The organism is Kitasatospora cinereorecta (assembly GCF_024172095.1).
GTDB classification, from domain to species: domain Bacteria; phylum Actinomycetota; class Actinomycetes; order Streptomycetales; family Streptomycetaceae; genus Kitasatospora; species Kitasatospora cinereorecta.
The window spans coordinates 1,081,893-1,195,102 of record NZ_JAMZDX010000002.1; the positions used below are offsets into that span (position 1 = coordinate 1,081,893).

At 71.2% G+C, this 113,210-nt stretch carries 109 protein-coding genes and 2 pseudogenes (2 of these 111 cut by a window edge); 56 read left to right on the forward strand and 55 right to left on the reverse strand.

The features are described from left to right. On the forward strand, positions 1-58 hold the 3' portion of the coding sequence (locus FHR36_RS11780) for an ATP-binding protein (RefSeq protein WP_253796213.1). Its footprint begins 2,498 nt before the window's first position; the window shows 58 of its 2,556 coding nt (coding positions 2,499-2,556); its start codon lies off the left edge, out of view; the stop codon is at positions 56-58. Further along, positions 55-729 (forward strand): response regulator, encoded by a 675-nt coding sequence (locus FHR36_RS11785; protein ID WP_253796214.1) that lies wholly within the window; start codon positions 55-57, stop codon positions 727-729. The genes FHR36_RS11780 and FHR36_RS11785 overlap by 4 nt, the downstream gene beginning before the upstream one ends. Before the next feature lie 386 nt (positions 730-1,115). Here FHR36_RS11785 and FHR36_RS11790 read toward each other — a convergent pair whose 3' ends face one another. Then, positions 1,116-1,532, reverse strand: a complete 417-nt coding sequence (locus FHR36_RS11790; protein ID WP_253796216.1) for a DUF3592 domain-containing protein — start codon at positions 1,530-1,532, stop codon at positions 1,116-1,118. 177 nt (positions 1,533-1,709) lie between these two features. Between FHR36_RS11790 and FHR36_RS11795 the strand changes: the two genes are divergently transcribed. Continuing rightward, positions 1,710-2,306, forward strand: coding sequence for a hypothetical protein (locus FHR36_RS11795; protein ID WP_253796218.1), 597 nt, complete (start codon positions 1,710-1,712; stop codon positions 2,304-2,306). Between the two features lie 230 nt (positions 2,307-2,536). Next, positions 2,537-3,217 (forward strand): response regulator, encoded by a 681-nt coding sequence (locus FHR36_RS11800; protein WP_253796219.1) that lies wholly within the window; start codon positions 2,537-2,539, stop codon positions 3,215-3,217. A gap of 29 nt (positions 3,218-3,246) precedes the next feature. On the opposite strand, the gene kdpF is transcribed toward FHR36_RS11800, so the two are convergent. The 5 genes from kdpF to FHR36_RS11825 all read right to left on the reverse strand — a co-directional run bounded on the left by kdpF (position 3,247) and on the right by FHR36_RS11825 (position 7,595). Next, the gene (gene kdpF, locus FHR36_RS11805) at positions 3,247-3,336 is read right to left on the reverse strand and encodes a K(+)-transporting ATPase subunit F (protein WP_253796221.1); all 90 of its coding nucleotides are present in this window, start codon (positions 3,334-3,336) and stop codon (positions 3,247-3,249) included. Between the two features lie 508 nt (positions 3,337-3,844). Continuing rightward, the gene (gene mobF / locus FHR36_RS11810; RefSeq protein ID WP_253796222.1) at positions 3,845-5,980 is read right to left on the reverse strand and encodes a MobF family relaxase; all 2,136 of its coding nucleotides are present in this window, start codon (positions 5,978-5,980) and stop codon (positions 3,845-3,847) included. 546 nt (positions 5,981-6,526) lie between these two features. After that, positions 6,527-6,844 carry a hypothetical protein gene (locus FHR36_RS11815; protein WP_253796223.1) on the reverse strand — a complete coding sequence of 106 codons (318 nt, stop codon included), beginning with the start codon at positions 6,842-6,844 and terminating at the stop codon, positions 6,527-6,529. Next, the gene (locus tag FHR36_RS11820) at positions 6,841-7,368 is read right to left on the reverse strand and encodes an ATP-binding protein (protein ID WP_253796224.1); all 528 of its coding nucleotides are present in this window, start codon (positions 7,366-7,368) and stop codon (positions 6,841-6,843) included. Before FHR36_RS11820 ends, FHR36_RS11815 begins: the two co-directional genes overlap by 4 nt. 5 nt (positions 7,369-7,373) lie before the next feature. After that, positions 7,374-7,595, reverse strand: coding sequence for a hypothetical protein (locus FHR36_RS11825; protein WP_253796225.1), 222 nt, complete (start codon positions 7,593-7,595; stop codon positions 7,374-7,376). A gap of 149 nt (positions 7,596-7,744) precedes the next feature. Here FHR36_RS11825 and FHR36_RS11830 point away from each other — a divergent pair, with 149 nt between their 5' ends. The 3 genes from FHR36_RS11830 (at position 7,745) to FHR36_RS11840 (ending at position 10,459) form a co-directional block, all read left to right on the forward strand. Further along, entirely contained in the window at positions 7,745-8,500 is a 756-nt protein-coding gene (locus FHR36_RS11830) for a GntR family transcriptional regulator (protein ID WP_253796226.1), read from the forward strand. 500 nt (positions 8,501-9,000) lie between these two features. Continuing rightward, positions 9,001-9,552, forward strand: coding sequence for an SMI1/KNR4 family protein (locus FHR36_RS11835; RefSeq protein WP_253796228.1), 552 nt, complete (start codon positions 9,001-9,003; stop codon positions 9,550-9,552). A gap of 175 nt (positions 9,553-9,727) precedes the next feature. After that, complete coding sequence (locus tag FHR36_RS11840; protein WP_253796229.1) at positions 9,728-10,459, forward strand: PP2C family protein-serine/threonine phosphatase; 732 nt, start codon at positions 9,728-9,730, stop codon at positions 10,457-10,459. A gap of 890 nt (positions 10,460-11,349) precedes the next feature. Here FHR36_RS11840 and FHR36_RS11845 read toward each other — a convergent pair. From FHR36_RS11845 to FHR36_RS11860, 4 genes are read right to left on the reverse strand one after another with little or no spacing between them, the layout of a single operon-like run. Next, positions 11,350-11,499, reverse strand: a complete 150-nt coding sequence (locus tag FHR36_RS11845) for a hypothetical protein (RefSeq protein ID WP_253796230.1) — start codon at positions 11,497-11,499, stop codon at positions 11,350-11,352. A gap of 8 nt (positions 11,500-11,507) precedes the next feature. Further along, positions 11,508-11,906 (reverse strand): type II toxin-antitoxin system VapC family toxin, encoded by a 399-nt coding sequence (locus FHR36_RS11850; protein ID WP_308199288.1) that lies wholly within the window; start codon positions 11,904-11,906, stop codon positions 11,508-11,510. After that, a complete protein-coding gene (locus tag FHR36_RS11855) occupies positions 11,903-12,568 on the reverse strand; it encodes a type II toxin-antitoxin system Phd/YefM family antitoxin (RefSeq protein WP_253796232.1) in 666 nt (221 codons plus the stop codon). Before FHR36_RS11855 ends, FHR36_RS11850 begins: the two co-directional genes overlap by 4 nt. Positions 12,569-12,624: 56 nt before the next feature. Next, positions 12,625-13,827, reverse strand: a complete 1,203-nt coding sequence (locus FHR36_RS11860) for a helix-turn-helix domain-containing protein (protein ID WP_253796233.1) — start codon at positions 13,825-13,827, stop codon at positions 12,625-12,627. A 432-nt stretch (positions 13,828-14,259) separates the two neighbouring features. Between FHR36_RS11860 and FHR36_RS11865 the strand changes: the two genes are divergently transcribed. After that, positions 14,260-14,919, forward strand: a complete 660-nt coding sequence (locus FHR36_RS11865) for a hypothetical protein (protein WP_253796235.1) — start codon at positions 14,260-14,262, stop codon at positions 14,917-14,919. 83 nt (positions 14,920-15,002) lie between these two features. On the opposite strand, the gene FHR36_RS11870 is transcribed toward FHR36_RS11865, so the two are convergent. The 3 genes from FHR36_RS11870 to FHR36_RS11880 all read right to left on the reverse strand — a co-directional run bounded on the left by FHR36_RS11870 (position 15,003) and on the right by FHR36_RS11880 (position 17,174). Continuing rightward, on the reverse strand, positions 15,003-15,461 hold the full coding sequence (locus tag FHR36_RS11870; protein ID WP_253796237.1) for a GIY-YIG nuclease family protein: 459 nt from the start codon (positions 15,459-15,461) through the stop codon (positions 15,003-15,005). Between the two features lie 45 nt (positions 15,462-15,506). Beyond that, positions 15,507-16,850 (reverse strand): helix-turn-helix domain-containing protein, encoded by a 1,344-nt coding sequence (locus FHR36_RS11875; RefSeq protein WP_253796238.1) that lies wholly within the window; start codon positions 16,848-16,850, stop codon positions 15,507-15,509. A gap of 114 nt (positions 16,851-16,964) precedes the next feature. Next, positions 16,965-17,174 carry a hypothetical protein gene (locus tag FHR36_RS11880; RefSeq protein ID WP_253796239.1) on the reverse strand — a complete coding sequence of 70 codons (210 nt, stop codon included), beginning with the start codon at positions 17,172-17,174 and terminating at the stop codon, positions 16,965-16,967. A 244-nt stretch (positions 17,175-17,418) separates the two neighbouring features. Here FHR36_RS11880 and FHR36_RS11885 point away from each other — a divergent pair, with 244 nt between their 5' ends. The 15 genes from FHR36_RS11885 (at position 17,419) to FHR36_RS11955 (ending at position 35,593) form a co-directional block, all read left to right on the forward strand. Next, a complete protein-coding gene (locus tag FHR36_RS11885) occupies positions 17,419-17,697 on the forward strand; it encodes a hypothetical protein (protein WP_253796240.1) in 279 nt (92 codons plus the stop codon). 311 nt (positions 17,698-18,008) lie between these two features. Next, positions 18,009-18,473 (forward strand): hypothetical protein, encoded by a 465-nt coding sequence (locus FHR36_RS11890; RefSeq protein ID WP_253796241.1) that lies wholly within the window; start codon positions 18,009-18,011, stop codon positions 18,471-18,473. Positions 18,474-18,588: 115 nt separating this feature from the next. Next, positions 18,589-19,281 carry a hypothetical protein gene (locus FHR36_RS11895; RefSeq protein WP_253796242.1) on the forward strand — a complete coding sequence of 231 codons (693 nt, stop codon included), beginning with the start codon at positions 18,589-18,591 and terminating at the stop codon, positions 19,279-19,281. Between the two features lie 50 nt (positions 19,282-19,331). Then, positions 19,332-19,673 carry a hypothetical protein gene (locus FHR36_RS11900; RefSeq protein WP_253796244.1) on the forward strand — a complete coding sequence of 114 codons (342 nt, stop codon included), beginning with the start codon at positions 19,332-19,334 and terminating at the stop codon, positions 19,671-19,673. A gap of 80 nt (positions 19,674-19,753) precedes the next feature. Next, a complete protein-coding gene (locus tag FHR36_RS11905; RefSeq protein WP_380232597.1) occupies positions 19,754-21,316 on the forward strand; it encodes a DUF2637 domain-containing protein in 1,563 nt (520 codons plus the stop codon). A gap of 107 nt (positions 21,317-21,423) precedes the next feature. Continuing rightward, the gene (locus FHR36_RS11910; RefSeq protein WP_253796246.1) at positions 21,424-21,981 is read left to right on the forward strand and encodes a hypothetical protein; all 558 of its coding nucleotides are present in this window, start codon (positions 21,424-21,426) and stop codon (positions 21,979-21,981) included. Between the two features lie 154 nt (positions 21,982-22,135). Beyond that, positions 22,136-24,757 (forward strand): hypothetical protein, encoded by a 2,622-nt coding sequence (locus tag FHR36_RS11915; protein WP_253796247.1) that lies wholly within the window; start codon positions 22,136-22,138, stop codon positions 24,755-24,757. Positions 24,758-24,759: 2 nt separating this feature from the next. Next, positions 24,760-25,131, forward strand: coding sequence for a hypothetical protein (locus FHR36_RS11920; RefSeq protein ID WP_253796248.1), 372 nt, complete (start codon positions 24,760-24,762; stop codon positions 25,129-25,131). A gap of 11 nt (positions 25,132-25,142) precedes the next feature. Next, positions 25,143-27,440, forward strand: a complete 2,298-nt coding sequence (locus tag FHR36_RS11925; protein ID WP_253796249.1) for a hypothetical protein — start codon at positions 25,143-25,145, stop codon at positions 27,438-27,440. 125 nt (positions 27,441-27,565) lie between these two features. Then, entirely contained in the window at positions 27,566-28,651 is a 1,086-nt protein-coding gene (locus FHR36_RS11930; protein ID WP_253796250.1) for a hypothetical protein, read from the forward strand. Positions 28,652-28,796: 145 nt separating this feature from the next. Beyond that, the gene (locus FHR36_RS11935) at positions 28,797-29,486 is read left to right on the forward strand and encodes a WXG100-like domain-containing protein (protein WP_253796251.1); all 690 of its coding nucleotides are present in this window, start codon (positions 28,797-28,799) and stop codon (positions 29,484-29,486) included. Next, positions 29,483-33,766 (forward strand): DUF6531 domain-containing protein, encoded by a 4,284-nt coding sequence (locus FHR36_RS11940; protein ID WP_253796252.1) that lies wholly within the window; start codon positions 29,483-29,485, stop codon positions 33,764-33,766. The genes FHR36_RS11935 and FHR36_RS11940 overlap by 4 nt, the downstream gene beginning before the upstream one ends. Positions 33,767-33,864: 98 nt before the next feature. Next, entirely contained in the window at positions 33,865-34,890 is a 1,026-nt protein-coding gene (locus tag FHR36_RS11945; protein WP_253796254.1) for a hypothetical protein, read from the forward strand. A gap of 246 nt (positions 34,891-35,136) precedes the next feature. Continuing rightward, entirely contained in the window at positions 35,137-35,343 is a 207-nt protein-coding gene (locus FHR36_RS11950; protein ID WP_253796255.1) for a hypothetical protein, read from the forward strand. Beyond that, positions 35,336-35,593 (forward strand): hypothetical protein, encoded by a 258-nt coding sequence (locus FHR36_RS11955; RefSeq protein WP_253796256.1) that lies wholly within the window; start codon positions 35,336-35,338, stop codon positions 35,591-35,593. Before FHR36_RS11950 ends, FHR36_RS11955 begins: the two co-directional genes overlap by 8 nt. A gap of 281 nt (positions 35,594-35,874) precedes the next feature. On the opposite strand, the gene FHR36_RS11960 is transcribed toward FHR36_RS11955, so the two are convergent. Both FHR36_RS11960 and FHR36_RS11965 read right to left on the reverse strand, forming a co-directional pair. After that, entirely contained in the window at positions 35,875-36,567 is a 693-nt protein-coding gene (locus tag FHR36_RS11960) for a class F sortase (RefSeq protein ID WP_253796257.1), read from the reverse strand. Positions 36,568-36,649: 82 nt separating this feature from the next. After that, positions 36,650-37,099 carry an excalibur calcium-binding domain-containing protein gene (locus tag FHR36_RS11965; protein WP_253796258.1) on the reverse strand — a complete coding sequence of 150 codons (450 nt, stop codon included), beginning with the start codon at positions 37,097-37,099 and terminating at the stop codon, positions 36,650-36,652. A gap of 515 nt (positions 37,100-37,614) precedes the next feature. Here FHR36_RS11965 and FHR36_RS11970 point away from each other — a divergent pair. Next, positions 37,615-38,046, forward strand: coding sequence for a helix-turn-helix transcriptional regulator (locus FHR36_RS11970; RefSeq protein WP_253796259.1), 432 nt, complete (start codon positions 37,615-37,617; stop codon positions 38,044-38,046). Here the strand turns inward: FHR36_RS11970 and FHR36_RS11975 are convergent. Both FHR36_RS11975 and FHR36_RS11980 read right to left on the reverse strand, forming a co-directional pair. Then, positions 38,013-38,909, reverse strand: coding sequence for an NADP-dependent oxidoreductase (locus FHR36_RS11975; protein WP_253796260.1), 897 nt, complete (start codon positions 38,907-38,909; stop codon positions 38,013-38,015). The two genes, FHR36_RS11970 and FHR36_RS11975, sit on opposite strands and share 34 nt — an antisense overlap. A 55-nt stretch (positions 38,910-38,964) precedes the next feature. Then, positions 38,965-39,843, reverse strand: a complete 879-nt coding sequence (locus FHR36_RS11980) for an NmrA/HSCARG family protein (RefSeq protein ID WP_253796762.1) — start codon at positions 39,841-39,843, stop codon at positions 38,965-38,967. A 207-nt stretch (positions 39,844-40,050) separates the two neighbouring features. On the opposite strand from FHR36_RS11980, the gene FHR36_RS11985 reads away from it, so the two are divergent. After that, on the forward strand, positions 40,051-40,836 hold the full coding sequence (locus FHR36_RS11985) for an AraC family transcriptional regulator (protein ID WP_253796261.1): 786 nt from the start codon (positions 40,051-40,053) through the stop codon (positions 40,834-40,836). A gap of 76 nt (positions 40,837-40,912) precedes the next feature. After that, positions 40,913-41,656 (forward strand): ATP-binding protein, encoded by a 744-nt coding sequence (locus tag FHR36_RS11990; protein ID WP_253796263.1) that lies wholly within the window; start codon positions 40,913-40,915, stop codon positions 41,654-41,656. A 631-nt stretch (positions 41,657-42,287) separates the two neighbouring features. Here FHR36_RS11990 and FHR36_RS11995 read toward each other — a convergent pair. Beyond that, positions 42,288-42,824 carry a hypothetical protein gene (locus FHR36_RS11995; protein WP_253796265.1) on the reverse strand — a complete coding sequence of 179 codons (537 nt, stop codon included), beginning with the start codon at positions 42,822-42,824 and terminating at the stop codon, positions 42,288-42,290. A 413-nt stretch (positions 42,825-43,237) separates the two neighbouring features. On the opposite strand from FHR36_RS11995, the gene FHR36_RS12000 reads away from it, so the two are divergent. Then, complete coding sequence (locus FHR36_RS12000; protein WP_253796266.1) at positions 43,238-44,350, forward strand: tetratricopeptide repeat protein; 1,113 nt, start codon at positions 43,238-43,240, stop codon at positions 44,348-44,350. Positions 44,351-44,537: 187 nt separating this feature from the next. Here the strand turns inward: FHR36_RS12000 and recD2 are convergent, their stop codons facing one another. The 5 genes from recD2 to FHR36_RS12025 all read right to left on the reverse strand — a co-directional run bounded on the left by recD2 (position 44,538) and on the right by FHR36_RS12025 (position 49,553). Continuing rightward, entirely contained in the window at positions 44,538-46,838 is a 2,301-nt protein-coding gene (recD2, locus tag FHR36_RS12005) for an SF1B family DNA helicase RecD2 (RefSeq protein WP_253796267.1), read from the reverse strand. Next, a complete protein-coding gene (locus tag FHR36_RS12010) occupies positions 46,727-47,686 on the reverse strand; it encodes a competence protein CoiA family protein (protein WP_253796269.1) in 960 nt (319 codons plus the stop codon). The genes recD2 and FHR36_RS12010 overlap by 112 nt, the downstream gene beginning before the upstream one ends. A 28-nt stretch (positions 47,687-47,714) precedes the next feature. Continuing rightward, positions 47,715-48,053, reverse strand: a complete 339-nt coding sequence (locus FHR36_RS12015) for a hypothetical protein (protein WP_253796270.1) — start codon at positions 48,051-48,053, stop codon at positions 47,715-47,717. Positions 48,054-48,836: 783 nt separating this feature from the next. Continuing rightward, positions 48,837-49,070 carry a hypothetical protein gene (locus FHR36_RS12020; RefSeq protein WP_253796271.1) on the reverse strand — a complete coding sequence of 78 codons (234 nt, stop codon included), beginning with the start codon at positions 49,068-49,070 and terminating at the stop codon, positions 48,837-48,839. A 117-nt stretch (positions 49,071-49,187) separates the two neighbouring features. Next, a complete protein-coding gene (locus tag FHR36_RS12025; protein WP_253796273.1) occupies positions 49,188-49,553 on the reverse strand; it encodes a hypothetical protein in 366 nt (121 codons plus the stop codon). 33 nt (positions 49,554-49,586) lie between these two features. Here FHR36_RS12025 and FHR36_RS40280 point away from each other — a divergent pair, with 33 nt between their 5' ends. From FHR36_RS40280 to FHR36_RS12035, 3 genes are all read left to right on the forward strand, one after another. Further along, positions 49,587-50,066 (forward strand): C1 family peptidase, encoded by a 480-nt coding sequence (locus FHR36_RS40280; protein ID WP_407660816.1) that lies wholly within the window; start codon positions 49,587-49,589, stop codon positions 50,064-50,066. 345 nt (positions 50,067-50,411) lie between these two features. Then, positions 50,412-50,771: a hypothetical protein gene (locus tag FHR36_RS12030; protein ID WP_253796274.1), complete on the forward strand. Its 360-nt coding sequence runs from the start codon at positions 50,412-50,414 to the stop codon at positions 50,769-50,771. 147 nt (positions 50,772-50,918) lie between these two features. Beyond that, a complete protein-coding gene (locus tag FHR36_RS12035; protein WP_253796276.1) occupies positions 50,919-51,482 on the forward strand; it encodes a hypothetical protein in 564 nt (187 codons plus the stop codon). 99 nt (positions 51,483-51,581) lie between these two features. Here FHR36_RS12035 and FHR36_RS12040 read toward each other — a convergent pair whose 3' ends face one another. Beyond that, positions 51,582-52,625 (reverse strand): threonine/serine dehydratase, encoded by a 1,044-nt coding sequence (locus FHR36_RS12040; RefSeq protein WP_253796763.1) that lies wholly within the window; start codon positions 52,623-52,625, stop codon positions 51,582-51,584. A gap of 23 nt (positions 52,626-52,648) precedes the next feature. After that, positions 52,649-53,449: a 2OG-Fe(II)-dependent halogenase WelO5 family protein gene (locus tag FHR36_RS12045; RefSeq protein WP_253796278.1), complete on the reverse strand. Its 801-nt coding sequence runs from the start codon at positions 53,447-53,449 to the stop codon at positions 52,649-52,651. Positions 53,450-53,511: 62 nt separating this feature from the next. Here FHR36_RS12045 and FHR36_RS12050 point away from each other — a divergent pair, with 62 nt between their 5' ends. After that, positions 53,512-54,162, forward strand: a complete 651-nt coding sequence (locus FHR36_RS12050) for a TetR/AcrR family transcriptional regulator C-terminal domain-containing protein (protein WP_253796279.1) — start codon at positions 53,512-53,514, stop codon at positions 54,160-54,162. Beyond that, positions 54,159-54,665 carry a hypothetical protein gene (locus FHR36_RS12055; protein ID WP_253796281.1) on the forward strand — a complete coding sequence of 169 codons (507 nt, stop codon included), beginning with the start codon at positions 54,159-54,161 and terminating at the stop codon, positions 54,663-54,665. The genes FHR36_RS12050 and FHR36_RS12055 overlap by 4 nt, the downstream gene beginning before the upstream one ends. Before the next feature lie 21 nt (positions 54,666-54,686). Here the strand turns inward: FHR36_RS12055 and FHR36_RS12060 are convergent, their stop codons facing one another. The 4 genes from FHR36_RS12060 to FHR36_RS12070 form a co-directional block, all read right to left on the reverse strand. Further along, complete coding sequence (locus FHR36_RS12060) at positions 54,687-55,457, reverse strand: GntR family transcriptional regulator (protein ID WP_253796282.1); 771 nt, start codon at positions 55,455-55,457, stop codon at positions 54,687-54,689. A gap of 105 nt (positions 55,458-55,562) precedes the next feature. Beyond that, positions 55,563-55,844 carry a helix-turn-helix domain-containing protein gene (locus FHR36_RS40285; protein ID WP_407660827.1) on the reverse strand — a complete coding sequence of 94 codons (282 nt, stop codon included), beginning with the start codon at positions 55,842-55,844 and terminating at the stop codon, positions 55,563-55,565. Positions 55,845-55,875: 31 nt separating this feature from the next. Then, complete coding sequence (locus tag FHR36_RS12065; RefSeq protein WP_308199327.1) at positions 55,876-56,514, reverse strand: class F sortase; 639 nt, start codon at positions 56,512-56,514, stop codon at positions 55,876-55,878. Positions 56,515-56,680: 166 nt separating this feature from the next. Continuing rightward, entirely contained in the window at positions 56,681-57,127 is a 447-nt protein-coding gene (locus FHR36_RS12070; protein ID WP_253796286.1) for an excalibur calcium-binding domain-containing protein, read from the reverse strand. Positions 57,128-57,853: 726 nt separating this feature from the next. On the opposite strand from FHR36_RS12070, the gene FHR36_RS12075 reads away from it, so the two are divergent. From FHR36_RS12075 to FHR36_RS12085, 3 genes are all read left to right on the forward strand, one after another. Beyond that, positions 57,854-58,546, forward strand: a complete 693-nt coding sequence (locus FHR36_RS12075; RefSeq protein ID WP_253796289.1) for an HNH endonuclease family protein — start codon at positions 57,854-57,856, stop codon at positions 58,544-58,546. Further along, on the forward strand, positions 58,543-58,725 hold the full coding sequence (locus FHR36_RS12080; protein ID WP_253796291.1) for a hypothetical protein: 183 nt from the start codon (positions 58,543-58,545) through the stop codon (positions 58,723-58,725). Before FHR36_RS12075 ends, FHR36_RS12080 begins: the two co-directional genes overlap by 4 nt. Positions 58,726-59,116: 391 nt before the next feature. After that, positions 59,117-60,373, forward strand: coding sequence for a YncE family protein (locus tag FHR36_RS12085; RefSeq protein WP_253796294.1), 1,257 nt, complete (start codon positions 59,117-59,119; stop codon positions 60,371-60,373). Positions 60,374-60,389: 16 nt separating this feature from the next. On the opposite strand, the pseudogene FHR36_RS12090 reads toward FHR36_RS12085, so the two are convergent. Continuing rightward, positions 60,390-60,830: pseudogene (locus FHR36_RS12090) on the reverse strand (IS5 family transposase); the annotation flags it as partial. A gap of 385 nt (positions 60,831-61,215) precedes the next feature. Between FHR36_RS12090 and FHR36_RS12095 the strand changes: the two are divergent. After that, positions 61,216-62,457: an IS110 family RNA-guided transposase gene (locus tag FHR36_RS12095; protein ID WP_253796296.1), complete on the forward strand. Its 1,242-nt coding sequence runs from the start codon at positions 61,216-61,218 to the stop codon at positions 62,455-62,457. Here FHR36_RS12095 and FHR36_RS12100 read toward each other — a convergent pair. Continuing rightward, positions 62,397-62,897, reverse strand: coding sequence for an IS5 family transposase (locus FHR36_RS12100; RefSeq protein ID WP_407660817.1), 501 nt, complete (start codon positions 62,895-62,897; stop codon positions 62,397-62,399). The genes FHR36_RS12095 and FHR36_RS12100 overlap by 61 nt on opposite strands. 1,361 nt (positions 62,898-64,258) lie before the next feature. Between FHR36_RS12100 and FHR36_RS12105 the strand changes: the two genes are divergently transcribed. Continuing rightward, on the forward strand, positions 64,259-64,555 hold the full coding sequence (locus FHR36_RS12105) for a Scr1 family TA system antitoxin-like transcriptional regulator (RefSeq protein ID WP_253796298.1): 297 nt from the start codon (positions 64,259-64,261) through the stop codon (positions 64,553-64,555). 57 nt (positions 64,556-64,612) lie between these two features. After that, positions 64,613-66,151 carry an ISL3 family transposase gene (locus FHR36_RS12110; protein ID WP_253796764.1) on the forward strand — a complete coding sequence of 513 codons (1,539 nt, stop codon included), beginning with the start codon at positions 64,613-64,615 and terminating at the stop codon, positions 66,149-66,151. An 87-nt stretch (positions 66,152-66,238) separates the two neighbouring features. Here FHR36_RS12110 and FHR36_RS12115 read toward each other — a convergent pair whose 3' ends face one another. Both FHR36_RS12115 and FHR36_RS12120 read right to left on the reverse strand, forming a co-directional pair. Next, positions 66,239-67,192 carry a DUF6801 domain-containing protein gene (locus FHR36_RS12115; protein WP_253796299.1) on the reverse strand — a complete coding sequence of 318 codons (954 nt, stop codon included), beginning with the start codon at positions 67,190-67,192 and terminating at the stop codon, positions 66,239-66,241. Then, a complete protein-coding gene (locus FHR36_RS12120; protein ID WP_253796300.1) occupies positions 67,189-69,522 on the reverse strand; it encodes a helix-turn-helix domain-containing protein in 2,334 nt (777 codons plus the stop codon). The genes FHR36_RS12115 and FHR36_RS12120 overlap by 4 nt, the downstream gene beginning before the upstream one ends. Before the next feature lie 217 nt (positions 69,523-69,739). Here FHR36_RS12120 and FHR36_RS12125 point away from each other — a divergent pair, with 217 nt between their 5' ends. The 7 genes from FHR36_RS12125 to FHR36_RS12155 all read left to right on the forward strand — a co-directional run bounded on the left by FHR36_RS12125 (position 69,740) and on the right by FHR36_RS12155 (position 77,000). Beyond that, a complete protein-coding gene (locus FHR36_RS12125) occupies positions 69,740-70,423 on the forward strand; it encodes a vWA domain-containing protein (RefSeq protein WP_253796302.1) in 684 nt (227 codons plus the stop codon). Positions 70,424-70,512: 89 nt separating this feature from the next. Then, a complete protein-coding gene (locus FHR36_RS12130; RefSeq protein WP_253796303.1) occupies positions 70,513-71,391 on the forward strand; it encodes a protein phosphatase 2C domain-containing protein in 879 nt (292 codons plus the stop codon). Positions 71,392-71,477: 86 nt separating this feature from the next. After that, on the forward strand, positions 71,478-73,373 hold the full coding sequence (locus tag FHR36_RS12135; RefSeq protein WP_253796305.1) for an LppU/SCO3897 family protein: 1,896 nt from the start codon (positions 71,478-71,480) through the stop codon (positions 73,371-73,373). 55 nt (positions 73,374-73,428) lie between these two features. Next, positions 73,429-73,656 carry a hypothetical protein gene (locus FHR36_RS12140; protein ID WP_253796307.1) on the forward strand — a complete coding sequence of 76 codons (228 nt, stop codon included), beginning with the start codon at positions 73,429-73,431 and terminating at the stop codon, positions 73,654-73,656. Positions 73,657-73,693: 37 nt separating this feature from the next. Beyond that, positions 73,694-74,569 (forward strand): sensor domain-containing protein, encoded by an 876-nt coding sequence (locus tag FHR36_RS12145; RefSeq protein WP_253796310.1) that lies wholly within the window; start codon positions 73,694-73,696, stop codon positions 74,567-74,569. After that, positions 74,566-76,392, forward strand: a complete 1,827-nt coding sequence (locus tag FHR36_RS12150) for a DNA/RNA non-specific endonuclease (protein WP_253796313.1) — start codon at positions 74,566-74,568, stop codon at positions 76,390-76,392. The genes FHR36_RS12145 and FHR36_RS12150 overlap by 4 nt, the downstream gene beginning before the upstream one ends. 2 nt (positions 76,393-76,394) lie before the next feature. Continuing rightward, entirely contained in the window at positions 76,395-77,000 is a 606-nt protein-coding gene (locus tag FHR36_RS12155) for a hypothetical protein (RefSeq protein ID WP_253796316.1), read from the forward strand. A gap of 289 nt (positions 77,001-77,289) precedes the next feature. Here the strand turns inward: FHR36_RS12155 and FHR36_RS12160 are convergent, their stop codons facing one another. Both FHR36_RS12160 and FHR36_RS12165 read right to left on the reverse strand, forming a co-directional pair. Next, entirely contained in the window at positions 77,290-78,138 is an 849-nt protein-coding gene (locus tag FHR36_RS12160) for an SDR family oxidoreductase (protein ID WP_253796319.1), read from the reverse strand. A 250-nt stretch (positions 78,139-78,388) separates the two neighbouring features. After that, complete coding sequence (locus FHR36_RS12165; protein ID WP_253796321.1) at positions 78,389-78,778, reverse strand: cupin domain-containing protein; 390 nt, start codon at positions 78,776-78,778, stop codon at positions 78,389-78,391. A 438-nt stretch (positions 78,779-79,216) separates the two neighbouring features. Here FHR36_RS12165 and FHR36_RS12170 point away from each other — a divergent pair, with 438 nt between their 5' ends. From FHR36_RS12170 to FHR36_RS12180, 3 genes are all read left to right on the forward strand, one after another. Further along, positions 79,217-79,498 carry a hypothetical protein gene (locus FHR36_RS12170; protein WP_253796323.1) on the forward strand — a complete coding sequence of 94 codons (282 nt, stop codon included), beginning with the start codon at positions 79,217-79,219 and terminating at the stop codon, positions 79,496-79,498. A 69-nt stretch (positions 79,499-79,567) separates the two neighbouring features. Continuing rightward, the gene (locus FHR36_RS12175; RefSeq protein ID WP_253796325.1) at positions 79,568-79,819 is read left to right on the forward strand and encodes a hypothetical protein; all 252 of its coding nucleotides are present in this window, start codon (positions 79,568-79,570) and stop codon (positions 79,817-79,819) included. Between the two features lie 92 nt (positions 79,820-79,911). Further along, complete coding sequence (locus FHR36_RS12180; protein ID WP_253796327.1) at positions 79,912-80,568, forward strand: adenylate kinase family protein; 657 nt, start codon at positions 79,912-79,914, stop codon at positions 80,566-80,568. 114 nt (positions 80,569-80,682) lie between these two features. Here FHR36_RS12180 and FHR36_RS12185 read toward each other — a convergent pair whose 3' ends face one another. From FHR36_RS12185 to FHR36_RS12195, 3 genes are all read right to left on the reverse strand, one after another. Next, positions 80,683-80,847, reverse strand: coding sequence for a hypothetical protein (locus FHR36_RS12185; RefSeq protein ID WP_253796328.1), 165 nt, complete (start codon positions 80,845-80,847; stop codon positions 80,683-80,685). Between the two features lie 231 nt (positions 80,848-81,078). Further along, positions 81,079-81,528, reverse strand: a complete 450-nt coding sequence (locus FHR36_RS12190; protein ID WP_253796330.1) for a hypothetical protein — start codon at positions 81,526-81,528, stop codon at positions 81,079-81,081. 581 nt (positions 81,529-82,109) lie between these two features. After that, positions 82,110-82,574 carry a hypothetical protein gene (locus tag FHR36_RS12195; protein ID WP_253796332.1) on the reverse strand — a complete coding sequence of 155 codons (465 nt, stop codon included), beginning with the start codon at positions 82,572-82,574 and terminating at the stop codon, positions 82,110-82,112. Between the two features lie 180 nt (positions 82,575-82,754). Here FHR36_RS12195 and FHR36_RS12200 point away from each other — a divergent pair, with 180 nt between their 5' ends. Together FHR36_RS12200 and FHR36_RS12205 are read left to right on the forward strand one after the other, a co-directional pair. Continuing rightward, a complete protein-coding gene (locus FHR36_RS12200) occupies positions 82,755-83,096 on the forward strand; it encodes a hypothetical protein (protein ID WP_253796333.1) in 342 nt (113 codons plus the stop codon). Then, positions 83,086-83,424 (forward strand): hypothetical protein, encoded by a 339-nt coding sequence (locus FHR36_RS12205; RefSeq protein ID WP_253796336.1) that lies wholly within the window; start codon positions 83,086-83,088, stop codon positions 83,422-83,424. Before FHR36_RS12200 ends, FHR36_RS12205 begins: the two co-directional genes overlap by 11 nt. Before the next feature lie 43 nt (positions 83,425-83,467). Here the strand turns inward: FHR36_RS12205 and FHR36_RS40505 are convergent. From FHR36_RS40505 to FHR36_RS12235, 7 genes and pseudogenes are all read right to left on the reverse strand, one after another. Next, a pseudogene (locus FHR36_RS40505) lies at positions 83,468-83,557 on the reverse strand (IS982 family transposase); the annotation flags it as partial. A gap of 73 nt (positions 83,558-83,630) precedes the next feature. Further along, on the reverse strand, positions 83,631-83,915 hold the full coding sequence (locus FHR36_RS12210; protein ID WP_253796339.1) for a hypothetical protein: 285 nt from the start codon (positions 83,913-83,915) through the stop codon (positions 83,631-83,633). An 879-nt stretch (positions 83,916-84,794) separates the two neighbouring features. Beyond that, positions 84,795-84,998 carry a hypothetical protein gene (locus tag FHR36_RS12215; protein WP_253796341.1) on the reverse strand — a complete coding sequence of 68 codons (204 nt, stop codon included), beginning with the start codon at positions 84,996-84,998 and terminating at the stop codon, positions 84,795-84,797. Positions 84,999-85,127: 129 nt separating this feature from the next. Continuing rightward, positions 85,128-86,135, reverse strand: coding sequence for a DUF4190 domain-containing protein (locus FHR36_RS12220; protein ID WP_253796342.1), 1,008 nt, complete (start codon positions 86,133-86,135; stop codon positions 85,128-85,130). A 279-nt stretch (positions 86,136-86,414) separates the two neighbouring features. Beyond that, positions 86,415-88,751 (reverse strand): arylsulfatase, encoded by a 2,337-nt coding sequence (locus tag FHR36_RS12225; protein ID WP_253796343.1) that lies wholly within the window; start codon positions 88,749-88,751, stop codon positions 86,415-86,417. A 170-nt stretch (positions 88,752-88,921) separates the two neighbouring features. Next, positions 88,922-89,899 carry a formylglycine-generating enzyme family protein gene (locus tag FHR36_RS12230; protein WP_253796344.1) on the reverse strand — a complete coding sequence of 326 codons (978 nt, stop codon included), beginning with the start codon at positions 89,897-89,899 and terminating at the stop codon, positions 88,922-88,924. A 58-nt stretch (positions 89,900-89,957) separates the two neighbouring features. Further along, on the reverse strand, positions 89,958-90,995 hold the full coding sequence (locus FHR36_RS12235; RefSeq protein ID WP_253796346.1) for an NAD(P)-dependent alcohol dehydrogenase: 1,038 nt from the start codon (positions 90,993-90,995) through the stop codon (positions 89,958-89,960). Positions 90,996-91,119: 124 nt separating this feature from the next. On the opposite strand from FHR36_RS12235, the gene FHR36_RS12240 reads away from it, so the two are divergent. Continuing rightward, entirely contained in the window at positions 91,120-91,785 is a 666-nt protein-coding gene (locus FHR36_RS12240) for a TetR/AcrR family transcriptional regulator (protein WP_253796347.1), read from the forward strand. 124 nt (positions 91,786-91,909) lie between these two features. Then, positions 91,910-92,341, forward strand: a complete 432-nt coding sequence (locus FHR36_RS12245) for an NUDIX hydrolase (RefSeq protein WP_253796348.1) — start codon at positions 91,910-91,912, stop codon at positions 92,339-92,341. 58 nt (positions 92,342-92,399) lie between these two features. On the opposite strand, the gene FHR36_RS12250 is transcribed toward FHR36_RS12245, so the two are convergent. After that, the gene (locus FHR36_RS12250; protein ID WP_253796349.1) at positions 92,400-93,068 is read right to left on the reverse strand and encodes a hypothetical protein; all 669 of its coding nucleotides are present in this window, start codon (positions 93,066-93,068) and stop codon (positions 92,400-92,402) included. A 68-nt stretch (positions 93,069-93,136) separates the two neighbouring features. Further along, positions 93,137-94,489, reverse strand: coding sequence for a hypothetical protein (locus FHR36_RS12255; RefSeq protein ID WP_253796350.1), 1,353 nt, complete (start codon positions 94,487-94,489; stop codon positions 93,137-93,139). Between the two features lie 161 nt (positions 94,490-94,650). On the opposite strand from FHR36_RS12255, the gene FHR36_RS12260 reads away from it, so the two are divergent. Further along, positions 94,651-95,385, forward strand: coding sequence for an ABC transporter ATP-binding protein (locus tag FHR36_RS12260; protein ID WP_253796352.1), 735 nt, complete (start codon positions 94,651-94,653; stop codon positions 95,383-95,385). Between the two features lie 65 nt (positions 95,386-95,450). After that, positions 95,451-97,154 carry a hypothetical protein gene (locus FHR36_RS12265; RefSeq protein WP_253796353.1) on the forward strand — a complete coding sequence of 568 codons (1,704 nt, stop codon included), beginning with the start codon at positions 95,451-95,453 and terminating at the stop codon, positions 97,152-97,154. Positions 97,155-97,170: 16 nt separating this feature from the next. Here the strand turns inward: FHR36_RS12265 and FHR36_RS12270 are convergent, their stop codons facing one another. The 8 genes from FHR36_RS12270 to FHR36_RS12305 form a co-directional block, all read right to left on the reverse strand. Continuing rightward, complete coding sequence (locus FHR36_RS12270) at positions 97,171-98,448, reverse strand: aspartate aminotransferase family protein (RefSeq protein ID WP_253796354.1); 1,278 nt, start codon at positions 98,446-98,448, stop codon at positions 97,171-97,173. Between the two features lie 216 nt (positions 98,449-98,664). Further along, entirely contained in the window at positions 98,665-101,706 is a 3,042-nt protein-coding gene (locus FHR36_RS12275) for an alpha-mannosidase (protein ID WP_253796355.1), read from the reverse strand. A 55-nt stretch (positions 101,707-101,761) separates the two neighbouring features. Continuing rightward, positions 101,762-103,507, reverse strand: coding sequence for a glycoside hydrolase family 35 protein (locus tag FHR36_RS12280; RefSeq protein ID WP_253796356.1), 1,746 nt, complete (start codon positions 103,505-103,507; stop codon positions 101,762-101,764). Between the two features lie 33 nt (positions 103,508-103,540). Continuing rightward, positions 103,541-105,520, reverse strand: a complete 1,980-nt coding sequence (locus tag FHR36_RS12285; protein ID WP_253796357.1) for a glycoside hydrolase family 5 protein — start codon at positions 105,518-105,520, stop codon at positions 103,541-103,543. Positions 105,521-105,633: 113 nt separating this feature from the next. Beyond that, on the reverse strand, positions 105,634-106,470 hold the full coding sequence (locus tag FHR36_RS12290; RefSeq protein ID WP_253796358.1) for a carbohydrate ABC transporter permease: 837 nt from the start codon (positions 106,468-106,470) through the stop codon (positions 105,634-105,636). A 5-nt stretch (positions 106,471-106,475) separates the two neighbouring features. Beyond that, positions 106,476-107,471, reverse strand: coding sequence for a carbohydrate ABC transporter permease (locus tag FHR36_RS12295; RefSeq protein WP_253796359.1), 996 nt, complete (start codon positions 107,469-107,471; stop codon positions 106,476-106,478). Beyond that, complete coding sequence (locus tag FHR36_RS12300; RefSeq protein WP_253796362.1) at positions 107,471-108,742, reverse strand: ABC transporter substrate-binding protein; 1,272 nt, start codon at positions 108,740-108,742, stop codon at positions 107,471-107,473. Before FHR36_RS12300 ends, FHR36_RS12295 begins: the two co-directional genes overlap by 1 nt. Positions 108,743-108,842: 100 nt before the next feature. Beyond that, entirely contained in the window at positions 108,843-110,003 is a 1,161-nt protein-coding gene (locus FHR36_RS12305) for an ROK family protein (RefSeq protein WP_253796365.1), read from the reverse strand. Positions 110,004-110,175: 172 nt separating this feature from the next. On the opposite strand from FHR36_RS12305, the gene FHR36_RS12310 reads away from it, so the two are divergent. After that, complete coding sequence (locus FHR36_RS12310) at positions 110,176-112,278, forward strand: alpha-galactosidase (RefSeq protein WP_253796366.1); 2,103 nt, start codon at positions 110,176-110,178, stop codon at positions 112,276-112,278. A 175-nt stretch (positions 112,279-112,453) separates the two neighbouring features. After that, on the forward strand, positions 112,454-113,210 hold the 5' portion of the coding sequence (locus tag FHR36_RS12315; protein ID WP_253796367.1) for an ABC transporter substrate-binding protein. Its footprint extends 503 nt past the window's final position; 757 of the gene's 1,260 nt are visible here — the first part of the coding sequence; its start codon is at positions 112,454-112,456; its stop codon lies off the right edge, out of view.

Consider the following 113,210-nt stretch of genomic DNA (forward strand, 5'->3'; position numbering starts at 1 on the left):
GCCCGCATCCCCCGCATCCGGGGCAGCCGAGTCGACGGAAGGCGGCGAGACGGCATGAGCCACATCCTGGTGGTCGACGACGAGCCGGCGCTGCTGCGTGCACTCAAGATCAACCTGCACGCCCGGCGCTACTCCGTGCTGACCGCCGCCACCGGGCAGCAGGCCCTGGACACCGCCGGCCGGGAGAGCCCGGACGCCGTCGTACTCGACCTCGGCCTGCCGGACTTCGACGGCATGGACATCATCCGCGGCCTGCGGGCCTCGCTGTCCGCGCCGATCATCGTGCTGTCGGGCCGGACCGGAGTCGACGACCGGATCCGCGCCCTGGACGCCGGGGCCGACGACTACCTGACCAAACCCTTCGCCGTGGACGAGCTCGTCGCCAGGCTCCGTGCGGTGCTGCGGCGTGCGTCCACCCTCGTGCCTCCGCCGAACGTCGTCATCGGCGACCACGTGATCGACACCGCCGCGAACACCGTCACGGGTCCCCAGGGAGTCGTCCGGCTCACCCCCACGGAATGGCAGATCCTCAAGCTGCTGCTGGCGGCGCCCGGCCGCCTGGTTCCGGGCAAGGAGATCCTCCGCGAAGTGTGGGGCCCCGACGCGGAACACCACGGCAACTACCTGCGGGTCTACCTCGCCAGCCTGCGCCGCAAGCTCGAACCCGACCCCACCCGCCCCCGCCACCTGATCACCGAACCCGGCATCGGCTACCGGTACCAGCCCTGAGCCGGACGGTGCCGCCCGACCTCCCGTCAAGGCGACGTCAGGATCGGTGCGGTCGGCGCCAGGAACGCGTCAGGGCGACCGGAATCCGTGCTGGTCAGCCATAGCGTTCTCGATGACGAACCGGTCCGTTCCGTGGGGGAGCACCGAATTTTTGGAATCCGCCGGCGGCGAAGAGCCATGGAGGGCCGCCGGCGGCCGGGTGAGGGGGCGCGCGGCACTGAGAGAGCGGGAAACGGCCGGCACGGTCGTACCGGAGAAGACGAGCTCGTCAGGGGTGGCGAGCACGCGGTCGACAGCTCCGATTCCCGCGCCGCGCGCCCCCTTCACCGGGAGACCCGTCGCGGGCCTGCGCGCCTACCGCTGAGTGTCGGCGTTTCTAGGGGCCGCTACGCGAGGAGAACGAGCACGGCGGCCCCCAGCACGGCCACCGCACCCGAGCCGACGAAGACCCGCTCCAGCCACTCACGCTCGCCCCCCTCGACCAGGAGTTCGCGCGGATCGAGCGGGTCGTAGCGAAGCCGTACCTCCTGGCCGTCCGCGAGCGGCAGTGCCCGGCTGGGCGGCACCGGAGAGAACACCTCGACGACCTGGCCGGCGGCGGTGGAGAACTGGAGCAGCGGACGCGGACCCGCCGAGCCGTCCTTCACGTCGCGGGTGCGGCGCCGGACCAGGGCGAGCGTCGACATTCCGACCCGACGCAGCCGACGGATCTCCCGGAGGCCGACGAGTCCGGCCAGGCACGCCACCAGGCCACCGCATCCGAGGAACGCCGCCAGCACCACCGCCGCCGCCCCGCCACCCATGACATCAGCCTCCCGCAGCACGCGCACAACCCGGCTTCCAGTCTGCGCCGCCATCGCTCCGCTGCCCACGGCAACGGTGTGATCGCGTGCCGTCAGGGAGTCGTCAAGACGCTGCCCGCGGCTCGCGACCGGGTGTTTCATGGCCCGATGCGATCGCCGACGGGAGGCCGGTGCACGGTGCATCTGAACGAGCTCGCCAGGATGCTCGACGGCCGACCCGCGGTGACCGAGCGGCCCGACCTGCTCGGCTTCAGCGACGCCGAGGCACGCTGGGTGTGCTGGATGTACGGCTACCGGCTGACCACCTACCGCCAGTCCCGGTTCGGCGGCGAGCTGGCCGCCGTGCTGGACACCGATCCAAAGGCCCGGTCCCGAGGCGACTGGATGCGCGGCCCGGTCCTGCTGCGCGGCCTGGACACGCCCATACCCTGGGCCCGGCAGCCAGCCGGCCAGTGGCCGCCGCTCTGGACACCGCCGGGCTGGCCCGCCGGCCACGGCCCGGTCCAGCCGGCGCCCGAGCGCATGCCACTGCCCACGCCCGAACAGATCCGAGAACGCCACCAACCCGGACTCCTCCTCGTCCTCGCCGCGCTCTTCGGCTACCTCGCACTCTCCTTCGCGACCTCGCGGCCAGCAGGCGCCGCGGTGCTGGCCCTGTTCGCACTCGGAAGCCTCGTCGCCTACCTCCCGTCCAGACGCCACCGAAATCGGCTGATCGAGCGGACGCGGCTGCAGGAGCCGATCTACGACCCGCCGGTGGACGGCGCTGCGTGACCGCCCTCACCTGAGGCGTCAAGGTTCCGCTCGGATCCGGCCCCGCGACGTGAGGGATGCGTCAAGAAACGGCTGGTCCCCGACTCCGCCGCGGTCTCCTTGGTGGGCCGACCAAGAAGGAGCACTTCCGAAGACGTGCTGATCCGGACACCGGCCGGCTCCGGCGTGGTCAAATTGAAACCCCGCCTCACCTATGAGACAGCGGACAAGTGCTGAAAGGCGGAGCTCGTATGACCCGGGTCCTCGTCGTGGAGGACGAACCACAGATCGTCCGCGCCCTGGTGATCAACCTCAGGGCCCGCAAGTACGAGGTCGACGCCGCCTACGACGGCGCGAGCGCCCTGGAACTCGCCGCCGCCCGCCACCCCGACGTGGTCGTGCTCGACCTGGGCCTGCCCGACATGGACGGCGTCGAGGTGATCCGCGGGCTGCGCGGCTGGACCCGGGTGCCGATCATCGTGCTCTCCGCCCGGCAGGCGTCCGACGAGAAGGTCGAGGCCCTCGACGCCGGCGCGGACGACTACGTCACCAAGCCCTTCGGCATGGACGAGCTGCTGGCCCGGATGCGCGCCGCCGTCCGCCGCGCCGAACCTGTCGCGCCCGAGGGCGACTCGGTGGTGACCACCGACGACTTCACGGTCGACCTGGCCGCCAAGAAGGTCAACCGGGGCGGCACCGACGTCCGCCTCACCCCGACCGAGTGGCACCTGCTGGAGGTACTGGTCCGCAACTCCGGACGACTGGTCGGGCAGACCCAGCTCCTCCAGGAGGTCTGGGGCCCGGCCTACCACAAGGAGACCAACTACCTGCGGGTCTACCTCGCCCAACTGCGCCGCAAGCTGGAGACGGACCCCTCCCACCCGCGCCACTTCATCACCGAACCGGGCATGGGCTACCGCTTCGAACCCTGACCGCAACCGCGCTGCGTCGTGGCGGGGAATCAGAACTTGTCCGGGCGCCGCACCGCGAGGATCAGGTAGCCGACCAGGGCGGCGGCGATCAGGAGACCGACGGCGCAATCAGCACTCATGTGACGCTCCTCGATGTTCCTCGAGCCCGCGTCGCGGCGGGCGGAGGCGGGGTGTGGGAGGAAGACCTCCGCGCGGCGGCACGGGAAGGAATGGCGCCGCGCGGAGGCGATGGGGAGAGCCTGCCCCTCGGCTGCGGTCGCGAGGGCGGTCCTGACACTTCCTTGATCCTTACGGCCCCGATCCATACGCCCCGTTGACACACAGCTGGCCCGAATGGGTGAGGGCCGATCTCATCGGTGATTTCCTCACCCGATGCGGATCGCGTGCGAGAGGGGCTGAACTGGAGGTGCTGGCGGGACCGGTGTCAGGTGGTCGGCTCGCCGGTAGGCGACTGGTAGCGGTTCGCGGGAAGTCGCGGGGGTTCCTGGGGACGGCGCCCGGAGTGGGGGACTGCTGCCATGCTGGCTGAGGCGCGGTGGCCCGGTGCGGGCGGGCTGGACGTGGTGGTCGGCCTCGTCGAGACATACGGGTGGAGCCGCACTGAGGAACAGCCGGCCGGGCAGCCGGTCAGGGATAGTGACGGCCGCTCCGGCGGTTGTCCGAGGGGCCGGTACGGGGTTGGTCCGGCCGGCGCGGTGGATGCGGTGAGGTAGTCGTGTTCAGACGGTTCCGGTCGGCCTCGCGGAGTGCGCGGACGAGTGCCGTGCGCTCCTCGATGCGGGCGCGCTGGTACAGCTCGAGAGCTTTGGAAAGTCGCTTCCACTCGTCGGCCGTGTGGTCTTCCGGTTCCGGGCCGAGCGGGTCGGCGCCAGCGGCACCGACCCGCAGCCGCCAGTCGGCGAGCGCGGCGATCAGGCGCCGGTAGCGGAATTGCTGGGCGGCGTCGGCCACGTTCGGTGCAGCGATCTGCCAGACCCACAATTCGGGAGCTTCCTGCCCGGACTGGGCGGCCGCGAGCGCCCGCTTGGCGAGACGCTCAGCCGGAGTCGAAAACCGCGGGACCTCTTCCACCGCCGGCCCGTCTGGACCTCCAGCCCGTTCGCCAAAGGCATGCGCGAGATCAGTGTGCGCAACGATGCTGAGGCGGTTGTCGGCGGCGAGCAACGTTCGCGTGGTGTAGATCTTGGCCCCTCGCAGCCGGTACAGCCTCGAGCCGTGGACGCCTGTCAGGGCTGTGGACGTGGGACCGGGCCCGGACCGGGTCACGTCCACACAGGCGGTGGCGAGTGCGTGGTCGGTGATCTGCTCCGCCCAGCCCACGCCGCCTCGACCACGCGTGGTGCGAACTGCGTACCGCGTTGCCTCGGCAAGAACATGGCGTTGGCCGAACACTGCCCTGTGCCGAGACACCACCTCCACCACATCACGGGCAGCAGCCTCCACATCCAGCCCAAGCGGGCCGTCGCCAGCCTGACTCCTGAGGTCGCGGGCGGCCGTGCGGGCACGGTCCAGGAGCCCGTCGATACGCGCCCTGCCGAAGGCCTCCACGTTCTGCACCCGCCAGGCCTCGCGCAGCGCCAGAAGCGGCCGGGCGCCCTTCTTGGGCGGGCGAGTCTCAAGAGCGGCCTGTTGCATCAGCGCGATACGGGCCCCAGCGTCCGGCGTCCGGCCGTGGCGTTGGCAGTAGTCGACCAGCAACTGCTCCAATCGCTCTCGGGTGTCCCGGGAGCGGACGGAGTTCGCCCCGATCAGATCGGCACCGACGCCGGCAATCTCCATCACCGGCCGCCGACCCTCCCCGATCGTCCGTTCCTCCACCACCACGTCAAGTGCGACGCACACACGGCGCAGCACCTCCTGGGTGTAGAGCTCGGAGGCGACGACCAACTGTGCGAGTAACAGCCGTCCGTCGATGGTCCGCCACCTCCCGTCCGCCCCCTGGACCCGATTGGCGATCAGCACATGGTCGTGAAGCAGCGCCTGGCCGCAGCGGGACTCGAAGTGCCGGAACTGAGCAGCCACCAGGCCACCGGGCACGACCTGCAGGGTGAACCCGCCCTTGCCCGAACGGGTAGCCAGCGCATGCTCCTCGATCCACAGCCGCGTGACCGACACAGCCTCGTCATGCGCCTCCTCGACCACCTCGCGGGTCTCCTCGCCGCCAAGTGCCCACAACAGGCTCACGCTCTTCGCCGGGCGGAACACCGCATGCCAGGCCGCAACAGGCCGCCGGGCCGGACGCAGCTGCCTGGCGACGAATCGACTCAGCTCGGCGTCATCCTCCGGCGCCCGCCCGTACTTGGCCCGGAAGGCCTGCATGCCCTGCGACAAACGCGCGGCGCTGCGCTCATCCTCAGTCGCCGTACGGCCGCTGCGCTCCTCGAACGCAGCGATCTGCCCGTCGATCGCTCGCTCCAGGGCGGTCGGTGTGGCCCCGAACCTGGGGAACCGGGCACCAAGGCGAGTCGCCCGCTGCACCTGCTGCGCGCTTGCCCCCGCGTTCAGCTGCTCCAGGGTGATCTCGTCCGCCCGCGGATGCAGACCCTTCCCGAACAGAGCACGCATCTGCGGCTCCGTCACCTGGCCGTCCACACCGAGGAGCGCGGCAGCCCGCCCCACCCATCGCCCCGGAGGAACGCCGATAGCGTTCTGGTGCTCTTCGAGGTCCCGGCCTCGAACCCGCGGCTCGTCACCTGTGGCTATCTGGCCGATGAAATACTGCCAGCCGTCGCCCGGAGTGACTTTCCTGATGTCCACTGTCATACCGTCACAATCGGAGCTGCCCACCAATTGCGCAAGTGCTCTTATGGGGCGCGAGTCCGGCGGCAGGACTCCCGAAATCACGGGCTCGGAAACGTACTTGATCTTACTGCTTCGGCCAAGGGGTCAATCAGTGCAGGTCATGCGCGTGTCCGTCCCTGGCCGGCCGCGCCCGATCTGCGCCTCCTGGACCTGGTGGGTGCCAGTTTCGGGCCTCCCGCCGGAATTCTGCAATTCCCGGCGGACGGGATTTGTCTCTGCAGTTCCCAGCTGACGGGATTTGTAGGCGGGCCGGCCATGGGATCGCGCCTGCAGGCCTGCCTTGCTTAGCGAGCTCGGCCTCACCATTGGAGCCGGGGTAGACAGCCTCCGTAGACGGGGGTGTCTATGCTCCTCGATGAGGAGTACCTCCCCGAAGTGACGGGTCCGGCTTTGCGGATCGAGGTGTCCGTTGTGTGACAGGTTCCGCGTATGACGCCAGCCGTTGACGCGCCTCGGCCGTCGGCGGCTGGACGAGGACCGCCAGCCTGAGGTAGAAGCGCCGCCCGGTCACGACGTGGCCGTGGGCTTGGCAGGCTGGATTCGTACCCTGTGGGACCTGCCGTTCATCCTGAACGAAAGAGTCAACCCGGTGTCGCGATCGATGAACTCCCTGCAGCGCTCAACTGCATCGGGGCGGGTGAAGAAGTACCGGTAGGCCTCGTACTGGGTGTTGCCCAAGGGAAGCGCTCGCACCGAGTGCCAGATGGCCGCTGCCGCGTCCGAGAGCCGATCGAACCTTGCCGGAGCAGTGATGCCCTCGATCTCCACCACCACTGGCCCCTCTCCGCTGTCGGCGCCGGCTGAGGCTTTGCTTCTGCGGATCACAGCGAACCCTCCTTCAAGTCCTCGGTCAGCGCGATGTGTTCAGTCACACAGTCCAAGTCGGTTGGGGAGACGAGACACCAGACCGTTTTGCCTGGCCCGTCGGCCCGGAGCGAACAGCCCCAAGCCTCGGACAAGCGCTCCACCAGCAGGAGCCCACGGCCCGCCTCGGCCTCTCCGGTTGCGGGGCGACGTAGCGGCATGGTGCTGCTGCCGTCGTGTACCTCGATATGCAGCAGACCGAAGGCCAAAGCGAACCGGTTGAGGATCCCGGAACCGTGTGGCTCACGAGCATGCCGTACGGCGTTGGTGACCAGCTCGGTCAGCAGTAGCTCGCCGACATCGCGGTAGAGCCCGCCCGCTGCCGTCCGGCCGAGGAAGGTTCGCAGCTTCGTCCGGGCCCTCCCCGGAGATGTCTCGTGGCGGGGCAGCCAGAAGATGTATTCGCTGCTGGCGCGGGCGGTGCCGAGAACTGCCTCACTCGTCGGGTCATGCTTGGCGCGAGCATGCTGGAACAACTTGATCAACTCTCCTATTCGGCTGGTGGCAGTGCCTCGTGGAGGCCAGTCGCGCTGCTGTTTGAAGCGGCGTCCTTGAGGATGGCGGCCCAGGCGATTCGGCTGCTGTCGGCGGTGGTGACGAGCCCGTAGGTGTCCGCGGATTCGAGTAGAGCGACGACCGCTCCCCAGGACTCGACCGAGGTCGATCCAGAGACGTCCGTCTCGATGCAAAGGTGGTCGTCGTGGTCTTTCACGTGTGGCTCCAATCCCAGGGCCGAGAGGCCGGTGGCGATGCGATGGGAGGGGGCCTCCGGTGGGAGCACAGATCCACCCCCTGTCATCGAGGCCACACCCAGAGCGAGGCTAGTTAACTAGCCTAGACCTAGTGGACTAGATTTTCCACATGCGCCAGCAACCTCCCTACCTCCGCGTGGCAGAAGTGCTCCAGGAGCGCATCGCGCGTCAGGAATGGTCACCCGGCGACCGCCTGCCGTCCCGCTCGGAGCTGGGAGAAGAGTTCGGCGTCGGCGACAATGTTGTACGCCGGGCGCAGGAACTGTTGATCTCTCAGGGCATCCTCGAGGGGCGCGCAGGATCGGGTACCTATGTCGCCACGCCGCGGGAGCGCGTTCGGCTTGTCCGCTCGCGGGCGCGGGAAGAGCGCGGCGGGTCGCCGTTTCAGGCCGACATGGCCGGCATCGGCAGGCGGGGAACCTGGGAGAGCCGGACCGACGCCAAAGTGCCGGCCCCAGCTGAAATCGCCGCACGCCTCGGCATTGCCGAGGGCGAACCGTGCGTCCGCACCGTCTACGAGTTCCTGGCAGACAGGAAGCCCGTCCAGCTCTCCACCAGCTGGGAACCACGCAGCATCACCGCCGGCACGATCGTCGTCCTCCCTGAAGGCGGACCGCATGCCGGCGCAGGAGTGGTCAACCGGATGGCAGAGATCGGCATCACCATCAGCCACGCGGTCGAGGTACCAGAGCCGCGGCACGCCACCGACGAGGAGGCGACGATCCTAGGCATCCAACGCAGCGCACTGGTCACGCACATCCGCCGCACCTATGTCAGCGACGACGGACAAGCTGTGGAGACGGCGGATATCGTCATCCCCGCAGCCATGTGCGAACTCGTCTACGAGGTCCCCATCAACCCCTGATCAGGCGTAGCCGATTGCGTGCCCACCACGGGCGCCTCGGACCCGATGCCAATCCGAGCACCGCCTCCTGCCTCAACGCTTGAGCTTGACGATGAAGAGAGGCGTTCGGCCTCCTCCGGCACGGATGCCGGTGGTATCTCCTGCGGGCACGGGAGTCGTTCCACGTCCCCGGTGCGGTCGTGCCACGACTCGGCCCTGCCCCAGCGCCCGCTGCTGGCGTGGTGGACGGCGGCGGTGCAATCGCCGAGACCCGCAGCCGGGCGGCCATGCTCAAGTCCTCCAGGCGGCAGGCCGAGACCTGGGCATTTGCCCGGCGCGGACTGCGGGCGTTTCGCGCTGAGTACTGCATTGGCTACGGTCTGACGCTGGGTTGCAGCCAACGGGGGAGGGGCGCGGCGTGGCGATCGAGCTGCCTGGTACGGCAACAGGGGCTTCCAGTTCCAGCCCAGGGGTTCGAGCGCCGGAACGAACCTCCTCAGCATCTGCAACAAGAAGAAGAAGTGACGGACGCCGTGAACAACGCCCTCGAACACCTCAAGCGCCTCCTCCCGCGCCCCACCGGAATCGAGCCGAAGGACTGGGACTCCGTCCGGCGCCAGCTCGGCACCGACCTGCCCAGCGACTACAAGGCGTTCATCGACACATACGGTGGCGGATACGTCGACAACTACCTGTGGGTCCTCGCGCCGGGCTGCGCGAACGAGTTCTACGACCTCCTCGACGCGGACGAGGAGCGCGCCGAGGCGAACGAGTACCTGTGGGACGGCGGCGAGAAGAAGCCTGCCGAGCTCGACGGCACCGGCGCCCGCCTCATTCCCTGGGCCTCCACGGACAACGGCGAGTTCCTTTACTGGCTCGCCCTCCCAGGCCAGGACCCCGACGAGTGGACCGTCATGATCAACGAAGCGCGCGGCCCCTGGTGGGAGCACCGCGACATTGGCTTCACCCAGTTCCTCGCCGCCGCCCTCACCGGAGACGTCCGCTCCGAGATCCTCGCCGATGCCTTTCCCACAGACCCCCACGACTTCCACCCCTCCGCCGACTTCGTGTAACGACGCGCCCAGCCAAGAAGCAACTGCTCCACGGCCGGGGGTACGGGGTTGGCCTGCGCCCTGGTGGGGGGAGCCGGAGGCGGGGCGCTGTCGAGCTTGGGGGTGATCGCGGGCTGCTCGGGCGGTCGGAGGCCTCCGGGCCGACGAGCTGGGCCGAGGCGCCGCGCATACCCCCATGTGCGGTGCCAAGGGCCCCGAGGACACCGTGCCCGGCCACGCCACTCACCAGCTCACCGGAACCCGCACCCACCAGTGCGACGCCACCGCCACCCGCGCCACCCGCGACGGCGGCCGCGCCTACGTCCTCCTCGACGGCATCGGCTCCAACCCCGCCGTCCGCGACTGGACCCGCGACCAGGCCCGCCGCCTCGCCGACCTCACCGCCCGCAGCCTCCAGCCCCACCTCGCGATCACCCGGCTCCGGGAAGAGATCGCCCTCGAACCCGGCTGGCAGAACACCGTCCCCGGCGCCTGCGCCGTCGCCGCCGTCACCGGCCCCAACCGGATCCTGCGCATCGCCTGGATCGGCGACTGCCGCGCCTACCTCCTCTACCCCGACGGCTACCTCGGCCGCCACACCACCGACCACAACATGCGCACCGTCCTCGAAGCCCGCGACGGCCAGGCACCCCGCTGGGCCCGCAACCGCATCACCCACTGCCTCGGCCACCCCGACGCCGGAGAAGCCCTCATCCCCGACTGGACCACCGACCCGGACCGCACCGGCACCCGGCTCCTCCTTGCCTCCGACGGCTGCTACGAGCCCATCGAGGACGCCGGCCACACCGTCGCCACCGCGCTCGCCGACGGCACCCCGGCGGACGCCGCGAAGCGCCTGGTCCGCCTCGCGATCAAGCTCGGCGACGGCAACAAGGACAACGCCACCTGCCTCGTCGCCGACCTGTAGCAGGAGATTCCCGCCTTCCTTCCGTGCGGGTCGATGGACTGCGATTCGTGGGAGTAGTGGGTGGTTTTCGACTGGCTGTCGCAGTTCTTGGTGCGGGTTCGTAGTTAACCGCGACATGGTGTTGCATCGGGCGGTGCGGCATTCATCGCTTGCGAGGTTCACTAGGTTGTTGCTATGGACTTCGTGGGTCGCTATGGTGGGGGTTCCGGCAGAACCTGACAGAATCGGCCGGAACCCCCCACACTCACTTGATGTCTCCTCTCATTGCGACGATGACCGTGTTTGAGACGGTCACGTTCCACTCGGCCATCCGGGGCTGTACGAAGTAGAGCCCTCCGAAGACCACTGCGATCACTGTGATCAGGCCGATGGTCCTCCGCGGGCTGGCCAGGGCCCACCGAAGGGTCCTCCCGGCCTGCTTGCAGAGGTGTGATTTATGTCGCGCCATTGGCGCCTCCTCTAATAGATCTCCTTTTTGAGATAACAAACGCCCAGACCGGTCCCGGAGGCAGGAGGAGTCGTGATAGTGGGCTCGCTCCGCGATTCTGGGCCCGACTGGGCGCAGTGCTTGCTGAGGGATCCACCCGGAAGATTCCATGCATCTTCGGATGGGTCATCAGGGATAACCTACGCACACGATCCACTCTTGTCAAGAGTGGATTTCGTGCTGCTGAGATTCTCTGGAATGGCTGAACGATCATCCGTTCGCGGCGCACCAGTGGGCCGATCCATCCCCTTCACTCGGAGATTACCCGGATGGACTGACATCGATAGCACCCATTTCCAGCGGCCGCTATATCCCCGATGTCGCCGAGCTGGCGGCCCTGCTACGCCGAGGCCCGGCCGGACCATGGGGTCCGGCCGGGCCTCGGCCATGCTCGCGAGGGGGATCAGACGCCGACCCAGGACGCCATGTGCTGCAGCGTGCCCGGGGTCGAGCGCTGGGCCCGGACGAGCGCGGACACCGTCTCCCGGACGGTCACGTCGTACCGCGTCTGCTGCGGCGCCAGGTTCCGCGCCAGCTGGCCGGGCCTCCCCACGTCCGCGATCAGACCTTCGGGACGTGCTCCACCTCGCACTGGATGCCCGGCACGCCGGCCATCTTGCCGTCGGTGGTCAGCAGAGGGCACATCAGGATCTCGGCCAGCGCGATGTACAGCGCGTCACCGACGTAGGTGTTGTCCCGCAGCTCCCAGGCCCGCAGCAGCAGGCCCGGGATCGGGATCCGCTGGACCTCGAGGGCGTCCAGGTCTGCGATCGCCGCGCCCGCGTCCGCCTCGGTCAGGTGGCCACGCTGCATCATCCGGACGATCGCCCGGCTGGCCTCGTGGTCCAGGTGCGCCGGCGCGTACACGTCCTCACCCACCAACCGGGCCCGGACTCGCTCCGCTGTCGGGCCGGTGCCCGTCAGCAACTCCACCGTCGCACTGGCATCGACCACGATCACTGGGCGCCGCCCCGCTGCTTCTCAGCCCACGCCTCCAGCAGGTCCGCCATCGTCAGGTCCTCCGGCAGCGCGGCCAGGTGCTCGGCTGGCACCGATCCGTCGTGAGCCAGGACGTTTCGCACCGAAGTGCGGCCCAGCTGTTGCTTGAAGTCCTCAGCGCTGGAAGGGCTTCCGTGGGCGATAAGGAAGTCGAGCCTCAGATCGGCGGCCGTCTCGCTCGAGTTGTCCGCTGGCACGCGGGCGACGACGGGCATCCGGCCACCCCGCAGCGCCTCAATGAGGAAGTGGTCCATCGAGGCATCCGACGCCGAGGTCGGACCGTCTGTCGGGGGCAGCTCGGAAGCGTCCGCGCGGACATCCTCCAGCGCCTCGCTGATCTCGTCGCTCGTCGGGCGTCGACTGGCCGACAGGGCCCGGGCCGCGATCCGCTCCATCTCGGACGCCTGGATCGGCTGAGGCCCGATGCTGGCGCCGGACAGCAGGTGGAGGAGCGCGGCCGGGACGACGGCCGCGACGGGCTTGCCGTAGCGGGTGATCGCGGTGATCCGGCCGGTGTGCTCGGCCAGGGTGACGATCTTCGACAGTTCGGCGCGGGCGTCCGCCAGCGCGACCGTCGGCACGTTCGCCGGCAGCTCCGGCTGGCCTTGCGGGTCCGTAGTCATGTAAAGACTTTACAACTCTCGGGCTGGATTCGCCCGAGGGCTGGGCCCGGCGTTTGTCAGACCGCGGCAGCCCGGATGGCCTCGACAGTGCCCCGGGCTGTTCCGTTCCCGGCGTAGCGGGGGCCGGCCAGGATCCCGGCGAGACGATCCATCCGCTTCACGATCCAGGAGATCTGCATCTCCGGCGGCAGGGACAGCACCGGGTCCACGGCCGCGGCGGCGCCTTCGACATCGCCGAGCTGCACTCGGGCGGTGGCCAGGTAGACGTGGGCGAGGTGTTCATCGTCCAGGGACCGTTCGGTGGCCGGCTGCTGCTGCCACAGGCCGATCGCCGCCTCGGCCTCCCGCGCGGCCCGGGCGTTGTCCGCGGCGCCGGGAAGCCAGATCAGCGCCGACCCGGCGTAGTACAGCTGCTTCGCGGTGGAGAAGGTGAACAGGCCGCCCAGCGCGTCCGTGTCGCGGGCGTGCTCCCTGGCGTCCAGGGCGGCGTCCAGGCTGGCGTTGGCGCCGCCGGAGTCACCGAGGTTGGCCAGGCACTGCGCCCGGCCGCACAGCAGCCTCGCCAGCCCAGTGCCGGCCACGCCGTCGGCGTGCTGCAGGCCGTCCTCGATGAAGTCGTACGCCGCGGTGAAGTCCTGCTGGAACCGGGCGATCAGCGACTGCGTGCCGCGCACCCACACCTTCAGCTCCTGGTCGCCGGCGAACTCCGCGCACCGCCACCCTGCCCGGCAGTGCTCCAGCGCCGCGTCCGCATGCCCGAGATCCAGCGCCGCGTACGCCAGCACCCCGGACAGATGCCCCGCCGCCCGGTACAGCTCCCGCCGCTCACCCGGCCGGTGATGCCGCTGCCGCAGCCGGCCCGTCACCTCCTGCCGCACCCGATGCGCATCCGCCAGCATGGGCCCCGGCGGCGACGCCAGATACTGCACAGCCAGGTCCGCCGCGTCCGCCGCCAGATCATCCACCTCGAGACCCGGCATCTCCGCCAGATCCCGCGACCGGCGCAGCGCGGTCACCATCGTCCCCGCCAACACACCATCCGCCTGCTGCGCCTGGTCGCGGCGCCACTGGTGCTCCAGCAGGCCGCCGGCCTCGAGGGCGTGGTCCGCGGCCGCGGCGAACTCGGCGGTCCCGGCCCGGGCGCCGGTCTCGACGTTGTGGACGTGCCCGCGCGAGTAGTGCACTCGCCCGGCCAGCTCCTCCAGGGACAGGCCGGCGTTCAGGCGCAGCATCCGCAGCAGCTTCGGGAAGCTCATCATGCCATCGAGTGTGCTGCCAGCCCCCGCCACGCCCGCCCCTCCCGCTGTATTCAGGCCACCCTACGCGCGGGCTGAAGACACCGGCATGCTCCCGACCGGGCTCCGTCACCTGCATCGTGATCTTCCGTCAGAACCCGAGCACCCTCGAGGGAGAACCCCGTGCAACCCGCCCCCACCGAACCGCCCCCGCCGGCACCCGCCCGACCGGACCGCCCGGCCCCGGCCCGGCCGGGCACCACCACCCTCCGCTGCCTTGCCGCCGCTGGCCACGACCTCGGCCAGTTCCGCGCTGGCGCCCGCCGCGCTCCGGGGCGGCCGATCTCCGGCGGCGTCCAGTGATCGTGGATGGAGCCCTTGGAGCCGGACAGCGGCCGATCACGGTCCGGCAACTTGCCCTCAGCCGCGTGACCGCCCTGGCAGCGTGTACTTCGTATGATCACGACTGCGAAGGACACGCACATGCCCTCCCCAGCCTCACCGCGCCCCAGCAGGATCCTCGCCGCCACGGCCGCCGCCGGGATGCTGCTCACCGCCGTCGGCTGCTCAAACTCCACGACCGCCAGCGCGCCACCGTCCGCGAGCGCGACAGCCTCCCCGTCCCGGTCGGCCGCCACCTCCGCCAGCGCGTCGCCCACGCCAACGAAGCCAGCCACACCGCTCGCTGTCGGCGCGACCTGGCAGTGGGAGGCGCCGTCCGACAAGGTTTCCGGCTCTGCCACGGTCGTCGGCTACCAGCAGGACGTGGCCCACGACGCCCCCAGCCCAGAGAAGACCTTCGGTGCCGAGTCTCACGGCTATGTATGGGCGGCCCTCGAGGTGAAGGTCTGCTCCGACGCGTCCTCGGCGAAGACCATCACCGTGTCGAACTACCCGTGGAAGCTTGCGTACGACGACGGGTCGCTGGTGAAACCGTCGGACACCGGCTACGGGCAGTTCCCCCAGCCCGAGTTCCCCTCCGGCGACGAGGAGCTGGCGGCCAGCCGCTGCATCGCGGGGAAGATCGTGTTCCCCGTCCCAGGTGCCAAGAAGCCAGCTCGCGCGGTCTACGCCCCCAGTGGCCTGAAGACCCCCACGGAGTGGAACCTCCAGTAGTCCTCCAGCCGGGGCGCAACCGGCCTCTGCGCCCCGGTCTCTCCGCTGCGTACGTCGCATGGCGGCGCCCGGCGAGGAACTTCTCACTCGTCCTGAATGATTTCAGCGAGAGCCACGCGCACTACCTCGACAGGATCGCCGAGGTCGGTCAGGTCGAACCATTCGCCGCGTACCCGGCACGCACTGAAGCGCCGGTGGAGCGCCCGTTCGTAGTCTCCCTGCTGCACAAGCAGCAGGGAGAGCAGCAAGGGCTGGGCGGTCTGAAGGCCGCTCAGGCGCTTCTTGGGATCGGCGGCGATGCCGATCTTGACCAGGGGCGATCCCTCAACTCCGACCACGTAGGTGAAAGCGGGCCGCGACCTCAGCGGGATGTGCTGGGAGCGCCCTGGAGGCACAGGTCGAACGGTAGCGCTGGGCTGACCTTGAGCGGCCGCCCGGAGTTGTCGCAAGAAGACCCGGTCTCGGGGCGAAATCCAGCTCCTCAGCACCAGCAGGCGCTCATCGTCGAAGGTGGAGAACACTTCGCTGCTGTCGGCCATCATGCCGCTCCTCTCTCGCATGCAACATTGACTGCACTACTCGCCAGCTCAGACCCGGCCCGCCCGTGCCGCCGCCCGCTGCCGCAGGTACTCCTCGTTGGGCTTCGCGCCGTTCCCCACGGCCGGCACTGCGCCGACCGGGACCCGCTGCGCGCTGTCCACCCGCTGCTCCGGCACCAGCTGGCGCTGCTCCTCGGCCGGAATGGCCGACTTCGGCGCCACCTGCACGGCGGTGAGCGCGGCGCCACGCTCCTCCCGGCTGTCCTCTCGCTTCCCGGCGCAGGACCGGCACGGCTGCCCGGTGTCGACCTCGACGTGCTCGTCGCACCGCGGGTCGTTGCACAGCGGGCTCCGCTTCAGCATCGCCACCAGCGGACCGACCGGCCGCGCCATGTTCCGCCCGTACAGCAGGCTCGCCCAGTACAGGTTCCAGCGCGGCATCACCCGGAACTCGACCAGCTGCTCCGCTGTCCGTTCGCATGGCTCACCGAGGCCGAGCGCCTCGAGGACCGCCTCCTGAACGTTCCGCGGCCGCTTCGCCAGCGCCGGAGCATCGCGCAGGTCAACCGGCAGCAGCGCGAACACCGACTCCACCGCCGCCCGCTGCTCCTTCGTCAGCCGGGGCCTGGTCTTGCCGGACGCGGCGAAGCCGCCAGCCTCGCGCGCGTTACTACCTGGACCTGCCCTACGGGCGTCCAGGGCGCTTCGCGCCGAGGGCGCAACCGGGGCGGGGTCAAGGGACTGGTTCAAAGGACTGGTTCGGGTGTCTCTCAGACACCCCGTGTCGGACTGAGAGACACCCCGTTCGGGACTCAGAGACACCCCGTGGGGGTCGCCGGTCTCACGGGGGGACTCAGAGACACCCCGCTCGCTGGCCCTCGGCCGAGGGCGCTGCACGCCCAGGTCGCTACGGCGGGCCTTCGCCGGTGCCTCCACGATGGGCGGCCGGCTCTGCGCGGTGAGCGGCGGACGCCCGTTCTCCGCCCGGCCCTTGTTGATGCGCTCGACGTTCGGGAACCAGCCGAACGGGATCAGCAGGTCGTAGACCACCGGCCGCCGGTCCGCCCGCAGGTACTCCGCGGCCTTCTGGTCGCCCTTCGCGATCAGGCCCCGCTCCTCGAGTCGCTGCAGCGTGCGCAGCACGGTCCTCGGGTCGATGTGGGTGCGATCGGCGATGGTCGAGCGGGCCGGGAACGAGTTGCACCCGTCGGGGTCCGCTCGCTCCGCCATCGTCACCAGCACGGCAAACTCGTTCACGTCTCGCACCGGCGCGTCGTTGGCTGCCCAGAGCAGAGCCTCGAAGCTCACGCGGCACCGCCCTCGGATACGCTGTGTGAACTGCTCCAGAACACGTTGGGGCGGAGTACCTCCCCGGGTATGCTCACGCGGCACCTCTCTCTCGCGGAGTGGGTTGCGTACGGCAGCGAGCTTGCTCTCGCTGTCCAGGTCGGACGGTCGGTCGGGGCTGCATCCCCGCCGGCCGTTCGCGTTCTCAGGCCAAGCAAATCACTCTTGCTGGTCGCCGCGCTCGGCGCGGCGTTGATGCTTGATCTTGAAGCTCACCCCGTGGCGAGCCTCCTGTTCCCGCTGCTCGAAGTACGCCTTCACCGGCTCCCAGGGCAGGAAGTAGTAGCGGCCGACCTGCTGCCACTTGTCCCGGGGGACTGGCCAGTCGGGATCGCGGTCGGCGAGCTGGCTGACGCGCTGCTTGCTCAAGTTCACCCTCCTCGCAATCTCGGCGAGGGTCACCATCTCGGGTTGCCTCCTCTCGGTGCTGTCGTGCTGGGGTGCGTCTTCATCATGTCCCATGAGCTTGACCCAAGTCTATATCAGTGGTTGACTGTCTTTCAGAACGAGAAAGCCCCGGCCGGTGCGTCAACACCAGCCGGGGCCGTGGCGGACGAGTGCGTCAACACTCGTCCGCTGCAGACCAACACCTGCAGGCACAGGAGGGTCTCCAATGGCTGATCGTACCGACAGCTTGTCCCAGGACAACATCCCGCACCCCAACCCGCTCGCCACCGCGCCGTCCAGCCCGGTCGTGGCCCTGCTCGGCGCGCTCGGTGACTTCGCTGCGCTCGACGAGGAGTCGTCGGCCGTCGCGTTGGTGACCGTGCAGACCAACGACACGCTGGCCATCCCCGGCATGGTGGAGCTCGGCTCCGCCGCCACCGGCATCCTGGCTGCGCTGGTCGCCGCCGCCACCGCGCTCGCCGAGCTGACGGCGGGTGCGCGGTGAGCGCCCGGGGTGAGGCCGTGAAGGCCCTTGTCCGGAAGACCGCCCCGAGCGTGCCGACCGTCCGGGAGATCCGGGTGGACGGCGAGAAGCTCAGCCGCGTGATCGCGAAGCTGCTCGGGGGTGCGAAGTGAAGCCCCGCTACGAGTGCGCGCCGTGTGAGGACTGGGGCATCGTCGTCCATTCGTCGGGGAAGGGCACCGTGCCGTGCTCGACCTGCCGCCCGGCGGACCACTCCGAGCACCAGGCCGCGCAGCAGCAGCCGACCACCGTGCTGGCCCCCGTTGCGGAGGCCCGGCTGGGTGGTGGTTCCGGTGAGTGAGCCGAAGAGCACCGGGATGATCCTGGTCGAGCGGGCCACGGCGGCCCTCCTCGAACTCGCCGCCCACCGGCCGGCGAGTCTCGGTGAGACCCGGGACCTGATCGCGGCGCTCCTCGGGACCGGTGACGGCGAGGGCAGCCTCGTCGAGATGGTCTCCGGGATCGCCTCCGACCTGGGCAACCCGATGTTCAACCCGACGCTTGCCGTCCTGCCCGGCCCGGCGGATGAGATCCTGCAGACCGTCACCGACTTCCACACCGCGGTCTACGCCGAGGACTGCTCGGCCCGGATCGGCGCCGAGGCGGTCGAGGCGATCGAGCAGCCGTGGGCCGTCCGGACCGTCGCCGCTTTCCACGCCGAGCACCAGGTCGTCCCCGACCTGGAGGGCCCGGGTGACGGCGAGCGGGCCCCGGTCCCGGAGCCCGACGAGGGCGAAGAGCTGCCCACCGCGGCCTGACCCCGTATCACCCGCTGCGCCCCGGCCGGGGTGGCATTCCTTCTCCGGCCCGGCCGGGGGCGCGGCAAATTCCCCGACCCCTTCCGCTGTCATGACCATGACTGGAGATTGCCTCATGTCGCCCATCAGCCAGATCGACGTCGCGCAGCTGGCCTCGGAGCTCACCGGCTGGCACCACCCCCACTTCGTCAGCATCACGAAGACCGACGACACCAACGTCCAGTGGACCTTCAAGCCGTTCACCGGCAGCGAGGCCGAGCCCATCGTCCCCACCGCGTTCTGGAGGGACGACACGCTCTCCGAGGCCGCCCGCAACACCCTCGAGTTCGAGTACGAGGTCGCCCGCAGGCTGTGGCGGGACGCCCGCTACATCCGCGACATCAAGGAGGCGGCCGCCGGCGCCGCCTCCTGCTGGGATCGCTACACCCAGGCCCGGAACGAGATGGACGCGCTGTTCACCGCCATGGACACCACCGCGGACACGCACTGGCGCGCCACGGTTTCCAAGCTGCTCACCGCCCAGGAGAAGACGCTCGCGGCTGCCGCGGCCTGGGACCACAAGGCCAAGCCGATTGCCTACGTCCACGGCACCTACGGCCGCACCGAGCTGACCCGCCGCGAGGTGTACGAGCGGGCCGGCATCGACCCCACCGACGCCACCGCCTGGGTCATCGGCGACGACTCCGACTACGACGCCCGATGGGACCTCAAGCCGCTGCAGAAGCTCGTCCACGACGCCGTCGAGGCGCAGCGCGAGCACCTGCGGAAGGTCGCCGAGTTGACCGCCGACCTGACCCTCGGCAAGTAGCCGACCGACCAGCAGCCCACCCCTGATCCGGATCAAGGAGACCAGCAGAGATGACCAGCACCAGCTCCACCGTGAAGCCGACTTTCGCCGACCTCATCGCCCGCCACGGCGCCGACATCGCCGGCATCGTCGCCGCCGCGAACAGCACCGGCCCGGTCGACACCACGGCCCTCGACCCGCAGGCGTTCACCGCTCTCGTCCGCGAGGCGGCCGACTTCCTCGAGACCCTCCCGATGAACGAGGCCCGGGCCGTCGCCGAGAACCTCACCATCGCCGCCGGCTACCTCCACGACGCCCTCGGCCTCGAGGGCGACGACCAGCACGTCGTGCTGCGCATGGCGAAGCCGCTCCTCGACACGGCTGACGGCATCTGCGTCAACCTGGACCTCTGACCGCCGCGCAGCCCACTTGCCCGACCGGCCGGGGCGCCCCCGTCCCGGCCCAGCCCCCGGATCAGAAAGGAACAGCCTCCGTGGAGCCCGACGCCCGCGCCGACCAGGTCAGCGACACCGCCGCTCCGGCCGCGATGACGAAGCTGCAGAAGACGCTGATCGGCTCCGTTGCCGGCGGCGCCGTCACCATTGCCGCCATCGGCTTCGCCGGTTCCTACCGGGCCGTCACCCGGCTGGCCCTTGCGAAGGACTTCGGCCGCTTCGCCTACGTCTTCCCGATCGGCATCGACGCGGGCATCGGCGTCCTCCTCGCCCTCGACCTCCTCTTGACCTGGCTGCGGATTCCCTTCGCGCCGCTGCGCTACTGCGCCTGGTTCCTCACCGGTGCGACGGTCGCGTTCAACGCCGCCGCGGCATGGGGCGACGGCCTGGCCGTGGGCATGCACGCCGCGATCCCGGTCCTGTTCGTGATCGTGGTCGAGGCGGCCCGGCACGCGGTCGGCCGGATCGCCGACATCGTGGCGGACCGGAGCATCGAGACCCCGCCGTGGCAGCGCTGGATCCTCTCCCCGGTCGGGACGTTCGCGATCTGGCGCCGCCAGCGGCTGTGGCAGATCCCGTCCTACCTCACGGTCATCGACCTCGAGCGGGAGCTGCAGGTGTTCCGGGCGCAGCTTCGGAAGGAGTTCGGCTACTTCTGGCGGTGGAAGGCGCCGGCCGACAAGGTCCTCGCGCTTGCCCTCGCCCGCTTCGGGATTTCGGTTTCGGAAGCGCTTGCGATGCCGAAAGCCGAAGCCGAAGCACAGCGGAAAGCCGAAGCGGCCCGGGAAGCCGAAGCTCAGCTGCAGGCCGAAGTCGAAGCCGAAGCGCTTCGGGTTCGGGACCAGCAGCGCCGGGTCGAAGCCGAAGCGCGGCGGCTCGCGGAAGCCGAAGCCGAAGCGAAGCTCCGGGCGGTCGCCCGGGCCGAGGAACTGGCCGAAGCCGAAGCCGAAGCGCGGCGCGCCGAGATCGAGCAGAAGCGGCTGACCGCCGAAGCCGAAGCCGAACTGGAGCGCCGGCGCCGCGCGGAGCAGCAGCGGCAGGCCGAAGCCGAAGCAGAGCAGCGGCGCCTGCAGGAGGCCGCGGACGCCGCGCAGCGTACGGCGGAGGCCGAAGCCGAAGCGCTTCGACTTCTGGAGGAGAAGCTTCGGGTCGAGGAGGCGCTTCGGAAGCTGCGGGAGCGCCCGGCCGTACAGCCGAAGCCGAAGCCCGAACCCGAAGCGGACCCGAAGCCGGAACCCGAAGCTGAAGCGGACCCGAAGCGGCGGTCGGAAGCCGAAGCCGAAGTAGAGCCGAAGTCGAAGCCCGAACCCGAAGCGAATCCGAAGCCCGGCCCCGAAGTCGAAGCCGAAGCGGTGGGCCCCCCGAACCCGAACCCGAAGCGGCCCGAATCGGAAGCGGGCCCGAAGCCGAAGCGGCCCGCCGAGCTCGGAACCCGAAGGGCCCGGATCAACGCCGAAGTCGAAACGCTGCTCGGCCTGATGCGGAGCGAGGGCTATGACGCCGTGACCCTCGAGCGGGTCAAGACCGAGCTGAGCCTGAGCCAGACCACGGCCTTCGACCGGCTCGACCGGGCCCGTGACATCTGGAACCAGGCCGCCTGACCTGCACAGATCTCCGGTCCGGACCGCCCACCAGGGTGGGCCGGACCGGCCGGCCGAACAACAGGCCAACCTCCCCGGCAGTACCCCCTGGAAGGAGCACCATCACCATGACCGGCCACGACTCGGTCTACAACGACCCGGCGTACGACATCACCTCGGTGCCGACCTGGAAGTCCCCGCCGCTGCACGGCGCCTACGCGCCGAACGCCCGGCTGTCCCCGCGTGCGAAGGCCGCGATCGGCGCCGGCGCGGTCGTCCTGGCCGCGTCCGGCATGGTCGCCTGGTCGAACTACGCGGCCGCGCAGGCCGACGCCGAGGTGAGGCAGGCACAGATCGGCCTGGAGGCCTCCAAGGTCGACCTGCAGCGCCAGCAGCAGGCCGCCCAGGTGGCGCAGGCCGCGGGCCAGGAGACCGAGGCACAGAAGGCCCGCCGGCAGGCGGTGCAGGCGTGCATCGCGAAGGCCGGCGGCAACTTCAACGCGGTCGCCGACTGCGGGAAGGCCTACCCGTCCGTCGACCAGCTCGGGATGGTCAACACCGCCCAGACGGTGACCGGCGGCAAGAGCGACGACGGCTCGTCTTCGGGCGCCGGCCTGATCGTCCTCGGCACCGTCGGGGCAGCGATGGGCGCCGGCTGGCTGAAGAAGCGCTTCGCCCGAACGTAACAACCAGTCACCTCCCAACTCCCACCTCCCACCCACCTCCCAACCGCCTCCCAGCGAATCCCGGCACGTCATGGGCGGGCCCGGCGGATTCTCTCCGGCCGGTGGGTGGGTGGGAGGTGGGACCCAAGCCGCTACAGAAAGTGAGGAAGAGTCCGTGGCCACGCCCTCCGCGCCGACCACTCCGCCCACGCCGGCGGACCCCGACCAGGCCGCTCCGGCCGCCCCGAGCGCCGCCCCCGCCGCCGCGCCGGCACCGCCGCAGGGCGCCCTCGCACACCTCTTCACCCCGGTCCAGCCCGCCCGGCCCGTCGCCCCGCTCGGCACCACCGCCGCCCTCGCCCAGGACGCCGCCGACACCCCGGCCGCCAACGGCCGCGCCAGCGCGACCGACCGTGAGACCGACAGCGGCAGCGCCGGCGACGGTCCGTTCGGCGCCCTGGTCCGCGCCTTCGCCGCCCGCATCGGCCGGACCGGCACCACCCGCACCATCCGCCGGAACCACGACGTCAAGGAGAACCGGGTCTCCGGCGCCACCACGACCACCACCAACGCCTCCAAGTCCGACCGGACCGCGAAGAGCGACCACGCCGCGCAGCACCGCACCGACCGGAACGCGAAGGTCGCCGACCTCAACAACAAGGCCACCCAGCACCAGGCGCGCGACAACCGCGACGAGAAGCGCGCCGACAGCCGCTCGACGAAGAACGACGCCGGGGTGCGGGACAGTCGGGACGCCAAGGACCACCGCGACACCTCTGCGAAGACCAGCGGCACCACGGCCGACACCCGGGCCGCGAAGAACGACACCTCCGCGCGGACCGGCCGGGACGACGCGAGGAGCAACTCGTCCAAGACGTCGTCCGAAACCAAGTCCGCAGGCGGCACGGCGGCGAGGCCGGCGGCCCCCCAGGACGGGCCCGGTACCGGCAAGGCGGACAAGCGGAAGACCGGCCCGGCGAAGACGGGCGACGACCAGGCGGACGACCCCCAGCCGGGCAAGGCCGACGCGGCGCCCTCCGACACGACCGGCACCACCGGGAAGGCCGACGAGGGGAACGCCGATGACGCGCCGAAGGACGGCGGGTCTGCGGACGACGAGCAGGCGACGGCGGACGGCTCCACCACTGCCAGCGCGGTCGACGCCACCACTGCGGTCCCCGTAGACAGCCCGGCGCCGGCCGGCGCTGCGCAGCCTGCCGAGCCGGTGCTGGTCGACGCTGCAGAGCCGACGGCGGACGACTCCACCATCGCCAACACGGCCGACGCCATCGCCGGGACGGCTGACGCAGCGTCTGCGGACAGCCCGGCGCCGGCGGACGGCGCGCAGTCGGCCGAGCAGCAGGCGCCGGTGAACGGCCCCGCCACCAGCGAAACGACCAGCGACACCGCTACCTCGACCGGCCCGGCGCCTACGTATGGCGCGGTGCAGCCGGGCGGCGCGCAGCCGACCGAGCCTCAGCCGGCGGCGAACGGTCCCGCCACCAGCGGCACACCCGACACGACCGCCGGGAAGGCCGCCGAGGGCAAGACCGTCGACCTGCAGAAGGCCGACGCCGCCGCTGGCGCGACCGGCCCGACGAGGACCGACCGTCCCGCCTCGACGGAAGGCGCGCAGCAGGCCGCGCCGAAGCCGCCGACGGACGCCTCCGCGGCCGCCGGAACGACCAGCAGCAGCACCACCGCCGACGCCGCCGGTACGACCGGCCCGGCAACGGCAGACGGCCGGGCGAAGAGCGACGGTGCGCAGCAGGTCGCGCCCAAGCCGTCGACCGACAGCCCCGCCACCGGCGGAACGACCAGCAGCACCGTCGATACCGCCGCCGCCACCACGACCGACCCGACGAAGACGGACGGCGCGCAGGCCGACCCGAAGAAGAACACCCCGGCAACGCTCGGCAGCACCCAGGACCCCGACGTGAAGCGGCCGCCGACCCAGTCCTCCCGGGAGGCCGGCTACCGCGACGGGCACCGTGCGGCCGCCGCCGTCGGCCACGTCAAGGCCTGGGGCCACGGCGCGAAGGACGGCTACGGCGACCGCCGGGCCGAGGACGAGAAGGACAGGAAGCGCATGGACGAGGCCAAGGCCGCGAACCAGGCCCCGAAGCCCCCGGCACCGGCCGGACCGAAGATGGCGCCGGCCAGCGGATCGACCGCGGAACTGGCCAAGCAGGAGAAGGCGATCGCGACCGCGGCAGCCGGCGTCGCCGCCGCCCAGGCCATCCCGCCCCGCCCGGGCTACCGGCCCCTCGTCCCCGGCCGGGCCCCGCTCCCCGGCGAGGCCGGCCGCCCCGCGACCACCGGCAAGGTGCCCGCCGTGCCCGTCCAGGTCAACGAGGTCGGCGCCAAGGCCGTCACGTTCACCGCCGACGGCAACCCGCACACCATGAGCCGCGGCGAGGTCCGCACCCTCAAGCAGTTCGAACGCCGCCTCGGCGAGAAGAAGGGCCGCCTCTCCTGGATCGCCGGCGGCAGTAAGGCCGCCCGCGCCAGCGCCACCGAGCACGCCACCAAGGCCCACCGGCTCGCCGAGGACGCCAAGTCCGTCAAGGGCGGCGCCGCCCTCATCGGCATCCTGCTGCGCCTGGCCGAACGCGCCCAGGCCCTGCGCGGCAACGCCGAGGAGATCGAGAAGCAGGCGCACCGCGGCGCCGAGGCCGTCCAGGTCCTCGCCGCCAACGCCGAGATCCGGCACGGCGGCATCTACAAGGCCGTTGCCGACAGCCCGCTGGCCTCGCCGGGCGAGCGGGAGTTCTACCAGGACAAGCAGGGGAGCTGACCATGCCCGCACTCACCTACCGCTCGCTGCTCCGCCAGACCCGGGCCCTCGCCAAGGCGATCCGGGGCGCGACCGAGAAGCACAAGAAGATGGCGAAGGCGATGGAGGACGAGGCCAAGGACACCGGCCGGATCGCCGAGCAGATCGGCGCGCTCAAGGTCGATGCCGCGACCGTGGCGGAGACCCGCGAGGTGTCCCGGATCATGCAGGGCCTGTCCACTGCCGCCCTCGCGTACGCGACCAGTGCCGAGGAGGCGTCCCGCGCCGCCACCGCCGCCGAGCGGGAGGCGATGCGCCTGCACGACGGCATCCAGGAAGCCCACGACCGCAACCCCGTCGAGATGGCCAACGCCGTCTGGTACTCGCAGGAGTAGGAGAAAGCACCGTGACCACCGATCAGACCGCCCCCGCCGACGCGGTGCGCAGCCCGACCGCGGAGAAGCGCTTCGCCATCGCCGAGATCGTGGCGCCCCTGGTGACCGCCGGCGTGATGCCGTTCCTCGACCCGCAGGCCGCCACCACCGTCTCCACATTCCTCGCCGCCCCCGCCCTGATCGCCGGCGCCAACGCCACCGGCCTGCTCTCCGAGCGCACCCTCGCCGCGCTGCCCGGCGGCGACATCCTCGCCGCGCACCGCACCCCGTTCCTCGTCTCCGCCATCACCACCGCGACCGCCGCGGCGACCGCCACCCTCCACGGCCTGCCCGGCATCGACGCGCTCCTCGCCGGATGGATGACCATGCCGTCCCTCACCGGCCTGGTCTCCACCGCCTGGTGGGGCGCGACCGGGTTCGTCGGCTTCACCCTCCGCAGGGTCATCGGCCAGACCCGCCGCCGGCCGACCCTCGTCCCGGCGTCCCCCGAGCCCGAGCCGACGCAGCCGGCTCCGGTCAACGAGATCCTGCAGCGTTGGTACACCCACATCTCCGCCGTGAACGGCACCCACCCGCACCAGCACCTCACCCTCACCGCCCAGGGCCCCGAGGCGTGGGAGGGCGTCATCGAGGCCGCCCCCGGCCGCCAGGTCACGGTCGACGCCGACACCGTCTCCGGCGTCTACCGCCTCCCCGCCGCCTGGGTGAGCATCACCGACGGCCCCCACACCAGCGCCAAGCACATCCACGTCCGCCTCACCGCGCCCACCGCCGACGAGCAGCAGTACAGCGCCCTCGAGGAACTGTGGCTCAAGCGGGTCGCCCGCCCCGGCGGCTGCATGCCCGGCACCCACCTCGAAGGCATCATTGAGGACCCGGCCACCGGCGGCGTCGCCGCCTGGATCGTCGCCGACGAGAACACCGACGTCGTCACGGCGCCCGAAGCCCACCGCATCGCCGGCGCTCTGCGCACCACCACCCTCCTCGTCTCCGTCGAACCCACCACCGACCCCCGCAAGGCCAAGCTCCGCGTGATGGGCCACTCCCCGCTCGAGGACGGCCGCCCCCTGCCCGGCCCCGAGGCGCTTCGCGCGAACAAGAACGGCTTCGTGCAGATCGGCACCGGCATCAGCGGCCGGCCCGGCCGCCTGCAGATCTTCGACCCCAAGGTCGGCGCCCAGCACATCCTCGTCGCCGGCGTCACCGGCTCCGGCAAGGGCGGCGTCCTCCAGCTCATCTGCCTCGCCTACCACGTCAACGGATTCGCCATCATCTACGGCGACCCCAAGGGCTCCTCCAACCCCGACATCGCCCGCATGGCCGCCCACGCCGGCCTCGGCACCGAAGGCGCCATGGGCGCCCTGCGCATCGCCTACGCGATCCTGCTCCACCGCATCGCCGAGTCCGCCGCCACCGGCGCCAAGAACTTCACGCCCACCCCCGACCGGCCGTTCGTCGCCGTTCCCCTCGACGAGTTCGCCCAGCTCCTCGGCGACAAGTCCCCTGACGCCAAGGAGGCCGCGTTCATCGTCGCGGCCATCGCCTCGCAGGGCCGCTCGCTCGGCATCTGCCTGACGCTCTGCGGCCAGATCCTCAACCTCGACCAGATGGGCAGCAACACCGCCATCCGCGACAACGTCTTCTACGGCGGCGCCTTGGTCCTCCTGCGCTCCGACAGCGCCCAGAAGCAGCGCGTCGACCTGCCCGACGCCTTCGCCGGCATCGACCCGTCCAAGATCCCCGCGTTCTGGAAGGGCACCGACGACACCCTGATCTACGATCCCGACGTCCCCGAGGACGACCCCACCCGAACCTTCGGCGTCGGCTACGTCGTCGGCCCCGACGAGCGCGCCGAGATGATGCGCGCCTGGATCCTCGAGTCCGCCGCCGGCCTGTTCGACCCCGACAACATCGTCATCCCCGCCGACTTCCCCGACTGGGACGACCGCGACCGGATCGCCCTCATCCCCGTCGGTCCTGCGGCTGAGGACGACGACAACGCCTTCGACACAGGCGCCACCGCGTGGGTGCCCACGCAGCCCACCACCACGCCGGCCAAGGAGCCCACCGCCGAGGAGAAGATCCTCTTCGTGCTTGACGAGTACCGTGACCCGCTCGGCGAGGAGGTCGCCTACCTCCACCTCGACCAGCTCACCGAGATGACCGCCGTCCCCCGCAAGACCGTCGAGAACACCTGCGGCCGCCTCGTCACCGCCGGCAAGCTCGTCCGCAACCCCGACCCCAAGGCCAAGGGCGAGTACGGCATCCCGCTCCCCAAGACGCCCGACCCGGAGGGCACCAACGACTGAACCTGTCCCGAACAAGCTGCGGCCCGCACCGAACCTCCGGTGTGGGCCGCTTGCTTCACTGCTGCTCACGAGTGGGGGAAATTGATGCTCGGCCCCGAGATTCCGCATCGGGGACCACGGCCGCATTGATCGAGCGCGGCCGGACGTGGCTGACCGCATACGACCGCGGCCGCGGCGAGCTCTTCGACCGGCTGCGCCAGGCCGTCGCGATGGGCGACACCGAACTGGTACGCCACCTTCTGGTCCGCGCGGACACGGACGCGGCATGGGGACGAACGGAGGACCAGCGTTCCACTGCCGAAGAGGCGGCAGAGCTCCTGCGGCAACAGGAGCGTGCGGTCTTCTCGGATCGCAAGACATCGCGGGCTGTCGTCCCTGCTGACGTGCCCGGGGCCCCAACGGCATCGAGGGCGGCCGAACCGGACGATCCGGCAGATACCGCACATCAGCGAGTCCTGGACATCCTCAGCGACCTGCGGCAGCTGGGAGAGCAGCTGCCCGCACGGCAGATTCAGCACCTGGTGGACTCACTCGCCGGGACGGTGAGGAAGGTACGGCCACGCCTCACCCCGGCGCAGCTCGAGGAGGCGCAGTGGTGGCTCTCACGCGGCCGTCGGCTGCGCGGAGCCTTGGCCTCCGAGAGTGGCGTGGCGCCGAGGCGGGAAGCCGGTGTTCCGGCTGCCCGGCAGGACACGGACAAGCGAGCTGTCGAGCGACTGGCGGCCCGGACGGGAATCGGCAGGATGCGCGAGGACCGCGAGGTGGTCAGGGAGCAGCCTGCGGCCCGGCGTTCCGCCTCTGGTGTTCCGCAGAGGCAGAGGGCGAGGAAGGCGGTGTCGGCGAGGCCGGCCCGGTTGCCGGAGGAAGTGGTGGCGCAGATCGCCGCCGCAGTGACGGGAGCGTTGAAGAAGGCTGCGCGCGAGCGCTCCACGACCACCTGGTCGAAGCTGGGCCGCCAGCTGGGCAACGCTCTGCCGCAGGTCCTGCACCCGGCCGACCGGGTGGAAGTCCTCGTGCGAGTGGACGCCGGCACTCCTCAGGGTGAGCCGCTGCTGTCCTCGCTGCTCGCGGCGGGCGAGACGGGTTCTCTGGCGGTCTGCCGTGATCTGGCGGGCCGGCTGGGTCGGGCGGTTCCTGCCGAGCCAGGTGAGGCCCGTGTGTTCTGGCAATCGGAGGTCCTACGGCTGCAGCAGTTGTTCCGCTACCGCTGAGAGGAAGTGCCACCGGCGGGTCCGTTGCGGTGGTCGTCAGGCTGGGCGATCGACAGGGTCCGGAGCTTCGTTTCGTGGCTACGGGGTGTCAAGTAGCCTACGTACCGGAGCGATGTGATCACGGGGGTGGAGTCGCGTGGGTGTTGTGCTGCCCGACGAGCTGGCGTGGGTTCTCGATCTGATCGGTGTGAATTGGCCGAACGTGGACGAGGACGACTACCGGGAGATGGCGGACGCGCTGCGTTCGTTCTCGGAGGAGATGGACAGCGGGATCACCGATATGCACGGTGCGGTCCAGGACATGCTGGGCACCAATGCGGGCCTGGCGGTGGAGGCGTTCGAGGCGCACTGGGGAAAGCTCTCCGGTACACATTTGCACCAGTTGGCCGAGGGCGGGCGGCTGGTGGCCACCTGCCTGGACGGGGTGGCGATCGTCATCGAGGGCGCCAAGATCGCCGCGATCGTGCAGCTCGGCCTCATGGCGGCCGAGGTGATCGCCGCGCAGGCGGCGGCGCCGCTGACCTTCGGCCTGTCGGAGGCGGGCGCGCTGGGCGCGACCCAGGCCACCCGGGTGATCGTGAGACGGCTACTGAAGGAGGCCGAGCAGCAGATCATCGACCAGCTGGTCTCCATTGCCACCGGACCGGTGATCCAGGCGCTCTCCGACATGGCCGGCAATCTCGTCCTGCAGCTGGGGGAGCAGGCACTGGGGATGAGTGACGGCGTCAACTGGTCGGACGTCGGCGACGCCGGCAAGCAGGGCTTCAAGGACGGGGTGGACGACAGCAAGTCGCAGCTCGGTCTCGGTGACGGCGCACGGGGGAGCGCGGCATGAGTGACGGTTTCCAGCATGACCACGACGCGACTGAGAACCTTGCCAAGCGGTTCGGCTCGTACTCCGACGACCTGGAGAACTCGCATCGCCGGCACCAGACCCGGGCGAAGGCCGCGTTCGGCCGCACCCGTGGCAAGGGTGGGCTCGCGGCGGCGGCCGAGCAGGGTGTCTCCAAGCTCCTGGACGCGATGCAGGACGGCCAGAAGGCGCTGCGCAAGCACCTGAAGGACGTCGGCCAGGGCTTGGAGCAGACGAGCCGCAACCACCGGGAGAACGACCGGCAGATCGCCGACATCATGCTCGGCAAGCACAGTGGTCGCAGCGGCCCCAAGTCGCCCGGCGGCAGCGGCGGGGGAGGCGGGTCGAATCGGCGAGGTCCGGGCCGCAAGGGCGGGTCGAAGAATCCTGGCTCGCCGCGGCTGCGCGACGGCGCGGGGGACCCGCGGAAGACCGGAGTTCAGCTGAACTCGCGGAACACCTGCGGTGACCCGGTCGATGTGGCGTCCGGTGAGATGGTGATGGGCCAGGAGGACGTGAGTCTTCCCGGTGCGCTGCCCCTGCTGCTGACGCGCACGCACCTGTCGTCGTACCGGTCGGGGCGGTGGTTCGGGCCGTCGTGGACGTCCACGCTGGACCAGCGGCTGGAGCTGGACGACGAGGGCGTGGTCTTCGCGAGCGACGACGGCATGCTGCTGGTGTTCCCCGTCCCGCGTCCGGATGCCCCGGTGCACCCGGTGGAGGGGCCGCGGTGGGAGCTCGCCTGGGATCCGCAGGTGCTGGGTGGTCTGACAGTCTGTGACCCGTTCAGCGGGGTGACCCGGCACTTCGTGTCACTCACGCCGGACGGCGAGGCGCCAGGTGACCTCGCGGACCAGTCCCTGCTGCCGTTGGCGGCCCTAAGCGACCGCAACGGGAACCGGATCGACATCGCCTACTCGCCGCTGGGCGCACCCGTCGAGGTTCGGCACAGCGGCGGGTACCGGGTCGGTGTTGAAACCGCGGGGCAGCGGATCACAGGCTTCCGGCTCCTGGACCCGGCCGGCACCGACACCGAGGGGACCTCCGGAACCCAGACGCCCGGCGCCGAGCCCGCGGCGGGGACCGGGCCCGCCGCCGACACCGAGCCGCAGGCCGCAGGAAGCGCCGAGCAGAACATCCCCGGCGCGCTGGCGGCAGGCGAGGCCGCGGCCACCGAACCCCCGGCGCCCGGCGGGCGGCCAGCAGAGGCGCCCCGGCCCGAGCCTGAGGGGACACTGCTCGTCGCGTTCTCCTACGACGGCAACGGAAACCTCTCGCAGGTCGTGAACTCCTCCGGCGTGCCCCTGGAGTTCACCTACGACCACCTGACGCGGATAACGACGTGGACCGACCGCAACCGCCACCGCTACCGGTACCTGTACGACCGGGCCGGGCGCTGCGTGCAGACCCGCGGCGACGGCGGGTTCCTGGACAACGTGTTCTCCTACGACACGGACCTGCGCACCACCACGGTGACCAACGCCCTGGGGCAGCGCACGGTCTACCAGCTCAACGAGCTCGGACAGACCGTCGCCGAGACCGACCCGCTTGGTCACGTCACCCGATCCCTCTGGGACCGGTACGACAGGTTGCTGGAGCGCACCGACCAGCTCGGCCGCACCACGACGCTGTCGTGGGACGAGGACGGGAATCTGTCCCGAATATCAAGGCCCGACGGCAGCTTCAGCCAGGCCGTCTACAACGACCTGCACCAGCCCCTGGAAGTCGCCACCGCCGACGGCGCCGTCGAGCTGTTCACCTACGACGACCGCGGGAACTTGCTGGCCGCGACCGACCCCGCCGGGGCCGTCACCCGGTACGTGCGCGACGAGCACGGCAACGCCGACACGGTCACCGACGCCCTCGGCGCCACCACCCGGTTCACGTACAACCCGGCCGGGCTGACCACGACGATCACCGGCCCGCTCGGCAACACCTCCACCTGCGCCTACGACGCGTTCGGACTGCCCGCCCGGATCACCGACCCGCTCGGCACCACCACACTGCTCGGCTGGACCGTCGAAGGCCGGCCCGCGTGGCGCACCGACGCGGCCGGCAACACCGAACGGTGGGCGTACGACGGTGAAGGCAACTGCATCCGGCACACCGACCCGGGCGGCGGCACCTCGACATTCGAGTACACCTACTTCGACCTGCTCGCCGCGCGCACCGACCCCGACGGCGCCCGCTACCGCTTCGACTACGACCCGGAGCTGAAGCTCACCCAGATCACCAACCCGCACGGCCTCACCTGGACCTACCAGCACGACATCGCAGGGCGACTCGTCGCGGAGCGGGACTTCAACGGCCGCACCCTCACCTACACCCTTGACGCGGCAGGGCAGCTCGCCGAACTCACCAACGGCGCCAGCCAGCACACCGCTTTCACCCGCGACCCGCTGGGCCGTACCGTTGCCCGGCACGCCGACGGCCTCACCACCACCTTCCGCTACGACGCGGGCGGCCACCTCGTCGAAGCCGCAGGCGCCGACGCCACCGTCGCCTTCACCTACGACGCCGCCGGGCGGGTCCTCACCGAAACCTGCAACGGCGCGAGCGTCCACCGGGCCTACGACGCGCTGGGGCGCACCGTCGCTCGGCGCACGCCCAGCGGCGCCGAGAGCCGCTGGACCTACGACGCGGCCGGCCGGCCCCGGCAGTTGCACACTGGCAGCGGGCACAGCCTCGCCTTCACCCACGACCTGGCCGGCCGGGAGACCGGCCGGCAGTTCGGCATCGCGGCCCTGGCTCACACCTTCGACCAGGCCGGGCGCCTGACCGCGCAGCACCTGACCACCGCACCCGGCACCGCACCCGGCACCGGCGGATGGTCCCGGGCCTGGGCCTACTCGCCGACCGGGTACGTCACCGCCATGAGCGGCCCCGACGACGAGGTGCGCCACCAGGACCTCGATGCCGCCGGCCGCGTCACCGCCGTCACCGGCGCCAACTGGACCGAGCGCTACACCTACGACGAAGCCGGCAACCTCACCGGCGCCGACTGGCCCACCCACGCCGACAACGACGCCGACAGCAAGGCCGCGGTCCTCGGCCGGCGCACCCACACCGGCATGCAGCTGGCCACCGCCGGCCGCACCACCTACGAGTACGACCAGCAGGGCCGCCTCGTCCGCCAGCGCCGGAAACTGCTCTCCGGCGGCCACCGCGAATGGCACTACACCTGGGACACGGCCGACCGCCTCACCCACCTGACTACCCCCGACGGCACCCGCTGGCGCTACCTCTACGACCCGTTCGGCAGGCGCATCGCCAAGCATCGCCTGGCCCCGGACCAGCACACCGTCCTCGAGGAGACCCGGTTCGTCTGGGACGGCACCGCCCTCGCCGAACAGACCCGCACCGACCCCGCCACCGGCACCGCGCACACCTCCACCTGGGACTGGGAACCCGACGGCGAGCGCCCCCTCGCCCAGCGCGACCGCACCCACTATCTGCGCGACGCCCCCCAGGACGAGATCGACGAGCGGTTCTACGCCATCGTCAGCGACCTCGTCGGCGCACCGACCGAACTCGTAGACGAGCACGGCAGCGTCGCCTGGCACCTGCGCACCACCCTGTGGGGAGCACCCGGGCAGCCCGCAGCCGCGCCGGGCGGTCCCGACTGCCCGCTGCGGTTCCCCGGTCAGCAGGCGGACGCCGAATCCGGCCTGCACTACAACCTGTTCCGCTACTACGACCCGCAGACCGCCCGCTACCTCAGCCCCGATCCGCTCGGACTGCGGCCGGCCCTGAACCCGCAGACCTACGTCCACAACCCGCAGACCTGGGCCGACCCGTTCGGCCTCGCTCCCTGCCCCACGCACCTGGGCGAGATGGCGAAGGAGATCGCCGGGCTGCTGCCCAAGCGCAGTCAGGAGTACCAGACCGTGGCGGTCATCGAGGCGATGACCCCGAAGGGCCCGAAGCTCTTCGCCGCCGGCACCAGCTCCAGCCCCCTGACCCCGGCTCAGCAGGCCCACGCGAAGAAGCTCGGACTGATCCCGCTGCCGGCCAGCGAGTACTCACCCAAGACCGACGACTTCGCCGGCCACGCCGAGCAGAACCTGCTGGCGTTCCTCGCCCGCCGCCACCAGACGGACTCCGCCTGGCGTCCGCTCCAGGGCGGCGCCTCGCGCAGCGTGTGCACCGACCATTGCGCGCCCCTCATCCGGGGCAGCGGAGGGCGCATGGTCGGCGACGGCGAGTGGTACTTCCCCCGCGAACGCGGAACCCACCGCCGTCTGTTCACCTGGCTCCCCTGACCCGGTGTGTGCCGCAGCCGCACTCCTCCGGCTGCGGCACACCGGTGAGATACTGAGTGCCGAACCGTCACACGCCAACGACAAGGAGATGTGGACCGGTGACCACCCCCGCACACCTGACCGCCAGCGCCACCGTCCCCGGCACGGAGGAGGCCCTCGGCTGGCCCGACGGATGGCAGCCCCGAGCGGGGGCGGCGTGGATCGTCACCCGCGACGGCGAAGGCATCCTCGCGCACCGGATCCACGACCGGGCCGACGGGGTCTGCGACGACGGCATCGCCTTCCCCGCGCCGTTCGCCGAGCACGGCTATGCCAGCCCGAACGCCGACGCGACAGTCCTGTTCGTCTCCGGCGAGGCGGCGCTGGCGGCCGTCGACACCGCCGGCCGGCGGCTGTGGACCGTGGAACACGACGCGTGGAGCCGCGGCGGGTCCGGTGACGGAGCGTGCGCTGCGAGCCCCGACGGGCGGTACGTGCTGGCCACCACCCCGGGTCCGGTGAACGCGGACGGCTCCTACGACGGCGACCTGTGCATCTGCGTCGACGCGGCGAGCGGAGAAGTCCTCGACCGCGTCGCCCTCACCGCGGCGTCGGCGACCTACACCTTCCACGGCCGGCCCACGGCTGGCGGAGCGCTGCTGCTGTCTGCCGGCCAGGGACAGGAGGAGGCCCTCTCCTACACCGTCGCCTGCACCGACGGGAAACTCGACATCACCCCCGCCGCCCGCCCAGACGAGCTCCTCGCCGGAACCAACCCCGCCGGCGACCGCCTGATCACCCTCGACCGGGCCGGCACCCGCCTCGAACTCCACGCCCTTACCGACGACGGAACCTGGCAGGCCACCGCAGCGATCGCCCTCACCGACCTCCCCGCCGCAGCCGGCGACGACCGCTTCGTCAACCGCCCCGGATTCGTCTCCGACACCGCCGTCATCGCCGCGATCGCCGAGCACGACTTCGCGGAGACCTCCCGCCACTTCCTCCTGGACGCGCAGTCCCTCACCCCCGTCGCCGAAATCGCCTACCCGGCCGCTCCCGGCCCCGACCCGCTCGCCCTCGGCGACGGAACCTGGCTGACCGCGACCGGAGACCATGTCAGCCGCCAGAGCGCCGACCACGAGTAGAGGACCGTGCTTTCAGCGCGCTTCGACCGCTCCCCAGCAACGGCGAAGCGGCCGTAGCCCACGTCGAGGCTCTGCCGCACGGGACACCCGCGGACTGCCGCCCAGTGGGCGGCTGAGAACGCCTCCCACGATCGGTGCCGATGGGCATCTGCAGCTCCGTACGCCCGCGTCCGCGTCCACGACCTTCACGACTGCGCTAGCCTCGAACCACCATCACCGGCAAGTGTTTTGGAGGCTACGATGCGGATGGTGTTCGACCCCAGCGAAGCCGACGCGCTGCGCGCCACAGCCCGGGACGCCGCACTGGAAGACCCCACTCTCGCCTACGTCCTCCTCGACCTGGCGGACCGCGGCATCGACCTGAACGCCTCCCGCACCTGGGACGACATCAAGGCCGAGCGTGGAATCACCCAGGCAGCCGCCCCCGCCAGCGAGGAGCAGCGCGTTGCCTGACCGCCCGCTGCGCCGCGCGGTCATCACCTTCCACGAGGTCGCCGAGCGGCAGATGTCCGAGATGGACGACGCCGCCCTGGAGCGGCTCAGTCCGCACCTGGACATCATTGCGCTGAACCCGAAGACCGCGGGTGTCCAGATGCGCCCGGACAGCCCAGTCCTCGAGTATGCGAAGGACGGCGTACGGGTGGCGTACGTTTCCACGGTGCTCGGCACGATCGTGCTCGTTGCCTATGTCGAGGTCGGCTGAGTCCGTCTGTCGCAGCAGCCGATCGTTCGCGCCCGTGACGGTTTGATGTGATGCAGGCCTGTCACGCGCAGGGACTGGCGTGGCGCCGGGACAAGGGGCCGTGAACGAGCGACTGTCGGCCACGGCGGACCTTCGAGCTGATTGCCCTTGCACGTCACCGATGCCGCCACATGAGGCGAGGCTCTGAGCTCTCCATGCGGCCGGTCTCCCGCTCCCAGCCCTTCGCCTCCACCGGCCGTCGCTCTGGGCGATTTGCGGCGCCCGCCGGTCGGGGCCTCGGTTCAGTTGGAGCTGCGGGTCGGGGGCGCCTCCTCGATGAGGTGGGCGTAGATGACGGTGTTGTCCTGGTATCCGCCGTGGGCGCGGTCGTAGGGCCAGGCGCAGGTGATGAGGCGCAGCTCGGGGCGGCCGGTGGTCTGGTAGACGCGGTCGGTGGGGAACGCGGTTTTGGGGTAGTTCTGGATGTCGTCGACGAGGAAGCGGGCGGTGCTGCCGTCGCTGCGTTCGATGGTGGTGGTCTGGCCGGGGACGAGGGTGGAGAGGCGGTAGAAGACGGCGGTGCCCTGCCGGGTGTCGAGGTGGCCGACGACGACGGCGGTTCCTCCCTCGCCGGGTGTGATGCCGTCGGCGTACCAGCCGGCGAGGTTGCGGTCGTCCGAGGCGGGCGGCGGGAGGGTTCCGGTGGCGTCCAGGTGCAGGGGCACCAGCGGGGCGTCGACGGACAGGCCGGGGATCCGGATCCGGAGCGGCTCGGAGCGCGACATCGGTGCCGGTGGCGTCCGGTCGGCAAGCAGAGTCGCGGGCGCTCCCGAGTGGTGCACGGAGAGGCGCGCCGGCCGGGGGGTGCTGTCCGCGGCGATGGACCAAGCCCCGGCGGAGAGCAGTCCGGCCACCACCAGGAGCACGCCGGGAATGAACACCGAGCCCGGCCGCGGTGTCGGGCCGGGCTCGGGGTGCGGCATCTGGTCGGGCACCGTGCTCTCCCACTCGCAGGGTTGGGGTGAACGCGTCGGCCCGGCCGGCGGTCCGTGGCGGGTCGCCGGCCGGGCGGGGGCTTCAGCGCCGCTGATCCGCGGTCAGGCGGCGGCGGACCACCACCGCGCCTGCGGCGGTGACGACGGCCGCACCGGCGAGACCGGCCGTCAGGAGCCGGGTGTCAGCAGGCCCGCTGCCGGCCGCGACCGCACCCGCGGGAGCCTGGGCGGCAGCAGCCGCAGCGCCACCGGCGGACGGCGCTGCCGCTGCGCCAGCGCCCGCTGCGCCGGCGGTGGTTGCCGCGGGACTGCTCGCTGCGGCGTGCGGCAGGTCCTCGCAGGCGATGCCGTCGTGGTCGGCGTCCAGGTGGTTGGGGTCCGACGGGTCGGCGTTGAGGACGGCTTGGGCCTCCTCCTGTGTGGCGAAGTTCGCGCAATCGAGGTCGCCGGTCTGGGCGTGAGCTATGCCGGCAAGCGGAAGGCCGGCGACGAACGCCAGGAGGGCGGTTGTGGTGGCGGCGCGGAAACGCATGGAACCTCCAGTCGCTATATGGGTCCCCCTCGCTACTCAAGGTATGGACGGCTCTGTCCGTCGCCAGCCGAGCAGGTACTGCAGACGGGTCTGAGGCGGGGACGTTCGGCCTGATCGGTCCAGCGATGAGCCGGAGATGCCCCACTAGGCCGACCGTGTACAGACCAATGCGCTGTCGTCCACGCCAGAGATCCGGCTCTGTCGGGGCGTGCAGGCCACCTTGTGCTCAACGGAGCCGAGGTGAACCGCCCCGGGCGCTTCCTCCTTGGCCCCCCAGGTAGGGCCAAGGCACTACCACTGGTGATGGAGGTTTGGTCTACCCAGCTCCAGCAGGGCTGCGACACTGTGGATCATGATTGACTGGCGACCCCTTGCGTTGCCGCCTTCTCCGAGCCCGCCGCCGATGCTCCCGTGTCGGTTCGTGCAGCTCGGCGAACCGGCCAAGGGACCGGCCAGCCATGTCCGGTCGGATCGGTTAGCTCCGGCCGATACTTCGGCGAGTGGAGAGGCGGCCAGTGACGAATCAGCTCGGCACGCTGTTACGTCGCCTGCGGAAGCAGGCGGGGCTGACGCAGGAACAGGTGGCGGAACGGTCCGGGGTGAGCGTAAGTACCATCCGTCGGCTGGAGAACGGCAGGTCCACTGATTACCGCGTGGGAACGGTCAACCTGCTGGCCGACGCCCTCGATGCCGGGCCGGAGGATCGGCCTCTGCTGGCAGCCGCGATCGCGAGAGTACAGGGGCAAAGTCCGCAGCGGCGCTTGACTCGGATCCCGGTTGCTGCTCGCCCGCGGTCTCGGCCGCCTGCGGCAGGCAGGACCGGTGGAGGTGGACGAGCTGGCCGGGTTCGCCGGGACCGTGACGACCGGCCGGGGCGCTGCCGTCGTGCCTCCCCAGCCGGCCGGGGACTGAGCTATGGCCGCAGGACGAGCTTCCCGGCGGCGTGACCACTCGCGCTCAGCTCCTGCGCCTTCGCGGCGTCCTCCAGCGGAAGGCTCTGCGCGATGCGCACCGTGAGCTTGCCGTCGGCTGCGAGGCGGGCGTACTCGCCGAGGCGGGAACCGAACGGGGCGGGGCCGGAGAAGGTGACGCCCAGCTCGGCGGCCTTCGGATCGGCGATGGTGATGATCCGGTCGGTGCCGCTGAGCAGGTCGATCGACACCTCCAGGTCGCCCGCCCCCGCGGCGTCGTACACGGCGTCGATGCCCTGCGGTGCGGCCTCGCGGACCCGGTCGGCGAGGCCGGTGCCGTAGGCGACCGGGATCGCGCCCAGCGAGCGCAGGTAGTCGTGGTTGCCGGGGGAGGCGGTGCCGATGACCGTGGCGCCGCGGGCGACCGCGAGCTGAACACCGACGGCGCCGGTCACACCCGCGGCTCCGTGCAGCAGGAGCGTGTCGCCTTCCCCGACGCCGAGGGCGTCGAGCACGCGGACCGAGGTCTCGACGGCGACGGGCAGTGCCGCGGCGAGGTCCCAGTCGAGGTCCGCGGGCTTCGGGCCGAAGTCGACGGCCAGCGCGTGCTCGGCGTACGCGCCGGTGACGGTCCAGCCCAGGACCTCGTCACCCACCGCGACGCCGGTCACGCCTTCGCCGACCTCGTCGACGACGCCGGCCGCCTCCACGCCGGGGATCGCCGGGAACGGCGGCGCTATCTGCGGCCTCCACCCGTTGCGGATCTTGTAGTCGAGCGGGTTGACCGCTGCCGCCACGACCTTCAGCCGCACCTGTCCGGGTCCGGCGTGCGGCTCGTCGACCTCTGCGAGGCGGAGGACTTCTGGGCCGCCGAACTCGGTGTAGGTGATCGCCTTCATGTCCTGCTCCAGTGCTCGTCGCTCTAGGTGAAAGACCAACGCTCTAGGTGAAAGATCAACCTTGGCCTGGACCGGCGGGCGCGGTCCAGCCGGTGGATCGGATCCACTCGGCCAGGTCCAGGGTGGCCGGCTCGATCGCCCGCACCACCGCAAGATCCGACGGGTGTTCCGCCGCCTTCGCGAACTGGCGGAACATCGCCCTGTCGAGGTCGCTGGGAAGCACGCTCAACGGGAGGGCCTCGTAACGTGCCGGGAGCCCGGCGCGCGCGCCGAACGCCGCGGCGATCTGAGGGCCCGTCAGCTCGTCGCCGACGAGCTCGACGGCTCCGCCGGGCGCCTCCGCGGTGTCGAGCAGGAGTGCAGCGGCGACCCGGCCGACGTCCCTGACCGAGATCATCTTCAGGGCGACGTCCTCCGGCAGCGGCAGCCTCAGCACGACCTCTCCGTGCTCCAGGCTCGGTGCCATCTCCTCCATGAAGGGGGTTGGGCGAACCATCGCGGCCCTGAGGCCGGACTTCCTCAGGTGCTCCTCGATCGAGTGCTTCGAGTCATGGTGCGGCACACCCCGCTCCCGGTCCGCGCCGAAGACCGAGTTGAACACGACGTGCGGGACGCGTGCCGCGACCGCCGCGTCGACGAGCGCGGTGCCGATGCGGATCTCCGTCTCGACCTCTTCGAGGTTGTTCGCCTCCGGGGTCATGAAGTAGAACGCCTTGACCGCCGTCAGCGCGGCGGCCAACGACGCCGGGTCGTCGGTCCGGATGGCCGCCAGCTCGACGCCGCGGGCGGCCAGCGCCTGAGCCCGGTCGGATTGCGGGTTGCGGACCAGGGCCCGCACCGGGGCCTTGCGGTCCAGCAGCGCGTCGACCACCGCCCCGCCCTGTTGCCCCGTCGCGCCGAAGACTGCGATCGTGCCGGTCGTCTGTGTGCTCATCGCTGCCACCCTTCACTCAGGGCGTGAGCGAGGTGAGCACGAGTCCGGTGTTGACCTCGGCGGTGGGGGAAGGACGACGCGGGCGCGGCGTCCTCGAGCTTGATCTGTTGTGACATGTCTCCACGATGCGTCTGCGGCGCCAGGCGTACCACCGGTATCCCGCCAGGTTCTTCCGATAACCCGCCAGTGTCGGGTAGCCTCAATCGCGTGTCCGACCCCAGCGGCGAGCCGAGCTTCTGCACCGACGATGGGCCGTTGTCGGCGCCACTGGCCCATGGCGCTGACGTGGCCGCGCACTTCCACGACTATGGCCAGCTCCGCTACGCCGCGCGTGGGGCCCTGGTCACAGCGACCCAGGTGGGCACCTGGGTGGCGCCGGCCAGTCGGATCATGTGGGTGCCGCCCTTCGCGGTGCACAGCAGCAAGGCGTACGGCGAGACGGACATCCGGGTGCTGTCGCTGCCCGTGACGCTGACCGGACAGCTGCCGGCCGAGCCGTCGGTTTTCGTGGCGAGCGCGTTGCTGCGCGAGGCCTATCTGGCGCTGATGAGCGAGGGCGAGCCGCTGGAGAGCCCCCGTGCGCGGCTGCTGATCGACGTCGTACTCGCCGAACTCGCCCACGCCGCACAAGAGCCGCTGCGCCTCCCGGAGCCGAGCGACCGGCGCCTCAAGGCGGTCACCGACCTGCTTCACGCGGACCCAGCAAGCCCAGCGACCCTGGCCGAGCTGGGCCACCGCACCGGCGCCAGCGAACGCACCCTGAGCCGACTGTTCGGCAGCGAGCTGTCGATGAGCTTCCACCAGTGGCGTACCCTGCTGCGCATCCAACGGGCGCTGATCGAGCTCAGCGACGGCGCCTCGGTCACCGACACGGCGATCCGGCTGGGCTGGTCGAACCCCAGCAGCTTCATCGACGCCTTCACCGTGCTGGTCGGTCAGACACCCGGAGGCTATCGCTCGTCGGCTCGGTCCTCCCGCAGCACCCATGGGTGAGAGGTTGGCGGGGTAGCCGTAGTTCCTGGCGGAACATCGGTGGCAGCCCAATGTTGCGGGAACCCACGCTGGAAGGGTGACTTCCTCCGCCACCACCCAGAGCTCCTCACCAGCATCGGCGGCCTCGGCCGGTGCGACGCTGAGCGACCTCATCGTCCAGTCGCTGACCCCTGGTGAGATGCTGCTCAAGCTGACCGGCTCCAGCTGTTCGGGCAAGACCACCCTCGCCTACTCCGTGGGCGAGCGGCTGGAGCGGGTCGCCGTGCACGACTTCGACGAGCTCGGCGTACCGGAAGGCGCCGATCGCCAGTGGCGCAACCGCACGACCGAGATGTGGGTGCGTCGCGCGCTGGAGTACCAGGACCGCGGCGTCGACCTCCTGCTGACCGGACAGTCTCCCCTGGGAGAAGTCCTGGCCAGCCCCTCCGCCCCGCTGCTGAATGGAATCGCAGTGTGTCTGGTCGACGTGTCCGACGAGGTCCGGCGCGACAGGCTCACCATGCGCGACTCGGGCCGATGGGACGCTCCGGCAGTTGACGCCTTCCTCGGCTGGGCCGCCTGGCACCGTCGGCACGCCGAAGATCCCCGATACCGACCCGACGTCATCATCGACGACAGCTGGCACCGTATGGCCTGGCACCGCTGGACCGGGTGGACTGCCGACGATCGGCGATGGCGCACCCATCTGCTCGACACCACGAACCAGCCCGTCGCGGAATCCGTAGACCAGGTTGAGCAATGGGTGATCCAACAGCGCGACTCGCTCCGATCCGGCGGTCCCCCCCTGTCGCAGGGCTGGTCAGACCAGACAGCCGCCTGAGCCGACCGCGACTCTTGATCCACTTTCGCAACAGACCCTAGGCCCGCACCTTGGTCATCCCGCAACCGCCGCCGAGCAGTTGATGGTGCTGGCCGCGGCCTCGAACGGCGAGGCCGCCGCGGCCTGGCTACCGGACAGTCGCACCGTGTGCGCGTTCTGGCTCACGCTCGCGGACGACGGCCGGCCCTCCCCGCCGGCGGGACGGCCGGACGGGCGCGGCACGGCGCACACCGTCTCCTGCGGCGACGTACCTTAGCACCCCGGCACAATCGGCCTGAAGGACGACGCCGCGCAGGCCGACGGCATCAGCTTTGTGGTGCTGCTGGCCGGGACGGACGAACCGCTGGCGATGTCCGACGGCTGGGGACGCGAGCGCTGCGGTCCGCTGCGCCAGCAGGTCGCCCGCGCCGCGGACGGCCGCACCTTCCACGTGGCCTCGTACCAGTTCCTGACCCACAGCGGACCGCAGACCTTCACGCACAGCGGCCGCACACCGGAGGCTCGGTTGTGCACTGCCGGCGGCGACCTCTGCCGCGAGCCGATGCCCGTCGGCCGAGCCCATGCCGAGCCCACCGGTCGACGCGCACCGCCGGGCCCGCGGCGGTGGCCGGGCCCACCCGGTCGCTGCTGGCTACGGCGCAGCACTGTCCACCATCGCCGCGAGTTGGCCGGCGGATTCGGGGGTGAGGCGGTAGAAGCCCTGGAGGGAGATGGAGTGCTCCAGGCGCCCGTCGGTGACGTGCCTGAGGGTGCGGGTGTTGCCCCGGTGGTTGCGCCAGGTCAGCTCGGCGAGGAGCTCGCCGGGGACGGGGACGTCGAAGCGCACGGGTGTGGCCTCGACGTGGACGGCCTGGGCGCCGCAGCCGCCGGCGCCGAGCATCGACCAGTCGCCGTGGCCCGGGAACCTCGGCTGGTCCCAGGACTCGGGCGCGGCCCCGCAGCACTCGCCCCGCTCCCGGTCGACGATGCGCATCCGGCTCACCACGTGAACGACGCCCCGGTTGACGTGCACCGCGTACACCTCGTCGCCGGGCTCGGCGCCGGACCAGGCGGGCAGGGAGGTGTGCACGCCGCTGAAGGCGACCGGCGGCCGCCCGCCGGTCCGGCCGGCGCGGCGCAGGGCATGGCAGACGTCGTGGGTCCACAGGACGGTGAAGGCATCGGGCATGCCCGTGATCGTAGGAACCAGCACCGACACCGGCCCGCGGCCGCCCAGCTGAGGGGTGGGTTCGCGCCCGCTCAAGGGGTGCGCCTCGGTTACTTGGCTCGCGCTCTCGCGTGGGTGCCGCGCGGGCACAGCCTCATCGGTCCGATGGTGGTTGCCGTCACCAACCGCCAGCGGTCGCAGGCATTGTCGGGTTACCGGGCGGCCTCGGGTGAGTCGGCGGAACATGATGCCGATCACCGCCCGGCGGATCATCGTCTCGGAGCGCGCCGCAGTTGCCGGGTCCCGGCGGGGGCTGTCTGCGGGCCCGCTAGCATCTTCCGATCGGCGACGGCGGCGTGGAGGAATGCGTGGGGCTGATAAGGCAGTGGCGGACGGCGAAGGCGGGAAGGCTTCAGCGTGAAGCTCGTGGTCTGATGGGCCAGGAGCGCTCGGAGGAGGCCGCAGCTGTCTACCGTGAAGCGATCCGCCTGTGCGCGGCGGTACTTGGTCCGCGTGAAGCCGCAACCTTGCAGTGCCGCCTGGAGCGGGCGCTTGCACTGAAGCGATTGCAGCGTCTGGACGAGGCGGAATCCGAGACGCTGAAGGTGCTAGGGGCGGCCCGTGAGGAAGCCCAGCCGGGCCTGATCGCTGAGGCCCGGCTTCAGCTGGCTCAGATCAAGCGTGACCGCGGCCGGCTCGAAGAAGCGCGGGCGGAGGTCGCCGAGCTCATGGACCTGCCCCACATTCGGGGGAGCGAGTTCCAGTACGACGCCATGGACATCCACGCCCACGCGAATGGTTTTCTTGGCCACCACCAGGCTGCCGCTTCGGAGTTCGAGGCGCTTGCCGAGGCCATCACGGATGCCCACGGAAGCCAAGACCTGCGGGTGCTCAAGGCGCGGAGCGACCGAGTGCAGGTGCTCACCTACCTCGGGCGTTACGAGGAGGCGGAACAGGAAGGCAGGGCGCTCATCGACATCGCCACCTCCAACCGGCCGCGCCTGGTGCCCCTGGAACTCGCCGCGCGCAACGCACTCGTCCTCGCGCTGGCGGCACGCGGTCATGGACCTGAGGCAGAGGCCGAAGCCCGTACCGCCATCAAGCAGGCCACCGCTGCGGAAGGCACCGATGCCGACATCCTGCTTGTGCTCCAACTGGGCCTGGCGCGTTCCCTGAACGCCCAGAGCCGATTCGACGAAGCTCTCTCTATCCTCAAGCCTGCCCTCGAAAGCTTTCCCCGGGTGGAGCAGCACCTCGCGGCCGCCCTTCACCTCGTCAGCGGAACCTCGCTCCTCGGCCTGGGCCGCGGCGCCACGGAACAGGCCCGACTGGCCGTGGACATCTGCCAGAAGAAGCTGGGGTCCCGTCACCACCGTGCTCTGGAAGCCGACACTCTCCACGGACGAGCCCTCGCCGCCCAGGGCCGCGTCGCCGAAGCGACGGAACAGCTCACCGCCACCACGGCCGCTTGGCGCGAGTACTTCGGGGACAACCACCCCAACACCCGGACAGCACAGGTCGCGCTGGACGCCCTGATCGCGCAGTAGCGGGACCGCTCCTGCATTGTGGCCGGGGCACAGTACGCCACCCGGAGAATGACAGGCTGCTCCGGCCAGGCGGTGCAGCAATCCGGCCTCGCAGCCGGAGACCGGCGCGATGTCGAACTGCACCCGACCTGACTGCAGCGGCCCCTCGCTTCCGCGGTGGGCCGGCACGGGTTGATCCACCAGCCCGTCAATAAAGTGAGGCCTGCCCGTCGACGGCCCGGCTTGGCCGGGGGAGCACCACGGTGCCGGTTAGCGCTTCGCGCACTCGCACTGCGAGCGAGGTGTTGCGGCGGTCCGCGGGCTGACTGATCGCCCTCTCGAGTGCGTTCGGGTCGCCGACGAGGACGAGCATCTGCTTGGCGCGGGTGACGGCGGTATAGAGCAGGTTGCGCCGCAGCAGGAGGTAGGAGGGGCCGGACATGGTCAGGGGGACGACGACCATCGGATACTCGCTGCCCTGAGCGCGGTGCACGGTGATGGCATAGGCGTGGAACAGTTCGTCGAGCTCGTCCCAGGCGTAGACCACCTCAGTGCCGTCATCGTCGGTGCGCATCCGCAGCTGGCGCTCCTTGGCGTCGATTTCGGTGACCTTGCCGGTGGTGCCGTTGACGACGCCCTTGCGGGGGTCGTTGCGCACCGCGATGACTCGGTCGCCGCGACGGTACGGCCGGCCGTCGGCGAAGTGCTGCGGGGTGTTGTCGCGGTGGGGGTTGACCTTGGCCTGGATGGCGAGGCCGAGGTCGTGGGTGCCGAGCGGGCCCTTGGTGCCGGGCGCGAGGACCTGGATGTCGCAGGTATTGAGGCCGTACCGCTCGGGCAAGCGGCGGGTGACGATGTCGACGACGGTGTCCTGGATCTCCTGTGGCTCCGGCAGGGTTCCGTCCTCGGGCCGGCGGACGTCGATGAACCAGAAGTCGGCGCCGTTGCGGATGGACCGGCCGTGGTTGATCTCGCGGGCATTGGTGACGATCGCGCTGTCCTGGCTCTGCCGGAAGATATCGACCAGTTCGGTACGGGGAAGCTCGTCGACAGCGAGCAGGTCCCTCAGGACCTGGCCCGGCCCGACGCTCGGCAGCTGATGAACGTCGCCGACGAGCAGCAGATGCACCCCGGGTGCGAGCTTGCCCAGGAGCCGGTCCAGGAGCGGCAGGTCCAGCATGGACGCCTCGTCGATCACGATGAGGTCCGCATCCAGCGGATCGTTGGCCTCGAACAGGCTCACCGGGGTGCTCTCGTCCTCGCGCCGACCTTTGATCAGCCGGTGCACCGTGGTGGCGCTGCGCCCGGTGAGCTCGGCGAGGCGCTTGGCGGCCCGCCCCGTCGGTGCGGCCAGCGCGACGCGGCCGCTGGCTGCCTCCACGAGGTCGACGATCGTCCGGACAGTAAACGACTTGCCGCAGCCCGGTCCTCCGGTCAGGACCGACACCGGCTCGGTGAGTGCCATTCGCACCGCGGCTTTCTGGGCCGGTGCGAGTTCGACAGCGCCGTCCAGCACCTCCAGCGGCCCGTTGCGCCGCGCGCCGAGTGTGGCCAGACGGGTCCCGGTCGCGCGCAGGCGGGCGACGCGGCTGGCCACGCTGCTCTCCGCGGCGTGCAGGCGCGGTGTGAAGACTGCGGGGAGCAGCCGACCCGTCCCGTTGGGGATGTCCTGAGCGATGACGCGCTGGTCGGCGACGAGGGAGGCGAGTTCGGCCGGAAGCAGGTCGGCGAGGGACTCGTCCTCGCCCAGATTCTTGATCGTTTTGCGGTACAGCTGCTTCTCCCACAGGAAGCAGTGCCCGCCGGCGTTCTCCAGGCTGTGCAGCATCGCGGCCTGCAGACGCTGCGGACTGCGTTCGGGCAGGCCCAGCCAGAGGGCGAGCCTGTCGGCGGTGACGAACCCGATCCCGTACACCTCGGTGAGCCGGTACGGGGTCGCCTGGACGATCTCCAGGACGTCGGTGACCTCTTGGGCCTCCTGCAGGTCGATGCGGAAGTGCCGGACGATGCGCGGGGCGTGGGTCGCGCTGATTCCCGCGCTTTGCAGGAGGACCATGAGCTGGCGGATTTCCTGGTGGGCCTGCCAGGCGGCGACGATCTCCCGGTACCGGCTGGGCCCGATGAGATGGACCTCCAGCAGCCGCTCGGGGGCCGTGTCGATGATCTGCAGGGTGTCCAGCTTGAACTCGTCGACGATCGCGTCGGCGAGCTTGGGGCCGATCCCGCGCACCAGCCCGGAGGCCAGGTAGGTGCGGATGGCGTGGATCGTGGCCGGCTCGACGTACTGGCAGCCGCTCGCCCGGAACTCGCGGCCGTAGGATGGGTGCACCGCGAAGCTGCCGGTCAGCCGCAGGGTCTCGCCCGGGTGCACTCCGTGCAGGGCCTCACCCTTGGCGGTCAGGCTCTCTCCGCCCTCCAGGCCCAGTCGCACCGCGGTGAACCCGCCGCCTCCGACGTACAGGATCCGCTCGACACTGCCGTCGATCGTCTCCAGGCGCTGCTCTTCCACTCTCGGCTTCCCGTCCCCTCGTCCCGCCGACGCCGCGCGCCAGCCATGTTCGTGTCAGCGGCGCGCCGCCGCCGTGCGGCTTGCTCGTCAGCGAGCACAGTCCGGGCCCGGTCGAGGGAGGCGAGTGCGGTCCATCCCCCGATCGAGACTTTCGGGTCCTCGGTGAACCGCCGTGGAACGACCTTGCCAGCGAGCACCCAGGCGACGAAGTCCTCCAGGGTGACACCCCCGACCTGGTTCCAACACGCCAGCGGGAGACCGCGAGCAGGGTCGGGCGTTTGCCCGACAAGCCGCCACAGACCGGCGGCGATCAACCACCTCCCGCCCTGCGGTCCGGGCGGCTGCATTCCGACAGCGGGCTCCACCGCGAGCCATCGCTCACCGGTACCGAGAGCAACCCAGCATCCCACCACCTCGTCGGCGGCCACCCGCGCGTTCCGCTGCTGCATCTTCTGGGCCGTGATCGACGCGAGCTGCACCTCCCAGCCGACCCGACGGCCGTCCGGTGCCGTGGCGAGCACGTCTGTGCGCCATCCTCGCCCGGCCGCTTCCAGCTCGGCGTGGCCTCCGGCTACGCTCAGCAGCGCGGCGATCTCCAGCTTCAGCAGGTGGTGCTCGATCGTCTGCTCGGCGAGATTGCAGCGTTTGTCGCCAAGGTCGCGAGCGAAGTAGCGCAGTCGCCGTGGAGGCGGAGGGACCTTTGCGGGCATTCCATGCCCGCAGTCCGGGCATCCGAGCGGCACCCGCGGCCGGACCCGGTGGATCGCCGCCCACGACCACCCGAACCCGAGCACCCGATCGGTCGCGTCCAGGAGAACGCGCTCAGCGTGGACCGCAGTGAACGACATCGCCTCTGCCCCACCCGGTCCGCAGCCGTCAGCGGCGGACCTGGCGGCCCAAGCCGAGCCCCACCGGGCGGCCGCGGTTCTCGGCATCCGCCTGCGCCAGCACGCCGGTCATCACGAGGGCCTGTACGACCGGTGCCCACTGGCCGAGCAGGCCCATCACGTCCGGCAGCGTCGCGGCGTACGCCCACTCCGACTCGAAGACACCTTCCAGGTCAACAAGGAACCGCGGTTCGCTGACACGCCGGTACACCCGGAGCTTCAGGGGCACCCACGACTCGGTGTCGTCCTCCGGGGTCCCGCACCACAAGTGGAAGCCGGCCTCGCGCATGGCGGCCTCCCAGTCCTCCGCGGCCGCGGCGAGGGACATGACGGGGTCCTGGTGTAGGGGCTCCCACCGCCCGTCCTCAAGGACCCGCGCCTGGGGCACCTCTTCGACGAGGTGGCCGGTAGAGCCATCGACTGCGACGGTCGCCATCCCACGCTCCTGATCGAGCGGCAGTCTCGCTGCCACGGTCGGCTGGCTCCACCGTCCAGCACTATTTGGACAACCCTCGCACAGCCCCGAACCCGGATACGGCCGAATTCATCCGGACGGTGGAACTGGAGCAGTCACGACCATATCCCCGCGCGGCGCGTGCCCTGACCCGCTGGACAGTCCGTCACACACCGCAGCCGGCAGCGGAGGCGTTGCCCGCTCCCGGAGGACGCCCGGGAAGCACCACCGTGCTGCGGGTGAGAAGGAGCAATAGTCAAGATCTCGGGCCGAGGTGACGTGGCGGTCCCGCCGTTCCCGGCGCGTTGGATGCGTGTGCTAGCCAGGGGAGTCGCGCTCTGGAGGCCGCCACGCTGGGGCGCCCAACAAGGCCGATCCTTATGCTGACGGTCGTGCAGGTACTCGGTATGAGCAGTGAGGACGAGATGGTCGCCTGCTTCTTGGGTGGCGAGCTGTCCAGCCGGAGGTTAGCGCTCGGCGGGCTCGAGCAAGCGGACGTCCACTGCCTGGCCCCGGGTCGCTCCGCCGGTACCGACGGCCAGGTCGGGCCGCGCCGGGTCGGCGACGACCAGCGGTCGGTGGATCCCTGTCGTAGCGCTTGAGTGTCGGCTTCCATGGATGGCTGGTCGCTCCGTTCGGGCAAGTCAGTTTGCCTTTTCACCAGTTGGGGATGAAGTCTTCCTTGTTGAACCTCGGGTGGGCGTGGGAGGTCGGGGCGAGTCGGACCGGGCCGATGAGGTCGATCCCGCGGTCGGTCCTGGCCCCGTGGATGGTGCCCGGGGTGACGTATCCGCCGTCGACCAGGTGCTCGGCCAGGGCGAGGCCGCCTCGGTGGACTGGCCGAGCTGGGCACTGGTCCGGTCGGCACCAGCTCGACGAAGACTTCGCCACCTCTCTGCACTTCCTGGCGACCCAGGACGAGGCGCAAGACGGCAGGTGCCCGTTGGGAATGGGAAACAACCGAGCCCTCTCGCTCAGGAGCGAAGAGGGCTCGGCTGTTCCCGCCGGCTACCTCTCGATGAAGGTCTTGGGCCGTGGCACGTCGACGCAGTACGTTTCGCCGTTGTAGCGGAAGCAGTACTGCCGCGTCGGCGGAAGCGACTGCGGCCCCTCGGAGTGCAGCGCTTCAGCTTTGGGTCCTGCTCCACCTCGACTTACCTCAATGCCGACCTCGCCAAGCCGCTGCTGCAGCTGGCTAAAGGTCAGGGAGCTGTTGCGGTGGGTGGCTGCGAGCTGGCTTGCTAGTGCGGCCGCGGCCAGCACCGTGGTTCCCTCTACCTCGGGAGAGGGATCCCCACCATGGATCGCCTTCCACAGCGCGATGATCCAGGCAACGTCGAGCTCGTGCAGGTACAACTCTCTGGTCTGTGCCATGGACCACATATAGGCCCGTCGGGCTGGCGATCCATGCCGACGCACACGAACGAGGGAACATACGCCCCACTTGGGCGAGGCTACGCGCCCGCTGGGAGCCGCCCCTCCGGGCAGCAGTCACCGCCTTGGCAGCCGCCAGCCACCCTCACCCTTGGCCACCGACGCCCGCTCCTTCGGCCTCAACGTCGCCAAGGTCCTCAAGCTCCTCGGCCTCGCCACCGGCCACCGACACGCCGTCCAGAAACGGGCCCGTCATCGTCGGCAACCCCTGGTATCGGTCGATGTCCGACCCATCGCCGAGGGCCGCACCCCCGTCAGCCCCCGCTCCGGCGTCGCCGGCGCCACGCCGTCGAGATCGCCCGCTACGACGACCAACTCCACGAGTACTGGATCACCAACAGCTGGGGCACCGCCTGGGGCGACAACGGCCGCGGCTACCTCACCAGCACCGACGTCGCCTGGCTCCTCGCCCAGCACGGCGACGTCACCACCCCCGACTTCACCACCGCCTGACCCCAGAAGGGACCCCACCCACCATGCGCGCACCCATCGAAGCCAAGGTCAAGGCCGCCAGCTTCGCCGCCGGCCCCCTCACAGCCCTCCTCAACGACGTCCAGACCGACAACACCCTCCTCAACCCCCTCCCCACCTGGACCCAGGCCATCGCCATCCCCCTGATCCCGCCCGCCCTCACCTTCCTCGCCGGCTACCGGCGCCCGCCACACCCACCGCGACGACCCCGCCGCCCACGCCGCCGCCGACACCGCGGCCCACTGATGAACCGCTGCGCCGACCACCCGGCTGCGCCCGACCGGTCGGCGCAGCACCCGCACAGACCCCGGAGAGGGGGTGAGCAGAATGTCGGACAGCGACCTGACGGTGGGTGAGCTCGGACGGATGGTCGGTGCGCTTCGCGAGGACTTCGAGAAGTTCGTGGAGGGCGTCTACGCGCGCCTGGACCGGGTCGTGTCCACCGAGGTCTACGCGATCCAGACCGCACACGTTGACCAGCGGCTCAACGACCTCGCCCGGGACATCTCGGTGGCCCAGCGCGATGCGCAGACCGCCCTCGCCTCGCTGGAGGCGTACAAGCTGGCCGAGGTGAGCCGCCGCGAACGCGAGCGCCAGACCCGCCTCGCGCAGCTGGTCCTCCCCGTGCTCCTTGCGGTGTTCTCGGCCGCTGTCTCTGTGGTCACCGCGGTCGTCTCGCTTCACTGAACCCGCTCTGGGGTTGGGCGGTCGGTCGTTGGGAGGGGCATCCAGTGGCCGTTGTGTTCAGCCAGCGTCGTCGGCAGGATGGGCACGGAACGGACCGGCACGGGGGAACTGGTCTCTCGCTGCCGCTGCATGCCCGAGAGGACCAGCATGAAGATCCGCACGTTCGCCTCCGCAGCCACCGCATTAGGGCTGACCGTTGCCCTCGGCCTGACAGAGGCTGCGAGCGCCCAGGCCGTCACCACCAGCGTCCGGCCCGCAGCCTGCAACCGGATCGAGGTCGGCGACTCCATGCCCTACACCGTCCCGGGCTTCGATGTCGTCGGTACTGTCTCGCAGCAGTACGACTCCTGCAGCGGTAACACCATCGCGCACTGGGACTGGAACCTCATGGCCAGCACGGTGCCTGGCTTCTACAACCTGAAGGTCACGCTCGGCCTCGGCTCGATGGGCTTCTACGGAGGAGTACCGGACTGGGACTGGACGAACACGAAGACCTTCAGCCAGACACCGGGCGGCGGCTTCGACTACGCCCTGCGGCACGGAGCTGCCAGCCCCGACTCCTGGCGCGCCGGAGCCATCATCGACAACAGCGGCTGCGCCGCCTGGACCTCACAGCACTGGTACGCCAACGGCTCGGAGACCGCGGGCCCGTACGCCGGCTGCGGCGACACCCAGAACCTGACTCAGATCCCGTGGACCCGACCCTACTGACGCTGTGGTTTTCGCCGCTGCTGTCTGCGAAGCGCCCCGCCCGGCTCAGCCGGACGGGGCGGTTTCGCCGTGGGGGGCGTCGGAGAAGGTTGTCACCTGTCAGCCGTGCATCAAGGTCCTGGCATCGGTGTTCGATCCGCACAGGACCACGCACACCGTCTCGCCGCTGCCGGGCCGGTAGCTGCGGGCGGCGGCCGCCGTGCGGGTCGGCAGGTCCCGGCCCTCCTGGTGCCGGTCGGCGGCGGTGAGGGCGGCGAGGGCCGTGGCCGCGCCGTGCTCGACGGCCAGGCGGCGGTGGTCCCACAGGGCCTGCCGGGCGCGAACGATGTCCTCGTCGGTGACGAGAACGGAGTGCACGTCGCCCTGCTGGGCGGCCGCGAGGGCCATGGCGGAGGTCCGGCGGGCGCCGAGGGAGTCCGCTGCGACGGAGTCGACCGTCACGTCGACCAGGCGGCCGGCCTCGATCGCGGCGTTCAGCGCCCGGCAGTTCTCCGGCTCGACCGCCACCGTGCGGATGCCGTGGTGCTCCGCGGCGGTGGCGATGCCCGTGAACAGGCCGCCGCCGCCGACCGCGACGACGACGGTGTCCAGGCCGGGGATCTGCTGGCGGATCTCCTCCAGCAGGGTGCCAGCCCCGGCGGCGATCAGCGGGTGGTCGTAGGCGTGGGAGGCGAGCGCGCCGGTGGCCGCCGCGAACTCCTCGCACGCAGCGAGCGCCTCCGCGTACTCCAAGCCGACGAGGCGGACATCCGCACCGAAGCCGCGCAGCTTGGCCACCTTCACCGCCGGGGCCGTCGCCGGCAGGAACACCGTGGCGCGCACGCCCTGCTGCTGCGCGGCCCAGGCGCACGCCAGGCCGGCGTTGCCACCGGACGCGATCGTCACCCCGGACGCCGGAAGGGTGCCCGCGTCGCGGTGCGCCTCGAGGAAGTTCCGGGCGCCGCGGGCCTTGAACGAGCCGGTGTGCTGCATGAACTCCAGGGCCAGCCACACCTCGCACGGCTGATCGACCCGGTCGTCGAGCGGGTCGCGGTGGCCGGTACGGATCGCACCCGGGTCGACCGGGGCCATGGTGACCGGGCGCACGCGCCCGGCGATCCGGTCGGCGGCTGCCTTGATGTCCCCGTAGGTGAGGGTGTGCATGGTGCTGCTCCAGCGGTTGGGGGTCACGACCAGGCGACGAGCTGGCCGGTGGTGGTCAGGCCGAGGAAGAACGCGAACGCGATCCGGCGGCCGCCCCGGTTCGGCGCGACCGCGTGGTAGTTGGCGGGGTTGAACAGCAGCCCGTCGCCGAGCTGCGGGGTCAGGCTGACGCTCTGGAACCGCTCCACCGCCTCCGGGCGGTAGCCGTAGGCGTCGCGCGCCTGCTCGTCGGCCGGCTCCCAGCGGTGGCGCCACACCGTCGTCGCGCCGCCGCCCTCGGGGACCGCGACCCACACGTTGAACGCCAGCTGCGCGATGACCTCCTGGTCGAACGCGCCGGTGGGGAACTCGCGGTTGATGTCGTCGTAGTGCACCAGGGCACCCGCGTTGATCTCGCGCAGCGTGCCGCCGAACACCGCCCGGCCGGCGATGGTGGCGGGGGTGACGGCGGCGCCCCACGCGGAGCCCAGCCGGGCGAGGGAGAGCGCGATCGGGTCCTGACGCAGCCCGGCCCGCTGCCACGCGGCACGGGCGGCCTCGGCGTCGTGCCAGTAGCGCCCGTCCAGGCCGCCGTTCGCGGTGCGGTAGTCGTTGAGGGCCGGGCCGAACCGCACGATCGGGGTCGGGACCCGGGCGGGGTCGTAGTCCGCGGTGGGGAGCCGGTCCACGGCGGCGAGCGCGGCCGCGCACACCGCCGGGTCGAGGAAGCCCGGCACGCGGACGGCGGCCAGGGTGCCGGCCGCGAGCGTGGCCAGGTGACGGTCGGTGAAGCGCGGTGCGTCGGCGGCGTGGAACAGCGGGTCGAGCGCCGTGGTGCCTGGCATGTCGCCTCCGTAAGGATGCATGAGCCTACCGTGACGGTACGCCGTACCGTACGCTGTTCCGCATGCCAAGGCAATCCGCTTCCCTCGACCTCGCCACCCCCGAACACATCGCCGAACAAGCACTCCTGATCGTCGATCAGGACGGCCACAGCGCACTCAGCTTCCGCACCCTCGCCGCCGCCCTGAACATCTCCGTCGCCTCACTCCAGCGCCGCTGCACCGACCTCGCCGGCCTCCTCGACCTGGTCACCGACCACCTCGCCGCCCGCCTGCCCGACATCGACCCCCACACCGACTGGGCCACCGCCACCGAAGCCCGCTTCACCGCCCTCTACCGCCTCCTCACCGACCACCCCGGCCTCGTCGCCCTCCGCGGCGCCCGCCCCTGGCTCGGCGAGAACCTCCTGCGCCGCCTCGTCGAACCCCAGCTCGCCCACTCCATCGACGCCGGCCTCACCCCCGACGACGCGGCCGCCACCTACCGACGCCTCTACCTGCTCACCCTCGGCAGCGCCAGCTTCGTCGACCACCACGACCCCAAGGCCGCCCAGACCACCACCCGCCGCGCCCTCGCCGCCCTCGACCCCGACGAGTTCCCCACCCTCACCGGCCACATGACCGCCGTCCTGAAGGCCGTCGTCGACCACGACGTCTACTACGGAGCCCTCCGCCAGCTCATTCAGGCCGCCGACCCAGCGAACGCCCGCCCGTGACCACCCCGGCCCCCACCCCGGCCGCCTGGCTCGCCCAGGCCGCCACCGACCCACAGGCCGTCCTGCAGCGGCGGGAGTCCAGCCCCACCCAGGTCGTCGCCCTGCCCGCCGGCACCGCCTGGGACCTCGTCGCCACGCGCCTCGACCTCGCCGAACGCGTCCTCGACGTCCTCAACCCGCCCCGCAGACCAGGCGCCCCCGTCCTCGTCGACGCCTGCGCACAGCTCGCCTACTTCCTCATCCCGCCCGGCCGACGCTGGACCTCAGAGATCGGCGGAGCCCGACACCTCGGCCCCGGCAACTGGCTCCCCGTGCCCCACCCGGACGAGCAGAGCAGCCCCTACGCCCGCTGGCTCATCCCCCCGGACGGCACCGGCACCCTCCACCAGATCAACCGGCTGCGCACCGCACTCGCCTACGCCTTCCCCCTGTACGTCCAGGAGATCGAGGCCGAGATCGCGCCCACCCAGCGGCTCATCGCCGCCCTCGACAGCACCTGGTGACAGCGCAGCCCCGCGCGGCGGCTACCGGGTGGGCAGGCGGTAGACCATCCCCGAGCGGTCCCCGCGCACCACGGTCCGCTCCACATGCACCGGGCGCCCGTCCTCGCTGGAGTACACCCGGGTCACCTGCAGCACCGGAGAGCCGGCCCGGGTGACGAAATGCTGCCCCTCCTCGGGCGACGCCGGCCGCGCGGCCAGCATGTCGACCGCGGTCAGCGGCCCGACGCCGAGACTCGCCATCCGCGCCTCCACCGACTGCCCCGCGAGCGGACCCTCCTCCGGCAGCATCACCGGCGAACCGTCCACCAGCTCCCGCGGCTCCCAGCACGTCGACAACCGCGTCGTCCGCCCCGCCACCCGATGCAGGTACTGCGTCTCCACCAGCCGCGCACCCGGCTCGACCCTCAGCAGCTGCGCGATCTCCGGCTCCGCCGACACCGACCGCGTCCGTGACGACCACTCACCGACCGGCCCCGCCTGCTCCTCCTGCGCCCGCAGAGGCAGTGCCACCGGCGCGGCGGCCGGGCCGGTGCGCTCGACCTGGCGCAGCTTCGCCGGGACGCGCACCACCATGCGGGCGCCGGGCCGGCTGTCGAGGAGCTGCTCGGTGACGAGGATGCCGCGGGCGGCGGCCATCGTGCTGGAGGCCGCCCCGTACTCCTTGCACAGCTCGCGGTGGCTCGGCAGCTGCTCCCCGGGCTTCCACTCACCGGCCAGGATGCGGCGCCGCAGATCTGCGGCGATCTCCACGTAGGAGCTCGACCTGCCAGCCGAGCGCTGTACCTGCTGCAAGACATGCTCCCTCGCTGACCGATAGTCCGGCCTTCACTGGCTCTGACGTGGAGAATAGACCGTTCTGGATCAGATTACAGAAAGTGTTCGCAGGCGGGCGGCGATCTACTCGGGGCTCCACTCCAGGTCGAGCTTGGCCTGGACCTCGGCGCGGTGGTGGGCCAAGTCGGCGTCGTAGATGCCCTGGTCGTGGGCGAGGGTGTTGCGCCGGAGGTCGCGACTGACGGTCGACGCGGCTCGGCCCAGGTGTTCGGCGATCTCCCGTATGCCCAGGTCGCGTTCGCGAAGTGTCGCAAATCTGGGCGCCGACCCGCTGCTCCCGGCGCCGCGGTCTCTGGTTGTCCGCCCACGGACCTCGCCGCCTTCTTGCCCGCGCGAGGGCCGCAGCGAGGACTACGAGACTTGAGAGCTGACCGCTCTACCGGGGGTTGGTGACCGATCCGGCGGCGCCTGTGGACGAAGGTGTCGTGCCGGTGAGGTGGGCGTAGACGACGGTGTTGTCCTGGTATCCGCCGTGTGCGCGGTCGTACGGCCAGGCGCAGGTGATCAGGCGCAGTTCCGGTCGGCCGGTGGGCTGGTACACGTGGTCGGTGGGAAAGGCGGATTTGGGGTAGTTCTGCACCTCGTCGATGGAGAAGATTGCGGTGCTGCCGTCGCCGCGCTGGACGATGGTGGTCTGGCCGGGCGTGAGGGTTGACAGGCGGTAGAAGGCGGCGGTGCCCTGGCGGGTGTCGAGGTGGCCGACGATCACGGCGGTTCCCGTCTCGCCCGGTGTGGTGCCGTCGGCGTACCAGCCGGCGAGGTTGCGGTCGTCCGATGCGGGTGGGGGCAGCGTTCCGGTGGCGTCCAGGTGCAGCGGTACCAGGGGGGTGTTCACTGACAGGGCGGGGATACGGATCCGGACCGGTTCGGCGCGCGGCGTGGGCGTCGGTTTTGAGGCCAGCATGGCGGTTGGGCGGGCTGCCGTGTGGTCAGTGGCGGGACGCGCCGGTGGAGGAGTGTTGGCGTCCGAGGCCATGGACCAGGAGCTGGCCGCGAGCAGTCCGGCCACCACCATCAGCACTCCGGGAATGAACACCGAGCCCGGCCGAGGTGCTCGGCCGGGCGTCGTACGCGATACCTCTGTGGGCACCCGGTTCTCCGTCTATCGCCGGATCGGGCCGATCCGAGTGGGGTGGCCCGGCGGGCGGATCACGGTGGACCCGCCGCCAGGCCCGGGAGCGTCAGCGCTGCTGATCCGCGCTCAGACGGCGGCGGACAACCAGGGCGCCTGCCGCAGTGACGACCGCCGCACCGCCGAGGCCAGCCGCGAGGAGCCGTGTGTCCGCCGGCCCGCTGCCGGCAGCGACCGCGCCTGCGGGAACCTGGGCAACAGCCGCCGCGGCGCCACCGGCGGCAGGTGCTGTCGTGGTGGCCGCCGTACCTGCGGCAGCGGCCGCGGCCGGGCTGCTCGCCGCCGCGTGCGGCAGGTCCTCGCAGGCAATGCCGTCGTGGTCGGCGTCCAGGTTGTTCGGATCCGACGGGTCGGCGTTGAGAACAGCCTGCGCTTCCTCCTGGGTGGCGAAGTTCGCGCAGTCGAGATCGCCTGTTTGGGCGTGCGATATGCCAGTGAGCGGAAGGCTGGCGACGAACGCCAGAGCGGCGATCGATGTCGCGTCGCGGAGACGCATGGAACCTCCAGTAGCCAGGTGTGTCCCCGTCGCTACTCAAGGTATGAACGGTTCAACCATCCGCCACCCGGGCGGTAGCGGCGGCGGCCTCCAGGTGGCCCCGCTGCGCGTGGCAGACGCCCTGGTCGGTGGGTTGTGGAGCGGAAATGGCCCACTAGTCCGGTCGTGTACCTACCGGACTGGTCGTGACGGGTGGCCCGGGGTGGCCGCGCAGTCTGTCCACGAGTGCGCCGAGCGCTGGCGAGGCGGTGCGCTCGAGGACACGCTCGGGTGAGTGCGGTGGGCGTGGCGGTGAGACCTGCCGGCAAGGTCACCGGCCGCGTGGGGCTGGCCGCGATTCCCTGGCTGTGCTCACTCGCTGTTAACCGAGCGAGTCAGGAGCCGGATGTGGCCAGCGTGTGTGCGCGGCCTGAGCAGCGCACCACGGGGCGAGCTTTGCCGCCGTGCATCCGCGGTCCCAGCCTGATTACGTTGGCTGCCGCTCGCGGCGACCCTGGCCGAGCGCGACGACTACATCGGCGTCCCGACCTGGTTCGGCTGGGAGCTCGGCTGGCAGCACGAAGGGATGAGGAGCCGAACCCCGAGCTCCGCCCACCCCGCCCTGACGGCTGGTCATGGACCGTGCTTCCTGGCCCCCTTCGGATGATCAGGACGGCGCGGCCGTCACCTCGCCCGCGCCCTCGCGGTTGGGACCAGTGTCGTCCCCGCCGTGTCAGGAGAAACCTCGTGCGCATCCGCCCCTTCCTGTCCGTGGCCGTTGCCGCCGCGGCAGCCATGGTCCTTGCCGTCCCCGCCGGCGCCGCGGCGCCGGCGACTCCCTTCAGTGGACACCGGGCGGCGGGGGAGGTGGTCGCCACGACGCTGTACGACGCGATCGACGCGCTGCCGGTCGCGGACGAGGACCGGACCGGGTACGTGCGCACCGCGTTCCGGCACTGGATCGACGCCGACCGGGACGGGTGCGACACCCGCAAGGAGGTGCTGATCGCCGAGGCGGTCGAGGCGCCGGAGGTCGGACCGAAATGCCCGCTGACCGGCGGAGTGTGGCTGTCCCCATACGACGACCTGGTGCTGGAGGACGCTCGGCTCCTGGACGTCGACCACGTCGTACCGCTCGCCGAGGCATGGGACTCCGGAGCCTCGAACTGGAGTGCGAAGGAGCGCGAGGCGTACGCCAACGACCTGGACGAGCCCCGCGCGCTGATCGCGGTCTCCGCCAGGTCGAACAGGGCGAAGGCCGACAAGGACGTGGCCGACTGGCTGCCGCCCGCGACCGGCTACCGCTGCACCTACCTCACCGACTGGACCGCGGTGAAGACCCGCTGGGGCCTGGCCGTGGACCAGCGCGAGGCGGACACCCTCCACCAGCTCGCCGCCGACTGCCCCAATGAGCCCCTCACCGTCGCCCTCGCCCGATGACCCCGGCGGCGGACGTGAGTGGCGACTGCCCGGCCACGGCCACCGTCCAGCTCGACGGCGTGCCCTGCACGGCCGTCTGCAACCTGCCGGCCGACCGCCCCGGCACAGGGCACGAGGACCTGATCCTCGGTGCCTGGACCGAGCCGCCGGGCGAGCACCGGCCGCGCGAGCACGGGTGACGTGCCCGCCGGGTTCGCCGGACAGGTGAGGGCCGGCCCCGCCGAGGCCGCGGCTACTCAGAGGGGTGACGGATTCATCGGTTCGCTCTCGCCCCTGAGGGGCGGGGTGTTTGAAGCGGGCATGACCGGACCAGGATCTTTCTGCCCCGACGTCTTGTTTCGAGCAGGCGTGGGGCTCCACGCGGTGCACGACGTCGTGGACCGCGTGACTGCGGCCCTGAGGGCTCGTCAGTTTCGGTGCGGTGTCGGGGATCGGCCGGGCGGCCGCGATCCCCGGGCCCGGTGTGTCTGGCGGCGCTGCGCCAGTGGCCACGCAGTGATCGCGCCGTCCGCGGCCGCTGACGGAGGCCGCCTGTCTGAACCACGAGTGACTCAGGAAAGGAACAACAGTGTGACTGGCTCGGCCATGTACCACTTCTATGCGGTTCAGGACGGTTCGACCCCCTCGTTCCAGGACGACGGGGAGACGTTCGCACTGTCGGTGATCGACCCGGTGGCCGGTGAGCTGGTCGGTACCGCGCGGGTGCCGGGCCAGGACCCCGGGGAGATGGTCGCGCATCCCGACGGCAGCCGCCTCTACATCCCCGCCAGGACCGCCTACCGCGACTTCGCGATCATCGTCGTCGCCACCGAGTCGATGGACGTCACGGCCAAGATCGACATGCCGAACGCGGCAGCGGACCTGGCCGTCTGCGCCGACGGCAGTCGCCTGTTCGCCGCGACCGGCGGTTTCGGCGGGGCCGGCACGGTGGCCGAGATCGACACGGTCGCGAACAAGGTCGTCCGCACCATCGACGGCGTCACCGACGACCTCGGGCACCTGGCGGTCAGCGCGGACGGCCTGCGCCTGTACGGCGGGCTCTCCCGGGACCGGAACCTGGAGGTGCGCCCGACGCTCCTGGCCGAGGGCACGGTGGGCGACGCGGTGGACTTCAGTGGGCAGGCCTACGGCCCGAGCGGCGTCAAGCTGCTGCCCAGCCCGGACGGCACCCGCCTGCACGCCCTCCACGGCTACACGGGGAAGCTCGTCGCCCTCGACCCCCTCACACTCGCCGTCACGGCCCGCTACGACGGCGGGGGCCGGCCCCGCGACATCGCCCTGTCCACCGACGGGCAACACCTGTACGTCGTGTGCGCCGAAGGCGAGGGCAGGATCCTGCAGCCCGCAACCCTCAAGGAAACGGGGCGGTTCCCCGCCAACGGGAACACGATCAGCGCGGTGTCCGACGGCACACTCTGCGTCCTCGAAGACCCGATGACCTGTGTGCTGCTCCGCCGCGCAGACCCGAAGCAACGGCGGGAGATCAGGCTCCCCGAGATCACGGCGAACGTGGTGGCGGCGGCGCCGACCGCGTGGCGGCCGCCGCCCCCACCGCTGGCGCCCTCCTACCCCGCCCGCTTCAAGCGGGGCGCATTCCACTACAGCTACAGTCGCGGTTACCTCATGGCTGGCAGCTATCACCAGGCCGGCGAGGGCGTGCCGCTTCCTGCCGCACCGGAGGTCGTCAAGGGCCGCTATGACAGTGCCGGCGGCAGCACACCGTGGACCCCCTGCATCTGGCCGTTCGGCTCCTACAAGCACTTCTACAAGGTCCCCGACTGGTCCGACGACGCTTATGTCGACGAGGACGACATCGAGTCCACCTAGAGATCGTCTTCAAAGGTCAGATCCAGAGCAGGATCGAGGCGATGGTGACGGCGGCCAGGTAGGACTCGCGGGTCTTGTCGTAGCGGGTGGCCAGGCCACGCCACTGCTTGAGCCGGTTGAAGCATCGTTCGACGACGTTGCGGAGCTTGTAGGCCTGCCGGTCGAAGCCGGTCGGCTGGCCGCCGCGAGAGCCCCGGTTCAGACGGTTCAGTACCTGGTCGGCGCGTTCGGGGATGGTGTGTCGGATGCCGCGTCTGCGCAGGTAGGTGCGGATCTTCCGGGAGCTGTAGCCCTTGTCGGCGATGACGTGGTCGGGTCGGGTTCGTGGCCGGCCCGGCCCGACGCGGGGGACACGAATGTCGGCCATCACGGCCTCGAAGCGGGTGCAGTCGTTGCGGTTGCCGCCGGTCAGGACGAAGCCGAGCGGGCGTCCGCGTCCGTCGCAGGCCAGGTGGACCTAATGGGAACCGAAGCCGGCGGATCGTAGACCCGTCGGCTTGTCTTGGGTGGTGATCAGTCGGCACCCGGTCAGAGCCACAAGATGGACCATGGCGGCCCACGGCACGCCTTCACCAAGAGCTGGCCTCCGGGTGCCGGCCGATCACCACCCAAGGCTGCGGTTGACCGAATACTTGTGGTCCGAGCCCTCCGCAGGGTGCACCTCTCACCTCACCGGGACGCCTCCGAGCTCCTGCACAGACTGAGGCCCCTGCGGTCAGCTGGGGTCACGAACGACCAATCGGATGACGGGCCCGGAGCCCTTCCATTAGGGAGTCGCGTGCCTCCGCACCGGGCCTTGACCAGCGGATACGCACATCGGACGAAGGGATGTGAGAGCGCCCATGAGGGTGTTCTGCGGGGTCGACTGGGCCAGTGACCATCACGACGTCGCCGTGGTCGACGGCGACGGCAAGCTCCTCGGGCGGGCGCGGATCGGCGACGACGCGGCCGGCCTGCAGCAGCTGTTCGACCTCCTGGCCGAGCACGGTGACAGCCCCGATGACCGAATACCGGTGGCGATCGAGACCTCCCGCGGCCTGCTGGTGGCCTGTCTGCGGGCGACCGGCCGCCCGGTCTACGCGGTCAACCCGATGGCCGCGGCCCGCTACCGCGAGCGGCATAGCGTGTCGCGCAAGAAGTCCGACCACCTCGACGCGATGGTGCTGGCGAACATCCTGCGCACCGACGCCGACGCGCACCGCCAGCTGCCGGCCGACAGCGAACTCGCTCAGGCCGTCGCCGTCCTGGCCCGCGCCCAGCAAGACGCCGTCTGGGACCGCAACCAGGCCGGCAACAAGCTCCGCTCCCACTTGCGCGAATACTTCCCCGGCTACCTCGCCGCCGTCGAGTCCCTCAAGGGCGGTCTCACCTCGCAGTTGGCCCGCACCCTGCTGGCCGCCGCACCAACCCCGGAGCAGGCCGCCCGGCTCACCCGCACCCAGCTGAGGGCCGTGCTCAAGCGGGCCGGCCGCCAGCGCGGGATCGACGATGAGGTTGAGCGTCTGCACGCCGCTCTGCGGGTCCCGCAGATGCGCCACCTTCCGCTGGTCGAGAGGGCGATGGGGCGCCAGGCCGCGGCGCTGCTGGGCAAGTTCGAGGCGGCCTGCACCGCCGCGGACGAGCTCGCTGAGGCATCGGTCGAGCTGTTCGAGCAGCACCCTGACGCGGCGATCATAACCAGCTTCCCGGGCCTGGCGGCCCTGAGCGGCGCCCGGGTGCTGGCCGAGATCGGCGACGACCGCACCCGCTTCGCCGACGCCAAAGCACTGAAGGCCTACGCCGGATCAGCGCCCGTCACCCGGGCCTCCGGCAAGAGCCGCACCGTCATGGTCCGCCGGGTCAAGAACCAGCGCCTGGCCGCAGTCGGCTACGTCTGGGCCTTCGCCTCCTTGCGGGCGTCACCCGGCGCCAGGGCCCACTACGACCGACGACGCGATGCCGGCGACCGCCACACCTCTGCCCAGCGCAACCTCTACAACCGCTTCCTGGGCTGCCTCCACCACTGCCTCACCACCGGCACGACCTACAGCGAGAGCACCGCCTTCCCCGCCCCGCCGAAGATCGAACTGGCCATCGCGGCTTGACCCTTAACGTCATCGGATGTCTTGGTGCTCAGTCCGCCACGGGATCGGCGAAGGGCGTGATCACCCGCTTCGTCCCGGTCGACTGCCCCTTTTTTGCCGCCCGCGGCGTGCTGGTGGGCCCGCACGATCGTGGAGTCGATCGACACCAGCCAGTTGATGTCCCCGGTCGCGTCCTTTTCCGCCTGGACCTGCCGCAGCATGCGCGAGAACGTGCCGTCCAGCGCCCACCTGCGGAAACGTGTGTACAGGGTCTGCCAGGACCCGTACCGCTCGGGTACGTCGCGCCAGACCGACCCGGTACGCAGCTTCCACACGATGCCGTTCAGCACCACCCGGTCATCGCTGCGTGGCCGACCCGCGGTTCCCGAACTCGGCAGGAACCGCGAGAGCACAGCCCACTCGGCATCGGAAAGCTCATGACGGCGTATCACGCCCGACATGATCTCTCATCACTTGATCATCTTTGAAGACGGACCCTAGGACCTGCCCGCAACACCGACTCCTCTTCAGCCCCGTCCACCCGCACGGTGCCCGCTCGCCCGCGAGCGGGTACCGGACCGGAGCGGTGGGCCGGCCAGGCCGCGTGGGCAGAGCCTCAAGCCCAAGGGAGGACTGTCACAGGTCGGCCTCGGCGTCCTCGTGCGCTCGACCGACGGCGGATCCTCCGCGACCCAGGTCATGCTGCTCATCGCCGAGACCGCCCTGTTCGTCTTCCTCGGTGACCTGGTGAGCCGCTACCGCCAGGTCTGACCAGGAGCGTTGCTGGCGCCAGCACCCCGCCCCGCCGACCGGCTCGTCCGGCGGCTCCGGGACCGCCCGGATCCGCTCCGGGTCGAAGACGAACCAGCCCCACGCCGTGTCCTCGCCCCACCGCACGTGCGCCACCCACACCCGGCTCCGGCCGACTTGCGCCACACGGTCAGGATCCCGGTCCGCCACCGGCCGCCGACCCGGATGTGCACCGCCCGCCACGTCCGGTCCTTCCGCAACGGCCCGGAACCCTCCAGGAGAGCCTGCGGGGCGCGCTCGGCATCGCCCGGCTGCGCCGCGGGCTGGGAGGGGCGGCCGACCTGTCTCACCGAACTTTGACCGCACGACGTTCGGCTCGTCCCTCGGCGGTTCAGCGGTACGGCTGCTGGCCGTGGCAATGGACCGCCGGCGTGGCTCCATCAGACCGTGAGCTGATGGACCTGTCCGGGGTCGAGGTGCAACTCGTACGGTGTCGAGCAATCGCTGATCTCCGTGCCCACCGGGGAACCGCATGGGCACCGGCGGATCATCCCGCCCCGGCCCGACAGGCCGCAGCAGCCGACATCGTCGAAGCTCGGGGCGCGGACCGGCTCCAGGCCCGGCGCATCGCCAGGATGAAGAACAACCGTCCATCGCGGTCCTGCAGATACCAGGAAGTCGTCACCGTCTGGATCACAAACGCACGGGGCTCCCGGGAAGATTGCCACCGGGTCTTCGCACGGCACGAACGGTGCGCCCCAAGGCTCCGGTTCCACCGCGAAGGACCCCCGTGGCACGGTGGCGGATGCCGTCCGCGTCCCACTGTCTGTTGGATAGCCCTGGTCCATCGGACGGGCGGGGATCTCAGCCAACTCGGTCAACGGCCCCGTGATCGCAGAACCACAGGCCGCACACGCGAACAACATCACCCGCAGTTCCTAACACCCCCCGAGAAACCCGCCAACCCAATTGGTCTCCGACCAGGGCATTCAGGCTCAGCAGACCGGGCCGGAGCATCATCTCTGGACCTGGTGGTCAAACTTCGATTGCCGAGCTGATCCGCTCCCGCGTCGTGCGCACCGGCAACCACCGCTTCGCGATCCTGGTCGAGGAGTCCGTCCTCTACTACCGCCTCGGCACCGTCGAGACGATGGCCGAGCAGCTGGAGCACCTGCGGGACGCCATGGCGCTGCCAGCCGTCTTACTCGGCGTCATCCCGTTCACGCCGCAGCGCACCATGTGGCCGATGGAGACGTTCAACATCTTCGACGACGCCGAAGCCGGGGTGGAGCTGCTGTCCGCCCAGGTGACCGTCACCGCGCCCGGGCAGGTCAGCGACCCACCCTGTCAGATCGGGTTACACCGTTGATCAGGCTCTGTCCCGTAATCGGTGGTAACGAAGGGTGACGGTTCTCGTTGGCATGGCATGCGTGATGTCAACGAGCTTGTGAGTGTGGTCTTTTCGGGACTGTCGGCCCTCGTCGTCGAGGGTGTGGTGGACGAGGGCGAGGCCATCCGGGTGTCCGCACGGACCCGGGACGAACCGGTGCCGTGCCCGATGTGCGGGCAGCTGACGGGACAGGTGCATGCCTTCCACGGGCGGGTGGTGGCGGATGTGCCAGTGGACGAGCGTCGGGTCGTGGCGTCGGTGCGGGTCCGGCGGATGGTCTGCCCGGTCCTGGGCTGCCCGCGGCAGACGTTCCGCGAACAGGTCCCCGGCCTGATCGAACGCTACCAGCGGCGCACGCGCCGTCTCGCCGACCAACTCGGTGAGATCGTCAAGGAGTTAGCGGGCCGGGCGGGCGCCCGCCTCTCCGGCGCACTGGCCTGCGCGATCTCCCGCTCGACCGCCCTGCGCGTGCTCATGCGCCAGCCGGTGCCGCGGCTGCGCGTCCCGCGCGTGCTCGGTGTCGACGACTTCGCCCTGCGCCGGCGTCAGCGTTATGCCACTGTGCTCATCGACGCCGAGACCGGCGAGCGGATCGACGTCCTGCCCGACCGCACCACCCAGACCCTGGTCGCGTGGCTGCGCGAGCACCCCGGGGCCGAGTATGTCTGCCGCGACGGCTCCGGCTCCTACGGCGAGGCGATCCGCCAGGCCCTCCCGGAAGCAGTGCAGGTCAGCGACAGGTGGCACCTGTGGTCCAACCTGTGCGGCAAGGTCCTGGCCGAGATCCGCTCCCACGCCGCCTGCTGGGCCACCGCCGTGAACCCCGCCCGGTCCGGAGGCGTACGCGAGCAAACCACCCGCGAACGCTGGCAGCAGGTCCACAAGCTGCTCGGCCAAGGCGTCGGGCTGCTCGAATGCGCCCGCCGCCTCGACGTCGCGCTGAACACCGTCAAGCGGTACGCCCGCATGAAAGAGCCCACCGCAGAGCGCCGGGCACCCCGCTACAAGCCCACGCTGGTCGATCCCTACCGCGACTACCTGCGCCGACGCAGGGCCGAGGACCCCGCGGTGCCCGTCACCCACCTCCTGCGCGAGATCAAGGAGCTCGGTTACACCGGCAGCGCGAACCTCCTGGTCCGCTACATCACCCAGGGCCGCGCCGACGGCGACAAGCCCGTCACCACCCCACGACGCTTCGCCCGCCTCCTCCTGACCCGTCCCGAGAACCTGCGCGACAAGGACACCACCCTCCTGAGGGAACTCACCCAAAGCTGTCCAGAGCTGAGCGAACTCGCCCTTCTCGCCCGAAAGTTCGCGCAACTGCTGACGCCGGCCGAGGGCAACGACGCCAAGCTCACCGACTGGATCACGTCAGTTCGCTCCGTCGACCTGCCCCACCTGCACTCCTTCGCGAACGGCCTGGAACTCGACCGGGCCGCCGTCGACGCCGGACTCACCCTCCCGTTCCACAACGGCCGCACCGAAGGAGTCAACACGCGAACCAAACGGATCATGAGGCAGATGCACGGCCGAGCCGGGTTCCCCATGCTCCGCCACCGCATCCTCCTCCGATGATCACCACAGAGCGCTACCACCGATTACGGGACAGAGCCGTTGATCAGACACTCCCTCGGGCCGGGTTTGACCGAGCATCGCAGATGGTCAGGCTGAGGGCTCGGATGCTCCACGGCGTTTGGATCGCCGGCGGAGGACGGCGGCAGCGGCAAGTGCTGCGGCGGTGCCTGCGGCGATCGCGGCGGTGACCAGGCCGGCGCCCAGGAGGTGGGCGGTTGGCGCCTGCGGGGCGTCGGTTGTGGTGGGGGCGGACGTGGTGGGGGCGGACGCTGGCGGTGGAGGAGCTGGCGGGGTGATGCTGGCTGAGGCGGTGCTTGTGACGGTGGAGGCGTCTGTTCCCGGCGGGGTGGTGGCCGGGCTTGCGGAGGATGGGGCCGGGGCGGACGGAGGGGCGGTGGGGGACGGAGTGGGAGAGGCTTTCGCGGGGGTGACCTCGAAGGGAGCGACGGTGTTGTCCTGGCCTGCATTCAGAGTGCAGGGGACGTTGACCCGGCCGGGCCCGGCCAGGTTGCCGTCGGCGTCCTTGGGTACGAGGTGGAGGGTGAAGTTGCCGACGGTCACGCGTCCGGTTCCGGGGCGGGTGAAGGCGAGCCGAGGCGCGTTGCCGGTGGCGGGGATTTCGAAGGCGCCTGAGGCGGGGACGGCGGTGCGGGTGATGGTGAGGTGGACGGGGACGGCGGTCTCGTCCTGCGGGGCGAGGACGCGGGTTTCGGCGTCGACCGAGCCTTCGATGGTGCGTACCCCGAGGACGTAGCGCAGGCCGAGGGTGAAGGAGGCCTCGACGGTGGCGGCCGCCTGGATGGCGAAGGCCGGGCTGGACTCGCCGGCCGGCAGGGTGGCCGGGATGTCGGCGGAGATCCTGGCGGTGATGGCCTGTCCGCCGATGGTCGGGAAGACGCAGGTGTAGTGGAGGGTGGAGGCGGCGGGCCGGGCGGCCGCGGGGGCGGTGGCGAGGGTGCTGACGAGGGCGGTGGCGGTCGCGGCAACGGCCGCGCGCCGGGTGCGCCTGCTTGGGTGGTGCGTACGGGATTCGGCGCTCATCGTGCCCCTTCCGTCGAGTGGTCGTGTCGGCGCTGTAGGCGACCGTGGCGCTGCTGGTGGCTGCGGCTCAGGTGGCTCTGGATCCAGGCGTGGCGGAACTGGTAGACCGCGCCGACCTGGCGGAGCACGCCGCGCTGGTGGGCGTCGTCCAGGAAGGCGATCAGTGCCCAGGGCAGTTGGCCCGTGAGCGGCAGCCAGATGCGGGCCAGTGCTACCCACTGGCCCCAGGCGGTCAGGCTGAGTCCGTAGCTGAGCCCGGCGCCGAACGCGGCCTCCAGTCCGAACACGAGGCCGACCTCGAAGCCGCGCAGCGGCCCGTACACGATGCCGTTGAGCAGGCCGACGCCGATGCCGAGGACGAGTGCCCAGGTGAGTAGGTGGTAGGCGACGTTGCGGCGGTCGATGTGCAGGTCGGCGGGGCTGACGACGGATTCGGTGCGGACCGGGGCCTCGAACAGGGCGATCAGGCCGAAGACCAGCCCGGTCGCGAGGGCGATCGGCGGAATGAACAGCAGACCGGCGGCGGCCCCGGCGCCCTGTCCGTCGGCGAGTCCGATCGGGGCGATCAGGCCTTCGTCGACCAGGATGAGCAGCGCCATTCCGGCTGCTCCACCGCACAGGCCGATCAGGAACCGGGTGCGGGCGTTGCGGCGGGTTGTCGGGGTGCCGGTGCTGAGTCGCATGCGGACCGGCGAGGGTCTGAGGGCGGCGCGGGCGGAGGCGTGCCAGTAGACGAGTCCGAAGAGCGTGCCGGCGGCGAGGCCGTGCAGGACGCCGACCAGCAGGCCGCGGACGACGGCGAACCGGAGGCTGTGCGTGGTGGCGACCAGGTCGACGGGGAGGTTGCCGATCGCGGTGGTGACGCCGAAGGCGATGCCAGCCAGGACGGCGATGATCACGGTGCGGGAGAGGCGGCTCATGCCGGTGCCGACCTCCCACCAGGTGAGGTCCTGTCGTTCGCGGCCGAGCCGGGTCAGGTGGTCGGCGAGGTGGCCGAGCCAGCGTTCGGCGCGTTCCGCGTCCCACGATCCGGGTCGGCGGTGGGCGGTGTCGAGTCGTTCGGTGGGACGGGGGCGGTAGACGGCGGGGACGAACCCGGCCAGGAGGTGCTCCTCGATCGCCTCGGGGTCGGGGAAGCGGGCGGTGTCCAGGAGTTCGCCCGGCCGCCGTTCGGGGTGGTCGCTGTACATGGTGCGGGCGAGGGCGATCATCAGCGGGGTGCGGAGCGCGGCGGCGAGGTTGGCGTGGCCGGCGCTCTCTGCCGTCCGGGCGGGGTCGAGGGCGGCCTCCCAGGTCGCGCCGTGCTCGTCGGTGTCGGCGGGCCCGGGGAAGGACGGGTCGGTCCGGGGCAGGTAGCCGCGAAGGTCGTCGAGGTCGAGGTCGCGCAGTTCGAGGACGGCGGCGGCGGCCAGGGGGGCGTGGGCCGTCCGGACGGCTGCGGTGAACTCGGCGTGCCGGCTGGTCAGGACGAGCGGCAGCCGGGAGAGGTTGAGTGCTTCGAGGGCCGGGGCGCGCAGGTCTTCGGCGAGTTCGTCGAATCCGTCGAGGACGGGGAGGACGAGGTCGTCGTCGAGAAGGTCCGCGGCCAGTGTTTTGCCGCTGGGGACCCGGCGGGCCAGGTGCGGGTAGTCGCGCAGCAGTCGGGCGATCAACCAGTCGCGCAGGGCCACGGTGGTCGGGTCCCAGGCGCCGAGGCTGAAGATCACCGGCACCCGTTCGTTACGGGTGCGGGCGTCCAGCAGGTCGAGGGCGAACCGGACCGCCAGGATCGACTTGCCCGATCCGGCCCGGCCGAGGACCACCAGCCGGCCCGACGGCACGCGCCGGTAAATCACGGCGACCCGCCGCAGGTCGCCGCTGAGGTCCGGTTCGGTGCGGGCCTCCCCGGGGTCCAGTAGGAGGGCGTTCGCCGACTGGTCGGCAACCCCCGCCGACACCTGCTGCCAGCGCACCGGCAGTGCGTACGGGTGGTGCACCCGGTGCTGGGCCTCCTCGCGGCGCCAGCGCTGCCGGCTCTCGCGGGCCAACTCCTCGGCGGCGTCGGCGAGTGGGCCGTGGTCCCGGGACGGCGGCGGTGGTTCCGGTGGAGGCACCGGGGCTTCCGGGACGGTGCCGCCGCCGAGGGCGCTCAGCTGGCGCCGGTCCCCGGGGCTGGCGTTGAGCGCGTCCGCGATGCGGTTGATGGTGCCGAGCCGGTGGTCGAAGGATCGGTCGGTCTCGATCCGGCGGACGGTGCTCTCGCCGAGCCCGGCCCGCTCGGCGAGCTCGAACTGCGTCAGACCGGCCTGCTTCCGCAACTGGCGTACCAGTGCTCCGAGCGTCTCCGCCACGACCCGCCCTTCTCTCGGGGATTCGAATACAGAGGCGAGCGTACATCTGACGACCGGTCATATATGACCGGCGCGGTGACCTGTGTGTTTGCCTGACGCGACGCCAGCATCGGCGGTGCGGACAACGGTTCCGCGGCCCCCGGCGCACCCCGTTGCGTGGGTGGGGCCGCCCTGTCCGCGACACCAGTACGTGAACTTGAGGGAGGCGGTGTTTGCGATGGCGGAGGCGAAGGGCGTCCTGCTGCCGGCCTATGTGGTGGCCGACGAGTCTGGCTCGATGGCCCCGTACCAGCGGGAGCTGGGGGACGGGGTGGCCTCGCTGTGCGAGGGGCTGCGGGCGGAGCCGATGGTCGCGGCCAAGCTCCGGCTGGCCGTACTGGGCTTCTCCGACGACGTCCAGGTCCGGCTCGCGGTGGCCGACATGCGCACCGAGACCACGGTGCCCCGGCTGGTGATCCGCGGGGTGACCAACTACCGGGCCCTCTTCGAGGACCTGCTGGTGCGGATCCCCGGTGACGTGAAGTGGCTGCGCGGCGAGGGCTACCGGGTGCACCGCCCGGTGGTCTTCCTGCTCAGCGACGGCCAGCCCACCGACGGCTCGTCCTGGCACGCGCCGCACGCCGAGCTGACCGACCGGGACCGCACGCCGACGGCGCCGAACATCATCGCCTGCGGTCTCGGCGACGCCCGGGCGCAGACCATGGTCGACGTCGCGACCCGCCCTGAGTTCGCCTTCCTCGCCAAGTCCGGCACCGATGTCGGCCGGGCGATCTCGGAGTTCTTCCACTCGCTCACCATGAGCCTGGTGGCCTCCGGACACGCCCTGAACTCGGCCAACCCGCAGCTGGTGGTGAACCGGCCCGACCAGTTCACCATGGCCATCGACGAGGTCGGCCGGTGACGCCCGCCCGCCGGGGCGACCCGGACCCCGTGCCGCCGGCGGCGCCTCCGAGGCCCGCCGGGCCGCCCCCGGCTGCCGGGCCGGAGCTGGTGCCGTGGCAGCGAATCACCGTGGACGTGCCGGGCCTGGAGTTCGAGGCCCGGCCCCCCAGCCAGTACGCCTTCGACTTCCCCGACAGCGAATGCGAGGGCTGGTCCACCGACCGGCTCACCCTGCGGTTCGCCTCCGTCCGCGGCGCCAAGCACCGCTACTACCGTCAGCCGCGCCAGGACGCGGCGCGCGCCGCCGTGCACGAGGCCACTGGCAGCATCGTCTTCGCGGTTGCCGACGGCGTGTCCAGCGCCGCCGAGTCCCACCAGGGCGCTGTTGAGGCGTGCCGGGCCGCCGTCGAACGCATCCTGTACCTGCTCGACCGGGGCGCGGAGCGGCTGGACGGCGCCGACGTCGCGGCCCACGCCGCGGAACGGCTGCGCGAACTGGCGCGGTGGCGGCTCGGCGTCGCCGTGCCGCAGGCGGCTGAGGTGGCCCGGCTGTACGCGACCACCCTGGTGGCGGGGGTGGTCCGTGCCGCGGGCGACGCCCTGGAGGCCGAGGTGTTCCGGATCGGCGACTCCGGGGCGTGGCTCCTCGACCGGGCCGGCGGCGGCTATCACCCGCTGTTCGGCGGCAAGGCCGTACCGGGCACGCCGCTGGTCAGCAACGAGGTCTCCCCGCTTCCCCTGGTTCCCGACCGGCCGGAGACCGCCGTCGAACGGCTGGCCGAGCCGTGGACGCTGCTGGTCGGCACCGACGGGTTCGGCGACCCGCTCGGCGAGGGCGACGGCCGGGTCGGGGAGCTGTTCGCCAGTCAACTCGCCTCGCCACCCACGCCGTTGTGGCTCGGCCACGTGCTGGACTTCACCCGGGAGACATTCGACGACGACCGCACCCTGCTGGCGATCTGGCCCCGGGCCGAGGGAGCGAGGTGAGCGCGCGGCCGGCCGCCCCGGTCGAGTTCGCCACGCTTGCACTGGACGGGGAACTTGGCCGAGGAGGCCAGGGATCGGTCCACCGGGTGCGCAACAAGCGCATCAACGAGTCGGCGGCCGACGGCGGTTGGTCGGTCGTCTACAAGGAGTACGACCCCGCGGTGCTGCCGCAGGTGGACGCCGCCGCGCTGGCCGCCGCGGTCGCGCTGCCCGGGCGGTTGACCGGCGAACAGGGGCGCTGGCTGTGCGAGAAGACCGCCTGGCCGGCCGCCGTGGTCCGGCGCGGCAGACGGACGTGCGGGTTCCTGATGCGCGCCGTCCCCGACCGGTTCCACTTCACGCTCCGGACCCTGGCGGCCAGCAACCGAGGCTCGCCCCGGCTCGCCACCCTGGAGTACCTCCTCAACGGGGACGCCTACGTCGCCGGGATCGGACTGACCGTCACCGACCGGGACCGGCTGCTGCTGCTCGCCGACCTCGCGACCACCCTCGACCGGCTGCACCGCTTCGGTGTCGCCGTCGGCGACCTCTCGCCGAAGAACCTGCTCTTCGCCCTCGCGCCGCAGCCCGAGTGCTTCCTCATCGACTGTGACGCGGCCCGCATCGACCTTGCGACGGTGCTGCCGCAGGCCGAGACCCCGGACTGGCACGTTCCCGCAGGCGAGGAACGGGCGACACCGCACAGCGACACCTACAAGCTCGCCCTGCTCGCCGTCCGGCTCTTCGCTCGCGACCAGAGCACGACCGACCCGGCCGCGTTGGCGGCGATCGACCCGGCCCTCGGTGCCTTGGCCCGTGCCTCGCTCGGGACAGACCCAGCCGCCCGGCCGGCGCCCGCCGCCTGGGCCGAACAACTTGCCTCGGCGTCTGGCAAGTTGAAGCCCGGCCCCCGCGGGCCGAAAGGCGCCAGGGGAGCGAAGCCGGCCGGGCGAGCAAAGCCGAAGCAGCCGACCGGGTCGGCTACCCCGCGACCGCGCGTCAACAGCGGGGCAGGTTCGGCGGGTTCAACAGCGGGTGGCGCGGGAGTGGGCAGCGCGGCGGCCGGGGTCGGCAAGGTACTCGCCGCCGTGGCCGCCGTCGTGGCAGTGCTGCTGTTTGTGACCCACCGTGACGACTCCCACCCGGCCGGCGCCCGCTCGGCCGCCGACAGCCACCCGCTGACGGTCAGCCACCCCTCGCGCTCCGCCACCAGTTCGTACCGGACCCCGCCGCCCGATCCGACCCCCAGCAGCGCCCGCCCGAGAACCCCGACCCCGACCCCGACGCCCACACCCACCCCGACACCCACGCCCACCCCGAGCCCGAGTCCGACCGATCCGGTCGCCACCGCGGGCGTCGGCGACTGCTTCTTCGACACCGGGACCAGCGGTCACGCCGACCTCACCCCGACCACCTGCACCACCGGGACGTTCAAGGTCGTCCGGATCAACGAAGGCAGCACCGACCTGGACGGCTGCGCCAACGTGCCCGGCAACGACGAGAGCGTCAGCTCCAAGCGCTACTCGCGGGTCCTGTGCCTCAGTTACCAGAGTTCCGGCGGGGACTCTTACCACGCCCGGCAGGGCGACTGTGTCTTCGGGCCGAACGGCGCGGGCCCGTGGTCGCTGCTGTCCTGCCGGCCCGGCGCCTTCAAGGTCCTCGCTGCCTACCGCGGCACCAGCGACCACTCCAAGTGCGACAGCTGGCCCCACTACAACCAGTGGCGGACCGTCTCCGGTCCCAAGGGCGCCGACCAAGACGTCCTGCAGTGCTTGTCCATGGTGTTCCCCGATGACGCGGGCTACGCCACCGTCCGCGAATGCCTGTTCAAGTCGGGCTCCACCTTCACCAACGTCGGCAGCTGCGACCGCTCCAACGTCTACGTCACCGGACGCACCAGCACGCCGAACTACCCCGCGTTCTGCGGCCAGGACGCCTCCACCTACTGGCGCTCCAACGAGTTCCCCGACCTCGGCTACACCGTCTGCTGGCGCTGGCGCTGACCTCGCCGTCCGGCGACCGATCCACCATCCCACCGACAAAGTTCAAGGATCCGACATGGCATACCGCTACCGGTGCGGCGAGTGCGGCTTCAAGACCTCCTGGGGCACCGAGTCCCAGGGCGAGCGGGCGCAGATCGCGCACTACACCGACCGCCACCCCGGCCTGCGCCCCGGCGGAACGGTCGAGGCCAACACCAAGAATCCGGAGGGAGGCATCGGCTGCCTCGGCGTCCTCGCCGTGCTGTTCCTGCTGTTCGTCCTAGCCGTCGCGTGCAGCCGATGAACGGCGCCGACCCGAATACCGCGACCAGGAGGACATCATGACGAAGCATTACTGGAACCAGGCCCCGGCCGCACCGGCACCGCCCACCTGGCAGCAGACGCCACGCGCGGTGCCGCCCCAGCTCGGCCGCGGCGGCGGCGCGGTGCCGTCCGTGCCCGTGCAACCGGCTGCCGGGGCTGGCGCGCAGCCGCCGGCCGCGTCGGTGACGCCGCCCGGGGCGCGGGCAGCGCGCCGGAGAGTTGGGGTGCTGCGCCACTGGCGGCTGCTGGTGGCCTCAGTGGTGCCCTGTCTCCTGCTGGCCGGCATCGGGTGGTGGCTCTGGCCGCAACAGCCGACGGGCCTCCCTCCGCACATCGCCGAGGGGACCGTCGAGGCGGACCTGCTCAGCGCCGACGGCGTCAGCAAATTGGCCGGAACGACGGTGGTGGCCGGGCCCCAGTCGAACCGGCCCCACGCCCCGCTCGCCGTGACCCCGTCGGAATGCGCTGTCGCCGCCGGACCGACGACGCAGTCGGTCTACGGGCAGGCGTGGAAGGCGTTCCTGTCGGCGACCTACCAGGACGCCGCAGGCTCGGGCAGCTACACCGTCAGCCAGGTGATCGGCGTGTACCCGGACAGCGAGAGGGCAACCGCGGCCTTCCGCACGCTCGCCGACGGCCTCACCAAGTGCCCTTCCTCGACACTCACCGACCAGGCCGGACGTACCTCGAAGTGGGCCTACACGGCGCACGCGCCGTTCGCGGTCGTCGTCACGTGGAAGGCGACCCAGGACGGCGCCGCGGGCTGGGCCTGCTACCACCAGGCGCGAGTGAAGAGCACGAGCCTGGTGCAGGTTGCCGTCTGTCAGGCCGGTGACGGTGCGACGACCACCTCGAAGATCGCCGACGAGCTCGCCGGGAAGGTGACCGGATGACCCCGGCCCCGCGCAGGGCGGCCGCGCGCCGCCGGGGGATGCTGCCCCGCATCGTCCAGCTCGTCCTGATGGCGCTGCTGGCGCCGATCGTCGCCGCAGGGGTGCAGACGATCGCGGCGTCCGACGCCGTGGCGGCTGCGGCACCGGCGGGCACGCTCGCCCCCGTTCCCCTGGTGGCGCCCGGGGGCTTCGAGGCCGCCCTGGCGACCCTCTTCGAGGAGATCGACAAGGCGAACCGGCAGGCCGCGGAGATGGCGCAGCAGGAGAAGGAGGTGACGGCCGAGGCGGAGCGGATCACCAAGGAGTCCGCCGCCATACGCGACAGCAAGACCGCGCTCAACACCAGAGTCGCCGCGGTGAACCAGGAGATCAGCGGCCACGACGAACGCGCGAAGGCCCTGGAGGGCAAGATCGCCGCCCACAACGCCAAACCGAACAGGTTCGAACTACCGGCGCAGGCGGCCGCAGCCAATGCCTACGACGCCGAGGCGCGCCAACTGGAGGCCGAGAAGAGCCAGGAAAACGCCGTGGAGGACAAGATCCAGGGCGAGGAGAGCCAGATCAAGCAGGAGGCTTCCCAGGTCGACGCCAGGTCGTCCCAGCTCGACGCCGCAGCCAAGGCCAATGATACGAAGGCCGACGGACTCAGGACGAAGGCACAGCAGCTCCAGTCCCAGAGCCAGCAACTGCTCGCGCAGATGGCGCAGGTGGTCCAGAGTTTCGCCTCTGCTCCGTCGAACCCGGCGGCCGCGATGGACCAGGGCGGGGACGCGCCCGCTCCGGCCCCGCAGGCCGGCAGCCGGTCCGTGAGCCAGGACGAGGACACGGACGACACCCCCTACCGGCAGCCTCGGGCCTCCGCACTGAAGCAGTACGCGAAGCAGAGCGGGACCACCGTCGACATGCGACCGGGCACGGCGTACTTGACACCCGAAGCCGTCCGGCGGCTCTCGGCCGCGCAGGCGGCGGCGCTCGGCAGCCCGGCCGTCACCTACGACGGGTTGGTCCGCAAGCCCAACGGGCACTACACGGCGCTGCGGGTGCGAGCGCCCGGAGCTGCCGCCCTCCCGGCCCCGGCGCCGGAGGTGGTGGCATCCGGCGGGCTCGCTGTTTACCAGGCCGGCGAGCAGCGCGTCGTCGACGAGGTCACGTCCGTCGAGGAAGCGCCGAGCCTGTCCCAGCCCGGCCCCGCGAACCCGGCGTCCCCCGATTCCGATTCCGATCCCGCCGACTGCCGGAGCGGTTTCGGTGGCGGATGGCGCACGTACCTGCCGGTCGACCGGTCCGGCCGTGCCCAAGGCGCGGAGGCGTGCCTCACCAAGGACTTCATCGACAACAACAAGGGAACCGCGCCTGACACCAAGACGGTGGCTCCACCCGCATACCTCTGGGCGGCGATATACGCGTCCGGCCTCGGCGACCGGCCTGCCAAGTTCTGGCGCAACGCCTGCCACCTGTTGGCCGGTTCGCTCGGTGGCTCGGGCACCAGCTACGACAATCTCGCCACGTGCTCCCGTACAGCGAACTCCACGAACATGGGGGGATCGCCGCCTCACCACGCCAGGAACATGGCCGGCTACGAGGATGAAGTCCGGAAGCTGCTGAACAATGAGGTCGGCGTGGTCGTCCACTACACCGTGACCGCGGAGTACGACGGGACAAGGGTGGTCCCGACGCAATTCCACATGCAGGCCACCAAGTACACGCCCGGCGTCGGGGCGGTGAAACTCTTCGACAACTACGTCCCCAACGACATCTTCAGCCTGAAGGACCAGCAGTGGCACAACATGGGCAAGGACGCCCCGACCGAATGGGAACCGTAGAAATGAGCGACGAACAGAGCCGGGTGGCTTCCGTGGTGACGGACCTCGCGAAGGAACTGACGGTCATCGGGCCGACCCGCGGCGACGTCATCGACTGGAACGCGGCCGAGGCGGTGTACGGTCGGCCCTTCCCGGCCGACTACCGGGCCTTCGTGGCACTGATCGGCCACGGCTCGATCGAGGAGATGGTGGGAATTCGCCTGCCCGCCGCAACTTCTGAAGAGTCATATCAGAACAAGGTTTCACCGCTCGCACCTCACGCGCTCGCCGACGCGACCATTGACAACTGGGCTGCTCCCGTCCAAGCCGGGGAGTACCGCCTGGAGGACCTGCTCATCTGGGGAGAGACCGCCGCGGCCGACACCTTCGCCTGGATTGCCACTGATTCGGATCCCGACCGGTGGCCGGTCGCGGTGTACTCGCGCTTCGAACTCGCCTGGTCCGTGTACCCGGGCGGAATGGCCGAATTCCTGCTCCGGCTGCTGCGTGACGGGTTCGAGGAGTGGCCGATCAGCGACACCTCCGTACGAGGTGTCACCCGGCCGCGATTCCTGCATGACCAGGACGAGGAAGCCGCGTGGGAGTCGGGGACCAACCCTTGGGAATGACTGCTGGCCTGTCCGCCGCCCCCGGTGCCTTTGGGTGCCGGGGGCGGCCCGCTGCGTGCGGGCCACGACCCGGCAGCTCCCATGGGGTGGTGAAGTTCTTGTCGATGAGCAGCTGCAGGACGTTGATGTGGAATGGGAGTCCAGTGCTGTGACCGGGATGGTTCACGGGCGTGGCGGTACGGTCCTCGCGTGGCTGAACTGCCCGGTGGCCCGGACGCGCTGGTGGTGCGCACCGACTTCTCCTCTCCGCCATGCGCGCAACCTAGCCGCTTCTATCGCTTGGCCGAGATCATTCAGCTGGCAGCAGGCTGGCGGCATCCTCGGTCAGGAACTGGCGGGCGCCGCGCAGGGCCGTGTGCAGCCGACTCTGGGTGGCTCGGCTGTCGAGGCGGACGTCGAGCGCGCCGGGGCGTGGGCTGTTTGCGCGCAGGCCTGCGCGTAGACGGGTGGCGTCGAGTCCGTCGCGTTGGGCGATGAGGACGCCGAGTTCGTGGCGGCTCACGGCATCGGGTCCTGCGAGGTGGAGGAGTCCGCCTACGTTGCGGGTGGCGAGTTCGAGGAGGGCGGCGGCCAGGTCGGCGACGTGCACGGGGCAGCGGATGTCGTCGCTGAACAGGACGCCGTCGCGGGTGCCGGCCGCGAGGTCGTGGACCAGGGCGACGTGGTTCGAGCGCTGGTCGCCGATGATCAGCGATGTTCGGGCCACGACGGCGTCGGGCTGGACGAGAAGGACCCCGGTCTCGGCCGCGGCCTTCGCCGCGCCGTAGGGGGTGAGCGGGTCCGGGAGGCTGGATTCGTCGTAGTGGATGCGGGTGCCGGAGAACACCGCGTCGGACGAGACGTGGATCAGCCGGCTGCCGTGTCGAGCTGAGGCGAGTGCCACGCGGATGGGCCCCTCGGCGGTGACGGCCCAGTCGGCCCCGCCGCTCGCCGCGTTGATGACCACGCGCGGCTTCACCTCGGCCATGACGGCCTCGAGGCGGCCGGGGTCCCGCAGGTCGAGCGCGTGCCAGGGGATGCGGGGGGCGTCGCCGGGCCGGGTGGTAAAGGTCGCGGCCACCAGGATTCCTGCCGATGCCGCCTGGCGGACCAACTCGGTGCCCAGGAATCCGCTGCCGCCGATGATCAGGATCGTCACGCCATGACGGTAGACGAGAAGCGGGCCCAACTCTGCCGGTTCCGGTGGAACTTCACCGGGGCGAGGCGCCGATCTGCCCGCCTGGTGCCGTCCGTGCGGTCACGTGCGGCGGCCCCCGGCAGACATCTGCTCCCCGCCGAGGGCCGCCGCGCCGATGGTGTGGTCAGGCCGCCTCGTCACCGCGACCAGCGAAACCTCCGCGCTTGCCGCAACATGCCGGCGGCTTGACCTGTCGGCAGCCCGTCCAGGGTCACCAGCGTCCGGTCTCGAACCTGGCCTCGTTCGGGCTGTCCGTCGGCCATGGTGGTGTAGTCACCGCGACCACCTGGAGTCCCGCTGTTCCTGCCCGGAACTGAAACGTCGTGCCGAGCGGAATGGTGAGGCATGTGCCTGGCTCCAGAACCGTCACTTCCTCGTAGTCGTCCTGCCGGCGCCACATCTCTCCCGCCCCCGAGACGGCGAACCAGATCTCCTCCACGGTCGCATGGGAGACCGCTCTCGCAGTCTGCCCCGGCGCGAGTTCGAAGTGAGCGAAGCTTGCGACCCCGGGAAGCGCACACAGCGGCCGTACCGCAGAGCCGTCCGGCGCGGTTACCTCTGGAGCCTGGTCGAGATGTCCGGTCGTGAAGCGTTCAGTCATGGACTCGAAGGTAGGGCACACAGCCCCGCGCTGACTGTCTGTCGGTGCGTTCCTCAAGTGCGTGGCCCTCCAGCTCGATCCAGCTCGACGACATCGCCGGTGTCAGCCTCGTCCCACGCCGTGAGCGCGGCCAGGCGCTGCGCGAGAACCTCACTGGACGCCGCCTATTGCGGCCGGCGAGGAAGGCCCTGGTCCAACTCGTCACCGAGAACCGGCACCGGGCCGCCACCCCGGCTATCGCCGCCGACGGCGCCACCTCCGACGCGGTCGGCACCGTGCGTGCTGCAGCCTTCCGCGACTCGGGTCCGAATGGCCCGCACCGTGTGGGAGCTGTCCCGGGAGGGTGCCTGGCTGTTCCGGATCCGGTCGGTCCGAAGGTCCAGCAACCCAAGGAGGAGGCACGGACCTGCGTGGCAACACTCGGGGTAGCACGTCAGCATGAACGAGCAGGAGCCCTGGACGATCGAGCGGATCAGTCAGGCCCTCGGCGCGCCCGCGCTTACCGCCCGGTTCCTCGGCGAGATCAACCGGACGCCGGCCGGCTGGCTCCTCGAGGTGTTCGATCGCTGGCAGAACATCGCCGAGCGACTGCAGGACAGCGCGCAGCGCGGCCGGGAACTCCTCGCCGTCGGCGAGCTGGCCGGCGCGGGTGCGGACTGGCGGGACATCACCGACAAGGTCGCTGCGGCCGCAGCCCGCATCCAGGCCCGCGTCGCCTGAGCCGCGCGCCTCACCGCCGCCCGCCCCGGTCGGCCGTTCGCCGAGACCGAGACAGCTGGGCTCACCACCATGCCCTATAGGCTCCAGATCACCGCCGACCAGCAGCACGCCTGGGACCAGCTCCTGCAGGCGGCCAGCGAGCAGCTCACCCTCGCGCTCGCCCGCGTCATCGACGACCCGTACGGAACCACCGAGCCCTACGACAGCGACGACCAGGACGACGTCATGCGCCAGCTCGTCCTCTCCGACCTCGTCACCGCGCTGCTCGTCGTCGACGCCACCAAGACGGTCCGCATCATGCAGATCATCTACCTGGGCTGAACGACTTTGCCGTTCAGCATGGCAGGATCGGGATCCGCCGGCAACGGGAACCAGGGCCGGGCAGCTGCGAGCAGAGCAAGGGAAGTGAGCCGATGCGTCTCGCCCTCCTCCAGCCCCCGGCGTGGCTGCGGGAAGGCCCGGCCGATTCGCTGGCTCGGGCTCTGACCGTGGCGCGCATCAACTTCGGCGATCTCCTGCGCGCCCATATCCGGCAAGGTACGCAGCTGGGGCTTCGATCCTCCGAGATCCTGCACCGCGGCCCCCTCCCGGACGAGCTCATCACCGAGATCGTCCGCGACCACCTGCGCCGGACGGCCCCCGCGGCCTTCCTCCTCGACCACCACCCGCTGAACGCTGCCCAGGCACTGGCTCTGGACGAACTGCTCCACGAACTCGGCACACCCCTCGACAAAGTCGTGCACCTTCGCCTTCCCACGGAGGAAGTCGAACGTCGTGTCCGCCACCAGTCGGCCCGTCGTCTCTGCCGGAGCGACCCGACCCACCACCACAAGCCATCGGCGGGCACCCACGCCCTCGACGCCTGCAACATCTGCGGCGGTGAGCTCTACCAGCGCGAGGACGACACCGAGAAGAACATCCGCGGCCGCTTCAGCCGACACGAAGCAACGGTGGCGCCCATCAGCCACTACTACGCCAGGCAGGGCCGACTCGTCGTGGTCGACGCGGTCGGCACGCCCGATGAGACAGCCGGGCGCGTGCTCAGTGCACTGCGCTGGCACGGCCACTGACGTCGGCTCGAAGGCGCTGCCAGACTGGTCCGCGTTCGGGGCCAGGCGTCTTACAACTCTCGCGTCGAGGTGCAGCGGAACGAACGGCGGGCTGCTGGGCGCGCGATCAGGTGCTCAGTAGCCCGACCCGCCGCCGTCCGGATCGCCGCCGCCCTCGAGCAGCACGAGTTTGGGCCGCGGCGGCCGCTGGCTGACCACGATGTGCCGCACGTCGTCCTCGTGCCCGGACAGCTCCTCGGCCGCCCACTCCGTCGGCCGCTCCCGGCTGCTGTCGTTCATGCTCGCCACCGCCTTCCCGCGCGCGGCAGGGGAGGGGAGCGTATCCCGGCACCGAGGTGGGGGCAGGCCCGCGGGCCGGAGTCGGCTGGTGCCGCCTTTGATGCGCCCACACCTTGGGCGCCCCGGTGCGCCGCTGGCCGTTCCCGCCGCTGCCGCAGGATGCGGCACTCGTTGTTCGCCGACCTGTAGCAGGCCACCGCGCCGGTCGGGCCGTCGCGGTGGCTGTACAGATCAGTTGACCGGCGGTCCCGGGTTGACCGGGTGAGCGTGGCTGCCCGGCTCGGGCGGGAGCAGCCGGACCGCGTTCACTGGTGACCTCGTGGTCAGCGGCTCGCCGATCATCAGCTCGGGGTCAGCCGCGATCGGGGTGGCGTAGCCGTTGTCATGGACCGCCCAGCCAACCAGGTCCTCCACGTAGTCGGGCTGGCCGTCATCCTGCGCGTAGACCGCTCGCCAGCCGGCACCCGGCAGCGCCGCCACGACGGGCCGATCACCCGGGACCAACGCCACGAAGTTGTCGAACTCCCGCGCCGGCACCAGCCTGCCCGCGGCCTCGTCGACGATCAGCGCCAGACCGTTTTCGTCCCATCGTGTTACCGGGACGAGCCTGCCGGGCTGCTTCGTCTCCCGCTCCTCGGCTGTCTGGAACCTCGCCAGCCACCCTGTCGGACTGCTTGCCACCTCAGCCTCCTATCCTCGAGGAAGCCAACCTCCCGGAAGCCTCTTCGGTTACGCCGCAGCCGACCGGATCGCCTCCACTGTGTCCCGGGCCGTCCCGCTGAGTGCGTAGCGCGGGCCGGCCAGGATCCCGGCGAGCCGGTGCACGCGCTTCACGATTCATGAGGTCTGCATCTCCGGCGGCAGGGACAGCACCGGTCCCACGGCCGCGGCGGCGCCTGCGACATCGCCGAGGTGCACCCGGGCGGCGGCCGAGGTGGTCGTCTTCTACGGTGAGGGTGCGGCCGTTGACGGTTTCGGCGACGAGACGGCCGGAGGGGTCGTGGCGGCGGGTCAGTTCGGCGGCGGGCCCCGGGCCGGGCGTCACCCATCGCGCCCGTCCGAACACCCCGGGGAGAAGGGCGCGTCAGAGTGGCGCCGCAGCACACGGATTGACACCTGTACCCGCCTCTGGGCCGGCCACCGGCGTAGCCGGGGCCGGGTAGACACAGTCGCCTGTCGCTTCCCGCACACCGTCGGGATGCCACGGGCCGGCTGCCGCGCCCGCGCCCGGGCGGCCCTGGGCGCGGACGCGGCAGGCACGATCAAGCGGCCCACAGCACCGCCCACGAGTCGGCGCGCGTCACCCCGCTCTCGTCCAGCCAGCCGTGCGCCTGGAAGGAACACCACCCGCGAGTGACGCTGTTCGTGTTGTCGTACCACGTTCCCTTACCCTCGTCGGTCGGGCCCGCGTGGGTGCCGCCCCGGTAGGCGGTGGAGTCGACCATCTGCCAGGTGCGGTTGCCGTCGCAGCTCCTCCAGAGCTGTGTGTAGATCCGAACGTCGGTTGCGTGCGGAACGGCGTCAGCTTCCGTGTACGCACTTATCGTGTTGTAACCGGGCGTCAACCCCACGCACGCCGTGATCGCCCAGGCTCCCCAGTGGGTCGGGGCCGCGCAGTACGAGCTGGCATGGGCGGTGCCCGCGGCCGTGACGGTGGCCGCGCCGGCCAGTGACAGGGCGGCGGTTGAGAGCGCGGCCGTGCGTCGAATGTTCCGGAGCCTGAGCATGGGTGGTGTCTCCTCAACTCTCAGCCGATGGTGGCGTCCGGGCCCCGTGCCGGGCCGGGCCGAGCCAATGATCGATGCCCGGCACCCACCGCCGCTACGCGCCTTTGCGCCACAACCCAAGGGTTCCGGAACCGCACACGCCGCGGGCGGGAAGGTCAGACCACGCCGAGGAGGGTGGCCGTGAGCATCACGGCCCTCCTTGCCGAGAACGACCACGACCTGTTCTTCGACATCGCGGTGCCGATCCACCAGCACCCCGACGCCATGTCGGACTACCGCTGGCGCAGCTGGGGTACCGAGCACGGGGAGGACGAGTACCGCTGCCACTACGAGCCCGACGGCAACCGCCCCGCGCTGCTGACCACCACCGTTGTCCGGATCCCCGCCGCCGACTTGGCGCTGCCCGCACCGGTCGGCCGGCCCGGTGACCACCAAGCCGACGGCCACTCACGGCTGACGGTGACTGCCTGGCGACCGGTCCGGGTAGGTAGGGCTGCGGAGGGGAGAGGACATGGAACATGAGGACAAAACCGATGGATCGCGACAAGCCACCGAGTCCACCATCCAGGTAACCAGGGGCCCAGGGGAGCCGACTGTAGTCGGCAGTATTCCCGAAACGGTCAGCACCGTGCTCGGTTCGGGGGCTGCGATCGGGGCCGCAGTGAAGTGCGCGGCCGACGTGGCGAAGACCGCCCTGACCGAGCGGGGTGAGACGCGACGGGAACAGCTCCGCCAGGACGGGGAGACCGAGCGCGCGCGGATCGCGAAGGCAGCCGCCGCGCCCGAGTCAGAGGTGGCCGCCGAGCAGGCGGAGACGCCGGAGAACGACGCACGGTACACGCCGGGATGATCTTCCAGTCGGGCCCTGGACGAGTAGTTCCAAAGTCGGTTGGTGAGCGGGTGAGAGGTCGGCCGGTGGTCGGGTCGTGCCAGATCGCGCAGGTCATCGCCAACAGCCGCTGGCCAGCGTGTGCGCCGACACCTCGATGGCGCCATGATCGGTGCGGCCTCTCGACCGCAGACCAGGACAATCCTTTGATTGCCGCTGGAGAGCCCTCATTCGTCAAATTCGGCCGATCTTTCGATCAGGCCGGACAGCCATTTTGGAGGGTTCTCGATCTGCCTGATGAAGTTATGAAATCTTGCCCTGTCACTCTCGAGCAGATTGAGAATAAGCGCCGCCGCACCCGACGGCGCCGCGGCGTCCCTGTACAGTTGCCAAAGGCCCGTGCGAGCAGCGGCCGAACACGCGGCGTCGAGTTCTTCATCTTCCCCGCACAGGCATCGCCAGATGGTGCTCAGAAGCTCGTGGCGCGCTGCAGGCTGGAGCTCCTCACCCAATGCGGCCACCATCACCGAGACGGCTACCGGTGTGACCGCGAAAAGGAGCGGCGCACTTTAAACATGCCCGGAAAGGTCGGGTAGAAAATACTTATCCGAGGTCGCCGAGATTATCGTCCGCAAGAAATTGGCCAGATGACCGGCTGGGCGGCCGCACCCGCAAGTATATGAGTTCCAGTCGATTCGGTCGATTTCCATCAGTGACAGTCTCAATTAATCCGCCCTGGTAATCGATGTTGCTGCCGTGTGCCGGCAAATCGCAAGGGAGCTTGGAGTAGATCGGCTGTCGACCTACAACCGCGGCATGGTGAACACCTCGTCACCACGGCGGGCCGAACAAACAGCGGACGCGATCAACCATGACAGCGCCGCAACCGGCCGGTCGTCGGCCCTGCCCACTGGGACTGGCCCTCCAGTTCGACGTGATGGTGGCACGAGAATCTGCGAACCTGTCGGCTTCCGGCGATCACCACGTCGCAGCCCGGGATCAGTGCGGAGACGACCTCCGCCCATTGCCGGCCCGGGTAGTCCGCCGGCAGCGCCCGCCGGATGTCCTGCCCGAACCCCTGATGACGATCCCCGAAAGCGGTCACCGCGGACTCGGGCGTTGGACGGACCTGCTCACCCGGAATCCCACCTGCGGGCGGCGGGCCTGGGGACGTCATACGCCTGGGCCTGCCCATCGGTCAGATCGCCGCCAGGGCCCGCCGACCGGTCCAAGGCGCGCAGCCCATCGCGGGTCGAAAGCAGCTCCAACGAGGCGGGTCGGACCGAACACTCAACGACGGGCGGCCGCGCGCCCCTCGAGGGGTGCGCCCGCTACCGGGTGTCGGCGTACTCGTTTGAGTGCTCCAGTCCGCACGGATCTTTAGGCACCAGTCAGGTGTAGACGTTGCGTCCGTACTCCTCGCCGCTCACCTGGAAGTCGTCCGGCCGGTCGCGGCGGAGCTCCTCATATCGCGCCCCGAAGACATCGATCGCCTCGTGGAGCGTGCAGCCGGACGTGTCCATGATCGCCTTGAGCGCCAAGACGATCTGATGGTCCAGGATGCGGCGGTCTACGCTCTCGGGCAGCTCTTCCACGCGTTGACCGTACCGAGAGGCGTTCGGCTGCGCCGGTCAATTTCACCTGGCAAGCCGTCGAGATCGGAGCGGAAGCCCTGTACCGCCTCGTCGGCAGCGGGAGCCCGGTCGGCCGGGTCAGCCGCCGGGTCAGCCGGGGGAGCCGGTCCAGATGACGTCGCGGCGCTTCGAGCCGTCGCCGTGGTCGAACTGGACCGAGATGGTGTTCGTCGAGCCATTGGGCAGGGCGTACACCTCCTGGGCGGTGACCGACTGGCCGGGGTCGAGGGAGGCGGGGATCCGGCTGATCCGGCCCGAGATGTCGACCAGGGGGAAGAGCAGTTTGTCGTTGGCGTCCTTGACGAAGAGCAACTGCGAGCCGCGCAGCGAGAGCGGCGTCGAACCGGTGTTGACCACGGTGACGGCGAGAACGACGACCTTTGCGTTCTCGGGGGCTTTGGACAGGGACTCGTCCGGGGTGAACGGTTGCGGAGCCGCCAGGCTGATCTTCAGCCCGGTCTCCTCGTACGTGTAGGACCCGCCGAACGACAGCCTTCGGGCCTGTTCGTCCGCGGCCCGCTGCTGCTTCTCGGCCTCGAACTGTGCGAGCTGCCGCGCCACCTCGTCGCGCTGCCGCGCCGTTTTGGCGTCGGCGGCGGCCGTCGCGGCGCGCTGCTCCTGCCTGAGGTTGTGCACCTGCACCGCGACGAGCACCCCGCTGGCGATCGAGACGAGGAGCCCGACGGCACCGAGGATCACACCTGTGAGGGCAATGCCGCGGTTGTTGGCCAGGCCCTTTCGGACGTGGCTCAGCGCGACGGCGCCGAGGATGACGGCCAGCAGCGCCGGGAGCCAGGCGAGCCAGAAGAAGGCGATCATCAGCGCGAGGACGGTGCCGACGATCCCGAGCGTCATGGCCGCCACGCCGAGCCCGTTGCGGGGCTGCGGTGCGGGCTGCGGGAACGGCCAGTACGGCACGCCCGTGCCCGCCCCCGCAGTCATGTCCGGACGCGGCACCGGACCCGGCACCGGACCTGGGACCGGACCTGGGATCGGGGCCGGGTCCGGTATCGCCCCGGGAGCGGGCGGCGCCCAGGGGTTGACAGCGGCCGGATCCCCGGCGGCCTGCGGGGTGCCGGGCTGGACGGGTTCGGTCATGCGGCGGTCCTTCGGGTGGATCGGGCCGTGAACGGATGTTCAGGTCGAATCCCGCAGTCTGCCTGACGAACAACCAGATGGCGACTCGTTTCTCCGCAGGTCGGAAGCGGTTCAGCTCCACGTGCGCGGGTCGGTGCCGTACTGGCCGAAGTGTCCTCGGGCCAGCGGCCCAGTTGGCTCCCGGCCGGGGTTCCAGCGGTGGGTGGTCCGTGGCCGCAGTGTGGCGACCGGCGGTGGGGATTCCCCTGTTGTCGGTCGCCACACTGCGGGTCGGGCCGCCTATTCGCGGGCGAGCATGGCCTGGGCCTCGGTCTCCAGGTCGATGTACGGTTCGCCGCTGACGTCGACGGCGACGCGGTGCAGGGTGCCGCCGGTGAAGAACCAGGGGGCGGTGCCGGGGTAGTGGTCGGTGACGGGTTCGCCGGAGTCGCGGCCGACGACCAGGCCCTCGCCGGCCAGGGTGAACCGGCCGGCCTGGGTGCGGATGCGGCGCTCGCCGACCTTGTGGTCGCCGTGGTAGAGGCTGAGGATGCCGGTGGCGCTGCCGGGCGAGGCCTCGCCGTCCTTCTCGAAGGCGGCGGCGAGGATCAGCTTCTCGCCGGTGGGCAGGTCCTCGCCGGCGCTGACCACCTGGTGCTCGATGCCGAGGAAGTTGTAGACGTAGTGCAGGCGGTTGTCGCGGACGTACAGGGCGTGCCCGCCGAACCGGCCGCCGTGCGCGAACAGCACGCCGGAGGCGCCGGGGCCCGGCAGGTCGACCAGGGCGCCGATCGCATAGGAGCGGTTGCGGATGTTCACCGCGACGGACTCGGGCACCTCGGAGCTGCCGGGCCGGTACACGTAGCGTTCGCGCGGCGGGGTGAGCTGCGGGCGGGGGGTGGAGAGGATCTCCAGGGCGGAGCGGTCGTCCAATGGGAGGGCCTGGTTGACGCCGGCCTCGTAGAACCAGAGGCCGATCAGTTCGGCGAGCCGGGCGGGTTCCTGGGCGGCGAGGTCGTTGAGTTCGGCGCGGTCCTCGTCGGTGTGGTAGAGCTCCCAGGTGTCCTGGCCGTAGTGGCCCCAGCCGCTGATCGCGGGGTGGGTGGTGACGGCCTTCCAGCCCTGGTGCCAGATGCCGCGGGTGCCGAGCATCGAGTAGAACTGCGTGGTGCGGGCCGACGGCAGCGCGGCGGCGTCGAAGGAGTACCGCATGCTGATGCCCTGCAGCGGGGTCTGGACGTGGCCGCGGACTCTCTCCGGCATCTCGATGCCGATGCAGTCCAGCACGGTCGGCACGATGTCCACTGCGTGGTGGTACTGCGTGCGGACCTCGCCGCGGGCGGCGATGCCGGCCGGCCAGGAGATGATGCACGGGTCGCAGGTGCCGCCGTTGAACGAGTACCGCTTCCACATCTTGAACGGCGTGTTGAAGGCCATCGCCCAGCCGTTCGGGTAGTGGCCGTACGTCTCGACGCCGCCGATCTTGTCGATCATCGCCATGTTCTCGGCGATGTCGTCGGCTACGTTGTTGAAGAACTTGTTCTCGTTGACCGAGCCGTTCGGGCCGCCCTCGCCGGAGGCGCCGTTGTCGGACACCACCACGAAGATCGTGTTGTCGTACTGTCCGATGTCCTCCAGATAGGCGATCAGCCGGCCGACCTGGTCGTCGCAGTGCGACAGGAACCCGGCGTACGCCTCCGCCATCCGCGCGAACAGCCGCCGCTCGTCCGCGCTCAGCTCTGCCCAGGGCCGGGTGTAGTCCAGCGCCGGGAACGGCTCCCCACCCGGGCCGGTCCGGGTCTGCGGCGTGCCGATCGGGTTCAGCGGCGGCAGTTCGGTGTTCTCCGGCACCAGGCCCAGCCGCTTCTGACGGGCCAGGATCTGCTCCCGCATCGCCTCGTAGCCCTCGTCGAAGCGGCCACGGTAGCGGTCGATCCACTCCTGCGGCGCCTGGTGCGGGGCGTGCGCGCAGCCCGGTGCGTAGTACAGGAAGACCGGCCGCTCGGGCGCGATCGCCTTGACATCGTCCAGGTACTGGATCGCCTTGTCGGTGATGTCGGTGCCGAAGTGGTAGCCCTCCTCCGGCGTGGCGGGCTGCTCGACGGGGTGGTTGTCGTGCACGAGGTCCGGGAACCACTGGCTGCTCTCCGCGCCGAGGAAGCCGTAGAAGCGGTCGAAGCCGCGGCCGAGCGGCCAACTGCGCCGGGTGGAGGCGAGGTTCATCTCGTTCTCCGGGCACAGGTGCCACTTGCCGGTGATAACGGTGGAGTAGCCGCGTTCGACCAGGATCTCGGCCAGGGTCGCGCACTCGGGCGGGATGTGGCTGTTGGCGTTCGGGAAGCCGATGGCGGCCTCGCTGATGCACGCCATCCCGTTGGTGGTGTGGTTGCGGCCCGTCAGCAGCGCCGAGCGGGTGGGGGAGCAGAGGGCGGTGGTGTGCCACTGGGAGTAGCGCAGGCCGTCCCCGGCGAGCCGGTCGATGTTGGGGGTCTCGATCGGCCCGCCGTAGCAGCTCATCGCGCCGAACCCGACGTCGTCCAGCACGATGTACACCACGTTCGGCGCGCCCTGCGCCGCCCTCGGCTGCTCGAACGGTGCCCAGTCCGGCACCGAGTCGCGCACGTCGAGGTTCACCACTCCGCGAAATGTCGAGGCCACAGGTCCCGCCTTCCACCCGCACGCGCGCACCACGAACCGGTGTGCGCTCCTGGCAGCCATGCTCGACCGGCGCCCGCCGGTCGGCCGGGCGGCTCGCGGGGCGGTGGGCCGACCGGGTGAGGGCTCGTCGGGCAGGCGGCGGGGCCCGCTCAGCGCATGACGCAGCGAAACCCGAGGTGGCAGGTCGCGGTGTCCTCGGTCTGCCCCTGCCGGGCCGCGGGCCGGTAGCGCAGGCAGTAGTTCGGCGCGCACAGGTGGGAGCCGCCCTTGGTCACCCGGCGGGGGAAGCGTTCCGGCAGCTGTCCGTCCGGGAGGTCCGGCGATGGGGCGACGGTGGGCGCGGCGTCGACGCGCGGGTTGCGTGGCGCGCAGCATGCGGCGGGCGCGGGGTCGGGATGGTGGTCGGTGTAGTGGTCGGCGGTCCATTCCCAGACGTTGCCCGCCATGTCGTACAGGCCGTAGCCGTTGGGCGGGTAGGAGCCGACCGGCGACGTCCCGGGGCCGGGGTCGTTCCTCCCGGCGGCCAGGTACTCCCACGGGAACCGGCCGTGCCAGGTGTTCGCCATCCGGCGGCCCCTGGGCGCGACATCGTCACCCCAGGGGAAGACCGCACCGGCGAGGCCGCCGCGGGCCGCGTACTCCCACTCCGCCTCCGTGGGCAGGTCCTTGCCGGCCCAGGCGGCGTAGGCGCGGGCGTCCTCGTGGGCGACCTGGGTGACCGGATGCCGCTCGCGACCGTTCAGGGTGCTGCCCGCACCCTGCGGGTGGCGCCAGGACGCGCCGGGTACATAGCTCCACCACCGACGCCAGTCGTCCAGGTCGACCGGACCGCGGGTGCCGTGGAAGACCAGCGCCCCCGGCACGAGACCGGCCGGATCCGCGCCCGGGTAGTCGGCCGGATCGAGCGGCCGCTCCGCCACGGTGACGTAGCCGGTCGCCTTCACGAATCGGCGGAACGCGGCCACGGTGACCGGATGTTCGTCCATCCAGAAGCCGTCGACCGACACCGGGTGCACCGGCCGCTCCTCCGGATAGAAGTCCTCGGAGCCCATCAGGAAGGAACCGCCCGGGATCCACACCACACCCCGGGCCGGCGCCGCGGACGGGCGCTGCGCAGTCGTCGTCACGGCACCGACGGTGCACCACCTCCGGCCGGTGCACCCCGACGACACGCCCGGACGACGGTCAGTCGAGCGGCACGGTTACGGCCAGCTTGCCGATGACCGTGCCGTCCAGCAGGTGTCGGACGGCTGCCGCGGCCTCCGTGAGCGGATATGCGCGGTCCACGACCGGGCGGATCGCCCCCGCGTCGATGAGCGTGGTCAACTCGCTCAGCCCGTCGGCGTGTTCGGACGCGATGAAGGTGCCCAGGTGTCGACGGACGAACGGGGAGAGCAGCTGTGCGCGCAGCTGGCGGTCGGTGCCGCCGAGCAGCCGACCGTCCGTCTCGCCGCCGGTGATGACCAGCCGTCCGCGGGGCGTCAGGGCGCGGCAGAGGTCCCGCAGGTTGCGGTTGCCGGCGATGTCGACGATGGCGTCGTAGCGCTGCGGACCGGCGAGGAAGTCCTCCCGGGTGTAGTCGATCACGCGGTCGGCGCCGAGCGCCCGTACGGCGTCGAGCTTGCGGCTGCTCGCGACCGCCGTGACGTGGGCGCCCAGGTGGTGGGCGAGCTGGACGGCGAAGGTGCCCACGCCGCCGGCCGCTCCGGTGATCAGAACCTGCTGACCGGGCCGGATCCGGCCCTTGTCGCGCACCGCCTGGAGGGCGGTGAGCCCGCTGATGGGCACCGTGGCTGCCTCCTCGAAGGTGAGTCCGGTCGGCTTGGGGGCGATCCGGTCGGCGCGGGCGGCGGCGAATTCGGCGAACGCCGCGGGCGCCGTCCCGTAGACCTCGTCGCCGGGAGCGAACCCGGTCACGTCCGGGCCGATCCGCTCGACCACACCGGCGACGGTGCGGCCGGGGTTGGGGAGTTTCGGCCGGCGCATCCCGCTCACCGGCCGGACCGCGTACGGCAGGCCGGCCATCAGGTGCCAGGTGCCCCGGTCGACGCCGGCGGCACGCACCCGGACCAGCACCTCGCCGGGCCGGAGTTCGGGGCGGGGAAGCCGTCCCGTGCGCAGCACGGCCTCCGGCCGGGTGTCGTAACGCTCCTGTACGACGGCTGCCATCGTCTCGATCCCGCCCTCGGCGGCGATCGGCGCACCTGCATCTCTGTCGGTCATGGTGCTCGTCCCTCTCCAGCGTACTTACGGCGTAAGTAGCTACTTACGCCGTAAGTAGAGCACTTACGGCGTAAGCTCGTCAACGGCGACAAGGTCGGAACGAAGAGAGAAGGAGCTGCCCGCAGTGACCCGAGGCACCACCCCGCAGCGGGACCGTCCGCCGCTCACCCGCCGGCGGGTCCTCGAGGCCGCCGTCGAACTGGCCGACGCCGGCGGCCTGGAGACGCTCTCCATGCGCAAGCTCGGCGAGGCCGTCGGAGTGGAGGCCATGTCCCTCTACAACCACGTCGCCAACAAGGAGGACCTGCTCGACGGCATGGTCGACCTGGTCTTCGCCGAGGTGGACCTCCCCGAGCCCGGCCGCGAGTGGCGACAGGCGATGCGGGAGCGGGCCGTCTCCATGCGCGACGTGCTGTCCCGCCACCGCTGGGCGATCGGACTGATGGAGTCACGCTCCGCCCCGGGCTCGGCCACCCTCCGCCATCACGACGCCGTCCTCGGTTGCCTGCGCCAAGGGGGCTTCTCCCTCACCCTGACCGCTCACGCCGTCTCGGTCCTCGACAGCTACATCTACGGCTTCGCCCTCCAGGAGAAGGCGCTGCCCTTCGAATCCCCGGAAGAGACAGCCGAGTTGGCCGCCGCCATCCTGAGCGGCACCGGGGCCGGCGAGTACCCGTACCTCACCGAGATCGCCACATCCCACGTCATGCGCCCCGGCTACTCCTACGCCGACGAGTTCACCTTCGGCCTCGACCTCATCCTCGACGGCCTCCAGCGGGCGGCGAGCTGACAGTTCGTTGGTGGAGGTCCGCACTCCGGCTCGGGCGCGTCCTTCACGACTGGCCAGTCGTTGCACGTCGACGGCGGCTGGATTCTCCACTGACCGCCGACACCACAGAGACAGGAAGAGCACCATGCAGCATCGAGTCCGCGCCGTCCTCCTCACCCCGAACAACACCATGCTGCTGATCAAGCGCATCCGCCCCGGCATCGACCCGTACTGGGTGATCGTCGGCGGAAAGATCGAACCGACCGACACCAGTCCCGAGGACGCCCTCCGGCGCGAGGTCCGCGAGGAGATCGCCGGCGAGACCCGGATCATCGGCCTCCTCCACACCCTGCAGACTGACGAGGAACGCCAGGACTTCTACCTCGCTGCCATCGACAAGTGGAGCTTCGAGGACCGCACCGGTCCCGAGTTCAGCCAGGAAGGCCGCGGCGAGTACCTCTTGGAGGAGATCCCCCTCACCACCGAGGCCCTCGAGGCGATCAACCTTCTGCCCCAGGAGATCGCCGCCGTCCTCCGCGAGGCCGTCGAGCGCGGCGAACTCCTCGCTGTCAGGTGACAGACGGTGCGGTCGTCGGGCACTTCCGAGTGTCCGACGACGCCTGAAGGGGATCGGATCAGGCCAAGCCCGGGTAGTGGCCCCGTTGGTAGTCCGACAGTTGGGAGACGGCCAGTTCGCCCCCGCCCCGGCAGATCACGCAGACACGCCGGCCGTGACATTCGCGGCAACGGGCCAGTCCGTGGGGTTCGCTGGGCACCCACCCGCGGCCGCCGCATCCGGGGCACCACCCGAGGCCTTCGCACTCGTAGCAGAGGACGTGGCCAGGCGTCACGGTGTCCGGCGTCCGTACCGGCTCCGGCCACTGGAACGGTTTCGGCGGGCGGAGCGCCAGTGCCGGGGTCTGGCCGCTGAACATCACGGCGGACGTGTGGTCGCCCGCCCGGATGCGGAGGTGGTTTCCGTCGCGGTGGGCGACGACCACGCTGCAGAGCCAGCCGCCGTCGTCCACCTCTGACGTCGTGACGTCCCAGCCGGCCGAGCGGAGGAGGACGGCCCCGCGGGAGGCGATCTCGGCGGCGGTGACCGCCGCCGGACGTTCGCCGCGGAACAGGGCCGAATAGTGGTAGCGCGGCGGCTCGTGCCAGTCGGCGACCGACGGCTCGTCGAGGAACAGCAGGCGGAGGTCGGCGCCGGGTGTCAAGTCGGTGATCAGCGCGACCAGTTGCTCACGCAGAGACCGACCCAGCCGGTCCAGTTCGCCACGTGCTTCCGACGTCTCACCCATGACAGCCCCCCGGTCCCGGAACGTACCACAGGGCCCGGCGCCGCTGGTGTCCGCAGACGATCGGGAGGTCAGGGGGATGCCGGTCGAGCGGCAGCGGTGAGGAGGTCGGGAAGGGTGCCCCGGTAGGCGGGCATCAGGGAGTTGACCTCGCGCCAGAAGCCGGGGGAGGGCGGGTGCGTGGCCAGTCGGCGGGCCACCACGGCGAGGGCGGCGGCGTGGAAGGCGGCGCGTCCGCCGCCCGGCTCCTGGACGTCGGCGTGGAAGGAGGAGGTCTGGCCGGCGTAGCCGGCGACGACGGCGGCCGGGCGGGTGTGGGCCACCGCCTGCTCGGCGGTGATCAGGCCGAGTTCGACGGCGGAGTAGACGTGGTGGATGGTCAGACCGTCCTCGCTGACCTCCGTGGTGGCGAGGACGGTCAGCGGGTCGTGCTCGGCGAGGCGGCCGGGGATCAGCGGGCCTCGGTGCCAGGTCGACGGCTGCGACGTCCGCGCCGGGGGCGGGGGTTCGGGGGCGGGCGGCCTGCGGGGCAGGTCGCGAGGTGCCGGACGGCCCGTGAGCAGGACGCGGGCGGTGGCGGGCGGGCAGTCGGGGTGGCGCGACAACAGGTAGGCGGCCAGCCGCGGCAGGCGGCGGAGCAACCCGGCCGCCGAGACCAGCGCCCAGTTCACGTGGTACGGCTCGGCCAGGATGGCCCGGCCCCGGGCGGCGTCCGCGACGGTGCGGATCTCGCCGAGGCGTTGCAGCAGCGCCCCGGTGCCGATCAGGCGCTCCTCCGCACTGGTCAGGTACGCCTCCGGGTCCGCCTCGGCGGAGGCCTCGGCGATCCGGCGGGTCGCCTCGTCCAGCGGCCGGCCCGGCGGCAGCGCGTCCAGCACTTCGCGCACCCACGCGGGTCCGCCCGCGAGCCGTACGGTGCGCCAGGCGGCAGCCCATTCGGTGGTCAGGATGAGCCCCTCCCAGCGGGAGCTGCGGCGGTCGATCAGCGCGGCGGCGGCCAGCTCGGGGTCGTCGGAGCGCAGCGCGGCGCGGTGGTGTTCCGCCTGGTAGCAGGCACCGGCGGCGACCAGGGCCGGGTTGCGGCGGCGCAGGTGGTGTTCCACCGCGATCGCCAGACGGTAGTTGTCGGCGAGCGCCGCGTCGATGCGCGGGTCGTCGAAGTCCAGCAGGCGCTGCTGCGCGGCGTGGTTGCGGACCATCTCCGCCGCGGCGCGGCGCACGGCCGGGGTGCCGTCGTCGACGGCGCTGTCGACCACGGTCGGCGGGTGCTCGTGGCCGAGGCGGAAGAAGCCGGGGTCGGTGTCGACGAGTTCGGCGAGTGCGGGCGCGCGGTGGGCGCGGGGCAGCAGCGCCACCAGGCAGCCGACGTTGAAGCGCCGCGCCTGGGTCGCGACCCTCTCGGCGTGTTCGCTGTCGGCTGTCATGGCGGGACGCTAACAGGCGGTGACGGTCGCGGGCAGCCGGTTTGCACCGGGCGCTGCCGACCTCCAGTGCACGGACGGTGACGCCCCGGGGCCGGCCGGAACAGTCCGTGGCTCCACGGGTCCATACTGGGCCGAACTGCTTGTCGAGAGGCGTCGTCCACATGGCCAAGAACTCCGCCCCACCGCGCGCCGCCGCGCGCAGGGCGCTGCTGCAACTGACCGGGGTGAGCCGCTCGTACGGCGGCCGTGAGGTGCTGCACCCCGTCGACCTCGAGCTGGCGGCCGGTGAGTGCGTGGCGCTGCTCGGGCACAACGGGTCCGGCAAGTCGACCCTGCTTCGAGTCGCGGCGGGCCGCGACCTGCCGACCGGCGGGACGGTGCGGTTCGACGGTCTGGCGATGAACGAGAACGACCCCCGGATCCGGGCCAGGGTCGCGGTCGTCGGCGACACGGTCGCCTGCTATCCCGACCTGACGGTGCGCGAGCACCTGCTGCTGGTCGCCGTCGCGCACGGGGTCGCCGACGCGGCCGACTGGGTCGCGCAGGTACTGGAGAACCGGTCGCTCACCGAGCGGGCCGACGCGCTGCCGTCCGCCCTCTCCTCGGGCCAGATGCAGGCCCTGCTGCTGGCCTGCGCACTCGTCCGGCCCCGCGACCTGCTGCTGCTCGACGAGCCCGAGCAGCGTCTCGACCCGCAGGCGCGCCGGCGGCTCGCCGAACTCCTGGCGGCGGAGCTCGCCGACGGGGTGGCGGTGCTGCTGGTCACCCACCACACCGACCTCGCGCTGGAGATCGCCGACCGAGTGGTGGTGCTGGAGGAGGGACGGATCGTCCGGCAGGGCGCGCCCGCCGAGATCCTGACGGCCGAAGCAGCCGCATCGGCCGGCGCCCGGTGAGCCGCCCCGAGGCCGTGGCCGGTCTGCCGTCCCCCACGACGGGACAGCCCACGCCCACGGACCCCATGGAGACGGCCGCGGACCCGGGCGAGGACGCGATCGCGGCCGAGTGGACGGCGGACGACGACTGGACCGACGAGGCACTGGCGCTGCTGCGCGCCCTGCGCGCACCGCACCGGCGCAACCGGGCCAAGCAGGCCGGCTTCGCGCTCTACTGCACCCTGCTCATCCTGGTGATCTGGGGCGGCATCCCCAGCCTCGGCCTCTTCCTCCAGGCGTCGATGGGCGCCGACTACACCCGGCACGGCCCCGACCTGCTGGCCGCCATGCCCAGCGGCATCGCCGCGGTCGGGCTCGCGACCCTGCTGCTGGCTGTCCGCGACGGGCTGTGGCGCGGGCCGGTGGTGCCGCCGCGGGCCACCACCGACTGGCTCCTCGCGCACCCGGTCCGGCCGCGTCCGGTGCTGCGGCCGTGGTTCTGGCTCTCCTGCGGGCTGGCCGTCTTCCCCGGGCTCGTGATCGCCGTCGGCGGCATGGTGGCGCTCGGACTGACCGAGCGCGTCGGCCTGCCCGCAGCCCTCGGCTGGTGCCTGGCCGGCGCCGTCTGCCTGCCGCTGCTGGGCGTCTGCGCCGGGCTGCTGGTGCAGCGCAGCCCGCTGGCCGCCCGCTGGGCGCGCCGGCTCACCCCGTACGTCACCGTGCTGATCCTGGCGCTCGCAGTGCAGAGCGCGCTGGCCGTCGCGGGGCACCCCGTCCGCTGGCTGGAGCGGGTGGAACTGTGGTCGGGCCCCTGGGGCTGGGCGGGGCTCGCGGCGCTGGCCCCGACGCCCGCCGCCGTTCCGGGAGGCGGGCTCGCCGCCGCCCTGCTGGTCGTGCCGACCGTGGTCTGCCTGGTGCTCGCGGACCGGGCCGCCGCCGCACTGTCGCTGCCCCTGCTGCGGGAGCGGGCCCGGACGGCGGCCGGGGTGCTGGCCGCGCTGCGGACGGTCGAGCTGCGCGCGGCACGGCTGGCCGTGGCCGGCGCGTCCGGTAGCGGCCGACAGCTCCGGGTCCGGCTGCCCGTGCCCCGGCAGTCCTGGCTGATCCTGTACTGGCGGGACGCCCTCGCACTGCTCCGCGCACCCGCACGGCTCGGTCGCGCGGTGCTGCTGACCGTACCGGCCGTGCTCTGCGCGGTGCTGGCCCACGGCACCCGGGGCGGGGTCTCCTGGGCCGTCACGGCCGTCGCCCTGCTCTTCGGCTACCTGGCCGTCGCCCAACTGCTGGAGCCCGCCCGGATCGAGACCGACGACGTGCGCCGGGCATCCTGGTCCCCCTACCCGTTCGCCGGTCTCATGCTGCGCCATGCGGTGGTGCCCGCCGTCCTCGGCCTCGTCCTGGCGGCAGGGGGAGCGGCCGTCGTACTCGCGTCCGGCGGAGGGTCGGCGGCCTGGCTCGCGCCCCTCGCCGTGCCGGCCCTGGTCGCGGCCGGGCTGGTGAACGCCTGCCGCGGGGCGGCCCGCCGCGATCTGCTGTACCGCTCGTCGCAGGCGGCCGGCGGGAGCATCGGGACGGTGGTGTTCGCCGCCTGGTACGCGGCCGGTCCGGCCGTGGCCGTGCCGGTGCTGGCCCTGCCGTTCTCGGCGGCGCTGCGCAGCGGGTCGGCGGGCTCTCTGAGCCAGGCGACCGCGGTCGGTCTGGTCCTGGCTGTCGCGCTGCTGCGGTGGGCGTGGGTCAGGGCGGGCAAGCTGCCCGCGCAGGCGCGGCCCGGCACGGTGGGCCGGCCGTAGGTCCGGCGGCGGCCGGTCAGCAGACGGCGGTGAGCGAGTCGACGAGGATGCCGAGTCCCTCACTCGCCTCGTCCTCGGCGAGGGTCAACGGGGGAGCCATCCGCAGGGTGTGGCCGTACAGGCCCCCCTTGCCGATGAGCAGGCCCCGCCGCTTCGTCTCCTCCAGGACCCTGGTGGCCAGCGCCGGGCTGGGCGCCCCGCTGTCGGGGTCCACCAGGTCGACGGCGAGCATCAGGCCCTTGCCCCGGACGTCGCCCACGGCCGGGAGCTTGTCGACGGCGGTGCGCAGGCCGTCGATCAGTAGCCGGCCGAGGTGTTGGGCGTTGGCCTGGAGGTCGTGCGCGAGCAGGAAGTCGAGGGTCGCCTTCGCCGCCGCCGTCGCGATCGGGTTGCCACCGAAGGTGGAGATGCCGTTGGCCGGAAGGGCGTCCATCAGCGCGCCGTCCGCGACGACCCCGCCGATTGCGAAGCCGTTCCCGAGGCCCTTCGCGAAGGTCATCACGTCCGGAGTGACGCCGTGGGCCTGGATGCCCCAGAAGTGCTCCCCGGTACGGCCCCAGCCGGTCTGCACCTCGTCGGAGACCAGCAGGATCCCGTGCTCGTCCAGGATCTCCCGGTACCTCGCGAGGAGCCCGTCGGGTGCGGCGGTGAAGCCGCCCACACCCTGGACGGGCTCCGCGATCAGGCAGGCGACGTCGGTGGCGGTGGCCGTGGCGATGACCTGCCGCAGGTCGTCCGCGCAGAAGGTCAGGTACTCCTCGTCCGACAGGTGCGGGAAGCGGTCGCGGTCGGTGCCGTGCAGGTAATGCACGTTGACGGGCGACAGCGAGGAGTTCTTCCAGCCCCGGTTGCCGGTGACGGCCATCGCCCCGTACGAGCGCCCGTGGTAGCTGTTGCGCAGGGCGAGCACCTGGTCGGAGCGGCGGGCGTTGGTGGCGAGCAGCAGCGCGGTCTCGTTGGCCTCGGTCCCGGAGTTGGTGAAGAAGACCTTGGCGTTCGCGATGCCCGACAGCGCCGCGATCTGCTCGGCCAGCTCCACCTGGGAGCGGATGAGGTACAGCGTGGAGGTGTGCGCCACCCCGGTGCGCAGCTGCCGTTCGACGGCCTCGCGCACCTCGGGCACGTCGTAGCCGAGCATGCTGGTGAGGATCCCGGCGAAGAAGTCGAGGTACGTGCGCCCGTCGGAGTCCGTGACGCGGCAGCCCTTGCCGCTCACGATCTCGATCGGCTGGTCGTAGTAGAGCGACAGCCACGACGGCATGACCGCGCGATGGCGGCCGAGCAGGTTCGGCATGCGAGGGTCCCACTTCCGCGCAGACGCTTTCCGGCACGCTACCCCGGAGCGGCCCGTACGAACGCCAGGCGGGGCCGACACCCCGGCGGCCGGCTCGCGCGGTGGCGGCAGCGGCCGGAGAGGAACGGGCCGCCCCGTTGTCCGTCAGGACGGTGTCGACCTCGAAGCCGCGCGCCGACCGGATGGGGGAGCGTCCGGCCGGCGCGCGGGGCCGGGTCAGCCGGACGCCCGGACGCCCAGCCGCAGGGTGAGGATCTGGAACGGCCGCAGCGACAGCCGTACCTGTCCGGGCTCCGCGTGCACCGCGGACGGGGCCCCGGTGGACTCGATCGGCCGTTCCAGCAGGTCGGTGACGGTCACCGAGGCCAGCGGGAAGCCGGTGGTCAGGGTGGCGTCGGTCCGGCGGCCGTGGGCCTCGTAGAGGCGGAGGACCACATCACCGGAGCGGTCGTCGGCGAGCTTGACCGCCTCGACCACGACGGCCTCCCGGTCGACGGCGACCAGCGGTTCGACCGGCCCGGCGCCGGTGACGGTCCGCTCGGGCAGGTTGAGGTGGTACCCCTCGCGGACGGCGTCGGCGAGGTCGGCGCCGACGACCAGGGCGTACTGCAGCCGGTGACGGCCCTGGTCGGCGTCCGGGTCCGGGAACCGGGGGGCGCGCACCAGGGTGAGCCGCACCGTGGTGGTGGTGCCGTCGTCGGTACGGACGTCGCGGGTGACCTCGTGCCCGTACGTCGAGTCGTTGACCAGGGCCGCGCCCCGGTCCCGCTCGCCGACGTGCAGGAAGCGGTGGGCGCAGATCTCGAACTTGGCTGCGTCCCAGCTGGTGTTGGTGTGGGTGGGACGCTGGACGTGGCCGAACGGGATCTCGGCGCTGGAGTGGTCGGCCCGCAGGTCCAGCGGGAAGGCCGCCTTGAGCAGCTTCTCGGTCTCGTGCCAGTCGATGACGGTGTCGACGTCGAGGCGGCGGGAGCCCTCGCGCAGGGTGAGCAACTGCTCGATCCGGGAGGCGCCGAAGGTGCGGACGACCCGGACGCCGGCCTCGGTCGCGGTCACCGACTCGGCCTCGCGCAGGTCCTGGACGGTGTTGCGGTAGAACTCGTCGATGTCCCAGGCGTCGTACTCGTTGGGGAAGTCCTGGTGCAGCTGCAGCAGGTTGGCCACCGCGCCGGGCGGCAGCAGCTCCGGGCCGGCCGCCAGGTCGCGGGCCGAGACGACCAGGCCGTCGGCGTCGATCACGATCCGGACCAGCCCGTTGTCCAGGACGAAGCCCTCGCCGTCCCGGACCGGGGCGACCGGCTCGCCACCGCTCCCGGAGCGGACCGCGGCGCCGAAGGAGGGAACGCCCTCGCGGGGATAAGGGGAGCCGTTGAAGACCACCGTCCGCTCGCCGGCACCGGCCAGGGCCCGCTGCGCGGTGTCCACGATGCCCTCCAGCTCGGCGAGCACGGCCTCGTACGTCCGCTCGGCCTCGCGGTGGACCCAGGCGATGGAGGAGCCGGGCAGGATGTCGTGGAACTGGTGCAGCAGCACCGTCTTCCACAGCCGGTCCAGCGCCTCGTACGGGTAGCTCAGGCCCGTGCTCAGGGCGGCGGCGGCCGACCAGAGTTCGGCCTCGCGCAGCAGGTGCTCGCTGCGCCGGTTGCCCTGCTTGGTGCGCAACTGGCTGGTCAGGGTGCCGCGGTGGAACTCCAGGTAGAGCTCGCCGACCCAGACGGGTGCGTCGGGGTACTCGGCCTCGGCGCGGGTGAAGAACTCCGCCGGGGACTCGATGGTGAGCCGCGGCGAGCCCTCCAGGTCGGTGAGGCGGGCGGCGCGGCCCAGCATCTCGCGGGTGGGGCCGCCGCCGCCGTCGCCGTAGCCGAACGGCAGCAGCGAGCGGTTGGCCGGGCCCTTGTCCTGGAAGTTGGCGACGGCGTGGGCGAGTTCGGCGCCGCTGATGTCGGCGTTGTAGGTGTCGACGGGCGGGAAGTGGGTGAAGATCCGGGTGCCGTCGATGCCCTCCCAGCGGAAGGTGTGGTGGGGGAACTTGTTGGTGGTGTTCCAGGAGATCTTCTGGGTGAGGAACCAGCGCACCCCGGCGAGCTTCATCAGCTGCGGCATGGCCGCGTTGTAGCCGAAGGTGTCGGGCAGCCACATCTCCTCGGTCTCGACCCCGAACTCATCGAGGTAGAACCGCTTGCCGTGGATCAGCTGCCGGGCGAACGCCTCGCCGCCGGTGATGTTGGTGTCGGGCTCCACCCAGAGGCTGCCCACGGGGAGGAACTGCCCGCTCTTCGCCTTCTCCTGGACGCGGGCGTACACCTCGGGGCGCTCGTCCTTGAGCCAGGCCAACTGCTGGGCCTGGGACATGGCGAACAGGAACTCCGGGTGGTCGTCCATCAGGTGGGTGACGTTGGAGACGGTGCGGGCCACCTTGCGGACGGTCTCGCGCAGCGGCCACAGCCAGGCGGTGTCGATGTGCGCGTGCCCGACGGCGGAGATCCGGTGGGCACTGGGCGCGGCCGGCGAGGCCAGGGCGGGGCGCAGCACCTCCCGCGCGGCCGGGGCACTGCCGCCGATGTCCCGGAGGTCGACGGCGTCCAGGGCGCGGTCGATGGTCTCCAGGAGCTGCCAGCGGCGCGGGTCCGCCTCGGACAGTTGGTGCATCAACTCGCCCAGGACATCGAGGTCCTGGGCGAGGTTCCAGACCTCGGTGTCGAAGACGGCGAGGTCCAGGCGGAGCAGCCGGTAGAGCGTGTCGCCGGAGTGCCCGGCCCCGGTGACCCACGACGGTACGTCGCCGAGCGCGGTCGGCAGGTGGTCGTCGCACAGGACCGGGTTGGCGGCGGTCTCGATGTAGTAGGTGAACTCCTCGCCGCCGACGGCCGGGTCGGCGATCGGCAGCCAGGCGTTGCGCGGGTTGACGCCCTTCACCACGCTGCCGTCGGGCCGGTACGCCAGGCCCTCGCTGGAGAAGCCGGCGCCGGTGCGGTTGAAGCCGAGGTCGAGGACGGCCTCGACCCGCTGTCCGGCCCACTCCTCGGGGACCCGGCCGCTGATCCTGAACCAGCTGGTCGACCAGGCCGGCCCCCACCGGTGGCCGACCGAGACCGGCCGGTACGGCGCGGCCAGGCCCTGGGCGACCGGCACCGGCTCGCCGGGGACGTTCCAGACCCCGACCGTGAGCGGCACGGTCCGGGCGTGGACGGCGGGTCGGATGCGCTCGGTGAGTACGCGCTTCAGGCGCTGCTCGACGAGGCGTTGCTTGCTGTGCACGGGGCTACTCCGTGGTTGATCCGGGGCTGGGGCTCGGGGGACGGTGCTCGTCCGGTCACTCGTCGCGGGGGCCCAGGTCGGGCCGGTCCCTCAGCTCGACGGTGGAGGTGGCGGAGGCGTGGAGTTCGAGGACGGTGATCTCGTTGCGGCCGGGACGCAGGACCGGCGCAGGGACGTACAGGGTGGTCTGCGGGCCGCGGGAGCAGTAGCGACCGAGCGGGAAGCCGTTGACCCACACCAGGCCCTTGGTCCAGCCGGGCAGGGCGAGGTAGCCGTCGGCGGGCCGGTCCACGGTGAAGGTGCCCAGGTGGAAGGCCGGGCCGACCACAGGGGCGGCGGGGATGAAGGCGAGGGCGTCGAGGGAGTCCAGGGGCAGCGGGCGGCTGGTCCAGTCGGCGAGGGCCTCGCCGTTGACGGTGACGCGGCCGAGCAGTCCCTTGCGGTCGTGGATGGCGGTGCCGTAGTTGACCCGGCCCTGGTTCTCCACCAGGACCGCGAGGTGGGCGCCGTGCCGGGGGGCGGTGAAGGCGAGGGCGTGCTCGTGGTTCTCGCGCTCCAGGACGCCGACGGGCTGCCCGTCGACGAAGACCTGGGCGCGGTCGCGGACCTCGTCGATCCGCAGCACGGCGGGCCCGGCGGCCGGCAGCACGGCCTCGTACAGCACGAAGCCGAAGGACTGGCCGAGCTGTTCCATGGTCAGCGGGCGGTCGGCGATGACCGCCCGGCCGAACAGGTGCGCCTGGTCGAGCAGGCTCGCGCAGGAGTCGAGCTCGATGTCGGTCGGGACGAGCTTCGCCGCCGGGGCGGGAAGGGGCTCGTCGGGGACGGGCGCGTACTTCGCGATGACCTCGCGGAACGCCTCGTACTTGGGGGTGGGGTCGCCGGCCTCGTCGAGCAGCGCGTCGTAGTCGTAGGAGGTGACGGTGGGCCGGTAGGTGCCCTTGTCGTTGGCGCCGTTGGTGAAGCCGAAGTTGGTGCCGCCGTGCAGCATGTAGATGTTGACGGAGGCGCCGGCGGCGAGCAGCCGGTCCAGGTCGGCGGCGGCGTCGGCGGGGCTGCGGGTGATGTGGACGGCACCCCAGCGGTCGAACCAGCCGATCCAGAACTCGGAGCACATCAGCGGTCCGGTCGGCTGCTGCCTGCGCAGCTCGGCGAGCCCGGCGTCCACCCGGCTGCCGAAGTTGGCGGTGCGCAGGACGCCGTCCAGGCCGCCGCGGGCCAGGTCGGACGGCTGGTCGCAGGTGAACAGCGGGACGTCCACGCCGTGGGTGTGCAGCAGCTCGGCCAGGTCGGCGAGGTAGCCGGCGTCGTCGCCGTAGGCGCCGTACTCGTTCTCCAACTGGACGGCGATGATCGGCCCGCCGCTGGTGGACAGGTACGGCTTGAGCGGCGGGAGGAGGTCGGCGAGGTAGTCGTCGACGGCGCCGAGGAAGCGGGGGTCGCGGCTGCGCAGCTCGATGCCGTCCTCGGCGAGCAGCCAGGAGGGCAGGCCGCCGCCCTCCCACTCGGCGCAGATGTACGGGCCGGGGCGGAGCAGGACGTGCAGTCCTTCGGCGGCGGCCAGGTCGAGGAAGCGGGGCAGGTCGAGACCTCCGTCCAGCCGGAATTCACCGGGCCGGGGGGCGTGGAGGTTCCACGGGACGTAGGTCTCGACCGTGTTGAGCCCCAGCAGCCGTGCCTTGTGGAGCCGGTCGGCCCACTGCTCCGGGTGGACGCGGAAGTAGTGCAGTCCGCCCGAGATGATGCGCAGCGGTCGGTCGTCGAGGCGGAAGCCGTCGGCGGCGATCTCCAGTCGAGGCATGGCTCTGGTGCTCCTAGGAGGTGGGGGTGGGGGTCAGTGGAGGGGGCGGCAGAGCAGGGCGTCGGGGGTGTCGTGGTACTTCTGGCTCGACGACCAGTTGAAGGCGACGCCGGCGAGGTACTCGTCGGTGTCGCACTGGCCCTTGGCGTCCCAGGGTGCCCAGTCGCTCCTGGCCTGCTTGTCGGTCGGGGCCGGGTTGTCACCACGGTCGAACCAGACGACGCGGTTGCTGGTTCCGAGGCTCGCGGCCACGGGCTGGCACATCACGCTGGTGAACGCGGTGTCCCACATGCTGTAGCCGGCCACCATGGTGCCCTCCGGGCACTGGGCCTTCTCCCAGCCCGGGGCCCAGTCGTCGGTCATGTACTTGGCGTCGGTGACGACCTCCCAGTCGTCGTTGGTGATCGCGGGCTCGTTGACGTTGGTGCACAGGCCGCGGTGCTTGTAGCGGCTGAGACCGATCAGGCGCTCGCCGTCCGGGCAGGAGCCCTGGAGGTTGCCGGGGGTCTTGATCGGGAAGTTGGCGCGGACATAGGACGAGGCGTTCTGGTTGCCGTGGTCGAGGTTGATCATGTTCCAGCGCTCGGCCTTGGCGACCTTGCCGGTCTTGCCGCCCGCGGTGACGAGCTTGTTCCAGTCGGCGGCACGCCAGTCGCCGCCGTCCTCCAGGCCGGTGCGCTTGCCGTTCGCGGCGTAGGACAGGGCGGCCCAGTTGTCGTTGGGCTTGCCGCTGCTGTTGGCCCAGCCGACCAGCGGCCAGATCGCGAAGTCGGTGTCGTTCTTGACCAGGATGTCGGTGAACCGGCGGAACCAGTCCTTCTCCTTGGCGTCGGTCTGGCCGATTCCGGCGGTGCCGAACTCGCTGACCCACACCGGCGCGGTGAAGTGCTGACCGGACTCGGTGACGAACAGGGCCTCGTCGTTGACGGCCTTCTCGAGGTCCTCGGGGCTGAGGTCGCGGTAGCGGGGGTCGTTGGTCTCGCCGTTCTGCCAACCGCCGGAGGCGCCGGTGTGGTTGGGGCCGGTGAAACCGTAGAAGTGGACGGAGTAGACCAGCTTGTTGGAGTACATCAGGGTGTTGGACATGTTCCGCACCGGCTCGAGATTCGGGCGCCAGTGGGCGAACATGCCCGACGGGATGCCGACCCAGTTGATGCCCTCCATGATGATCAGCATGTCGGGATCCTTGTCGAGGATCCGGTTGCCGGTCTCCTGGTACGCGGCGTACGCGTCGTGGTCGTCGCCCCAGTCCCAGTTGGGGTCGTCGGTGCCGTCGCGGCGGATCTCGTTGCGCAGGTCGGCGCCGACCACGCGCTTGTTGTCCTTGTAGCGCTCCACCATGAACAGCCAGTCGTCCTCCCACTTCTGGGCGGACTGGCCCTTGTTCCAGCGCTCGTTGCCGTCCAGGCCGCAGCACCAGTGGTAGGTGGTGGTGTGGTTGTTGAGGACGACGGCGAAGCCGTCGGCGGTGAGCGCCTTGACGACCGCGTCGTAGACCTCCAGCGGGGTCTTGTCCCGCAGCTGCGGGTTGGCCGCCACCGCCGAGTCGGGCACGGTGTCCTCGTTGTCGATCATCTCGTCGGCGTACGGCAGGCGGATGGTGTTCAGGCCCAGGGCGTGGAAGTCGGCGAGGATCTTGGCGATCGGCACCCGGTCCAGGCCCATCGGGATGTTGTTGGAGACCTCGCCGGCCTGGTTGTTGGCCGGGTCGCCGGCGTCGCCGGAGCCGAGGTAGTGGCTCTGCGCGCCGTCCCAGTTGCCGGCCTTGAGCTTGAAGCGGTTGCCCTTGGCGTCGACGACGTAGCGGCCCTGGGTGGAGAGCGGGCCGGTCCAGGACGCGGCCAGCTGCTTGCCGGTCAGCGCGACCGGGGCGCTGCCGGCGGCGGCCGCCGGGGAGACGACGGCCACCGGGCCGGGGACGGCGCCGATCAGCAGGGCTCCCGCAACCAGCGTCGCGGGCAGGGCCCGGGTGACGGCTGCTCTGAGGAAGCGGTTGGGCATGGTGGATCGCATGGTGCTGCCCTCCAGGGCGTGGGTGGGGGAGGTGTTGCACGACCGGACCGGTGCGGGGTCCGGAGCCAGGAGGAACGTCGAAGGATCTGTCGGCCGTCGAGTCGGCCCCTGAGTCAGCCCTTGAGGCCGGTGGTGGCGATGCCTTCGACGATGTACCGCTGGGCGATCAGGAACATCGCGACCAGCGGAGCGATGGTGACCACAGCGCCGGCGAACAGGCCGGGCAGGTTGATGGTCTGCGAGGTGAGGAAGGTCGACAGCGCGATCTGGGCGGTCCACGAGGACGGGTCCTGCCCGATGACCAGCGGCCACAGGAAGGCGTTCCAGCTGTCGATGAAGGCGAGCGCCCCGAGCGAGGCGAGCATCGCGCCCGAGGAGGGCAGGGCTATCCGCCGGTAGAGGCCGAGCCAGCCGAGGCCGTCGAGGCGTCCAGCCTCCTCGATCTCGGCCGGGAACTGCAGGTAGAAGTTGCGGAACAGCAGGACCGCGAAGGGGTTGAACAGGCCGGGGACGATGACGCCCCAGAGCGTGTTCACGCCGCCCATCGATCCGACCACCACGAAGGTGGGCACGAAGGTGACCGAGCCGGGGATCATCAGCGTCGCGATCACCAGGGCCAGCAGCGCACCGCGGCCGGGCACCGGGATGCGGGCGAAGGCGTAGCCGGCGGCGGAGGCGAGCAGGGTGGACAGCGGGGCGGTGATCCCGGCGATCAGCAGGGAGTTGCCGAGGGCCTGGCCCATGTGCAGGGTCGGGTCGGAGAACAGCGCGGTGAAGTTCTCCCAGTGCATCTGCGCGGGCCACCACGTCCACTCGGGCGAGGTGAGGCCCTTGGTGTCCATCAGGGCGTTGCGCAGCATCAGGTAGAACGGGGTCAGGAAGAGCACGGTCAGCACGCCGACCAGCAGGCCGCGGGCACCGGGGCGCAGGCGCTTGAACAGGGTGGTCATCGGCGTCACTCCTCGCCCTTGCCGAAGCCGGTGAGCCGGCCCTGGATCAGCGTCACGGCCACGATCAGCGCGGTGAGGACGAAGGCCCCGGCCGATCCGAGTCCGTAGTTCTGACTACCCATCGAGGTGTTGTAGAGGTAGACCAGCGGGGTCTGCACGGGGGCGGTGGCGGTGCCGGACAGTCCGCTGCTGAACAGGTTGTAGAACTCGTCGAACGCCTGGAAGGCGGCGATGAACTGGAGCATCAGCACCGCGACCGAGGTGTTGCGCAGCATCGGCAGGGTGATCCGCATGAGCTTGCGGAAGCCGGTGGCGCCGTCGAGTGCGGCGGCCTCGTCGATCTCCTTGGGGATGGCCTGCAGGCCGGCCAGGAAGAGCACCATGTAGAAGCCGACCTGCAGCCACAGCCGCAGGGTGACCAGGACGATCCAGTACAGCGGCGGGTCGGTGGTCTGCAGCCAGGGGACGGAGTCCATGCCGAACCAGCCGCCGACCATGTTGGCGATGCCCGCCGGGAGCCCGTTGAACAGGCACATCTTCCACACCAGCGAGGCCGCGACGTAGGAGACGGCGGTGGGGATCAGGAAGGCGGTCCGGACCACGGCGCGGCCGCGTCGGACGCGGTTGACCAACAGCGCCAGGCCGAGCGAGACGACGAAGGTCACCGGCACGATGAACACGGTGAACAGCAGGATCTTTCCGAGCGAGCTGCGGAACGTGTCGTCGGAGAGCAGTTGCCGGTAGTTGTCCAGACCGACCCACTGGCCGAGCGCGATGGTGCCGTGCGCGTTGCTGAGGCTGAGCAGGAAGCTCCAGCCGATGGCGACGTACTTGAAGATCCCGAGCCCGATCAGCATCGGGGCGGTGAGCAGTGCGAACGCTCCCCAGGTCCGCAGGTCGGCGGGCCTGCGGCGGCGGGCCGGGGCGGGGCCCCGCGGCGTGGCCGCGGGGCGCCCGGCTCGCTCGGAGCGCTCGGTGGTGTCCGAGGTGGGTGCGTTCATCAGGTGTGCTGCTTGTCCAGGGCGGTCTGGGCCTGCTTGGCCGCGTCCGAGAGGAGCTGGGCGGCGTCGCCCTGCCCGCTGACGATCTTCTTGGCGGCGGCGGAGAACGGGGTGGAGACCTCGCTGTCCCAGGTGTTGGGGTTGTGCTTGCCGTACTTGGCGGCGAGCTCGACGGTCTCCTTGGCCGCGCCCTGGGCGAGCTTGTCCGCGGCGGCCGCGACCGAGGCGCGCGGCGGGACGTGGAAGCCGTAGCTCTCCGACCAGTCCTTCTGCAGGTCGGTCTGGTCGACCCAGAGCCACTGGACGAACTTCTTCGCCGCGTCCACGTGCTTGCCCTTGGCGTTGACGCAGGCCGTCCAGCCGCCGACGCGCAGCACCGGGCTGCCGCCGGCCTTGAACGCCGGCCAGGGCAGGACGCCGAAGTCGTCGCCCAGCGCGGTCTTGATCGCGGGCATCGCCCACAGGCCGCACCACTGCATCGGCACGACGTTCTGGATGAGGGCGGACGGGTCCCACCAGTCGGTGGTGAAGCCGAGCAGCAGGGACTGGTCGTCGGCCAGCCGCTTGAGGGCGGCCACCGCCTCGGCGGCCTGCGGGGAGTCGAAGACGACCTTGCCGTTGGTGACCAGGTCGCCGCCGTTGGAGAGGACGGCGAGGGCCGGGGTGTCGCCGAGGCCGTCGTTACCGACGAACAGACCCTTGGTGTTCTTGGTGGTCAGGGCCTTGGCGGCGGCGGCGAGCTCGTCGAAGGTGGTGGGCGGGTTGATGCCCGCCTTGGCGAGGGCGCTCTTGCGGTAGTAGAGCATCATGACGTCGTCGATCATCTTGACGCCGTAGAGCTTGCCGTCGACCGTCATGTAGTCGAGGTTGCCCTGGCTGAAGTCGGACTTCGCGCTGCCGTACACGTCGTCGAGGGCAGCGAGCTGGCCGCGCCGGGCCATGGCCTGGCTGAAGTCGCCGATCTCGAAGACGTCCGGCGCGCCGTCGGTGAGCAGGGCGGAGTTGAGCTTGGCGCCGTAGTCGCCGGGGGTCCAGGTGACCTTGACCGCGATGTCCGGGTTGGCCTTGGTGAAGGCCTCGGCGTACCGGGTGAGAGCCTGCTGGGTGCCGGCCTCGCCGTAGGCGTGGGACCAGACGTTCAGGGTGGTCTTCGCTCCGGAGGAGTCACCGCCGGTGGGGCTGGTGCTGCAGCCGACCGCCGCGCCGGCGACGAAGAGCAGGGAACCGCCGAGGAATCCGCGTCGGCTAAGCTGCGGTCTGTGTGCACTCATGTCGCATCCTTGAGGGGTGGGGTGGGTGTATCGGTCCGGTCGGTGTCCGCCGTCAGTTGCTGCCAGGCAATGACGGACACCGACCGAGGCGTGCCGCGTGCTACGGGAAGAGCGCCTGGATGCCCAGGATCGCGGCTCCTCTGGCCCATTCCTCCCAGGGGAGCGGGCGCAGGGTCAGTGGGCACTTCGCCGCGGCTTTGAAGCAGTGGGCGGCGTAGGCGTCCTTGATGTGTACTCCGAAAAGGTCGTAGGTGTCGAGACCCTCTCCGGTCACGACGACCCGCTCCGGACCGAGCAGATTGACCAGGATGGCGATGCCGGTGCCGATCGCCCGGCCGGCCCGGGCGAAGGCGTCGCGGGCGGCCGGGTTTCCGCTGCGGGCGAGCTGGACGACCCCGTCGAAGTCGAGGTCCTCGTCGCCGGTGGCGTCGCGGACCGCGTCGCGGATGGCGTCGCTGGAGGCGATCGCCTCCACGCAGCCGGTCTGGCCGCAGTGGCAGACCGGTCCGGCAGGGTCGATGGAGAGGTGGCCCATCTCGCCGGCGACGCCGTAGGCGCCCGTGATCAGCTGGCCGTTGACGACCAGTCCGGAGCCGATGCCCGCGCCGATGGTGACCAGCGCGAAGTACTCGGTGCCGATGCCCTCGCCGAACCAGTGCTCGGCGACGGTGAGCGCCTTGACGTCGTTCTCGACGGTGACGTTCAGGCCGGTCGCCTTCGCCACCGCCTCGGCGAGCGGGACGTCCCGCCAGCCCGGGAGGACGGAGTAGCGGACCCGGCCGGCGGCGCGGTCGACGTCGCCGGAGACCGCGATCCCCAGGTGGCGGGTGCGTTCCCGGAACGCCGGGTCGGCGTCCAGGACGATCCCGACGAGTTCGCACAGCAGCCCGCAGACGGCCTCCGGGCTCCGGTCCTCCCCGAGGGAACGACCGGCGGTGGCCCGCATGCCCGCCCGCAGGTCGCAGACCGTGACGAACAGGGCGTCGGCACTGATCTTGACCCCGACGAAGAACTCCCGGTCGACCGTGACCGCCAGCGGATTCACCGGACGGCCGGCCCCCGGGGCGGTACGCTCCGGGGGGAGTTCGTGCAGGTAGCCGTCGTCGATCAGCGGCCGTGCGGACTTGGTGATCGCGGTGGACGACAGTCCGGTGCGACGCGCCAGCTCCACCCGGCTGAGCGGACCCTCGGTCAGCAGCAGGGCAAGGATGGCAGTCTCGGCCGGTGCGGTGACCAGCGGCTGTGCATGGTTCGGAAACACGGCTGCAACCTACAGCCAAATAAATAACTTCGTCCAGTATTGATTTCAGCAGGCTCCCAGCCTACTCTCAGGACACTTCCATGCCCGTCATGCACACCCGGACCCCGCCGGACGGCAGCCTTCGCGCCCCGGCCCCCGGTCCGCCACCCCCTGACCTCCCGGGATACCACTCGTGCCTGCCGCCACCCCTGCCGTCAGCTTCGACCCCGCCCTCGGACTCGCCGTCCTGCGCACTCCGAACAGCGTCTACGCGATCCGCATCGGCGCCGACGGCAGTCCGCGCCACCTGCACTGGGGGCCGGTCCTCGACCCCGCCGCGCTCACCGCCCCCCACTCTCCCGCCGACAGCAGCTTCGAGGCCGAGGCCGCCGCCGACGAACTCGCCCCGCAGACCGGCGCCCGCTTCGGCCCGGCCGGCCTGCAGGTCCGCTTCGCGGACGGCACGATCGGCGCCCAGTGGGACTTCCTCGGCCCCCGCATCACCGGCGGCGAACTGCGCCTGCGCCTCGCCGACCGCCGCTACCCGCTCGCCGCCGACCTCTGCTACCGGGTCCGCCCCGACAGCGACGTCATCGAGCGCTGGACCGAACTCACCCACACCGGCGAGGACGCGCCGATCACCGTCCACCGCCTCGACTCGGCCTCCTGGACGCTGCCGCGCCTCGCCGACTACCGGCTCAGCCACCTGGTCGGCGGCTGGAACAGCGAGTTCCAGCTGCAGCGCGACCGCCTCCCGGTCGCCGAGACCACCCTCACCAGCCGCCGCGGCCTCACCGGCCACCACGCGAGCCCCTGGCTGGCCCTCGACGACGGCACCGCCGACGAGGAGTACGGCGAGGTGTGGAGCACCGCCCTGGCCTGGAGCGGCAGTTGGCGGATCACCGTGCACCGCGACCCGGTCGGCCGCACCACCTGGACCGGCGGCTTCGGACACGAGGGCCTCAGCTGGCGGCTCGCCCCCGGCGAGACCCTGCACACCCCCGTCTTCTCCGGCCTCTACAGCGCCGACGGCTTCGGCGGCGCCAGCCGCGCCTGGCACGCCCACGTCCGCTCCCAGGTGCTGCCGGAGCCCGAAAGAGACCGGCCGGTCCTCTACAACTCCTGGGAGGCCACCGGCTTCGCCGTCGACGAGGCGGGCCAGCGCCGGCTGGCGAAGCTCGCGGCGGGCCTCGGCGTGGAACTCTTCGTGCTGGACGACGGCTGGTTCGGCGCCCGCACCAGCGACCTGGCCGGCCTCGGCGACTGGACGCCCCGCCCGGCCGCCTTCCCCGACGGGCTGCGGCCGCTCGCCGACGAGGTCCACCGCCTGGGCATGGACTTCGGGCTCTGGGTCGAGCCCGAGATGGTCAACCGCGACAGCGACCTCTACCGCGCCCACCCCGACTGGGTCGTCCACACCCCCACCCGGGACGCCACCGAACTGCGCAACCAGCTCATGCTGAACTTCGCCCTCCCCGAGGTCGAGGCCTGGGCCCACGCCACCCTCGACCGGCTGGTCGCCGAGAACGGCGTGGACTGGATCAAGTGGGACGCCAACCGCCCCGTCACCGAGGCCGGCCGGCCCGGCCACCCGGACCCCGACCGCCTGTGGATCGACCACACCCGCGCCGTCCACCGGATCATGGACCGGCTCCGCGCCGACCACCCCGGCCTGCGGATCGAGGCCTGCGCCGGCGGCGGCGCCCGGGTCGACCTCGGCGTGCTGGCCCGTACCGACCAGGCCTGGACCTCCGACAACACCGACCCGGTCGACCGGATCTCCATCCAGCACGGCTTCAGCCAGCTGCTGCCCGCCCAGGCCATGGCCGCCTGGGTCACCGACAGCCCCAACGTCACCACCGGCCGTACCACCCCGCTCCGCTTCCGCTTCCACGTCTCCATGGCCGGCGCGCTCGGCCTCGGCGGCGACCTCACCCACTGGACCGAGGAGGAGCTGACCGAGGCGGCCGAACTGGTCGCCCGCTACAAGGAGATCCGCCCCCTGGTCCAGCGCGGCGAGCAGCACCGCCTCACCGGGAGCGGCGGCGTCACGGCCGTCCACTACGCGGCCGCGGACGGCGCCGAGCACGCCGTACTCGCCTTCCGACCGACCACCCGCTTCGGCCACCAGCCCGCCCCGCTGCGCCTGCCCGCCCTGGACTCCCGGGCCCGCTACCGCGACCTGGACACCGGCGAGGAGTACGGCGGCGCCCAGCTGCGACACCGCGGCATCGAGCTGCGGCTGCCCGCCGGCGACCACGCCAGCCGCCTGATCCGGCTGCGCCGGGTCGACTGACCGACCGGGTCGGCCGGGACGGCGTACCGGCTGCCCCGGGCCTCCCGGCCGACCCGGTCCTCCACCCGCGCCGCTCGACCACCACCGGACGGCCCGTCCCCTCCCTCGCGGCGCAGACCACCCCGTGACCCCGAACCTCGGCCCGGCAGGCCGGGGCCAGAATCGAGGCATCCCCATGAGCCCTGTCGTCCCTGACACGAGCCGGCGAGGGTTCCTCGCGGCCACCTCGATGCTCTTCGTGGCCGGCGCGGCGGTGACGGGCTGCAGTCCGTTCACCTCCGGCCCCGAGATCACGCTGCAGCAGTGGTACCACGCCTACGGCGAGGCGGGCACGAAGGAGGCGGTCAAGCGCTACGCCGCCGCGTACACCAAGGCCCACCCGAAGGTGGCCATCAACATCACCTGGGTGACGAACGAGTACGAGGCCCACGTCACCTCCATGCTGGAGGCGGATCGCGGGCCCGACCTGTTCGAGTTCGCCGACTTCCGCCGCCGGCTCGTCCTCGACGGGCGCGTCGCCCCGCTCGACGACGTCATCCGGGACTACCAGGTGGAGTTCAGCCGCAGCACGCTCGACGTCGCCACCGTGAACAACCGGATCTACGGCATCAAGATGGTCGACGACATCATGATGCTCTACTACCGCAAGAGCGCCCTCGCCAAGGCCCGCGTCAACCCGCCGACCACCTTCGACGAACTGGTCCACGCCGCGAAGGTGCTGACCGGCAACGACCGCAAGGGCCTGTACATCGGCGCCAACGGCATCGGCGACGCCGGCTACCTGCTGCTGTGGTCCGCCGGCCAGGAACTCGTCCAGGGCAACCGGGTCGCCTTCAACACCCCCGAGGCCGCCCAGGCCCTCGCGGGCCTGCGCCGCCTGACCGAGTCCAAGGTGCTGCTGAAGGACCTTCCCAGCGACTGGCAGGATCCGG

Bases quoted from the DNA above. Each gene is read 5' to 3' on its own strand.
- FHR36_RS11785 (WP_253796214.1), top strand. From the start codon at position 55: ATGAGCCACATCCTGGTGGTCGACGACGAGCCGGCGCTGCTGCGTGCA.
- FHR36_RS11790 (WP_253796216.1), bottom strand. From the start codon at position 1,532: ATGGGTGGCGGGGCGGCGGCGGTGGTGCTGGCGGCGTTCCTCGGATGC.
- FHR36_RS11800 (WP_253796219.1), top strand. From the start codon at position 2,537: ATGACCCGGGTCCTCGTCGTGGAGGACGAACCACAGATCGTCCGCGCC.
- kdpF (WP_253796221.1), bottom strand. From the start codon at position 3,336: ATGAGTGCTGATTGCGCCGTCGGTCTCCTGATCGCCGCCGCCCTGGTC.
- mobF (WP_253796222.1), bottom strand. From the start codon at position 5,980: ATGACAGTGGACATCAGGAAAGTCACTCCGGGCGACGGCTGGCAGTAT.
- FHR36_RS11830 (WP_253796226.1), top strand. From the start codon at position 7,745: ATGCGCCAGCAACCTCCCTACCTCCGCGTGGCAGAAGTGCTCCAGGAG.
- FHR36_RS11840 (WP_253796229.1), top strand. From the start codon at position 9,728: ATGTGCGGTGCCAAGGGCCCCGAGGACACCGTGCCCGGCCACGCCACT.
- FHR36_RS11855 (WP_253796232.1), bottom strand. From the start codon at position 12,568: ATGACTACGGACCCGCAAGGCCAGCCGGAGCTGCCGGCGAACGTGCCG.
- FHR36_RS11860 (WP_253796233.1), bottom strand. From the start codon at position 13,827: ATGATGAGCTTCCCGAAGCTGCTGCGGATGCTGCGCCTGAACGCCGGC.
- FHR36_RS11865 (WP_253796235.1), top strand. From the start codon at position 14,260: ATGATCACGACTGCGAAGGACACGCACATGCCCTCCCCAGCCTCACCG.
- FHR36_RS11870 (WP_253796237.1), bottom strand. From the start codon at position 15,461: ATGATGGCCGACAGCAGCGAAGTGTTCTCCACCTTCGACGATGAGCGC.
- FHR36_RS11885 (WP_253796240.1), top strand. From the start codon at position 17,419: ATGGCTGATCGTACCGACAGCTTGTCCCAGGACAACATCCCGCACCCC.
- FHR36_RS11895 (WP_253796242.1), top strand. From the start codon at position 18,589: ATGTCGCCCATCAGCCAGATCGACGTCGCGCAGCTGGCCTCGGAGCTC.
- FHR36_RS11900 (WP_253796244.1), top strand. From the start codon at position 19,332: ATGACCAGCACCAGCTCCACCGTGAAGCCGACTTTCGCCGACCTCATC.
- FHR36_RS11910 (WP_253796246.1), top strand. From the start codon at position 21,424: ATGACCGGCCACGACTCGGTCTACAACGACCCGGCGTACGACATCACC.
- FHR36_RS11920 (WP_253796248.1), top strand. From the start codon at position 24,760: ATGCCCGCACTCACCTACCGCTCGCTGCTCCGCCAGACCCGGGCCCTC.
- FHR36_RS11940 (WP_253796252.1), top strand. From the start codon at position 29,483: ATGAGTGACGGTTTCCAGCATGACCACGACGCGACTGAGAACCTTGCC.
- FHR36_RS11950 (WP_253796255.1), top strand. From the start codon at position 35,137: ATGGTGTTCGACCCCAGCGAAGCCGACGCGCTGCGCGCCACAGCCCGG.
- FHR36_RS11965 (WP_253796258.1), bottom strand. From the start codon at position 37,099: ATGCGTTTCCGCGCCGCCACCACAACCGCCCTCCTGGCGTTCGTCGCC.
- FHR36_RS11975 (WP_253796260.1), bottom strand. From the start codon at position 38,909: ATGAAGGCGATCACCTACACCGAGTTCGGCGGCCCAGAAGTCCTCCGC.
- FHR36_RS11980 (WP_253796762.1), bottom strand. From the start codon at position 39,843: ATGAGCACACAGACGACCGGCACGATCGCAGTCTTCGGCGCGACGGGG.
- FHR36_RS11995 (WP_253796265.1), bottom strand. From the start codon at position 42,824: ATGCCCGATGCCTTCACCGTCCTGTGGACCCACGACGTCTGCCATGCC.
- FHR36_RS12000 (WP_253796266.1), top strand. From the start codon at position 43,238: ATGGGCCAGGAGCGCTCGGAGGAGGCCGCAGCTGTCTACCGTGAAGCG.
- FHR36_RS12010 (WP_253796269.1), bottom strand. From the start codon at position 47,686: ATGTCGTTCACTGCGGTCCACGCTGAGCGCGTTCTCCTGGACGCGACC.
- FHR36_RS12015 (WP_253796270.1), bottom strand. From the start codon at position 48,053: ATGTCCCTCGCCGCGGCCGCGGAGGACTGGGAGGCCGCCATGCGCGAG.
- FHR36_RS12025 (WP_253796273.1), bottom strand. From the start codon at position 49,553: ATGGCACAGACCAGAGAGTTGTACCTGCACGAGCTCGACGTTGCCTGG.
- FHR36_RS40280 (WP_407660816.1), top strand. From the start codon at position 49,587: ATGCCGACGCACACGAACGAGGGAACATACGCCCCACTTGGGCGAGGC.
- FHR36_RS12030 (WP_253796274.1), top strand. From the start codon at position 50,412: ATGTCGGACAGCGACCTGACGGTGGGTGAGCTCGGACGGATGGTCGGT.
- FHR36_RS12035 (WP_253796276.1), top strand. From the start codon at position 50,919: ATGAAGATCCGCACGTTCGCCTCCGCAGCCACCGCATTAGGGCTGACC.
- FHR36_RS12040 (WP_253796763.1), bottom strand. From the start codon at position 52,625: ATGCACACCCTCACCTACGGGGACATCAAGGCAGCCGCCGACCGGATC.
- FHR36_RS12045 (WP_253796278.1), bottom strand. From the start codon at position 53,449: ATGCCAGGCACCACGGCGCTCGACCCGCTGTTCCACGCCGCCGACGCA.
- FHR36_RS12050 (WP_253796279.1), top strand. From the start codon at position 53,512: ATGCCAAGGCAATCCGCTTCCCTCGACCTCGCCACCCCCGAACACATC.
- FHR36_RS12065 (WP_308199327.1), bottom strand. From the start codon at position 56,514: ATGGTGGTGGCCGGACTGCTCGCGGCCAGCTCCTGGTCCATGGCCTCG.
- FHR36_RS12070 (WP_253796286.1), bottom strand. From the start codon at position 57,127: ATGCGTCTCCGCGACGCGACATCGATCGCCGCTCTGGCGTTCGTCGCC.
- FHR36_RS12080 (WP_253796291.1), top strand. From the start codon at position 58,543: ATGACCCCGGCGGCGGACGTGAGTGGCGACTGCCCGGCCACGGCCACC.
- FHR36_RS12095 (WP_253796296.1), top strand. From the start codon at position 61,216: ATGAGGGTGTTCTGCGGGGTCGACTGGGCCAGTGACCATCACGACGTC.
- FHR36_RS12100 (WP_407660817.1), bottom strand. From the start codon at position 62,897: ATGTCGGGCGTGATACGCCGTCATGAGCTTTCCGATGCCGAGTGGGCT.
- FHR36_RS12110 (WP_253796764.1), top strand. From the start codon at position 64,613: ATGCGTGATGTCAACGAGCTTGTGAGTGTGGTCTTTTCGGGACTGTCG.
- FHR36_RS12115 (WP_253796299.1), bottom strand. From the start codon at position 67,192: ATGAGCGCCGAATCCCGTACGCACCACCCAAGCAGGCGCACCCGGCGC.
- FHR36_RS12125 (WP_253796302.1), top strand. From the start codon at position 69,740: ATGGCGGAGGCGAAGGGCGTCCTGCTGCCGGCCTATGTGGTGGCCGAC.
- FHR36_RS12140 (WP_253796307.1), top strand. From the start codon at position 73,429: ATGGCATACCGCTACCGGTGCGGCGAGTGCGGCTTCAAGACCTCCTGG.
- FHR36_RS12145 (WP_253796310.1), top strand. From the start codon at position 73,694: ATGACGAAGCATTACTGGAACCAGGCCCCGGCCGCACCGGCACCGCCC.
- FHR36_RS12150 (WP_253796313.1), top strand. From the start codon at position 74,566: ATGACCCCGGCCCCGCGCAGGGCGGCCGCGCGCCGCCGGGGGATGCTG.
- FHR36_RS12155 (WP_253796316.1), top strand. From the start codon at position 76,395: ATGAGCGACGAACAGAGCCGGGTGGCTTCCGTGGTGACGGACCTCGCG.
- FHR36_RS12165 (WP_253796321.1), bottom strand. From the start codon at position 78,778: ATGACTGAACGCTTCACGACCGGACATCTCGACCAGGCTCCAGAGGTA.
- FHR36_RS12170 (WP_253796323.1), top strand. From the start codon at position 79,217: ATGAACGAGCAGGAGCCCTGGACGATCGAGCGGATCAGTCAGGCCCTC.
- FHR36_RS12175 (WP_253796325.1), top strand. From the start codon at position 79,568: ATGCCCTATAGGCTCCAGATCACCGCCGACCAGCAGCACGCCTGGGAC.
- FHR36_RS12180 (WP_253796327.1), top strand. From the start codon at position 79,912: ATGCGTCTCGCCCTCCTCCAGCCCCCGGCGTGGCTGCGGGAAGGCCCG.
- FHR36_RS12185 (WP_253796328.1), bottom strand. From the start codon at position 80,847: ATGAACGACAGCAGCCGGGAGCGGCCGACGGAGTGGGCGGCCGAGGAG.
- FHR36_RS12195 (WP_253796332.1), bottom strand. From the start codon at position 82,574: ATGCTCAGGCTCCGGAACATTCGACGCACGGCCGCGCTCTCAACCGCC.
- FHR36_RS12205 (WP_253796336.1), top strand. From the start codon at position 83,086: ATGGAACATGAGGACAAAACCGATGGATCGCGACAAGCCACCGAGTCC.
- FHR36_RS12220 (WP_253796342.1), bottom strand. From the start codon at position 86,135: ATGACCGAACCCGTCCAGCCCGGCACCCCGCAGGCCGCCGGGGATCCG.
- FHR36_RS12235 (WP_253796346.1), bottom strand. From the start codon at position 90,995: ATGACCGACAGAGATGCAGGTGCGCCGATCGCCGCCGAGGGCGGGATC.
- FHR36_RS12245 (WP_253796348.1), top strand. From the start codon at position 91,910: ATGCAGCATCGAGTCCGCGCCGTCCTCCTCACCCCGAACAACACCATG.
- FHR36_RS12250 (WP_253796349.1), bottom strand. From the start codon at position 93,068: ATGGGTGAGACGTCGGAAGCACGTGGCGAACTGGACCGGCTGGGTCGG.
- FHR36_RS12255 (WP_253796350.1), bottom strand. From the start codon at position 94,489: ATGACAGCCGACAGCGAACACGCCGAGAGGGTCGCGACCCAGGCGCGG.
- FHR36_RS12260 (WP_253796352.1), top strand. From the start codon at position 94,651: ATGGCCAAGAACTCCGCCCCACCGCGCGCCGCCGCGCGCAGGGCGCTG.
- FHR36_RS12265 (WP_253796353.1), top strand. From the start codon at position 95,451: ATGGAGACGGCCGCGGACCCGGGCGAGGACGCGATCGCGGCCGAGTGG.
- FHR36_RS12270 (WP_253796354.1), bottom strand. From the start codon at position 98,448: ATGCCGAACCTGCTCGGCCGCCATCGCGCGGTCATGCCGTCGTGGCTG.
- FHR36_RS12280 (WP_253796356.1), bottom strand. From the start codon at position 103,507: ATGCCTCGACTGGAGATCGCCGCCGACGGCTTCCGCCTCGACGACCGA.
- FHR36_RS12285 (WP_253796357.1), bottom strand. From the start codon at position 105,520: ATGCGATCCACCATGCCCAACCGCTTCCTCAGAGCAGCCGTCACCCGG.
- FHR36_RS12290 (WP_253796358.1), bottom strand. From the start codon at position 106,470: ATGACCACCCTGTTCAAGCGCCTGCGCCCCGGTGCCCGCGGCCTGCTG.
- FHR36_RS12295 (WP_253796359.1), bottom strand. From the start codon at position 107,471: ATGAACGCACCCACCTCGGACACCACCGAGCGCTCCGAGCGAGCCGGG.
- FHR36_RS12300 (WP_253796362.1), bottom strand. From the start codon at position 108,742: ATGAGTGCACACAGACCGCAGCTTAGCCGACGCGGATTCCTCGGCGGT.